The following is a 115,343-nucleotide window of genomic DNA, read 5'->3' as shown; positions in this document are numbered from 1 at the left end:
TTTTTCTGGTTCAGACGCTATGTATACTGTTGAAGTTATTCCTACCGCAACAGGAGTAATTACTCTAAATATTGATGCAAATATTGCTACTACTGTATCTGGTGATGGAAATTTACCTGCATTAGAATTTAATATTATTTATGATGAATTACTTAGTACAAATGAATTTGACAATGATACATTCACCATATATCCAAATCCCACAAAGGGCAATGTATATATAAGCATCCCTACAGATAAAGTAACAGTTTTTGATTATAACGGTAAAAAAGTACTTGAGACAACCAAAAACACTTTTAATTTATCAGGATTAGAATCAGGTGTTTATATAATCAATATACAAACTAAAGAGAAACAAACTATTAAGAGAATTATCAAATTTTAACAGCAAATCGTTTGTTATAAAATTTAAAAATAAAGAGGCCACTTTAACAAGTGACCTCTTTAAAATATATCATATAAATGATCTATTATTATTGTTGAATCAAAATCAAATACTGCCAAGCATTTAACTCGTATTCTGTTCCTTTAACACCGTCAATATATTCTCCGGAAAGGTAGTCTTTAAACTTTCCTTCGTAATCTGATGTAAACTTTACTGGCTCTTTCGTCATATTAGCAACAAAAACAACCTTATTACCTTCTTTTTCTCTTTTGAACACCAAAACTTTATCATCTACCGAGGTTTTAATACGACTATAAGACGCAGCATTCTTACCACCGTGTAGGGCAGGATTCTCATTTTTAAGTTTTCCGAGTTTCTCATATAATGGAAAGAACACTCCTTTCTTTTTGATAATAGTATCTTTCTCGAAGAAAAGTAAACGCTTATTCATATCATATTCTTGTCCAGAATAAATCAATGGCATTCCTGGAGCAACATAAGATAATGCCGCAAACATCTCTTTAGAATCCCCCATTCTTTCTTGAACAGTTCCATTCCAAGAATTTTCGTCATGATTAGAAGTAAAATTCATTAAGATATCATCATCTGCATACATAGAATCTACCTGAACCATTCTTTTATCCCAAGCTGCTACGGTATTTTCTCCTTTTGCAATATGATTCATAACGTGATGTGTATCCCATCCATATCCCATATCAAAAGCATTTTCCATTAATTCTGGTTCCCAGCCTTCTGCCAGCATAAACACAGGTTTAATTTTTTTAAGCTCTGTAACTGTGTTATCCCAAAAATCAACTGGCACCATTCCTGCTACATCACAACGGAATCCATCTATTCCTTCTTCTTGTACCCAGTACTTCATTGCTTTAAGCATTTCTGCTCTCATTTCTTTGTTATCATAATTAAGATCCGCTACATCCGTCCAATCAGTTCCTACGGTATGTGTGATTTCTCCTTTATCATCTTTGGTGTAAAATTCTGGATGTTCTTTTAACCAAACGTGATCCCATCCAGTATGATTTGCAACCCAATCTAATACTACATAAATTCCATTTTCGTGAGCCGTTTTTACTAATTCTCTGAAATCTTCTATAGTTCCAAATTCTGGATTTACTTTGGTATAATCTGAAATTGCATAATAGCTCCCTAAAGACCCTTTACTTTTAGTGGTAGATATTGGATATATCGGCATTACCCAAAGAACTTTTACTCCCAAACTCTTCAATGTAGGAATATCTTTAGTAAACGCTTTAAAAGATCCTTCTTCAGAATATTGACGAATATTTGCTTCGTAAATCACAGCATTCTCCATCATAGCTTCATCTACTGGAGATAGTTCTTTACTAATTTCTTCAATAACAGTTTCTACTTTAGCAACCGTTTCTTCTTTTTTTGTCTTTCCGCAGGAAAATACAACACCTGCTAAAGCAAGACAGAAAATTACTTTTTTCATTATTTTATAATTTAGTTTTTTAGTTTATTTTAAGGAAATGATCATTGATGTTCTGGCAGGAACTATCATATTTTCAGTAACATCAATTGTACTATCCGTAATGATATCTTTTCCTACTTTAAAATCCTTTAATCCTTCTTTAAAACGATTAATATCAATATTTTGATCTTCTGAATTATTATTAATAATAACCATTACACTTTCTTTTTCTGTATATCTGAAATACACATATACATTATTAAATGGTATATACTGCAATAGTTTTCCATTATGAATAGCATCACTTTTCTTCCTCCAGTTCAGTACTTTTTTAGTAAATCCATGGAATGCTTCTTCATCTTTGGTTCTTCCGCCAATGTTATCTGAAACTCCTTCTGCTACAAAAGCACTTCTCTTATCATCTGGCCAGCCTCCAGGAAAATCTCTACGAATATCTCCATCGCCTTTTTTATCACGATTTCCTAACATTCCTATTTCATCTCCATAATAGATCTGTGGAATCCCTCTCGTAGTAAATATTAAAGTCATTGCCATTTTATATTTACTGATATCACTTTGGTAAATCTCATTAATCCTATTAGTATCATGATTACCTGCAAACAGCAATATATTATCGATATCTGGATACAAGAAGTCATTTGTGAAATTATCATAAGCTCTAATCATTCCTTTATCCCAAGAGCTACCTTCTTCATTGAACATTACCATTACTGCATCATGTAACGTAAAATCCATTACTGAAGGTAAATGTGAGTTGTAATTGTCGATAGCCCCAATTTTGCTGTCTTTTTGCCAGTACGCCATTTGCGCTTGGTCATGCATCCAAACCTCTCCTACAATGTTAAAATTTGGATATTCATCCATAATGGCTTTTGTCCATTTAGCAATTCCTTCTTTATCATTGTATGAGTATGTATCCACTCTAAAACCATCAAGATCCGCGTATTCTATCCACCAAATTGCATTCTGCGTAATATAATTAAGGAGTAAAGGATTACTTTGGTTCATATCGGGCATTGTTGTATCAAACCATCCATTCATACATCCTTTAGCATCTATAGCTGAAGCATTCGTATCGAATTGTGTTGTCATACGGTAGTTACTTCTTCTGAATCCTTCTGGCCACTGATGTATCCAGTCTTTTGTTGGTAAATCTTTAATCATCCAGTGTTTAGATCCCCAGTGATTAGTTACATAATCCATAATTAGTTTCATATCTAATTTATGCATCTCTGAAGCTAATCTTTTATAATCCTCATTGGTACCATATCTAGGATCTATCTTGTAAAGATCGCTTTGTGCATACGTATGATAAGAATATATCGGTTCGTTATCTTCTAACAATGGTGTGCTCCAAAGTGCCGTTGCTCCTAAATCATTCAGATAATCTAAATGATCAATTACACCTTGAATATCGCCTCCGTGACGTCCTCCAGGATTAGATCGATTAGCTTTTTCTTCGGTATCTTTATGAGAATCATTAGTTGTATCTCCATTAGCGAAACGATCTGGCATAATTAAATACATGACATCGCTACTATCAAATCCTTTTCTATCGGCAGAACCTTCTCTTCTAGCTTTAAACTCATATACTTGTGAAAAGGCCACATTATCTTTTTCTTTAAAGTTAATAACCACTTTTCCAGGCTTAATATCTTTAGTATTAATAGTAACAAAAACATAATTAGGATTCTCTGTCTTAGTAACATCACTAATTACTATACTATCTATTGATATATCGTACTTGGCTATTTCTTTACCATAACACATCAATTGCAATTGATTAGATTGCATGTCAGCCCACCAAAATGGAGGTTCTATTTTATCTATCTGCCCATAGGTTAGCGAAATGAATAACCCAAAAAGCAATGTTAACATACTCTTCATAGATCTAATTTTGATTTGTATAATCTCTATTGAATTAAACACCCCAAAAACTGTTGCTTTTGGGGTGTTTAAGTGTTCCATTTGTAAAATGAATTAAACGGTCATTAAACTATTGGGTGAGATCGTAAATTCTTTACCATCTACATATATCAATAACTCGTGTTCTCCTTCTAAGTTAAAGGTAGTTCCATCCTGGGAAACGTTCACTTTTAATATACTATTTCTAAAGTTTACATTGAATGTATATCCTTTCCATTCTTTAGGGATTTTAGGAGTAAAAGACAATGCATTGTTCTTAACTCTCAAACCTCCAAAACCTTCTACAATACTCATCCAAGTTCCAGCCATACTAGTAATATGAAGACCTTCTTCTACTTCTTTATTATAATCATCAAGATCTAATCTTGATGTTCGTAGATAAAAAGTATATGCTTGATCCATTCTATCTAATGTAGCCGCCTGGATACTATGAACGCAAGGAGAAAGAGATGATTCATGAACTGTAAATGGTTCATAAAAATCAAAATGACGTTCTAATTCCTCTCTGGTAAATTGATCTTCAAACATATAGAAACCTTGTAAGGTATCAGCTTGCTTAATATAAGGAGACCTTAAGATTCTATCCCAGCTCCATTTCTGATTAATAGGGCGTTGAGATTGGTCTAATTTATCTACTGTAATTAATTCTTTATCCAAGAAACCATCTTGCTGAAGATAGACCTGATGTTTTTCTGAGTAAGGGAAATACATCTTTTCTGCAACCTCAAGCATTGCATTAATTTCTTTTTGATCTAGTTTAGTCTTCTCTATAATTCTATCATAATCCGCTTTATACTCTGACCTAACTTTTTCAATATTTTCAACACAATATTCTATACACCATTTTGCTAAATAATTAGTATACCAGTTATTATTGATATTGTTTTCATATTCATTAGGTCCAGTAACACCTAAAATAACGTACTTTTCTTTGTCTGTAGAAAATGTTGCTCTTTGATGCCAAAAACGAGCAATGGCGATCATCACTTCCAATCCCATCTCCGGGATATAGCTATAATCATTAGTATAGCGTAGATAATTATAGATAGCAAATGTCATCGCACCGTTTCGGTGAATTTCTTCGAACGTAATCTCCCATTCATTATGACACTCTTCTCCATTCATAGTTACCATTGGATACAATGCTGCTCCATTAGTAAAACCTAGTTTTTCAGCATTCTCTATAGCTTTCTCTAGGTGGTTATAGCGATATTGTAATAAACTTCTCGCTACATTTTGATTTTTGGTAGCCATATAAAAAGGAATACAATATGCTTCTGTATCCCAATAAGTGCTTCCTCCATATTTCTCTCCTGTAAATCCTTTTGGACCAATATTTAATCTGGCGTCTTTACCTAAATACGTCTGATTTAGCTGAAAAATATTAAAACGAATACCTTGTTGTGCCTTTACATCTCCATCAATAGCTATATCTGCCATTTCCCAAATTTTGGACCAAGCCTTCTTTTGAAGATCTAATAATGCTTCAAAACCAGATTCAGACGCTTGTTTTAATACGGCTGCACTCGCAGATGCTATATCTTCTTGCTTATGATTTAATGAAACGGTATATCCACCAAATTTATGAATTGCAGCGGTTCTTCCTTTTGCTACATCTACTTCATAACTAAGACCTGCATAGGTTTTGTTCGTTTCAACCGTTGGGTAAACATCTTGTAATTTTTCGTCAAGATATAATTGATTGAGCATTCCTGTACATACATGAAATTCTGTCTTCATCGTTTTAGACGATATGTATGCTGAATTACCTTTATGTGACACTTCGTATGTATCCCAGAATTTGTCATCCCAGTTAGTATCCTCATTAGTAATTCCAGAATCTAAATATGGTATAAACTTAACTACTGCATCTTTATTTACTGGAGTTACTTCATACTTAATAGCACCAACTTCATCTAAATCTAAGCTTAAAAACCTTGTTGATTTAACTGTAATTTCGGTATTATTTTGCAAAATTGCATTAAACGAACGCTGATACCAACCTTCTTTCATATTAAGTTCTCTACGAAAACCTGATATTGTTTTGCATTTATGCAAGTTTAATTTTTCTCCATTGATCTCTACATTAATCCCGATCCAATTTGGAGCATTAAGTACTTTGGCAAAATACTCTGGATACCCATTTTTCCACCAACCTACTCTGGTTTTATCAGGATAATATACTCCTGCAATATAACTTCCCTGAAAAGTAGGGCCTGTATATGTCTCTTCAAAATTTGCACGCTGCCCCATCGCACCGTTACCTATACTAAAAAGACTTTCTGAGGACTTAACTCTTTCTACATCAAATCCTTCTTCAATTATAGACCAGTTATCTGGTTTAATATAATCCTGATTCATCGGTTCTCTTTTTTATTTTTAGTTGCTAAGGAGACTTGCCTAAGTATCAAACATTGTATTTACTCAGGCGACTCCTTATTATTCTCAAACTTTTTCGGTTATAACTAATTGGTTAATAAACTCTTCTGTAATTTCTGTAAAATTATTAAATATGTAATCCGCTTCATGTAAAACATTTGCATCTCCAATACCAATACTTATCATATTGGCAATATTAGCAGCTTGAATTCCTGCTACTGAATCTTCAAAAACGACACAATCTTTAGGAGCTACCCCCAGTTTTTGCGCTCCAATTAAAAATACTTCGGGATCCGGTTTTGCTTTTGACACATCCGTACCATCTACAATAGCATGAAATTTCTCTTTTAATAATACCTTATCCAAAATAATCCTTGCATTCTTACTGGCAGAACCCAGTGCTACAGCTTGATCTTTGGTTAAAAGATATTCTAAAACTCTAGGTACGTCCGGAAGAATTTCGGATGTATCCATGGTCTCAATATAATTTAGATATTCTTCATTCTTTTTGGCCATTAAGGTTGTAAATTCTTCTTCTGAAATGGTTTTATTTCCCCATTCTAAAATTTTTTCTAAAGATCGTATTCGGCTAACTCCTTTTAGTTGTTCGTTTTGTTCCTCAGAAAAAGATATACCAAGACCGTTGGCTAAATTTTGCCATGCTAAAAAATGGTATTTAGCTGTGTCTACTATGACACCATCTAGATCAAATATGAATGCTTTTTTTGTCATTCTCTACTAGTTAATTTTGTTTAATAAAGTCTTATCGTCCACATCTTTCACTCTAACAACCAATAAGGCTGCGATTATAAATGAAATACCACTAATCACTAAAGCGTAAATAGGATTACCTCCATAAAAATATTTTACTACAGGTCCACCAATAATGGCATTAATAATTTGTGGAAGCACGATGAAGAAATTAAATATTCCCATATAAACTCCCATTTTCCTTGCTGGTATTGAGCCTGCTAATATAGCATATGGCATTGCCAAAATACTTGCCCAGGCAATTCCAATACCTACCATAGATAGCATTAACCAATCTTCGTTAGGCACTAAGTAAATTGATATAAGTCCCAGTCCACCTATCACTAAAGAAACTGAATGTGTCAATTTTCTCCCTATTTTAAGAGCAATATAAGGGAGAAAGAATGCGAATACAGCAGATACAGCATTATACACTCCAAATAATACACCTACCCAATCACCTGCATTTTGATATGCTTCGCTACTATGATCATCTAGTGGCAATCCATATACATGATGTGCTATCGCTGGTGTAGAAAAAACCCACATACCAAATAATCCAAACCAAGAAAAGAATTGAACACCGCTTAACTGTTTCATAGTTAACGGCATCTTTCTAAAATCCGAAAAAATATTCATTAACGAAGACTTCTCTTCTTCTATAATTTCTTCAGGATCTTCATCAAATTGACTAAGTTCTTCAGGGGAATACTCTTTTGTTGTAAATACAGTTAATAAGATACTACTAACTAAAACAACAGCTCCGATAATAAAGGATAACAGCAAATGTAATGGTACTTCACCTACTTGTGCTTCATTAGATACATTAAACCAATTCGCAAGTACATATGGTAACCAAGAACCAATAACAGCTCCTATTCCAATTAAAATAGTCTGAACACTGAAACCAAGTGTACGCTGATCAGAAGGTAAATTATCTGCAACTAAGGCACGAAATGGTTCCATTGCAACATTAAATGAAGCATCCATTATCATAAGCATTCCTGCTCCTACCCACAACGATGGTAAAAATGCAGTAAACATATCTGCATTAGGCATTAATAAAAGCCCAATAGATGCAAGAATAGCTCCCGTAAGAAAAAATGGCCTTCTACGTCCTAAACGAGTCCAAGTTTTATCACTGTAATATCCTATTATTGGCTGAACTATTAAACCTGTTAACGGAGCAACAATCCAAAACCATGATAATTCATGAACATCCGCTCCAAAAATTTGTAGTATTCGACTAGCATTTGCATTCTGTAAAGCAAATCCCATTTGTATTCCTAAGAAACCGAAACTCATGTTCCATATTTCCCAGAAACTTAGCTTACGCTTGTTCATTAAGTAAATGTTTGATTATTACTTGATAAGCGCGTACACTCATCAAAACTTATTTTAGTAGAAAGTGAAAATATAAGTTCTGATAGGGATCAAATATATTATAATATTTTAAATAAAATAGTTTTTAGTGTGTTATTTTTTTGTGGATTGCCTTTGGATCAAGCTGGTATCTATGATTACCGTTTTATATTCTTCGGGAATATCTTCTTCCCCTTCAAGCTTGTCTATAAGAAGCTTTGCTGCTCTTACACCCATTTCTTCTCCGTGCTGACTGATTGTTGTTAAACTAGGGATAAAATGCTTTGATAATATACCATCTGTAAACCCTACAATAGATACATCATCAGGCACTTTTTTACCTTGTTCATTTAGAACTCTTGCTGCAGTTACTGCAAATAGTTCATTAACAGCAAAAATTGCATCCACATCTTTATCTTCAAGGAAATCTGAAATTTCTGATTCGCAATTATCAATATCTTCTATTTTTAGAATATAGTCTTCACGAGCAGTAATATCATAAGCTCTTAATGCTCTTAAATACCCATTGGTTCTAAGCTTACCCACACTTATGTAATCTACAGTTGTAAGAATAGCTATCTTTTTACATCCTAAAGATAACAAGTGATTAGTGGCTGTCTGAGCACCTTTTCCATCATCAATAATCACCTTATCACACACAAGCTCGTCAATTATCCTGTCAAAAAGTACGACTGGCATCCCTTGACTCATTGTTTCTTCTATATGATGATAATCCTTTTTTTGTTGTGTTTCTTTTGCGACGGATAGAATAAAACCATCAGCGCTTCCGCTGGCTAGCATTTCCAGGTTAATTACTTCTTTATCAAAAGAATTGTTTGAAGAACATATAATTACATTATAGCCTTTTTCATTGGCAACCTTCTCAACACCTCCAATTACCGTAGTAAAAAAATGATGAACAATCTCAGGAATTATGACTCCAATTGTTTTGGTTTTTCTGTTTTTCAGGCTAAGTGCAATGTTGTTAGGCTTATAATTATACAACTTAGCGAAAGCTTTTACCTTTTGTCGAGTATCTAAACTTATCTCTACACTATCTTTTAATGCTTTTGACACTGTTGAGATAGACACATCTAGTTCTTTTGCTATTTGTTTTAACGTAACTTTTTGCTTCATTTCCCTTGAATTTTTATTAAAAGTTAAAATTTGTTGCGAAAATATGCGATATGATCACAATTACCCTTAAAATTTTAACATAATTTTAAAAGTTATCCACACGCAAACGTTTTCGTAAGGTTACGGCTACACCGTAGCTCAAATTTAACATAGATTTTACATACATTGGCTTTCAGAAAGTGAAAATATAAGGCTAAAAACAATTAAAAACTAATTTAAATTTATATGAAAACATTTACTAAAAGCGCATTGTTTTTATTGTGGTTGATACCAATGAGCTTTTTTGCACAGTCATCGGTCAGTGGTACTGTTACTGATGCTGGAAATGGTCAACCGATCCCCGGTGTTAATATCATACTAAAGGGAACAACAAACGGAACTTCTACTGATTTTGATGGAAATTACGTTTTAAACGGAGTAAACAATGGGGATGTCATTGAATTTTCCTATGTAGGCTTTCTTCCTCAGGAATTTACTTATTCCGGAACTGAAAGAATCGATGTTGCGTTACAGGAAGATGCAGCAGAACTAGAGCAGGTAGTAGTCATTGGTTATGGTGCTGCCAGAAAGAAAGATTTAACAGGTTCTGTAAGTACAGTAACTGCTGATGATTTTAACAGTGGTAATATTGTGACTCCAGAAAACCTTTTAAATGGTCGTGTTGCTGGTGTAGTAATCAACACACCAGGAGATCCAGGAGGAAATTCCAACATTCGTATTCGAGGTGGAGGTTCATTAAATGCCTCTAACGATCCACTTATTGTTGTAGATGGTCTCCCTTTAAGTAACGAAAATGCTAAAGGAGCAAGATCTATTCTATCAACAATTAACCCTAATAATATAAAATCTTTTACAGTATTAAAAGATGCATCTGCAACTGCTATTTATGGAAATAGAGCTTCTGCGGGGGTTATTATTATCGAAACAATAAAAGGTAGCAAGGGTTTAAAAGTAGATTATAACTTTCAGAGTGGTTTATTTACCTTACCTAAAACCATAGATGTTTTTTCTGCAGATGAGTATAGAGCTTTGATAGCAGAAAGAAGACCTCAGGATATTGGGTTATTAGGTAATGCTAATACTGATTGGCAAGAAGAAATTTATAAAAGTGTAGTTTCTACAGACAACAATCTATCCATTAGAGGATCATTATTTGATGTTCTTCCTGTTAGATTATCATTGGGTCATTTAAACCAACCAGGTTTAAGGTTAACTAGTGAATTCGAAAGAAGTTCAGCCTCTTTAGTTCTAAACCCTACATTACTTAACGGTAGTTTAAAAATAAACTTAAACGCTAATGCGTCTTGGGAGAAAAACAGATTTGCAGGTGGCCAGGAAGGCGCTGCTATACGTTTTAATCCAACTCAACCTATATATGATCCAACATCTCCTTTTGGAGGTTTCAACGAATACTTCACTGATGACGGTAGTGGTAATATAACTCCTCTTAATGGGACAAGAAATCCAGTTGCCGCGTTATTACAAAGAGAAAACCGTAGTGAAGTTCAGAGAATTTATGGTAATTTCAAAGTAAGCTATGCTTTGCCTTCTTTCCCAGAGCTAACAGGTACTGTTAATGTTGGTTTTGACGAAACAGATAGTGAAGAATTCAATGAATTATCCAGAGAAAGTATCAGTAGTATACGATTAGACGATGGTACGTTTGTAGGATCAAGAGTTGATGAAACACAGTATAGAAAAAACACACTTTTTGATGGTTTTTTAAATTATAAAAAGGATATAGGAAGCATTGGCTTAGATGTAACAGGTGGTTATTCTTATCAAAAATTTGAAGTAGATAGATTTACTACCAATGAACAAAGAGATGATAATGAAAGTACTATCCCTGACTTTACTACAGATCCTAATCTAGTTCTTCTTGCTTTTTTTGGGAGAGCAAATTTCTCTATTAATGAAAAGTATTTGTTTACTCTATCTTATAGAAGAGATGGGACATCAAGGTTTAGCGAAGAAAACAGATGGGGTAATTTCCCGGCAGCAGCATTTGCCTGGAATATTTCTGATGAAAACTTCTTAGCAGATTCCCAAACTCTAAGTAATCTTAAACTACGATTGGGATATGGTGTTACAGGACAGCAAGATATAGGTGGTAGCAAATTATCATTTGCATCAAGTGTAGTAAATGGGCAACCTACATCGCAATATATTATTAATGGTGAATTAGTAACAGTTACAGTACCCACCGGTCTAAATCCTAATTTAACCTGGGAGACTGCAACAACCTACAATGCAGGGATTGATTTTGGTCTTTTTAATGGACGAATTAATGGATCTCTTGATGTATTTAGAAAAGAAACTACCGATCTTTTAGTAGATGCGCCTGTTGCTGATGGTAGTAACTTTACGAATGCCATCGAACAAAATGTAGGAGATTTAATAACAGAAGGGATTGAATTCTCTGTAGACGCAGCAATCATTGACAAAAAAGATTTCTCTTGGAATATCAACTATAATGTTGCTTACCTAGATCAAGAAATAGAAGCTCTAGCGCTCGGTGCAGATATCCTAGTAGGTGGTATTGGCGGTGGAACCGGAGGAACTGCTCAAATACACCGTGAAGGTTTTGCTCCTAATTCATTTTTTGCATTCAAGCAAGTATATGATGCTAATGGTGCTCCTATCGAGGGTGCTTTTGTAGACCTTAATGGAGATAATGTAATCAACAATCTAGATAGATATATTTACAGAAACCCGGTTGCTGATGTTACCATGGGATTCCAATCGAATTTAAATTATAAAGGTTTTGACTTTTCGTTCAATCTAAGAGCTAGTCTAGGTAATTATTTATATAATAATGTAGACTCATCATTAGGTCAGTTTAATCTCTTAGCTGATGGTACGCAGATAGGTAACATCCCAACTTCGGTATTAAATAACAACTTTAATAGTACTTCAGGGAACAACATTGTCTCAGACATATTTATAGAAAATGCTTCGTTTTTAAGAATGGATAACGTAACTTTAGGATATACCTTCAATAAATTTTTAGGAGAAACCTCTTCTTTTAGATTATGGACAGGAGTTCAAAATGTATTTGTAATTACAGAATACAGTGGACTGGATCCTGAAGTATTTGGAGGAATTGACAATACAATCTATCCAAGACCACGAACATTCCTAATGGGTGCTAATGTAAAATTTTAATGCTATGAAAATGAATTTTAAAACAAATTATTTCAAGCATCTTGTATTGATAGCAACTGTTATCTTTATGAATGCTTGTACAGATGATCTGAATCAGACATTGTTAGATGATGATTCTTCTTCAATTGAAGAATTTTATGCGGATCCAGCATCTTATCAGCAAGCTTTAGCTGGTATTTATGGAAACCTAACACTTACTGGTTCTAATGGACCTACATCTTCAAACCTAGATGGTGTTGATGCAGGTACGAGTCAATATGGACGTGGTTTAATGAACCTGAATACGTTTTCTACCGATGAAATCGTTTGGTCATATATTAATGATGAAGCGGGAAATGTTCATGAACTCCAAATACATAGATGGTCAGCGCAAAACACCATTGTAAGAGGATTCTTTAGTAGAGTTATGTTCTCTGTTGCGTTAGTAAATGATTACCTTCGTCAAACTACGGATGCTCAGTTAGATGCAAGAGGAGTAAGTGGCGAATTAAGAACAGAGATAGCTACCTTTAGGGCTGAAGCTCGATTATTAAGAGCACTTGCATACTATCATATGCTAGACACTTTCGGAAAAGCACCATTTATTACAGAAAATGATCCTATTGGTAATTTTGCAGCTCCACAATATGACAATAACCAACTTTTTACATTTATAGAAGATGAACTAACTGAAATCGAACCTAGCTTAGTTGATACAAGACAAAATGTAACTGGAAGAGCTGATAAAGGTTTAGCGTGGATGATCCTTGCTAAAATGTATTTAAACGCTGAGGTATATATTTCTAGCAATCGCTACAGTGATTGTATTACATACTGTGAGAGAATTATTGATGGAGGATACACTTTGGCAGATGATTATAAAAATCTTTTTAGAGGAGATAATGATGCAAATCAAGCTGCTAACGAGATTATATTTTCAATTATTTCTGATGGACAGTTCGTACAAAACTTTGGTCCTACTACAGTAATGACTAATGGTGCAGTAGGAAGTATTGAACAAAATGGTGCAAATCTAGGAGTAGCTGCTGGTGGATGGGGAGGAGCCATAAGAATCTCTCCTCAGTTTGCTAGTAAATTTGACGGTGATGATTTTACTAATGATGTAAGAAATACTATCATTACAGATCGTAGACCTGCAACTATTCTAGATGTAGAAGACAGAGACCAAGGATATGTTTTAGAAAAATACTCTAACGTTACATCTACCGGAGGACCTGGATCAGATATTCAATTTTCGGATGTAGATTTTCCTATGTTTAGATTAGGTGACGTATATCTTATGTACGCAGAAGCTACCCTGAGAGGTGGTGGAGGTAGTGATGCAACTGCATTAGGTTATATTAATGATTTAAGAAGTAGAGCAAATGCTCCAAATATTGCTTCAGGAGATATGACCTTAGATTTCATCATTGATGAAAGAGCAAGAGAACTATATTGGGAACTTCACCGAAGACAAGATCTAAGAAGATTTGGTCTTTATAGTGGAGGTGCTTATAACTGGTCTTTAAAAGGAAATTCACCAAATGGAATTGCTATACCAGCATTTAGAGAATTATATCCTATACCTGCTACGAGTTTATCAGCAAATCCAAATCTTACCCAAAACGAAGGGTACTAATAAATATATTCTAAAAAAATATCATAAAGTAAAATAGTTACAAAATGAAAAAAATATCAATATTATTATTAGCATTTGTTACTGTAATCAGTTTCAATGCTTGTACAGACGATGATCAATTAGTATTCACTGCTCAACCTGATCCAGAAGGAATTAGTTTTATTAATACATTTTCTTCTCAATATGTTTTAACCGATGAAACCGCTGGTAATCTTGCGGAAAGGTTTGTTTGGGAATCTCCTGATTTTGGTGTAGACACACCAGTTACTTATGAGTTACAAGGTTCTATTACTTCAACCTTTGATGCAGTTCAGAATTTAGGGAGTACACAAGAAAACAACCTACCTATAACTGTGTCTAGATTGATTGAGTTCGCTAATTCTGCTGGATTAGATAATGACCCAGAAACGGTTACTACAGATGAAAATGGAGATCCTGTATTAGATGCTGATGGAGAACCAATTCCTAATAATGCTGGAGAGCTTTTTCTAAGACTAAGAGCTACTGTTGGATCTCAAGGAGGAGAAGAAATTCTTTCTGATGTTCAATCTATTGTTGTTTCTCTTCCAGAACCTGTAGTAGAGGAAGTAGAGTTCCCTAAATTATATGTAGTTGGAAGCTTCTTAGAAGCTAGTGGATATGGTCCTAACTGGACTGCTTCTGAAAATGCACCAGCTATTATGGCTAGAGATGAAGAAGACACGCAATATGAAGGTTTTGTATTCTTTAATGATGCAGGCGCTAATTATAAATTCTTACCTACAACTACCAGTTTTGATGGAGATTATGGTGATGCTGGAGCTAGTGGAGGATCTTACACTCAGATTTTAGTTCAAGAAGGAGAAGTAGATTGTGGTTTACCTGCTGGTTCTGTAGCTGGATACTATTTAGTAAAAGCTGACCTTACTGATGCAGATAACATTACATATTCTGTTGAACCTGCAGAATGGGCTATTGTCGGTGCTGCTACTCCACTTGGATGGCCAGCTGGAGGAACTGAAGGTGTTCCTGGAAACGATCACGATCTGACCTATGATGCTACAACACAAGTATGGACAATTATGATTAATTTGACAGCAGGAGAATTTAAGTTTAGAGCAAATGATGATTGGGCATTGAATTTAGGAGGAGATGCTGGAAATGATGGGTCTATGGATTTTAACGGACCTAACTTATCTGTTGATGCTGATGGTATGTATTTGGTTACTCTTGATTTAAGTAATCCAAGAGGATATTCTTATTCCGCAGTGTTACAATAATCAAAAATAAATATGAAAAGGCTGTTATTGGATATAACAGCCTTTTTGTTTTAAATACATAACGTCATGAAAAAATTTACTTTAGTATTTGTGTTCTTTCTAGGACTGATAATGTCAAATGCGCAACAGCAAAATGCCACTTTCACAATTACTCCACCTGCTTTTAACGAAGATGATGAGATTACTATTACAGTATCTGGAGTAGATCTTAGTATTTGGGGAACCACAGATTTATATTTATGGGCTTGGTACTTCGACAGTCCAACGGCCACCGCTGCCATTAATTCTCCTAATAATGGAGATTGGACAGATTCTTCGAATAGTGCACAACCACAAATCTTTACAGATAACGGAAATGGAACATACTCTATCACCTTAACACCAACAACTTTTTATGGTGCTACAGGCATTGATCGAATAGGAATGTTAGCCAAAGCTCAGGATGGTACCGGAGATAATAAAACTCAAGACAATATAGTCGAAGTTGGTATTTTTCAATTAGCTTTGGATGCACCAACAGAATCTGTAAGCATCATTGATAGTGGAAATGATTTAACCATTACTGCTACTGCAAGCTTAAATGCAGACTTCGAACTTTTGGCTAATGGTGTTTCTGTCGATACACAAAACGGAATAACGAACTACACCACCAACTATACGATTACAGAAAGTGTAGACTTCGAACTTGTAGCTACAGAATCAGGAACTTCTAATTCCTTATCCGAAACATTCTCTGCGATTACAACTCCTGTAAACAATGAAGCGCCCGTACCTGCAGGAATGAAAGATGGATTAAATTTAGACGGTACTTCTGCTACGCTAGTACTGTATGCGCCTGGAAAAAACTTTGTTCACGTAAAAGGAAATTTTAACGGAAATGACTGGACTCTTGACAATACTTATTTGTTAAATAAAGATAGTACTCAAGATCGATTCTGGATTACACTAGATAACTTACCAAATAATGCTGATATCTTATATCAATATGTTGTAGACGCATCCATTTCTGTTGCTGACCCCTACTCTACACTGATATTATCTGAATTTAATGATGGGTTTATTGATGCTACTACTTTTCCAAATTTACCAAGCTATCCGGCAGGGAAAACAAATGATGCTGTATCCTGGTTTAAAACAGGCGAAGCGGAATATGTATGGCAAACAACCGATTTCCAGAGACCTGAAGTTACTGATTTAGTAATCTATGAATTATTAATCAGAGATTTTGATGCATTACATTCTTTTGATGCGGTTAAAGCAAGACTTGATTATTTGCAAGACCTAGGAATTAATGCTATCGAGTTTATGCCAGTTTCAGAATTTGATGGAAACAATAGTTGGGGGTATAACCCATCCTTCCATATGGCATTAGATAAATATTATGGTACTCCTACAGCATTTAAACAATTTGTAGATGAATGTCACGCCAGAGGAATCGCAGTAATCTTGGATGTGGTATATAACCATGCTTCCGGGCAAAACCCATATTACAGAATGTGGAATACATCTGGTGGAGGTTACGGTGGGCAAGCAAGTGCCGATAGCCCCTTCTTTAACCAGACTGCAACGCATTCTTTTAGTGTGTTTAATGATTTTGATCATAGTAAACAGGCTACACAAGATTATGTAAAAAGAACTGTTGAGTATTGGATTGAAGAATATAACTTAGATGGTTTTAGATGGGACCTAACCAAAGGATTTACTCAAAACTGTACAGCCTCTGATGATGCTTGTACGAATGCTTTTCAGCAAGACAGAGTTGATATTCTAAAAGAATATGCTGATTATCAATGGGCTGTTAATCCAGATTTTTATGTCATTTTTGAACATTTAGGACGTATTACCGAAGAAAAGGAATGGGCTGATTACCGCGCTAATGAAGGTAAAGGTATATTACTTTGGAACAAACAAACCGATCCTTACAATGAATCTACAATGGGCTACCATGATGGTGGTAAATCCAATTTTTCAGGAGTATCTTATAAAGTAAAAGGTTTTGACGGTCCTTCTGCAATTTCTTATATGGAAAGTCATGATGAAGAGCGATTGATGTATAAAAATGTTCAATTTGGTAATGATACCAGCGCCCCTGCATATGATGTTACAGAATTATCAACTGCTTTAGATAGAGTTGAGCTTGCCGGTGTATTTTATTTCACAGTTCCAGGTCCAAAAATGATTTGGCAATTTGGTGAATTAGGATATGGTTTTAGCATCAACCGATGCGAGGATAGTACTATTGATGAAAGTTGTAGAACCAATCCTAAACCTATTCGTTGGGATTATCTAAATGTTGCTGACAGAACAGATGTCTATGATCTATATACTAAGTTAATTAGATTAAAGTTAAATGATGAAATATTCAAAACCGATAATTTTACCTTATCCGTATCAACTGCAGGTAAGAAAATTCATTTAACCGATGATGCTGCAACTGGAAATGAGCTTAAACATGTAACTATCATTGGTAATTTTGATGTTGATCCGTTAAATATTGATCCAGAATTTCAAGAAACTGGTACTTGGTATGATTTATTAAGTGATACTGGAGAAACAATTGATGTAACAGATGTAAACGCTCTTATCACATTACAGCCAGGTGAGTTTAAGATATTCGGAAATCAAGAATCTGTTACTTTAGGCATCGAAGATGTTATTAACGGCGCTAGTTTTGATGCATATCCTAATCCTGCACAAACAGCTTTTAGTATTAATGAATCGGTACAAAAAGTATCTGTGTATACTATTACAGGAGCATTAGCCAAAAAGTTCGAAGGTGATTTCCAAGCGGGAACAAGTTTCGAAATAGGAGAATTGTCTAGAGGATTGTACTTAGTACAAATCCAAAACGAAAAAGGAACAGCTACTACCAAGTTAAGTTTAAACTAAAAATTAGAACCTAATTGTACTATAAAAAGGGGTGTTTTTTAAAGCACTCCTTTTCCGTTCTCAGTAGTATACTAGAAAAATGACATAAACACTTAAAAAACTACTTGTAAACAAAATGAAATATTTATTTATGAGAAACATAAATACTATATAAGGTCCCTATTCCAACTAATATTTTCTCTAATAATTTTACCTGGAATACCAGCTACTATAGAATTATTAGGAACATTTTTAGTTACAATGGTACCAAGACCGATAATGCTTTCGTCTCCTATAGTAACTCCTTTCAATATCTTAACTTCAGAGCCAATCCAAACATGATTTCCTATGATTACATCTTTGGATGGATTTATTCTAAGGTTTGTAATATTATCAATAATACTATGAGAATCACTTGTTCTAATCGAAATATTATCAGAAAACATACAATCCTCACCTATTTCAATTTTTTTGGATTCTGTTGCTGAAAAATTAGCATATTCAATAGTAGTTTGAGAACCAATAATTATTTCAGAATTTGAACCTTCCAAATTAAAGTTTCCTTTAACCCTAGAATTATTACCTATTTCAAGATAATTATCATTTCCTCTAAAAACTAATCTAGACATTAGCAATTCCGCTTCTTTCTTAATAACTATAGTATTATTATTTCCGATAACATCAATAGAGCAATTTGTATATTTTCCTTCACACCTTATATTATTATTAAAGCCTATAACGCGATTATTTTCCATATCAATATTTCCTATATTATTATCCGAAAAACTAAGCTTTTCGATAAATTCAAGGTTATCATCAAGTATCATTACCAAACCCAACCATTTAGCCTCTAACTCTTTTTTGTTTAGACTAATAATTTCACCTCTTTCTTTCTTCAACTGAAAAAAATCTCCTTTCCTTTTTAAATGAACCAATATTAGTGGATCACTCTGTCCTTGAATGAACGCTATAAAACTTTTATTTAATTTAAAAACTTCATTAAAAGAAATTCTAAAAACATGATTTTCAACATCATTTTTAATTAATACATCATTATAGGAAAAAATTGAAGGAAAATCCGGATGAGAAATCAAATCTTGTTTAACCTGATCAAAATCTATACTTACCCTCTTAAACTCTAAAAAATCAATAAAGACAGTGATATCCTTTTGTACATTCATGCTCTTCTTAAATAATTATTAATTTTTAGATACTTCTTATCTATTTAATTGTAAAGTGTTATAATCTTTAATTGAATATAATTTCTAATTCTACTTTTTATTAATCTATTAAAATCTCTAAATTCTTGATCATTATCCTTATCAATATACTCCATTAGTTTAGCAGTTAACTTACTAAATAGTATTGGGCGCTTATTATTAATCTCGAACATAATTATCTTATCAATTTCATCTAGGTCATACAAACAATTTTCCTCATTTAGTTCTTCTATCGATAATATGTCTTCATCGAGATTAAATTGTTCTATATTGATTAGCCAAAAATCTTTATTATTCGAAATTAAGCCATCATAATAAATGGGTAAACCTTCATTAAATAAATCTCTTGCTACTATAAATTCTTTTCGATTGGTAAAATTATTACCATGGATAAGATCGTTTCTAAAAATTAAACACATTGAATTAATTTTATCTTTCGATAAATTATTTACTTCTCTATCATTTCCATTGGCATTATTAATTATGTTCATTAAAATAGAGTAAGTTTCAGGATAATACTTCATTACATATATTTCCATAGCCTTACAAACTGAAGGGTTTCTTTTATATACTCCTAACAAATGTAAGTATGTCTTATCCGGAACTTTATTAAAATCTCCAAATCCTTTATAATTGTTGTCTTCTGATATTTCGTTAAACAAAAAATCTATCTCTATCTTTTTATTCATTGCTAATTCATAAAACAAAACCTGCTCAAAGAAAATATTAAAGTTAAAAGCATTTATTTCATTCCATATATGCTTATTCTTATTTACGAATTCAATGCTTTTAGAGGTATATTCATGAAAAAAAGAAATATCATGGCCTCCTACTATCCCCATATTACAAGCGTAATTATTCGAGCCATTATTATAATTTTCAATATCTGGTGAAATAAAATCAAGATTAGGTGCTATATTATTCCACATTTCTCCATAATATGCTGTAGTGACTTCTAAGTTCTGAGCTATCAAAGGAGATTTTTCAAATTTGGAATCAATACTTTCCCAAACAAAAACATCTCCATCGACATGAATAAAAGGGGATTTCTGTAATTGATAAGTCTTGATTTTACCTATTGCCCATAGATCTTTATGATAATCCAGATCGTCAAATACTACATGAACTTTTGTATAGGGAAGATTTAAGTAATCTATTAAAATCTTCTTACCAAAGGAATCGGTATATAGCTCCACATTCTTGTGGTATTTTGCCAACTGATAAGAACTTAATATCCAACCAATCCAATGATATTTTGAGGATAACCATCCATAACTAGAATTAAAATTATCTACCCCACCCGACCAAAAACTCTGAACTATTCTCATGCTTCTGTATATAAATCATTATCCTCAATAAGCTCTTCTATAAAGTAAATAAGCTCTTTTTGATCGTACTGCTTAGGAAATAAAAAATCATTCAGAATAACTGCTGGAGTATAATTTAATTTGTTTTTTTGAGCCCATAAATTTTGCTGCTTAAGAATTATTGATGTTTTTTCATTATCAACACCTGCACCATATAAATATTGCCACTTATCTATGTCCCTATTCTTAAACCATAATTCCATGGCTTTAAGGAATTCTTTTTCCCCTTCATTTAAATAAACATCTACTAACCTCTGATGGAGTTCCAATGATTCTTTATCTGCTTCTTCTAGACTAATATTAAACCTAATTTCAATACAAACATTATCTCTATAGATTTCCAAAATATTACAAATGGTTTTGTGCGCAGATTCACAAAATCCACAATAAGGATTCGTTAGAAGGGTAATTCTATGTTTCGCATTTTTATTACCAAAAAGTAATTCTTTTTCTAAAATAACATCAGTATCTAACTGTGTTGAATTTGACAACGCTATTTTAAACATAGAATAATTTCTTTTGAATCGATTAGCTTCAGCTATATCAGATTTTAAAGTATGGTTTTTTTTAAATATTTTTTTTGATATAACAGTAATTAAAGAAGCTAATAAAAACCCAAAGAAACACAGAGCTAAAGAGTCAAACTTAAAATTTAAACTAAACTCAGTGAAAAAATAGATTAGGAATAGTTGCACATACGTAATGAAGATAATAGTCAAGCAAACAGTACACCATTTTTTCTCTATAAATTTTTGGTAATAAATCGAAAACAACGTGATAGGAAAAGAGATCAATCCGATAATGAATACGATATTATAAAAATCAATAATACTTTGAGTAAGTGATAGTAAAAAAACACCTATAATCAAACTTGAAAAATAAATAAGGCTAAGACTACTAAAACTTACTTTTTCAAGTACCTTGAGTTTAGACGATTTGATAACCGATTCGCAGTCAGAATTACCTGTTAAATTGCAAACGGTCGATCCAAAATTTGTTTTTACCCCAATCTCTTGCAATATAGCTTCTATGGACATATAAACTCCTAAAAGAGAAATCAAAGTAAAAGCAACCAAAAGAGGAGAATAATTACTACTCAATATAACAGTTAAGTACATTCCTACTAAAATAACTATAGCTCCATAGAAGCTATAGTTTGTCATAGTTGATTTTTGAATATCATTCTTATCTTTATCTTCTTTAAATGCTATTAATACTATCTCTCCAAAAACTCTAATAAAATCTTCTTCACTTAATTTAATATTTTTATTTTCAGAGTATAATTCATATCGATTATTATTTCTTTCTATTAAAGCTAAATATGGATGTTTTCCATTCTCATCAACCACAGTTACAAATCTATCTGGTAAATTATCAAGATCATCTTTACTAACACGAACTACAATATTTTCTATTCTAAAAAAAGTTAGCGTATCCTTTATCGCCAATAATGAAGGATAATCAGGATGGGATTCTATCTGAAATTCAAATTCTCTTTGATCTATTATTATGCGTTCTTTTTTTAAATACTTAAATAGAAAGTTCAACTTTTTATTCATTGTCATTATTTTTTATAATTTTTTCTATCTCATTCAATGCCTCAGAACCAGTTCCTCTATATAATATTTTAGCATCATTAGCCAACAAAATATAAGTAGGAAAAACTTCTATTCTTAAGGAATTAAGTATTGAGTTAGGATTAAACTCTCTTTTGATAAAAGCTTGTCTCCAGTTTAATTTATTTTCATCAATATATTTTTTGATTAACTCGGTAGAATCGTCATACGCAATACCAATAACAGAAAGTTTTTCTTTATGTTTATTTGCTATTCCTTTAATTTTAGGTGTGTTTTTAACACAAGGAGGACACCAAGTACCCCAAAAGTTTAATAATATATACTTATCATCCTTATTCGAAAGAACACTGAATTTTGTTCCATCAAGATTTTCTAATTTATAATTAGCTAAAGTTTCCCCCTTTCTAAAACCATGAAATCTTTTAACTTTCAATTTTTTAAGAGCAATTTCATTGATTCCTAAATTAATTGTATCAATAGTAAATAGATTGTTAGATATACTTATCGTGTCCTTTACTCTGTATTCGAAATTCTTATTGTAGAAAAAATCATTACTACTAAACTCAATAGAATCAGGCCTAATTAATATTTGTAAATATTCCTTAGATAACCCTTGAAATGCAATTTCATATTTATAATTTTCAAGTGTAAAATTACCTTTCCAATAATCTTTTATCCTTCCTGTTATATGCAACTTCTTGTTTAAACTGCCCTGAAATAAAGATGCATATTGACTATTTGAAGAAGGATATAATATAATATCTCTGTTGTAGTTAGTTACCCCATCCTTATGAAGAATTTCATAATTATACTTTACTCTGGGCAACTTATTTAGAGCTTTTATATTTTTATCTGAATCTAAACGAAAATCTTTTTCAAAAGACAGTACCCTATCATTACCAAAGTTTTTATCGTTATCAGAATCTAAAATAACTATTTGCTTATTATTTTTAAATCCTGTAAACACTACGGCCTGATCATTTATTTTTCTTCCTGAAAATATTGAGGTATCCATTCCATAATGATGAATTTTCTCCTTAATATCACTATCGGCCAGATGTCCTTTACTGTATAGTTTATAAAAAAACAAAGGAATATCATAGTTATAATTGGCTATTAAACTTGTATCAACATTTGGAATTCCTTTATATAATTTAAGTTCTTCATAAAATTTCGGATACAATTCATAAAACGATTGAAAATGTAAGTCTGTAAAATTAGGATCGAACATAATATCATCTTCCGATGTTTTCTTTATGTCTATTTTCAAATCAGTATTACCGATTTGAATTTCTTTATCTGTGCAACTCATGGAAGACACAATCAAGAATATTAAAAATATACTTTTATTATTCATAACAGTTCTTAAATTAAAAAGGGGTAGTTGAACTACCCCTTTTTCTAGTTTTAATAACATAATACGGCTGGCCGTCCATTACAGGTCTGATTCATACAAGTACCCCACTGCCCAGAAGGTTTTTGACAAGATTTACCTACAAAATAGCAGGTATTTTGGCATGCTCCAAAACCACTTCCACCACTTATGGCTCTGATTTCATCTCTTTCTAGAGCTTTTCCAATCGTTTTTAAACTAATTTTCATAAATTAAAGATTAAATTATTTTACCTACTCTATTAAATAAAAGGCTTTTCGGTTTCCGCCTATTTAGTATAAAAATTGATTATTTAGAATTTTATAGCTTCCTATTAAGCACTAAAGAGGCATCATATTTAATTATGTCTGTAGTCCAATATTTGTTACTCCACCTTTGTGTTTTTAACTTTTTTTTAACAAAAAAATATTCACTATATATCTTCAGAACTATCTAAACTGGTACTTGGTAAATACAAAGATTAAAGGTTTAATAAATAGAATTGTAACGACAGTGACAATAGAGCTTTTTCAGATACGGCTTGGATGGAATTTATAAGCATAGCTTTAAACCATAACCTTTTACAGTTGAGTTTTTTTAAACACCTATAATCGATATATAAAATTAACCCAAGCTCACTATTACAAAAACAAAAAAGCAGGTAACATTTTTACTTTTAAAGACACTTATTAAAGACAAATGCTTATCATCAAAAAGGGATTGCCACGACAAAATTGAGTATTAGTTTTAAAAACTAGTCTAATTTTGTTTCAAAAAAATATAAATGGATTTCTTATTTGACACGTATAATTGGCTCTCAAAAAAATAAACTCCTCCGACAAGAACTTAAGGATTGGGATATTATTTTATTATATTCTTCAACAACCAAAACTATTAATCAACTATATCAAGAATTATGCGAAGATAGTTCGTTTCTAAAGAATACTAATAAAGAAGAATTTAATGGCAAACTCATTTTTTTAGTAATGGATAAAACACTACTACTTGAAATTCTTTGTATTACTTAATTCCAAATTTTTATACCATATCCAAAAAGTACAATTTTTTTAAACAAAATAATTCATCTTTCATGGGTAACAAATTACCCCAAATATGAACTCATGAATACGAATCATATAGGATCTGACTAAGTATATAGTATAATCAAAAAGAATTACTTTACTTTGTAGAAGATCTCATTACACAAAATTAAAACTCTGAATGCCAAAATTTCCTTTTTATAAACAAGCTGAATCTAAAGATTGCGGGCCCACTTGTATTAAAATCATAGCTAAACATTACGGAAAAGTACTGAATACGCAGAAGCTTAGATCTCTAAGTGAAACGACCCGAGAAGGTAGTTCTTTACTTGGATTAAGCGAAGCTGTAGAAAGCATAGGATTTAGATCGTTAGGTGTAAAACTATCTTTAAATCAGTTATTAGAAGTCCCACTGCCTTGCATCGTTCATTGGAACAAAGTACATTACGTGGTAGTTTATAAAATCAAGACCTCCAGAAAAGGTGCTATGACCATTTATGTATCAGATCCAGCTCATGGTTTGATTACTTATACTAAGGAAGAATTTATAAAAGCCTGGATCGGTAATAATGCGGATCAAACTACAGAAGAAGGTGTTGCATTATTGGTAGAACCTACACCAAAATTTTATAATGACAACCTAGATGAAAAAGATGAAGAATTTGGGTTTAAATTTATTTCTAAATACGTTTTTAAATACAAAAAGTTCATCTTTCAACTTATACTAGGTTTAACTGCTGGTAGTTTATTACAACTTATTACGCCATTCCTAACCCAAAGTATCGTTGATGTCGGTATAGAAAATGAAGATATTGATTTTGTATACCTTGTATTAATTGCGCAACTCTCATTGTTTATCGGACGAACATTAATCGATGTGTTGAGAAGCTGGATTTTATTACATTTAAGTACCAGGATCAATATCTCTTTAATATCTGATTTCTTTATTAAATTAATGAACCTGCCTATCTCCTACTTTGATGTAAAAATGACTGGAGATTTATTACAGCGAATTAATGACCACAAAAGAATCGAGCAAATACTTACCATGTCTTCACTAAATGTGTTGTTCTCGATGGTGAACCTAATCGTATTTAGTATCGTTCTTATCTACTATAGCTTCTCTATATTTACAGTATTTGCTATTGGTAGTGCGTTTTACTTTGCCTGGATTTTAATATTCTTCAAAAAACGTAAGAAGTTAGATTACAAGCGTTTTTCTCAAATCAGTGAAGAGCAAAGTAAGGTAATCGAACTCGTAAACGGTATGCAGGAAATAAAACTGCATAATGCCGAAAAAAGAAAACGATGGAATTGGGAGTTTGTACAGGCTAAACTTTTTAAAATATCAATAGAAAACCTCGCTTTAGAACAATATCAAAGCGTAGGTTCTGCTTTTATTAATGAACTAAAGAATATATTAATAACTGTACTTTCTGCTGTACTGGTAATTGATGGAGATATCACTTTGGGTATGATGTTAGCAATTACATCAATAGTTGGCCAACTAAATGCTCCTATAACACAACTAATTAATTTTCTTAGAGAGTTACAAGATGCCCAGATTTCTTTAGAACGTCTTGGAGAGATTCATAATAAAGAAGATGAAGAAAAGACAGGTGATGAAAAGCTTAAAGATATCCCAGAAAATTCTGGTTTTGATATCAAAAATCTTAGTTTTAGATATGTAGGATCTGACAAGCCTGTATTGCAAAATCTCGATTTATCAATTCCTGCTAACAAAATTACAGCAGTTGTTGGTGTCAGCGGTAGCGGAAAAACTACGCTTATGAAACTGTTGCTAAAGTTTTATGAGCCCGATGAAGGACAGATTTTTATTGGTTCTCATGATTTACAGAATGTATCGCAAAAAGCTTGGAGAGATCAATTTGGAGTAGTTATGCAAGAAGGGTATATCTTCAATGATACGATTGCTAATAACATTGCAGTAGGAGAAGACTATGTGGACAAGAAAAAATTAGCTCATGCAGTGGATGTCGCCAACATTAAGGAATTTGTTGAATCACTGCCTTTGTCTTATAACACAAAAATAGGAATGGAAGGCGTTGGACTTAGTACAGGTCAGAAACAACGATTGTTTATTGCTCGTGCGGTGTATAAAAATCCTAAATTCTTATTTTTCGATGAAGCTACATCTGCTCTGGATGCAAATAATGAAAAGGTAATCATGGAAAAATTAGATACCTTTTTTAAAGATAAAACCGTTATGGTAATAGCGCATCGATTAAGTACCGTTAAAAATGCTGATCAAATTGTAGTATTAGATAAAGGAGAAATTATAGAAGTCGGAAATCACGAATCGTTGATTAAAGAAAGAGGAAGTTATTATAATTTGGTTAAAAATCAATTAGAACTTGGTAAGTAGTAGTAAGTAGTGAAAATTAGATTATTTTATTGAAAACAAGCAGTAATTCATAATTCGTAATTACACAAAAAAAATGCCAGACAATTTAGACGATATACAATTAAGAAGCGAGGAAGTTCAGGAAATCTTAACTCGCGTACCACATTGGATGATTCGATGGGGAAACCTTTTAATATTAGTATTGATACTATTATTACTGTTTCTTTCTTGGATGCTTAAATACCCAGATACAATACCTGCAGAAGCCATTATAACAACAGAGGTTCCATTACAAAAAGAGCAAGCAAATGTTAGTGAAAAGATAGAGGCTATTTTAGTAAAAGAAGGCGATACAGTTCCAGAAGGAACTCCTCTAGCCATTCTTCGAAATACGGCAAACTACCTCGATGTATTTAGTCTTAAAAGAGTAATTGACACCATCACTCTTAATAATAGACAAATTGATTTTCCTTTTAATCAAATGCCACCAATACTGGCGCTAGGAGATATACAAACAAGTTATGCTACTTTCGAGAATAGTTATATAGAATATAGTTTAAATAGAGAATTAAAACCATTTTCTGATGAGAATATAGCTAATCAGATATCATTATCAGAACTGTATAGAAGGCAAGAAGGTATCTTAAGTCAGAAAAAAATTGAAGGAAGTGCATTAAACTTCAAGAAAAAAGATTTTGCAAGACAACAGGAGTTATATAATAAAGGTAGTATTTCTCAACAAGAATTTGAACAAGCAAAAATTGAGTACTTGCAGTTTGAGAATAACTACAAAAACTATGACACACAACTTTCTCAGATTAAGGAAAGTATTAGTAATGCTCAGAAGACATCAAAGGGTACAGAATTTAATCAACAAAGAGAAGAAATAAGTTTACGCAATAAGGTGATACAATCCTTTGATCAGTTAAAAAAAAGTATAAAAGACTGGGAATTAAGATACCTTCTACAGTCGGATATAGAAGGACGTGTTTCATTTTCTAATTATCGTTTCGAGAATGAAAATGTAACGGCTGGAGATATTGTTTTTGTTGTCGTCCCAATTCAGGAATCTTCTTCATATGTTGCTAAGATAAAAGCACCAACTCAAAATTCCGGGAAAATAAAATTAGGGCAAAAAGCCAATATTAAATTAGCAAACTTTCCAGATGATGAATTTGGAATGTTACAAGGAACGGTAAACTATATATCAATGTTACCAGATAAAGATGGATTATATCTGATCGATGTGAAGCTACCTAAGAAATTGATCACAACTTACAAGAAAGAAATCCCTTTTCAGCAAGAAATGAGAGGTTCTGTAGAAATTATCACGGAGGATTTAAGACTCATAGAAAGATTCTTTTACCAATTTAGGAGTTTAATGGATAAATAAAATTATGCAGCCTTAGGCAAGGAAATATAGAAAGTACTACCCTTTCCAAGGGTGCTTTCTACTTTTATTTCACCTTGATTAAGTTCTATTAATTCTTTACATATTCTAAGGCCAAGACCGGTGCCTGTTTCATTCTCCGTTCCATTAGTTGTAAATGTATCTTCTGCAAATAGTTTATTGAGATTAGATGGATCAATACCAACTCCAGTATCTTCAAAACAAATTTCGTAGTGATCTTCTTTTTCTCTTGATATCAAGGCAATAGAATCACCAGGATTACAAAACTTAATGGCATTGGCAATTAGGTTTTGAGCCACAATACCAAACATATCCTTATCTGCAAAAATCATTGTAGGATCCAGCTTATTAATCAATTTAATATCTTTTTTCTCAGCTTTAGGTTTAAAAAAAGTAAATTTATTACTGATTACTTCTGTAATATCAAAAGTAGTAGGTTGAGCATTTAGCTCTTTCATTTGTGATTTTGACCAGTTCAGTAAATTATTCAACAAAATAGAAGTTTGATGGGTTCTATTAGCTAATAATGGAACTATTTCTCTAAATTCTTCTGTAGAAATTACATCTTCTTTCATTAAATTTAGACTACCTTCTAGTCCGTGTATTTCATTTTTTAGATCATGAGAAATAATAGAAAATAATTTATTCTTAACCTGATTTGATTCGTTAAGCTCCTTTATATATCTCTTTCTCTCTTTTCTAGTTTTTATAAAAAGTATCATAAAAACTAATATGATTGCTATGACAGCTAAACTGATGAACGTAAATAGTCTATATCTGAATAATTCTTCTCTTGTCTTTTGTTCTCTTTTCTCTTGCTCATCAATTAACTTTAACTGCTTTAATTCTGCTTCATAACGAGACTTGGCATTTTCAACTTTTTGTGTAGTACTTTCATACATCCTCTTATCAGAAAGTTGTTGATATTCTTTCTGCCATTTAATGGCGTCTAGCAGGTTACCTCTTGTAGAATCCAGTTTAAAAGAATATTTATAGTTTTTTAATACCAACGATACTACATTAGCTTTAATAAGATCTTCTCTTGCTATTTTTAATAATTCCTCGGCTTTTTTGTAGTTACCTTCTTCTAAAGCAATAATCCCGAGTTGTTGTTTCGCATTTACTACAATTAGCTTGTAATTCGCTTGACTACCTGCACATAAAGTAGTATCATAATACTTTTTTGCAGCTTCGTATTCTTTACCATACATTGCTACCTTAGCCATAATGCTATATGATTGTGCTGTATGTCTTAAATCCTTTTCTTCTTTATTAATCTTTAGCGCTTCTGGTAAGAGTTTTTTTGCTTCCGAAAGCCTACCTTTCTCTGCATATAATAATGCTAGGTTATTCATCACTAGTCCAACTCCATTACTTTTTAGCTGTTTTATTAAGGTTATGGATTTTCGATAATATTTTTCAGAATTTGGTACATCTTTAAGCTCTTTATAAACAATTGCTAAATTATTATAGATTCCTGATAAACCAACACTATCATTTAATTGTTCTCGATATAATTTGGCCTCCATCAGATAATCTGCTGCTTTCTCCAGGTTTCCTCTGTTTTGTTCGATTACAAATTTATCATTACTAATAGTTGCCAATCCATCCGTATCATCAGCTTCTTTAAAGAAATGAATTGCATTTCTAAAGTTTTCATCAGACTCTATATATCTTTGATTCTCATTATATATGATTCCTTTTAATCTGTAGACTAAGGCAAGCCCTCTAACATACTTAATATCATCAGCCAACTGAATAAGTTCATCAGCCATAAATTCTGCTGTATCAAACTGATCTTCATCTACATATTTCTGTAAATTACCGACTGCAGTGTTAAACAAAATGGAGTCTTTTAATGTTCTTATTTCTGAAAGATCAACTCCTGATAGTTGGCTTTGAGAAAAGCCAAAGAAGTTCATCAAACAAAGAACTAATAATGTAAAGGCAGTTTTATTCATACGTTCTATTTTGAGGCTTAAAACAGATAAAAATCATAATTTATCCACAAAATACATAATTAAAACTAAATATTTATAATAAAGTAGTCTTATTCTTACTTTTATTTATAGGTTTACCGTAAATAGCTCTTAATTCTTGATACAAAAAAGCCTCTCAAGTAATGAAAGGCATATATTTATTACTAATTAAAAAAACGCTATTATTAAGAGCTTTCTTCTATTTTAGAAGAATTACTTTTTAATTCTATCCATTCATTCACTAAGTCTTCTAAAACAGTAAGTGGCACTGCTCCATTCGTTAAAATAACCTCATGAAACTCCCTTATATCAAATAACTCATTCCCAAGCTTTGATCTGGATGCTTCTCTTAATTCCAGGATCTTATTCATTCCTATTTTATACGCTGTAGCCTGACCTGGCATAACGATGTGTCTCTCTACCATTTTTATAGCATCACTTTCTGCATTTGGCGTATTATCTGTGTAATATTTAATCCCTTCTTCTCTTGTCCATTTCTTAGCATGTATACCAGTATCAACTACTAACCTGCACGCTCTCCATAATTCCATCGCTAATCTCCCAAAATCCGAATAAGGGTTGTTATACAGTCCTATTTCTTTTGGTAAAAACTCATTATACAATCCCCATCCTTCAACATAAGCTGTATATCCACCAAATTTTCTAAACTTAGGAACGTCTTTCAATTCCTGGGCAATGGAAATCTGCATATGATGTCCAGGAATCCCTTCGTGATATGCCAAAGCTTCCATTTGATATTTTGGCATCGCTTCCATATCATACAAATTTGCATAATAAGTTCCAGGTCTGGAGCCATCCGGTGTTCCTCTTTGATAAAAAGCTTTTCCTGCGCTTTTTTCTCGGAAAGGTTCTACGGCTTTCACCACAATATCCGCCTTTGGTTTTGTAATAAAAAGTTCATCCATCCTGGATTTCATATTATCTATTAATCCTACGGCTCTTTTTAGATATGCAGCCTTACCTTCTTCATCATTGTTATAATAAAACCTTTCATCTTCCTTCATAAACTTAAAGAAATCTTGTAATGTCCCTTCATATTTAAGCTCTGTCATGATGTCCTTCATTTCTTTATGAATTCTAGCAACCTCATCCAGTCCTAATTGATGAATTTCTTCTGCGGATATTCCCGTTGTGGTAGTACGCTTTAAAGCATTATTATAAAATGTATTCCCTTTCGGGAATTTCCAAGCACCATCATCTACTGTTGCTCTTTGTTGTTGATCCTCCAGTATTTCGATTAATTTATCATATCCCGGTTTTACAGCTTCCTGTAGTGCGGTTTCAGCTTTAGAAACCAATACCTTTTTCTCATCATCCGGAAGTTCTAACTTTTCTACTTTGCTTTTAAAATCGGATAATAATGTACTCTCATTGTTTGATTGGTCAAAAGGTTTTCCTGTTATTAAATTTCTGCTATCATTGAGGACTTTGGCAAAAACAAACTTAGGAGGAACAATACCATTCTTTTCTCTGATTTTTATATTTCCTACCAATTGACTAAACAACTCATTCACCCCTTCTAGCCTTGAAACATAAGCCTCAGCATCACTTTTGTTTTCAATACGATGCATATTTATCAAAAATGCCGGAATCTCTGCCTGCATTCCGTGCATTTGATTTACAGGGTAATTATAAAAACGATATTGAAAATCTTCTATGGTATTTTCTAAATCCATTTTCATTAGCCTAAAACTTAATAAAGTAGCTTTATCAAGCTTAGAAACATTCACCGAATCTTTTAGGTACCTAAGCTGTTTTTTTGCTTTTTCCAAGTCTTGAACTTCTTTTTTAGATGAAATATCATCCCATTTACCATAGTCTTCTGTCTTAATTCCTAAATAGGTTTGCATCATAGGAGAGTCATCAACTTCTTCCTGAAACTGGTTTTCAAACCAATCATTAAGTTTTTTAGAATGTACTTCTATTTGTTTTTTATTAGAGATAATAATTTCGCTTTTTTCATTCTCATTTTTACAACTAAAAAATATAAGTAGAGAGAAAATAAACACGATGCTTAATCTTACATTATTCATCTTTTTCAGGGTATTAAGGTTCGTAAGTTTAGTTTATTTCAAAACGGAAATTTCTATTGATGAATCATCAAATACTTTATGGGTCTGCTTTGTAAAATCAGATGCTTTTGCTTTAAAAATATTTGGAACAAATGTTTGCGGATTTAAATCTATATATGGAAACCAAGTACTCTGTACCTGAATTTGCAGTTTATGTCCTTTCATAAAAGTATGGTGTACATCCTGAAGTTTAATAGTTACTTCTGTTTTCTGATTTGGCACAAATGGTTCTGGCTTGCTGAAACTGTTTCTAAATCTCCCTCTTAGCACTTCACTCCGAACCATCATATGATAATTAGACATTTTTAGATATGCTTGAGTTTCTTCTGTATCTTCTGCATCAGGAGGGTATACATCCACTATTTTTACTATCCAATCAGCAGCTGTTCCAGTAGTAGCAACTTTTAATTTTGCCAAAACTTCGCCAGAAAGTGTCATATCTTCTGTAAGCACAGGAGTTTCATACACTAATACATCCGGACGTCTTGCAGCAAAACGCTGATCATCAGTCATGTACTTTCTTGGTGTAAATACCATTTTTATATCTTCTGAATAAGGAACAGGTTTTTTAGGATCACTAATAAATTCTGAAAACCCTTTCCCTGCACTTTCTGTTAAATCATCCCCTGACAAATACATTGTTCTCTTTTCTGTATTTTTTGGTGGCCAACTATCATAGGTATTCCATTCCTTTTTTCCTGTGTCAAAAATCTGAATTTCTGAAAGTCCTGTATTCTTTTCTCCATTTCCTTTTAGAAAATGATTAAAGAATTTTGATTCTATATTCTTTTGGAAATTTAGAGAAATATCATCTCCAAAATATACGTTCCCAATAGCCTGACGTTTTTTATTTCTTGCCCAATCTCCATGACTCCAAGGTCCAAAGACCATGATATTATAATTCTCACTATTGTTTTCTATTTTCTCATACGTTTCGAAAGGTCCATACAAGTCCTCTGCATCAAACAACCCTCCTACTACCATCACAGCTGGTTTAATATCTTTAAGGTGCTGTATGATTCCTCTTTTTTGCCAAAAGTCATCATAATTAGGATGTTCTTTTAATTGCGTCCAGAAAACATTATCTTCTTTATAATATTGATCTAACGTACTCAGCGGACCAGCATCTAAGAAAAATTGATATTGATCTTTAGTTTTTAATTCTGGAAACGTATACCAACTTTCTTTTACTGGTTCTGTTTTTTCATACCCAAATACTGCTGTGGCTCTCCAATAACTCAATAAATATGCTCCATTGTGATGAAAATCATCAAAAAAGAAATCTCCAATACAGGCTTGCGGAGAAACTGCTTTTAATGCAGGATGCGAATCTAACAAAGAATAGGTAGCATAAAAACCTGGGTACGAAATACCCCAAATCCCTACTTTTCCATTAGTATTTTCTACATTGTTTACTAGCCATTCGATGGTATCATAGGTATCACTTGCCTCATCAAACTGTTTGTCTTTTTTATTAGGAATATATGCTCGCATATTATCATATACTCCTTCACTCATCCATCTTCCTCGTACATCTTGATATACTATAATATTACCTTCTTTCATCAAAAATTCATTAGGGCCAATTTTAGATCGAAATTCGCCTTCTCCATAAGGGCGAGAACTATAAGGAGTTCTTTGCATTAAGATGGGATACTCTTTACTGGTATCCTTAGGAGAATAAATTGTGGTATGGAGTTTAGTTCCATCTCTCATTACAATATCTACTTCCTGTTTAGAATAATAATCTTTTACTTCATAAGCATTCTTTTCTTCGGTTCCTTCATCTGTTTTTTGAACCTCCGCTTTTATAGGGGTTTCTTCTTTTTTAGCACAGGAAGTAACAAAAATCATAAAGCTAAAAAGAGATAATACTAGTATTCTAATTGATCGCATTTGTTTGAGTTTAGTTGAATGCTGAAGATAAAAAAATGGAATGCTGACACGCTTCCTTTTAAGGAGATTTTAACAATCTTCCCCAGGTATCTTACTAAAAACAAATGAACCTTCAGCGTAAACTGAAGGTCCATTGATGCTAAGAACTTATATACCCAAATCTATTAAGTTCTCAGTTACTTATTGCGGCAAAATATTAATCTCTATGATATTGTATCCTCCTCTAGAATCTCCAGACCAGGTTACACCAGGAGGACTACTGATTATTCCTTTTCCAAATTGCACGTCTTCTAAATCGGATACTCTTCTGATAACAGTATTCCCATCTGCACTTCCAGTATTTGGTCCTGATTGGTTCATTACTTGATCCATTCCGAATCCTACAGGTTGGTCTTCTTCTGTACCTGCATCATACAGATAGGTTTTAGTACTTAGATCTGTACCTGAGTATGGAGTAGTTCCATCTTCTCCGAATAATGGTAATCCTGCATTATTATAGCTTACTACCCAATCATTTGACTTTACAAACATAGTTCCGAAACCGAACTTATAATCTTGACCTCTTGGCACTTCGATAGTAAAAGTTTGGGATCCACCAGGCATAATCGGACCTGATTCATTACTTAGTGATACAGGAATTCCAAAATCTTTTAGGTAATTATAGGCTATTGATCTATCACCATCCTCGGCAATTTCTTCTAAACCATTTGCTGCTTTAGTTTCTTCTCCTTGGGTAAACCATGGATCTCTATCCGTATTAAAAGCATAAATAAAAGCTGGCGAAAAAGGTGTTAATGATGATGATAAACGTAACGGAGTTCCTTGAGATCCTGTTTCAGTAAACCAGTCGTATAAAACTCCTGGCATACCATCTTCTGCAATACCTTCTAAACCAACACCTCTATCTTCTTCTCCAATAGTAAATAATGGCTCTCCTTGTGCGTGTAATACAACAATCCCTGGAGTGATTACAAACCCATTGGTTGAACTTGGTGCCATACCCGCATTAGGAGCATTAATTGCTGTAATGGTTAAGGTAAATGTTCCCGCAGAATTTCCATCCCCATTAGCATAATCTAATATTGCGGTCATATAAATATCTCCAGTACCTCTGCCGTCTACTAAACGAACTAATGGATTCGCATCTGCAGGACCGACATTAGCTCCTGCCGGTGGAAAAGTAGCTGGATCATTATCCGCTTCTGTTCCTAGGTCATATAATGAAAGTTGACTAGCAATATCTACACCATTAAGCGCTTGACCATTAGGGAATAAATCTATTCCATCAAGATCTGTAGGCGCTAAGAACCAGTCATTACTATTCCCCATCATCGTAACTGGAGTAAACTTCGTACCTTGAACGGCTTTAAAAGACACTTCATATTGAGCGCCATTTGTTGTTAATGGTCCAGGAGTGGCTGCTCCAACTGGAGTAGTAAATGTATGTACATTTAAGTAATTAATTGTATTGCTAATTGTCACCGAAAAAGTAGTTGTTTCGATAGGTGTTGCATTTCCTAATCCGAAAGTTGGGTTAATGGTCTCATTCCAATCAGTTGCTGCATCTCCTTCTCCATCATACGCTATACTGTAGCTAGGCAATCTTACTTCTGGTACAAAATCTCCAGCGGTCCAAATTCCTGCAGTCACTGCTACATTCTCTCTGGCACTTCCTGCAGATCCCCATTGTACAAAGTCCATAATTGCATCAGCACTTGTAAACGAGTTGTTCGCATATAATCCCAACCCTTCGCTATTGGTTAGTTCATCCCAATTTACAACTAAAAATTCACCTGGATCTAAATTAGCATCTCCGCTAGTGATGGTAGCGTTTTGCATCTGAACATATTGTCCAGGTCCCAAACATAACCAGTATGTTGAAATATCTACTGCAACTGTTCCATTGTTCCATAATTCAATTAATTTATCCTCTCCATAATTCACTTCATTAATAACTATAGAACGTACACTGTTATCTGGCATCGTCAATACGTTTTCTGCCCCGAAAGTCACCGTTGTTGTTTCGGCCCAATTTGCTGCTCCATTTCCGTCTCCATCAAATACAATACTATTATCAGTGCTAGTTATTGTAGGTACGAACTCTCCAGCGGTCCATATACCAGCAGCAACGGCGATATTTTCTCTTGCGCTTCCTCCTGCTCCATATTGAACAAAATCGACCATGGCATCGGCATCCGTAAAAGCATTAGAAGAATATAATCCTAAACCTCCTGAATTATCCGGTAAATCATATGATAATACCAAATATCCTCCTGCGGGAGTCACAACACTGCCACTCTCTGGTGTTAGATCACCTATTCTTTCATAAGTTCCTGGTCCTAAACATAACCAGTAATCACTTAAATCAGCTTCCTGATTTCCTTTGTTAAAGATTTCTATCAAGTCTGTTCCTTGATATCTAACTTCGTTAAAAACTACCTGATTAATTACTTCATCAGTTCCTCCATCTGGCGGTATTACTATATCATCATCTTCACTACATGAGATAAAAGTAAACAGTCCAATAATTAAATAAATAAAATTGTTTTTCATGATTTATACATTTTTTTTGTTCATCAATATGAAGCAAATATATAAGCTCATAAAGGTGAAAAACGGTGATAAAAGTCACTCTAAAACGTTAAAAAAATGTTATTTAAATATCTGAAAATCAATAAATTAAAATGTTTTATTCAAAAAAAAATAGCAGCAGAAAAACATCGCACATGTGCGATGTTTTTCTGCTGCTATTTTTTTTAAAAACGTGTTAGTTCTGACAATAAATTCCTCTTGTCAATTCTATATGTCGTTTATGCTGAACTAATACATTAGAGGCTTGTAATTTTTTCGTTATTCTGGAGACAACTTCTCTAGATGTACCTAAATCCGATGCTATTTCTTTATGAGACATCTGGATCATATTACAATTTTGAAGCTTTGCTTTTTCATCCAGATAATTTATAAGCCTTTCTTCTATTTTATAACATACTACTTGTTTCGTTGTATTTAATAAATCTTCGTAATTACGCTGAAAATCTTTTAAAATAATTTGGGTAAATGAAGGATACTTTACAAACCATTCTTTTACTTTATTAATGGGTAAACACAATACTGTTGTATCTTCTTCTGCTTTTGCTGAGAAGCGCACCGCTTTCTGATTAAACAAATGATTAAAACTGAGAATGCAGCAATGATTGGGATGTATATAATATAGAAGAAATTCTACTTCATCTTCTTCTGCATACATTTTTATCAAACCATCTAAAATGATCGGTAAAAAACTTAAGTAACTTCCTTGTCTTACAACATATTCGCCTTTTGCTATATTCTTAAAATCTCCAAAAGACATCATTTCATCTTTCAGCTCATTTTCGATAAACGGGAAACATTGGGATAAGTCGATTTTTTCCATGGACATGTTAGTTACTTTTTAATTAGGAATAAAGTCGATAATTCAACGTATCCTTACAACAATGTCATAATAAAAATCTATACTACTATAAGCTATTTACTTTTTAGTAAAATTCTTTAACCCCTTTTTTAACCATTTTAGATATTCATTTTCATTAGGAGTATACGCAGTAGTTTTATTTAATAGGTTCATTTTAGAATCAACTAGTACGTAATATGGTTGGGAGTTATTTTCAAAATTTAATGTTTGAAAAGTAGCCCATTTGTCACCAACAGTTTTAATTGATTTTATAGTACCAGAAGACTTCAGGAATTTAAACTGATCTTCTTTATTAAGTTTTTCTCGATCATCTACATAAAGTGAGATCAATATATAATCGTTTTTAAGAATTTTAGTAATCTCGGGATTACTCCAAACTTGTTCTTCCATCTTTCGACAATTCACACAAGCCCAACCGGTAAAATCGATCATTATTGGTTTACCTTCTTTCTTAGCTGCTTTAACTCCTTTTACAAAATCTGTATACGCATTTAATCCTAAAGGACCATGTGTATCCTTTTCATATATACTATAAAATAATGGAGGAGGAAAACCACTCAATAATTTTAGATTTGCATATGCTGTATTGGTAAGACCTGGAATTAAATAGAGTACAAAAGCAAGCGTTAAAACTCCAATACTAACTCTTACTTTACTTAATTTTTTAATCGGACTATCATGTGGAAAACGAATTTTCCCAAAGAGGTACAACATTAATCCTATTCCTATAACAATCCATATTCCAATAAATATTTCACGCTTCAGAATTCCCCAATGTTCTACCAAATCTGCATTGGATAAGAATTTAAATGCTAGGGCTAGTTCTATAAACCCTAAAACCACTTTTACTGCATTAAGCCATCCTCCACTCTTAGGAAGATTATTCAACCAATTAGGAAATAATGCAAAAAGTCCGAAAGGTAAAGCTAATGCTAAACCAAATCCTCCCATACCGAAACTTAATTGCATCGCTCCACCATCACTACTTAATGAACCTCCAAGTAAAGAACCTAAAATCGGACCTGTACAAGAAAATGAAACTAGTGCTAAGGTTAATGCCATAAAGAAAACTCCTAAAATCCCTCCTACACTTGTTGCCTTACTATCCATTTTATTACTCCAGGAAGCGGGTAAGGTAATCTCAAAATACCCGAAAAAGGATATTGCAAATACAATGAATACAACAAAAAAGATAATATTCAATGTTACATTAGTCGATATATTATTAAGTATTTCGGGATCTAGAGAGTCTAAAAGATGAAACGGAAGACTTAGTAATACATAAATTGTAAAAATAAACAGACCATAGAGTATGGCATTCATCATCCCTTTTTTACGATCCTTAGCACCTTTTGTAAAAAAAGACACCGTAAGTGGAATCATTGGGAATACGCAAGGAGTTAACAATGCTATTAAACCACCTAAGAAACCTAATACAAATATTTTTAGATAGCTTTGGCTTTTTACATCTTCTTTTGGAAATTTATCCCACCCTTTAATTTCGGCGTTTAAAGCTTTTGACTTATCGATATCTTCTGGAGTAATTCCTGCAGCTGCGGCTTCATTTAGATTTTCTCCAGATAGATTTAAAGTAAACTCCACGATATCAGGAGCTAAGCATTTTTCATCATCACATACTCCAAAAAACACCTCAGCTTTAACAGTTTCCAAAGAAGGATCCAAACGCTTTATTTTTTGAGTAAATACAACATTGTCTTCAAAATACTTAATATCCATTTCGAAAACTTTGTCAAACTTCTGAATACCTTCTGGCTCTGATGTTTCTCCTATTAGCTCATACGCTTTGTCTTCGTTAGAAAAGGTAAACTCTGTGGCCGTTGGCGCTATTTCATCTGTTTCTACTTCATGTTGTGAGTATATGTGCCATCCTTTTTCTAAGGTTGCCTCAAAATATAGTGTGTACACATTTTCTGATTCCTCCTTAACACTACTTTTCCATTTTATAGGTTCAAATATTTGTGAAAATAAAGTAGTAGAAAACAACAATGTTGTTAGTAGTAATAGAATTTTCCTCATTAGGTTATCGTTACTTTTAGTAATTGTTTCGTTTTGGGGTTTATTTTATATCTGTTATCCGCTCTGTAATTTATAATCCATATAATATCATCTTCAGAACATAACAACCAGACCCTTTCTTTGGCCAGCAAAGATAGTTTTTCATCCTTAAAGTATTTACTCAACTTCTTTTTGCCTTTCATCCCTAAAGGATAAAAATAGTCGCCTTCTTTCCATTTTCTTACAATTAATGGATACTTTAACTTTTCTTTATCTACATAAATTGTCTTCAGATCCGTATTTGATAATTCCGAAACTTCTTTTAGCTTTATCATTCCCGAAGGAATAATGATCATATTTTCCTCTTCCGGAATTTTATAAACACGATCAGAGACCTCTTCAATTATTGGGCATAGCAATAAATACCCTCTATTTTTTACTAACCTATGAGTGGTAGAAAAAACTTGTTTGCCGGATTGTGCTGTTAGCATCTGTACGATATCATCCCAAGCAGTGAATCCATATTCTTTTAATAGAAAGTATAAATACGTTTTTGGTTCATCGTATTGCTGTAATTTATAAATAGGTATTTTTATGGTATCAAGTTCAGAATATTCGAACACGTCTTTTCTAACACTATCAACTTGGTTTTTGACAAATGCGCTGGTTTGTTTTAGATGATCTAAAGTGGTTTCGAAATTTTGTAAAAACTGTGGATTTATTCCTAAAAGTTCGGGAATCACATCGTGTCTCAGTTTGTTTCTAATGTATTTTGTACTGCTATTACTACTATCTTCTCTCCAATTAATAGCATTCTTTTCAGCAAACTCTAAAATTTGACTTCTAGAAAATGGTAATAAGGGCCTTACATAAATATCATTTATTTCCGGAATACCTGTAAGTCCATCAATTCCTGTACCTCTAGAAAGGTTTATCAAAAATGTCTCTAAATTATCATCCTTATGATGGGCAGTCAGAACATAATCAAACTGATATTCTAAAATTAGCTCCCGAAACCAATCGTACCTTAGTTCTCTAGCCGCCATCTGAATAGACAGTTTATGATTTTTAGCATATTGCTCCGTTTCAAAGGTTGTTACAAAAAAAGATACTGTCATCTTCTTAGCTACTTCTGAAACGAATTCTTCATCTCCTTCGCTTTCTTTTCCTCGTAATTTAAAATTACAATGAGCAATACCAAAATCTAAACTAAGTACATGACACATATAAGTTAACACAATACTGTCCAATCCTCCGCTACAGGCAATAAGTAATTTCTTCTCTTTAAGAAAAGATAAATGATCCTCAATATGAGCTTTAAATTTACGTATCAATACTTTTAAATATTTGTCTTTACAGGTTTCAAATATACGATTTTGTAAAAGTAGATCAGCTTTTCCATTAGCACTCTTTATGTTTTGATTTTCAGGTTTTTAACATAATAACTCGATCCTTTTTGTTATTTTTAAGGAACTCTTAAAATTTTGATATTATGAATATGATAGATGAAAAGCCAAAACACCATGAAGATGATCATAAAAAAGAGTTCAGCAAAAAACTACTATCTGTAGTTCCTCATTTACACCCCTATGTCAAACATAGAATATATATTGCAGAAAGCACAGGTATTTTACCCCGAAATATGTATTGTTCTAATGGTATAATTGACGATGCTATTGTGCAATTATACAATGAAGATCATTTGGATATAGATATGGACAAGCTTTCTCTGGAATTAAAACTTTTTAGAATTGCAGATCATCTAATTGATGAATTATATATTAACGAAGGTTGGCATCAACGATGTATCAGTACCAATTATTTTTTAACTGAAGAGCTTGACAAATTAGAAGAAAACTATACTTCTGAAGCGGATAATGAATTGATTATGAATGAAGAATTAAATGATATATCCTATCATCAAAACTCTGAAAAAAAACAATTATTCATTTATGATGATACTGATTCCGCTATTCTTAAGGTCATTGAATCCGAAGAATCTTCGGAAAACAAAAAACAAAAGCTATTAGGTAAGTTTTATAGTTGGTTGCCACTGGAAACTTCTAAAATTATTGATCTCTTCGTTTTTGGGAAGTTAAACTTTGAAGAAATAGCAAGGATCAAAGATATCACTCCTCAAGAGGTAAAGGCAACTATTATTGATGTTAGAAAGAGTTTTAGAAAGAATCTAATTTAGTAGCTGTAAATAACGTATAAACTATAATCCTTCTAGCACTTCTCTCATCGCTTTGGCCTTTATCAAACATTCTTCATATTCCTTATCAGGATCAGATTTTGCTGTAATTGCTCCTCCAACGGTATAAGAAACATATTGGGTATCCTCATTGTATAAAATACTTCGAATCACAACGTTAAAATCAAAATCACCTTCTGGTGTAAAATACCCTACAGCTCCACTATATAAACCTCTTTTAGATTCCTCTAAATCTTCTATAATTTGCATAGCAGAAATCTTAGGAGCGCCGGTCATACTTCCCATCGGAAAAGTAGTTCTAATAACATCTACTGGAGAAGTTTCTGAATCAATCTCAGAAACTACTGTTGATATCATCTGATGTACCTGCTTAAACGTATATACTTTGCATAACTCTTCTACCATGACCGTACCTTTTAACGCAGTTTTAGAAAGATCATTCCTTACCAGATCAACGATCATTACATTTTCTGACCGTTCTTTTGGGTCTTGTTCTAAGGTTGAAATTAATTTTTTATCATCTTCAGGAATACCCGAACGCTTTGCAGTTCCTTTTATAGGTTGAGAGATAATTTTACTTCCTTCTTTTCTTAGGTATCTTTCCGGAGAAGCAGATAATAAATATTGTTGGTCCATTCTAAAAAAGGCAGCAAACGGCGGTTTCGAAATCTGATTGAGATGATGATAGGTCTCCAAAGGTGCTATACAGCTATTTTCTGCAAAAAACTCCTGACAAAAGTTTGCCTCATAAATATCTCCTCGGTGAATATGGGCTAACATCTGCTGAATTTTATTTTTATATACATCCTTTGTAATTCGTAAACTTATTTTAACCTTACCACAAGGAGCATCTTCATTAGAAACGTTAATTACAGAAGGAAACGTCTTAATCAACTCAAAATCATCATCCATCTCATCATCTACCATTCTTAAATACTGAACTTCTATCTTATTATCTTTAAATAGAAATATTTTCTTAGGTTGAAAAAAATACAAATCCGGAAAACCCAAATTATCCATATTCTTAGAAACCAATTTTTCAGTATCATTTTTAAGGTCATAGGATAAATACCCAAAAATCCAATCTGCTGTCTGCTCTTGATATTCTTTTAGTTTATCAAAAGAGGAATAATAATCTGTTTTAATTGAAGTAAGAGCGTCTACAGCCAAAATCGCATCATAACTAGAATATTGTTGAGAATATGTATTAGAATCTAACCATATAATCTCATTAAATTGTTGTGCCCACTGTAATAATTTGAATCTAAATTCTGAAGAATTATCTAAAGTATATATTTTGGTACTTCGCACAAGTTATTTGATTTGATGGGCAAAAGTACTCAGAACTTCTTTCAATCCCAACAAAAGTGTTTCATCGGTAACCTCATTATTTTCTATCGAAAAATTTGTCTGAAACGAAGGAAAACTAAAGCTCTCAATAATCTCTCCCCCAAATCGTGGAAATACGTTTTTTGCAAATTCCAAAGAACTTATACCACCTCGCTGACCAGGAGACGTACTCATTAACAATATTTTCTTACCTTCTAGAAAATTGCGGTCCAATCGAGATAACCAATCAATTACATTTTTAAAAAAAGCTCCCCAACTGCCATTATGTTCATTAACCGAAATAATCAAAGCATCCGCTTCAGAGATTTCTTGTTTCAGTCCTAAAACCATCCCAGGAAATCCATTGTTTTTTTCTTCATCCTCACTATACATCGGTATAGGATAATTTACCAGTTTTAGAATTTTAATTTTATGATCAGTTATTTCCGAAGCAACATATTCTACAAGTTTATGATTAATCGAAGTACTGCTATTAGAACCAGCAAAGGCAAGGATATTTTTCATCTTTAATTGAGTTTAAAATCAAAAGTAACTAAAATCAATATGGATGCAAAAAACATCCTCCGTTGATTAGAATAAGTACTAAATTCTAAGCGTATATTTTGACAAAAATTGTAGGTTGCATAGCAGAAGAAATACCTTACAATACTCCTTGATATAAAAATTTGCGCATCATTTTTTTATATTTGAAACCTAAAATCAATACAAGTTTTATGGATATACAATCTCAACTATTATTCTTCTTTAGTGCTCTTGGAGCCTTTAACGGAATAATCGTCGGGCTGTTTTTCCTTTTCTATGTAAAACCTTCGCATAAGAGTCATGCGTTTCTTGGTTTACTTTTACTTGCATTAAGTGTTCGTATTGGTAAGTCTGTTTTCTTTTACTTTAATGATGATTTAGCAGATGTTTATATTCAAATAGGGTTATTTGCCTGTTGGTTTATTGGCCCACTATTATTTTTTTATGTTAAGACTGCATTAGAAATTATTAATACAATAAGCAGAAGACTCAAAATACATTTTGCCATTTTAGTGATCATTGCGCTCATTTTATTTTTGGTTTTTCCAAGAAGTAATTATGAAAAAATATGGTTTACTATATTTATTTATTTCATTTATGCGCAATGGGCTATATACGTAGTAGCTTCTGGATATATAATCTGGAAGAACTACGAAAAAATTAAACAAGTTAAAAAAGGGAGTGTAACATTCAGGTTTTGGTTTTTAAGCGTTTATGTAGGTAATGCCATAATTTGTCTTGCATTTATCACAGGAAATTACACTTCCTATATAGTAGGTGCATTATCCTTTTCGTTTGTTTTCTATTTACTTGTTTTGTTGTTATTGTTTGCCAAAAAACGGAACGAACTTATCTTTTTGAACCCTCCGCGATATAGAGAAAAAAGAATTGATAATGATAAAGCTGAACAACTTATAATACATCTAGAACAGTTAATAACTGAAAATGATTTTTATAAAAACCCGGATATTACCTTATCTAAAATTGCAAAAAAACTTAATATACTGCCTACTAAATTATCACTGCTTCTTAATGATAATATGAAAATAAGTTTCTCTGACTACTTAAATGGAAAACGGATAGAAGCAGCTCAAAAAATGATTCGTAACAAGATTGATTATTCTTTTGAAGCTATAGGCTACGACTGTGGGTTCAATTCAAAATCTGCTTTTTATGCTGCCTTCAAAAAACATACGGGTACTACACCCTTAAAATACAGTAAATCTATTAGTGAGGAATAGTATTTAAATTCCGGATTAATAATTCAGTACTCCTGATTTATTATCCAAAATCCCTTTGACACCTTTATCATATATCATTGTATAAAGTTTTCATCATGAAAAAAATTGTACAATGTATTCTTATCATAATCCTAGTGGGTTGTCAAACACCACCTACTAAAAAAGACAATACAGAAGTAGCGGTTACCCATCAGTCATCAAACAAAAAACGAATATTATTTGTTACCAGTAATGCTCACTTTTATGGAGATTCTGATATTGAATCTACAAATCATTTTCCCGAAATCATTTTTGCCTATGAAGAATTTATAAAAGAAGGGTTTCTAGTTGATTTTGTAAGCCCAAAAGGAGGTGAAATAGCTATTGGCTATATCTATAGCTCTGATGCAATCACCAAAAAGTATCTGTATGATGCTGATTTCATGAATTTGTTACAACACACCAAATCTCCTGTCGAAATCAATTATAAAAATTATGCAGCTATCTACTTCACAGGCGGAGGAAGCGCAATGTTCACTGTACCCGAATCCAAAGAAATCCAAGAAATTTCTGTAAATATTTACGAAAAAAACAATGGAATACTATCCGCTATTTGCCATGGGACTGCTGGTATTGTTAACCTCAGGAAAGAAGATGGAACATTTCTGATTTCTAAAAAGAATATAACAGGATTTCCTGATCTGTTTGAAGATAAGAATGCTAACTATTATAGAGAATTTCCATTCTCGATTCAAGAAAAAGCTACTCAAAATGGAGGGGTCTTTAAATTCTCAAAAGAAGGGTGGGATAATTACTATTTACAAGATGGTAGAATCATAACCGGACAAGATCCAACAAGTGCATCCATTGTAGCCAAAAAAATTATCGAAACAATCCATAATCAAACTATACTTTAAATATCTAATTGCTATGAGAATACTAAAATTAGCTTGTATCCTAATCTTACTACTTACTCTTAAAACCTATGGACAACATCAATCCGTCATTACCCAGGATATGGAAAGAACCATAGATAGTTTATTTAATCCATGGAAAAGTTCAGGTAGTCCTGGAGTATCATTTGCGATCATTAAAGATGGAAAAGTGATTTCTAAAAAAAATTATGGATTCTTCGATATTGAAAACAAAAAACCTATCACATCACAGACTCGTTTTAATTTAGGACAAAGTTCAGCTCATTATACAGCGTACGCACTTTTAAAATTAGAAATAGAAGGTAAACTCTCCTTAGATGATGACATTCGTAAACATATAAAAGAACTTCAAGATATAAATCAGGTAATCACAGTAAAGAACTTATTATATGGTACTAGTGGAATCTATGATTATCAAGTTCTTAAATCTATTTGTGGATGGAATTTTACAGAGAATTTTTCTCAAAAAGATGCTTTACGATTAGTAGCATTACAAAAAGAACTGGCCTTTAAACCAGGTATAGATTATTCAGAAGCTGATATTAATTTTGCCTTATTAGCAGAATTAATAGGAAATGTAAGCGGTAAATCCTTTAAAAATTATATGGAAGAAGATATTTTTAAACCTATCGGAATGACGAATACATTTATCAAAGCTGATCTAAACACAATGTATCAAAATGTGGCACATTCTTATCGATCAGAAGATGACAGAACTATTCTTAATAACTCAGGAAATACTATATTAGGAATTAATAACATGTATTCAAGCATCGATGATTTAATCTTATGGGAGCAACATCTAAATAACGCTACTGGGAATGATCAAAAAGTTATTCAAAAAATGGATGTTATTATAAAATTAAACAGTGGAAGAACCAATAGCACAAGTTCTGGTGAGCTTACTGTAGGACAGTTGTATGGTCATAAAGAAAGAGGTTTGTTCTCCACCTATATTCTTGGTAGTAGTAGTGGACATGATAGTTCTATTTTTAAATTTCCCACTCAAAATTATACAGCTATTGCTTTGAGCAATAACGGCGATGGATACAATGGCTACTTGGGTGTAATATCTGCACATAATATCCTTGCAAAACATTTTACAGAGCCCGAAACCACTAATTTTGATACTATAAACACCAAAACCTTATCTAAAAAACAACTTCAACAGTTTGAAGGACATTATTGGGATCAATTAGGAGAATTGAGTAGAGAGATCAAAGTAATCAATGACACCTTACGATATGTAAGAACCAATGGAAACGTGAATGCTCTAATACCATTATCAAAAAATAAATTTCAAATGAAAGTTCAATTTGATGATAAAATCTATATAGAATTTCCTGAAGATGAAACTGAGGTTATGGAATTTCAATATCTAGGAGCTGAACCGATTCGATTTGAAAAGTACACCCCAAAAAAGTATAATAAAGAAGAACTTAGTAATCAGTTTAATGGAATTTATAGTAACAAAGAGTATGCTATCACATATAAAGCTATCGCAGACAATAACAAACTGAAGCTAAGCAATGTAAAAAACGGAGATATCAATTTCACTCCTATTACATCCATATTGTTTTCTGGCGACAGTTGGTTTTTAAGGAGTATTGAATTTACAAAAGATAAAAATCAAAACATAAATGGATTCTATGTAAAAAATAACGCTATTAGAAATTTATGGTTTGAAAAAGTCGTACTTAACGAATAATGATGTATTGTTATCTTTGAACGTTTTTAGAACTTGATTTCTTCAAACAATAATTTTAAAACCTCTTCGTCTCCTGCAAACTGTTTTTCTAAATTATATTCCACAAATTTATATGGGTTATAACCAAGTTCTACTAATTTTTTATTGCGATATTCATTTACAAATCTATATATCATAAATTGACGTTCACCTTTAGTGTCCTGCAGGAATTGTTTTATTTTTTCTGATAATGGTTTTCGCCATTGCATTGATAACAAAAGGTCATCACGGGTCAATTCATTTAAACCTGGTGCCTTCTTTAATCGTTCTATTTGTTCTTTAGTATACCAATCTTTCTCCGTTAAGCTTATCCAATTTGGTATTTCATTTTCTTTAAAACTTTTTTCTACTGAATCTACCGATATCCCTTTTACAATTGGTGCCATTTTTAATATGGACTGATCTGCTTTTATAATTTTTAGTACTGCATATGGTGGTTTCTTATTATCATTACGTACGATTATATGTTCATCGTCTAATCGTTTTTCTATAAAAACGGTAGAAACACTTTTTTCATTATCAGAGTCTAATGGAGACTTAAATATAATTTTGTCTTTAAGTATAGTACAACTTCCTAGTTCTCCAGAAGCGTTATATGCATACCATATCTGGGAATCATGATTATTATATTTAATTTCCTCCTGCGCCCAAGAAAATGTAATAATGAAATTTAAAAATATTAATGTAACACGTTTCAATTTATTCATATCTATTTTTTTTATATAAACTTTAATAAAGTGCAGCATTTTATAAGACTTCATTTTGCACTTTACTTTTTATTATATTCATTCTATTGGTTTGTCTTTATAAAAATGAATAAGTAAACATTTATATTCTTTTTTCTACACGAATTTTGAAATAGCAAACATTTTTTCTGGGTCAAAAGTGATTATTAGGAAATGTCTCCAATTGTTTTCAACCAAAAGAGATTCTTAATCATCCTTAGATTGATATTGGTATATAAATCGTTTTCTGTTATACTTAAATAATTAAAATGAAGTAATCCAAAGTTTTTTAAACTACTAAAACTAAAAAATCCAACCACAGAAGTGATTGGATTTTTTTGTCGGGGTGGCAGGATTCGAACCTGCTACTTTACCCATATATTTATACTGTTATTTGACGTTTTCAGCGCCGCAAATATACAACACATCGGGATTTTTGCAAGTATATCAAGGGATTTTTTTTATCTTTTTTTTCTGGGGTATTCTGAACTTTTCGGTGACTACGACTGACTACTCTTTAAATACTTGATAATCAAATCCTTTGTTAAGCATATTGACTACCTAGGCATCGGAAATCTAGTTGTTAGTGCATTTTCAAATTCCCAAATCTCAAATACATTCTCTAATGGGATATCATAATCAGGATATGCGTAATTATCCATAGAAACTCTTATGACTTTATTCTCTTCGTCAAACTTTGTTATTCTTCTAACTATAATCTTATGTTCTAGAACTATAATGTATATTCTATTAATATTAAAGTGAGTTAGTTTTCTTCTTCTTACTCCAAAGACCCAATCCCCGTGAAAAAAATTAGGCTCCATATCATCACCATTGATCTGAAAACCTCTTATACTTCTGATATCACGATCACTATTAGAAAAAGTCATAAATGATAATTTCTGTATATATTCTTCTTTTTCGTGATGGTACATATAATTTTTTGCGTCCTCATTACTTACCATGGCTACCTGCATAGTTCCTTCGATATCAACATAAAAAGCTAATTCTGTCACCCCGAAAGTTTTTGGATCATAATATCTGTGCTTTTCGCTTGTTTCACTATGCCTTTTCCATAAATCGTCATTAAATACCAAACTTGGATTGATATCATACTTATGAAAAAATTTATAGATAACCTCAAGTGGAAGGTTTCGTTCATCATTTTTAACCTTATCCAAAGATTGTGGAGAATAATCCAAACTACGAGCCATTGCACTCATAGATTTCACCTTTTCCTCTTTGATAATCAAGTCCATGATTTGTAATAATCGTTGGGTTACTACGTGCTGTGCCATATCAAAATTTGTAAAAGTTTGTAAAAAAAATGTAAGTCTATTTGATTTTTTTATCCACAAAAGGCGCTATTTAATACTAAGAATTAAATCAGTAGATTTTAAAAAATATGTTGCTTTAATTTCTTTTATTTTTGATTATATTAACTAAAAATTGTAACCACAAAGAATTGAAAAGAAATATAGAATTTTGAAAACTAGAAACACATACTCACTTACACAACCAGTAAAAAGGAACTGGAAGAAAGGTAAATATGTTTTTATTGCCATTTTATTTTGCGCCATAGCATTTACACCTCTTATTCACACATTTCTATCAAAGAAAATTGATAGAGAATATTCTATTGCAAATACGAAACTACATGAAGGGTTAAATATCCTTGACGATACATACGAAATAGAAATCACAGATGGCAAGGTAACTTGCTTCAGAGAATATGATTCCACCATTATAAATCGTGTCTTTGGTTGGAGCAACTGGAGACGCTTTTTATTGGGAGGGTCTGGTTATTTTTGTTTGTTCTTCTTAACCCTTTTCTCCGCATGGATATTTACTTATAAAGATCGGAAAGATCCATTATTTCAAAAAACAGTCATTGTTGTACTTTCCTTTTTCGGATTGGTAGCTGGTTGGTTTACTATATACTCACTCTATCCCAAACCAGATATTCCTTATGAATACTATTACGTACTATTATTTCTTGGCTCTATTCTTATTAATACCAGTGCGTTTTTATTTATAAAATGGGCTAAAAATAGGCAAGTCTCAATTGATGAAATGAAATCCAAAATAAGGCGTTTAATGAAGTATATATCAATTGATATTTCTTCTAAATACATCAAAAAATCTGACAAAGAAAAATATCTTACAGATACATTAAACCAAGCTAAGGAGTTAAATAAAAAATAGAAATGTAATGGATACCAATGAAGCGAAAGGGATTATAAATACATCAAAAAAATTTGACTTTATAGGCTCCGATGTCTTTGATCATTTAATAAATGAGATTGATAATTTAGATGATGCGAAACTAAATAGTAATGATGAAACTTTATCTTTTGATATTTCTATTGAAATAATAAATAGTATTGTAGTTAAGTTGAATAAATTTGAAGAAGGTAATGACTTTTTAAAACCAAATATAACTTTGACTTTATTAGCAAAGGACTTAAATACTAATAGCAAATACCTATCAAAAATCATTAATACATATAAACAGAAAACCTTTACCCAATACATAAACGATTTAAGGATAGATTATCTAATCGAAAAATTAAAGACGAATACATCATATACAAAATATTCGATTAAGGCCATTGCAGAAGAAATAGGATTTAAAACTCCAAATGCTTTTTCTAGGGCTTTCTTTAAGAAAATAGGAAAGTATCCATCAGAGTATATTAAAGAATTATAAAATTGAATTTTTTTATATTTTGCAGGTTCGTTTTCACGGAATTGTAACCACTACTTCTTGCGCAACTACTTCTACTTCATATAGATTTGCCGAAATTTAAAAAAAGAAGTAATGGCATTAGAAAATTTAATAAGCATTAGCTTTACAGAAGAAGAATTAGCAACCTTAGACGGACATCTTGCAGGAATCAAAACAGTCTTAACAGGAAAAACAATCAATTTAACTCCTGACCAAAGACAGCAATATGGTCGTATTGCTAATCAAAATAAATTGATTGTAGACAAGGCAAAAAACTATATGGAGCAAAACCCTGCTTGGATTCCAAATTTTTTAGATAAAGAAGAGTTTGACAAAGATTACTCAGCCCGTAAACAAGTAGAGGACAGAGTTCAATTATTAGGAAGTTTATCACAGCAATTATTAGATACCAAAACCTTATTAGACCACGATAATTATACAAACTCCCTTACGTTTTACAGGATGGTTCGTTTTTTGGCTGGTGAAAATGAACCCGGTGCAAAAACAGTATATGAAGATATGAAGGTGTTATTCAAAAAGTCAGCGAGTACCGATACTTCAGACGATAGTACTACTTAAATCTTATTGATTAATATCGAACATTAAAAACCGCCTAGAGCGGTTTTTTTTAGTTTACATAGGGTCTATACCATCTCCAAGCACTTCTAATGATTAGAGAAGTACTTCTAAGCATTAATCAGATGGTTAACTACCCTAACTTTAATGCTTTTAAGCCTTACCCAATCCTATTGACACTCAATAGTACCCATTCTTAGTATTCATAACACCTATTTTATCCCTTAACCAAGTACTCTGAAGAATTAATGAAGTATTTGGAAGTATTAAATTAATAGTCCGAAGTAGTTCATTGATGGTTAGTACCCCTATCCCAATGGGGTAAAAGAGTCATAAATTGGCAAAAAAGGATGAGTCCAAGGCTTCGAAGTACTTGTTTAAAGGCTAACAACCATTAAATAAGTTACTCTAAATACTTCGATAATCCTTCGAAATAGTTTTCTAAGGGATATACCCCTATTTATTATTAATACTACAGCAAAAACGCACTTCGTTTTCACGGAATTGTAACTGCTACTCCTTGTATTTGGATATTTCCCTGCTTTATATTTGACCGCATTAGAGCGATAATACAAACGCTAATACATTAGAATCTCAAAATAATAATGAAAAGTCAAACTATAGAAACAAACTCAAAACGAAATGAATTTCTGTCCTATATCGTGATATCATTACAGATGAGAACCGATGAATTTATGAATGCAGTTCTAAGTCAGGACGCGCCAGAAAAATGTTATGAGAAATTGATTTATAAATGGATTCTAAAGCTTTTCAATAAAGGCAAAACAAAAGAAGAAGCATTACGTATCATTCATAAAGCCAGAATATTTATAATGATCAGAAAATCACAATACAGATATACATCCCAAGAATATTTCAAAAACTTACAAGATCTCTTAGTTATGCTTAACTCCAATTCAGAATACAAAAAACTTAACCCAGAAGAGAAACTAATAGTTCAAAAAAAGATTGAAGAGTTAACAAATACAAATTCGGCTAAAGAGATTATTACTCAAGCACTAGAAAGTATTGACCCTATTGTCAAAGTTGAAAAAGACAACAATAAGATATTCATTAACCAAGGGACATTAGATAGAATTAAACACACCATTAAAAAGATTAACCTAAAAAACTATTGGAAGCAAAGAAAAAGTAAAGAATAGAAAATTGAATTCCTGTTGAGTTTGTGAATTCTAGACCCCCAATCCGTCGCTCCAAAACATTGAATACCTACTTATGCTTTTTACCAATCATACTAAAACCTAAAATTAAGGATGAGCATACAAGCTAAATTACATTTTGAAGATCAAATAATCAACGTATTAGAATTGGATTTTGGATTTAAACAAGCGAGTGACTACACAGGAAGACCTGTATCAAAGACTAGGTTTACAGGATTATATATGCTCATAGAAGCGAGCAAAGAAACTAACATTTGGGAGTGGATGATTAATCCCAATCTTGCTAAACAACTAAAAGTTCAATTTATACCAAGAATTCTTGGCGGTAAGACAAGAGTAGTAGAATTCATTGATGCCCATTGTATAAAGTATAAAGAAAATTTTAGTAGCACAAATACTACATCTGCAACCATTGCGCTACATATATCTGCTGCCGCTATAAAAGATCATAATACAGGAACTGAATTTGAGGAACATTGGAGAACTACCTATCCAATACATCCTACGCAATTAATAGAAAAAGAGGATAAAAAAGAAGTCACTCCTAAAATTGTTAAAGGCTGGTGGACGTATGACAAAAAAGGAGATCAGCCCTACTACTACAAAATGCTTGATGAAAATAGCAAAAGAGAAAAAATAGCTGTAGAGCTTGGGGAGACTGTTTATTTTCACGTAGAAGTTAAGGATATAGATGTTGGTAGTGAAATACAGTTACAGCTGTTTGATTACGATGATTTTTTGGGTTTTGATAATCTGAATATGGATACTTCTAGGTTTCCGATTGATCCAATTCATAAAACAGGAATCGTTGAGAAGGTAAACGGTAAAACGATTGCTACGATTCCTCTTTTACTTGATCAAAAATGGGAAGCTGTAATTGGTGATGATCATAATGATTTTGGAGGTTCACGAGATCAGAATATAGAGTTATACTGGAAAGTGAAATACAAACAGTTAGAAAAAAATCTACCCTATGAACAAGATAATTATCTAAGAGTTACTTATGCAGAAAGAGACTTTTTTATTGAACCAGCGGTAGAAGGTGCAAGTGTTCCTGAATTTTATGACAAATGGGGTAAGCTTATTATTTTTGGTTTTAAACGAACAAAAGATATTGCATCAAAAACCTATGATGTGAGTAAATCAGGTGCTTTGGCAATAGCAGATTTTGTGAGTTATAAAGTTCGTATCAGTACAGAAACAACAGCGATTTCTGGCATCAATGCTATCAAGAAAAAGATATATAAAGAAACTATAAATTTAGATACAAATATGAGCACCAAAATAGGGTACGAAATAGAAGAAGCTAGTAGTTTTGTTATCAAAGATAGTTTTAAATATGTAGATGTTCAGACGAAATCAGGTGAAATAAAAAAGAAATTTTCCGATTACTTTAATAAAAGAGATATTCATAAAGGCACGGTTATAGGATTAAAAGAAGGGAGAGAAATTCTAAGGTTTTTAGATTATGTCAATGTTACCAAGACTTTATTAAATATGTTCCCGAAAGAAGGAAGTACAGAATTAGAAGTTCCTAAACCTTCATCTGCTGCAAGTATAATTACTACCTTTACAATGGGTGAATTATCGTGGGCATTATCAGGTTCATTGAGCGCTTTGTTTTTCGTTGCTGATGTAATTGCTACAGAAGTGGTAAAAGGTTTTATGGAAGACCTTAATGAAACAGCACAAGCAATGTTAACTAAAGCGAAATTAGGTGGATTAAGTAAATTAAGAGCATTTTTAGACACTTCTAGATTAAAGGAAGAAGCGTTTGGTGGATATGCTATAATTGACGATGTACCTCAATCTACATATGAAAAATTACTATGTGGGGAAATTAAAACCTTTGACAAGTTTGACGAAGATATGAGAAGCGGTTACGGAGATTATTATAGTTTTTTGGTACAAAGAATAGAAAACCCTAATAGTGAGCGAGAAAACTATATTTTAGATTCAGTTTATAAACAATAAGTTAATATGAAATATTTATTTGCAATTACTTTCTTCCTTGTTTTTAATTCTTGTAAATCTCAAGATAGAGAGGTCACTATTATGCAAGTTGATACAGATTTACCTGTAAAAGTGATGTTCGAAAAAGCATATAATAAAGATAGTACGTTAATAAGGATTATGATTCCTCAAAAAATTAAAGTGATTAATACTTATGGTTCTAAAATAAATCTTGATAGGTTTTTTCATAGTAGATCAGGAGGAAGAGTATACAGCTACAAATATGGTTATATTGATAGTATTAAAGATACTTTGGTAAGTCCACCAACAAATATTGAATTAGACAAAAAACAAGAAGAAGTATTTGACCTGTATGTTGTTTTACGTGCTTTTAGTTCGAATAAAGAAAGTAAAAAATTAAAAAAAGAAGGGGATTTTGCGCAGTATAGATTTAAAGACAAAAGAGAGGTCTATAACTTTGATAAAAGAAACAAAATGAAAGACTTCATTGAGAGCAAAATTAGTGACAGTCTAAAAGGATATATTCAAATAGGATTTTATAATCTGTCTACAGGTAAGGCATTTGCTCAGAATGTTCCTGTAAAGTTCTAAATCTGCGTTAGGGATAGTAGAGAAAATCCCACAGCCTGAGGTAACGAAGTGCGAGGAATTGTAACGGATAGCCCGCTCGAACGCCATATTTTTTTTTAAATACATATTCATAAAGATAATTTGTGTTGATAACCCCAGCCAGAGATATCGAGTACTTTTTATGATAGTTTTTTATATGGTTAAAATAGCTCTCCATTTACTAAGAGTACCCGAATATCTTTTATAAACAGGATTATAATAAAAACTAGCAAGCCTATGCTGACCTACCAGGATGAAATTTTACAGAAAGTATTGAAACAATTTGATGGATTGACAAAAATTGATGCTTATGATCTCTTACAAAAAGTCGAAGTACTGTTGCAAGGGCAAAAATCTCCTATTGAGTACCAGTGCATTAAGAATGAATTAAGTAAACAATTCTTCAAAAAGGAAATGGTTACTATTGGTAAAAGTGGATATTGTTACTTAATGGATTACTGTCATTTCATCAAGGTTTATGAATTTAGATCAGTATTTTTTCCTTTTACAACAAGAAACAATTTATTCTATACTCTATCTCAGGATTATAAAATGAAGCGATTAACAAATAAAAATATTATAGAAACGTTTGAAAACACGCATCTTAGATATGTGATCGATTACTTTTTAAAAGATAATCGAGTACATAAGAAAAATTCAAAAACAAACCGACTCTTATTACTAGAGTTATTAGACCAAGTAGATCCGAAAAAAGAATTTTAAAGTAAATAAATATGTTACTGAACGAATATACAAGTTACTCATCGAAAATATTAAGTTTTAATAGGGGTAAAATCCCCTTTTGCTAAAGTTAAATACAATAATAACAGTAAGTTTGCATTATAATATCTCAGTTGTAGGTAACAAATAATTAAATTAATACACTAATACATAGAACCCAAATATTAATTCCATATGGCACTACAAACCACTACTCAAATATTCATATCCGGAACACTTATTCAGTCCTATGTAAGTTTAAAGTTAGTACAAGAAATTGATGCACATCATGATTTAGAATTAGTATGTAGAACTGATGTGGTTGAGAAGTTATCGGAAGAATTAATTGGAGACAGCAAAGAGTATTTGGGAGGTGTTATTACGGTTAAGATAAGTTCCACCTCGGATTTCAGAGGTTATAAAGAATTAGAATTTAAAGGAATTGTAACTAAAGTTATGGGTACAAAAGGATTTCACCAATCTAGTGGTGATTTGGTTACTTTATATGCTAAAAGTACCTCAATTCTTTCTGATGATGGAGGTCATTATGATTCCTTTAATGATATGAGTCTTACAGAAATCTTAGAGCAAACATTTCAGGATTATGATAAAGGAAAATTAGAAACTAATTTTTCTCCGGTATCTTCAGATACGATTCATTATTCTGTACAACATAATCAAAGTGCTTTTAACTATGCAAGTAGACTGGCAGCTTATTACAATGAGTGGTTCTATTATGACGGGAAAAAACTTGTTTTTGGTAGCCCAAGTAATGAGGAAACGGAACTTTCGTATGGTATAGATCTACAAAAATTCTCTTTGGAGTTAAGCTCTATTGCTAATTCCTTTGATTATTTTACGAACGATTATCTTACGGATGAAGTTCATCAAAAAAGTAGCACCGATGTAGCCATTCCGGCCGAAGGATATCACGGTTTTACAAATAAGAAATCAAAAGAATTATATAGCAAACAAACACAAGTATATCATAATCTTTACAATGATACATCTATAAAACCAAGATTAGATACCCAAGTAGAGCAATATACAAAGGCACGTGCTATGAAGCAGGTTATTGCTAGAGGTTCCTCTGATAATCCGGGAATTAATCTTGGGGAAGTAATTAAAATCAAAGGGCACGGAACTTTTAGAATTATAAAAATCACTCATACCAACATTGAAGGAGGGTCTTATCGAAACACTTTTGAAGCCGTAGATGCCAATTTTACAGCATATCCTAAAATGGATATCAACAAATATCCTAAGTCCGACATACAAATTGCGACAGTTGTAGAAAACAACGATCCAGATGGATTAAGTAGAATTAAAGTACAATTTCCTTGGCAAAAACCATTAGGTGCGACAACGCCTTGGTTGCGTATGATGACACCTCATGCAGGATCGGATAAAGGGATCCATTTCATACCAGAAATTAATGAAGAAGTAATCGTAAATTTTGAAGCAGGAAATGCAGAACGTCCCTTTGTCTTAGGAGCGTTGTATCACGGTACAGCCAAACCCGATAGTTGGCAATCTGATAAAAACGATATTAAAGCCATTAAAACCAGAACGGGGCATTTGATAGAATTAAATGATACTGAAGGAGCAGAAAGTATAAAGATTACGGATAAAAATAGCAATGTTTTTCATATTGATACTGTTAAGAACAATATTACAATAACTGCATTGGAAAATATTACACTTAATGCTAAAAACCTTGCTATCAATGTGCAGGAGAATATGGATGTAACGGTAGGAGAGAATCATAACCTTAGTGCAAAAAATAGTAATGAGTATATTGATCAGGATAAAATGATCGATATTACTCAATCTTTTGAACAGACATCATCTGAAACTACAATAATAGCTTCTAATGGAGATATGACTATTGAAGGAGCTGGAGTATCCACTTTTCAGGGAGGTGCTGATGTAAAGATAAGCAAAGGATAAATGAGATTTCTTGTTGAAGACATACAACTCCAATTACAACTGGAAGCTACTTCTGCTGTTTATGAACATCTTATACGATCCGAGGTGATCTTGAATGGAAAAAGAGTCGTTAATAGTTCTGAAAAAATAGTGGATGTAACTATTTTAAAGAAAGAAAACAAAGTTCCTCAGATTCAAGTAAAAACTATTGAACATAACATCTCATTGGATAATCTTCTTAAAAAACAAGAAGACATAACATTAAAAATGGCATCTCTTTCAGATACTGTTCTTTTGGGGATAGATAAAAAAGGATTAATAAAAGATATTCACAACCATCATATCATCGTACAGAAATGGGAAGTATTACAACGAGAATTAAAAGAATTGTATGAAGGTAATGTAATGGATCAATATCTCTTAGGGATAAGAAAAAAAATTGAGGATAAAGCCAAGTTATTGACAGATTTCCAACAGCCTAGATTATTTGGTTTGCTATTTGATGGTTTATATGGATCATATACAACGTCAAATAAAGCTATTTTAGGTAGGATAAAAACTATTTATAATACAGTTGACCATATTCCTGTGGTAATTGATGAATCTATTTATTGCGATCAGATTGATACCAATTCTGAAACAATTACTTTAAGATTAAAAGGTAGGTTAAACAGCGAACAAACATATATCAATAAAATAGAAAATCATTTAATCAGAAAAGGAGTTGACAAAAAATCCGAATTTAAACTGTCATCCTATGATGGTATATTTCATTTTAATACCAATACTGGATTATTAAATACCGGATCATTGGTTATTGAAACTATGTTTGGAGAAGGTTATAAAAAAAGAGATCAATTAGAAATGAACATCATATCAGCTTAAGAAAATTATGAGTGCTAAAAAATATGTTTGTAATCAGGCTAAGATAGAATGCCAGATGTGTACCAATCCACAAGGCACATTAATGGTAACTTCTAATATGATCAAATTACAAGGTAAACTGTGGGCAACAGAAAAAGATAAAGAGAAGGTAAACCTTTTATTTCAGGGTACTTGTAAAGCAAGTCCTCAACAATCAGTGCCTTGCGTTGCGGTGATCCAAACAGGTCAATGGCAGGGAACAGGAGATGTATTAGTTCAAAACAATAAAGCATTGTTGGAGAGCTCTACTATTATGTGTAATTATGGAGGTTCGCAGATAAAAATTAAAGATGATTTACAAAAATCTCAACCTTCTTCTTTAGTACCAACAGCGATAGATGGTATTACACCAGATGAACCAGTATCTAAACTATTAGTATCTTCATCTTTAGAGCAAGTTTCAAAAACTGTGGAACTTCAAGAAGTTGCAGAGGTTGTAACTGTTTCTCAAGTTAGTGATGATAATCAGGAAGAAACCAATAAGGATTCAACGTACTTCTTATTCTTAGATGAAAAATCAAAGAAACCAATAGCGGGATTAACATTTTCTGTAGCGACTTCGGATGACAAATCAATTCAATGCACCACAAACGAGAAAGGATATTTCGAAATTTCAAGTGATCAGAAAGCTCCGTTTAAATTACGTGGTCATTATTACGGTAAAATAAAGAAAAGTGATGATAAATTATCTGATCTCGGAAAAGATATCTACACGCTAGAAAAATCTGAAGAAAAACCTGTTTCTCATATCGATTCGTTAAAAGACAAGAGTACTGACAAGAAACAAAAATTATTGGTAGGTACTACTAAAGTCAAAGTTAAAACAGGAGACACTTTAGATAAATATTTTAAGCAACATCTTCCTTCATTAGATAGAAACAGTAATAAAGGCTCAGTTCTGTTAGATTTTAATTTTGGAAGTGCTGTAAAAGGTACATACAGAGCATTTGATTTTGGTAAGTCTGGAGAAATATTTATTCCCAAATTTGATGCAGAAGTAAAAAGTTTAAAAGAAAAAACAACACATGTCTTTCATCTATCTAAAGTTGAGAGAAAGCCTTTTGGTCAAAAAATGCTAAAGGATACTCATATTGTAAAAAGAAATACTTGGACAAATCAAGGTCTAAATGCGTATGATATTATTGACCCATCTATAATAAATGCTAAGAAAACACCCTTAGAATTTGATTGGAACTATCATACTATCGTTTTACATCATTCTGGAGATAATTTGGACACTCACGTAAATGCTATTGAGAATTTACATATAGTTAAAAATAATTGGGAAGATGTAGGGTATCATTTTGTCATAGGTAGAGCAGAACATAATGAAAGTAAAATATATGAAGCCCGCCCATTACCATTTAAAGGAGCTCATGCATCTGGGAAGAATTCTAAAAAAATTGGGATAATGGTAGAGGGTGATTTTGATCACCAATGGTGGGATATAGATGATGATGTAGAACCTTCGCAAATTGTTTTATTAAAAAAACTGATAAGCTCTTTGCTTAATTATTTCCCCATAGTTAAATTAATCGGTCATTCGGATGTTACAGGAAAAGAAATTGGTGATGGATGTCCAGGAGAGAAATTGTATGATTACATACCAGGTTTACGAAAAAAATTCAAACTAAAATGATCAACACTAAACTTATAAATCTAGGCATCATATTGATATCAATATTCTTGATCATAAAAATGAGTTTTGTGATTTTGATTCCTAAAGGGGATACTACGGTATTTTTAGGATTGAAATTGAATCCGATAAAGGAAAATATAGTATATCAATATGACAAGGTAGAAGATGGAACATACCCAGTTCTATATTCTGATGAGAATCAATTGATAGGCGATTCGTTTTATAGAACAATTTTCGCAATCCCTTTAATCATATATGTAATAACATTTATCCTACTCTTTTTTTTAAAATTTAGGTTAAAACGAACTCGTTAGAAAGATGGTATTAGATTTTGGAAATGATAAAGCTTATGTAAAGTTTACTCCCGAAAAGGATGTAAAAGCTACTTCGTATACCATTAAAGTTTTTGCGTTAAATAAAACTGATGGGGGAACTAAAAAGCATGTATATACTTCTAAGAGTTATACCTTAAATAAGAAAGGAGAAAATCGATGGTATAAAGTGATAGACTATTCATTTTATAATGCTGTAGCAAAAAAAGTAGCAAGTTCAGGTAAAGTTTTACCAAACATTATTGAGTTTTCCTTTAAAATAGTGCTAGATGATGAGGAAGAAGAAGTTCCAGATATATACGAGGTACATTTTATCAGATATATACCTGCGTTGATGTCAATAAAAGGATGGACAAATGCGGTAAATCTTCAGAAGATTTGGTTTACGAAAGGGAAAAATGATGATAAAAAATCGGTAGATCCAGAAATTGACGCTTTTACTTGGTCGTGGGTAGTTGCAGAATCTAGTCAGGTAAATGGGGAATATGAAGAGTTTTTTCGGGACACAAAAAATGAATTAGATGCTTATTTCAATAATAATGTAAAGAAAGCTTTAAAGGGAGAGATTAGAAAAATGATTCCTAAGGGACTAGCAACACTTCCTGATGCATCAAATAAAACAACATCATTCGGAACTTTTGATACTGCTATAGAAACCTATCGAAGTGAGAAAATGCCAAAATTTGAAGTGTATTATTTTAATTCTAAACCTTTCTCAGGATTTTGGGATTTAGGACTACATTATGCCTTTGATGGAATTGATGATTTCATAGCAACACTGGCTAATTTTAATTATCACGTGGCAGCAAAAGGACAATTGGAATACGATGCCGGAGGAATGTTTTCTTCGCCCTCAACAAAAATAAAAGTTCAAGAATTAGCGTTTTTTATCAAAGATAACTTTGATTTTGTGGATGATGATCCTAATGAACCATCACAGCCACTAGGATATTGGAAGATTAAAAGCAAAACAGAATTAGAAGTTGAACGTTCTGAACCATCTAATGTTGGTGATTATTATGAAGTAACCAATAAAAGTTATCGAGATTATAGAGATGTACACAATATGGGTTATGATTTTCACGTATACTCTACCCTTAATAAACAAACTGTTGATATAGAATTATCATTATGAAAAAATTAATATACTTAATCCCTGTACTCATTTTGATTATAGGAGCTATCTACTTCTTTACCAGGAAAAAGTTTGAAGAATATAAAAGGCACGCTAGTCCAGATGGTCAGTATGTATTAGTTGTATATGTACAGAAAGAAATGTACGCTATTGGTTTTAGTAGCCAACAGTCTCATAAGTCTGCTTACGTAGCGCTTGAAGATAAGAATGGTAAAGTTTTAGTGAAACCAGGATTGTTTAGAAGCTGCGAGTTTAGTCTTGGAGATTTTGGTGCAGAATGGTTGATGGATGAAAATAAAGTGTATTACACCAAATTTGATTATATTGATTTATCAACAATGGAAATGTCTTGTAACTAAATACATCAAAAATGGCTGAAGACTTAATTCCACATAATGAAGCAGAAGAAGGGGCTGTAATTGTTGCTATAACTCCTGATACCGTAGAAAATAATCATACGAGTGCCCCAAAAGCGAATGCTAATTTTGTAACTCCTGTTACCAATGGTACTACTGAGACTAAGAAACAAAATTTTCCTAAAACGGTAACGGGTCCTACAGAAGTAAAATCTGGAGAGAAACTAGAATACATTATATCTGAATATGAAGTAAACAATGATGATACTTTAGATAAAGATAAGCAACGTATGCGTTGGTGTTTTTATATAGATGGCGTTAAGCTAGATGGTTCTAAAAAGCATGTACAGATCAAGAATTCAGAGAATCAAAAAGAAGATGTAGGAGATAATTTTTTGATTATTGATAATGCAGCCATGAGAACACTAGCGATAGAAAATGATGCGTATTTATATGCGAAAGCAGAAGTTGTAGAAGAAGATGGAGAAAAGAACAATAAATTAACTATTGTGTTTTCTAAATGGTTGGATGGTAAAAAGGTAAATGTAGAAGCATTTAGAAACAGACCTGATCACAAACCTAAAAAGGGATATGTAGTGACCGCTACGGTAACAGCTAAACCGGAGGTTATAAATATTAATTGGGTTAATGCAAAAGAAGAACCTATCAAGTTTGCCGGATATGATCAGGATGTCTTTTTACAGGTAGAGACTATCGGTATGAAAGATAAAGAGCTGAACCTTGATATTCTCGATTATGATAAGGGTGGTAAAGATGACAAGTTAGATTGGGGGGCTAATAGTATTAAGATTACTGGTCGTAAAACTCTAAAGCAATTCCCTATAAAAAAGAAAGCTCAATACGGACTACAAGAAAAGGATGAAAATAAGCCGGGATTAGATTTATTCGTTGTTGTAAATAGTAGTGAACCCTTAGAAAATTGTAAAGACAAATACGCTACCTATTTGGATCTTAATCCGGATGAAAAAATCATTACAGCTTATTTTGCAGAAGAACGAAAGAAAGAAGTGCAAAAAGGAGAAGAACTATCCAAACCAGAACCTAAAAAAGAAATTGTAGAGAAGCCCAAGGAAATAACTCATACTGTCAAAAAAGGCGATGTTCTGTATAGTGTGGCAAAAAAATATGGAGTATCTCATCACAAAGTCCTTAAAGAATATAATAATCTAACATCTAACTCGCTAAAAGTCGGACAGGTTTTAAAGATACCTCCAAAGGAAGAAAAGGAGAAACCAAAAGAAAAAGAAGAAAAGAAAGACTCCAAAACCATTACCTATTATCAGAAGATCGATAGTGCCAGTTTAGGAAGCGAAGTACATCTAACTGCCGAAGCTCAAAATCTGGAAGGAAAAACTGTTAGCTTTAAGGTGTTTGAAAAGGAACCTATTTTATTAACAGAAAAAGAAACACCTCTACCGCTGTTGGTTGATAAAGAAGAAAAAACAGAAGCTGAAGCAAAGGTGAGTGATGGGAAAGCCCAAATATCCGTCATCTTAAAAAGAAAAGACAAAGAAGCGCACCAACAATGGAAAGATATCCTGAGCCCACCCGATGAATGTATAGATGGAGTGTGGTATGATAGCAAGAAGGATCAAGATGTGAAGATGAAAGATGATGATAAGAGAATTATTGACGAACCCGACCGATATACCCCAGCTATAAAACATCAAGAAAAGAAGAAAACTTATCTTTGGTTACAGGTAACTTGTGAAGGGGATCAGTTAGATTTTGATCAACCATTTTTGAAAAAGTCTGGAGCTCTAGAAGTTGATTATAGTGATCGTGCCCCTTGGATGGTATTTGCAAAGCAAGAACTTGATAAGTATGGAGGAGTTAGACAAAATGAATCCCCTTTAAAAGAACAAATAAATTTATATTTTTCCTTAAGTAGCCATAAATTCTATGATTATAAAGGAAACTGGTGTGCTGCCTATATAAATTGGTGTTTTGAGCAAACAGAAGATTATAAAAGCACTAATCCAAAAATTAATGTAGCAGCATATGATTGGTTAACACCAAGTTTAGCTAAAAAGAAGAGAAAAGATATTGATGGTTGGTTAAATGGTGAAATTATATCAAGTATTGATGATGCATTCGTAGGTGCAGTTATTGTATTTTCACATTCGCACGTAGCATTTGTATTAGGGCAATCTGAGGATGGTAAAAGTTTAATATATTTAGGAGGTAATCAATCCGACGGAGCTACAAATGATGGACCAGGAAAAAGAACACTATGTACTAATCCAAAATTAAAAACAGGAATTAATAAATCCTTTTGGCTAATCAAACCTAAAAATTATACTCCTACGAGCTCAGAAAAGAATCTTCCAAAGATTTCTCCTGACGGAAAAGAACTAAGTTATGAGGATACTCATGGTTAAAAAAATAACAAATGAAAAAAATAGTCTTTAAAATATCTTTTTACGTACTGGTCGCCATAAGTATTTCTTGTAAAGAAAATAAAGCGGACTCATCTGATTTACACTTATCTAACAAAATCAAGAAAATTAATAGTGAAAAAAGGGATGTAACTCAAGATTCTATCAAATTTAAAAAGATCCTGCAAGCACAAATTGAAGCAGGTAAATCAGCTTTGTATGATAAATCTTTTGACATTTCTACCTATAAATTTACTTCTAAGGATTTAGAAGCTATCATCCCCATAATTAAAAATTATTTGGTTAACTATGAAAAGCCCTCAGATGAAGAGTTTGGGGAGCAAATAAAAAGAATATTTGGCAGAACTATTGATTTTAGTAGTGGTTCAAAGTATTTATATGTAAACCTTGAAAATAAGAGCGATAGGGAGTTTAAGTTCTTCAGAAATGATAATTCTATAGAAATGAACCCATCTTCAGTTTTCATAATTAAAGAACATAATTTTATAACCGAACTTTATGCTATTCCCGAAATTCTAAATTACAGAGCTAAATATTCTGATATTTCGGTTATTGAAGACAATATGAACGTAGATAAAATAGATGAAGAAGGTAGTTCGATAAAGATTTACAAATGGTCGGATTTCAATGACCTGGAACAAGAAAGAGAAGAAAATATAAAAACCCTAATTGCAAGGAATAAATATTTGTTTAACAATGATACGTCGCAATTGGAATGGTTATTAGAACACGATAAACTTTTTATGATGTTTCTTTTAAAAACTTATAATTATAGTCAAGATAGTATTCATAAAGATTGGTATGAGAAAATGAGTAATTAACTATTTTTAAATGAGAAATATACCAAAATTAGATTGCTATTTATTTTCGTTATTTGTAAGCACTTTTATATTTTTTTCATCTTGTAAACAAGAAGTTAAAAGCGAAGAAACGAAAAAAGTTAATACCTCAGAAGTAATTCAAGATAATAAAGTTGTACAAACAAAAAATGAAGAAGAGCAAAATGATTTAAATTGCTTTACTCAAAAAGATATCAAAAACTTGAGTTTATTCTTCAAGTCAATTACAAATGAAAATACTACTCTTGATTTGTCCGGATTCAATTTCAAAGAGGAAGATTTATCCGATTTTAAAAAATTATTCTTGTCCGATGATTTTAATTCTTTTGTATTAAAATATAATGAAGATGTCGAATGTGACGACTACATAATTCTTGATATTATGGAAAGAATTAAATATGAAGATGATGGAGAGGTTCATTATTCTGAAAGAAATATTATGTATGAATTAACTAAAAAAGGGAAAAATATTAATGTTAAATCAGCTGGTATAGCAGGATAATTTTAGTTTATGAGACTTGTAATTATTCTTTTATTATGCTTTGTTTCCTCTTGTAAAAACATTAATAAATCTAAAGCAAATATTAATGCGGAGTTGGGAAAAACAGAAAGTAACTCCCTTAAAACTATTGATAATACTGATTGTTTCACTAGTTTGGAAATAAAAAATCTTACAGAATACTTCAAAAATGTAAAAGAAAAATCTGCTACTAATGATGATGAATTTAATTTTAGCCAAGAAGACTTTTCTTATATCCAAGAAAGCCTTCTTAAAAAGGGCTTGATATCTAGTGAGTTTAGTGAACTTGTGACAGAATGTGATAGTACAGCAACTTATTTAATAAATTATGTTGAAGAATTTATGGACGGAGAGGAAACCCATTACTCAGAATCTGCAATATGGTTAGTATTAAAGAGAGAGGGTAATAATATCAAGATTACGGATGTAGGAGGAGCAGGTTAAAAACAAGAAAACAAAAAATGGGCAGTCATCTCGATAAATACTTTAAAATTTCAATCATATTTTTAGGTGCTATGTTTGTAAACTGTAAAGATAGTACCAAAGATTTGAGTAAAACCACTAGTAAGATTAATCCTCAAATTCAAGATACTTTATGTCCTAAAAAACATGAAGTTTGTGTAGCATTTAATGATAATGAAGGAAATAAATTATTTACTTTATTTGAAAAAAAGACTACTAGTGAGATTTTTGATGAAATAGAGGAAGAAATATCAAATATTGAAAATACGGAACTATTTGTCAAACTGTATAAAAATGATCAACTAACTGTAAAAGTTTATGACAAAATTGATTGTTATACAGATGGGTATGTTAATTATATTAAAGATTCATTTTCGATAACTGATCTGGACAAAGATGGGATAAAAGAAACTTCATTTTTGTATATACTAAATTGCGATGCAGAACCAATGCCCTCAAAAATGAAATTAATAATGATTGAAGGAGAGCAGAAATACAAAATAAGAGGTGAGCAAAGTTTTTTGAATTCGTCCGAAATTCCAAAATTTAGTATTGATAATTCATTTAAAAAAGCTCCTGTTGCTTTTCTGGATTTTTCAGTTAAGCTTTGGAATCAGAATATTTTTGACCCTACTATGAAATCTTCTAGTACCGAGCAAGAAAGGCAAACCCAACTGGAAATGATAATTCAGAAAAACATAGAAACAAAAAATAGTTTTATTGAATAACCATTTTACGGAAAAGATGTCACAAAACATCAACATACAAGAATTAGTCAATGAAATAACGCAGCCTAATGCAGTATGTGTTATTGATAATGAAGTTCCTGAAAATCCCGAAAAACGCCATCTACATCTCATCTACAGTTTAGTAAATATTGTTAAACAATGTATTCAAAAAGAAATGTACCATCCTTACATCCATATAAAAGATATCCAGGGCAACTTTCTTTTTAATGACCGTTTGCATATAGAAGACGCTAACATCAATCAAACAGCAATTAATAATCCGGGGTATTGTGATATCCACTTGATAATGCAGAAGGATACTTCTAAAATATATTATTGCGCTACTACTCCAGATACATTGGCAGACAATAATCGGTATTATATAGATCAAGTCAATTTTACCAATGGTACGATAGATACTATTGCTTATAAAAAAGCAGCCTTTGCCATATTAGATATGATAAAAAAAGGAGAAAAACTTGATCTTAATCAATCAATAGATACAAGTGTTACGGTTCATAATTACGAACCAAATTCTAAACATTGGAGTATTGAGTATTATCAGATAAATTGTTGGTAAACATGTTTTCCACTTTTGGTAAACATGTTCCCTAAAATAATGTAAACTTCTATTTTATATGGGTTTGGCTTCTTTGTTAATTGTTGGAAAACATGTTTACATTACTGTTTTCTATGTATGACTTTTTTCTTTATCTTTTTTAGTCAATTCCTTTCCTAATCTAACGATATTCATAACCAGATAGACCGCAGAATGTACCTTTAGTACCGTTGTTATGGTATCCTTATTCGATGTGTTTTCAAGCATTCTATTCATAACGTTACTTTTTATACTACACACTACAGACGATACGCGTCCCTTAATTTTTTTGTAGAAGCTACTACTTCTGCATACTCCTTAATAATGTATTTTGATATAAACAGAACCGCATACAAAGCTCCTACAATAACAACCCCTTTCACAACAGGATTCTTAAGTAGCTCTTTGGATTGATTTGCTAAGGTTCTTTTGGTTTTGTCTTTTGATAATGGAACATTTTTAAGTCGCTCCCTTCTGATTATTTTTCTTCTTTCCATCATAATTATTGCTGTTACTGTTTACCATCTCATTGAATAGTTTTCCAAGAAGCGTTCATACTTCCTTGTTCTAAAGATTGGATGTTCTGATTTTTTTTGAGAATGACTATTGATGAAGTAGTCGAAATTTCGGAAAAATAAATAGCATACACAAATCAAAAAAAAGATAAACAGTACGTATCGTTGCGTAATCATATTCTTAAAAAAAGCTTAAAATATCTTGTACTCCAACAATACCAATACTTGCGAATTTATACCCCCTATTAATTCAATTATAGAAAACTGTAGTAAAAGGGGTACGAAAATATTTTTCAGGTAAATTTGACTTCATTATTTCTTTGGTTTATAGAACAGTAAATCAAGGCTATGCAATGGTTATTAGACACAGTTTACCCCTATGTTTAAAAGTGTTTTAAAGCCTTCTAAGAGCCTTAAAGATAAAAACACAGGAGTAGTAGCCTAAGATGATTTTGAAGCTTTTAATCGCTTAAAATGTTGCAAATAAAATTGAAAATCTTACTCAACGAATTTTGTAAAATACTAGATTCTTAAAATACATTCTTTGATTATCTAAAGTTACTTTTGTTCGCTACAGATCTACAAGAGGTTGCTATACTTTTCTAAGTTTGTAATTGGTTATAAAATACGAGGCTGTCTAAAAAGGTTTAGGCAGTCTTTTTTGTTTTATACTGTATTGTAAATTTACGTTTAGATTTTCAAATAAGTTAGTAGTTGATAGTTGTTAGTTACTAGTTTTATAAGTTTATAGTGTTTTACACTCTTAAACTTAGCTTTTTTAGGTTATGTGCCATAGCTATTAGTCCAATTTCGGTTTCTACTTTCTGGATTCCTCTTAGCATAAAGCGTTTAAAGTTCATATTTTGCTTTATATTTCCAAAAACAGCTTCTACATCCCAACATCTTTGTTTGCGATGTGCAATTCCTTGATCACTCAGTAGTTTTTCTTTTGCTTTGGTTTTGAGTCTGACCAAATTGTGATTACGTTCTATGATCCTATTGCCTTTTGCTTTATAACAGCTTGCTCTAAGTGGGCACCGATGACAGTTTTTTGCTTGATACCTACTGATGGTTTGCCAGTACCCTGTTTTGGTTTGTTTTTTATAATCCCCGATATGCTCCATAGCCTGTCCCATTGGACAATAATAGGTGTCAGTATTTTGATTATAGTAGAGTTTATTGGCGGCAAAGGGATGTTTTACTTTTCCTTGTTTTTCTTCTCGTTGTTCCTTGTGGAAGTAATTGTATTTGACAAAGGCTTCGATATTCTTGTTCTCTAAATCCGTATAGTTCTCTTCACTACCATAGCCTGCATCTGCAGTAATACTATCTGGAATATCTTGATAACCTTCTATAAAATCTTCAACGTGATCTATTAGTGTAGTGGTATCTGCCGTGGTTTGGGCTAAGGTGTAATTGACAATAAACTGGTTGTTAGTGGATGCCTGTAAGTTATAGCCTGGTTTGAGCTGTCCGTTTTGCATATGATCGTCTTTCATACGCATAAAAGTGGCATCCGGATCAGTCTTACTCATACTGTTACGGGTATTCAATTGCTCTTCTTGTTTATTATATTTATCAATATTGGAAGGCCAATTCTTTTTACCATAGCTAAGCTTCTGCTTTACTTTTTTATCAACTTCTTTACCTTCTAGTGCCTTATTAATTTGATCAATAGTTTGAGAGACCTGCTCTGGATCAATAGCTTGAAAATCTGGAGTATTGGGGTGTTGCTCTTGATCAGCATATACTTTCTCTACATAGGCCCATAACTCTTTGAGTTGTTTAGTGATCTTATCTCTATTAGTCTTAATGCTCTTGGACCAAACAAAAGTATAACGGTTGGCATTGGCTTCTATCTTAGTACCGTCTACATACAGGTCTTTCAATGACAAATACCCTTGCTCATTCAATAAAATAACTACTTGATTGAAAATCTTTTTTAAATGACCTTTCAATCGCTTGCCTCTAAAATCATTAATCGTATTATGATCAGGGGTACTCTGACCACTAAGCCACATAAAATGAATATTCTCCTGCAAGGCTTGTTCAATCTTACGGGAAGAATACAGATTACGTAAATAACCATAAATAATAACCTTCAAAAGCATACGAGGATGGTAGCTCGAAGTACCTCCACCCTTATAGCTATCTATCAGCTTATCGATATTCAAATGATCTATAATCGTATTAACAATACGAACTGGATGATTTTTGGGAACCAAATCATCATAACTGGGAGGTAAAAGACTTAATTGATCTTGATCATAAGTCTTGAAGATAACATTTCGACTCATACCTAAAGTTAAAAATCAAATCCTTTTTAACCAAAAAAAAGACTGCCTTTTCAGACAGCCTCGTAGCTCACTCTTATAGGGAATAGTTCTGGCTCCTTCCTATAGAGAAAAGTTGTAGCTTGCTCTTATAGGGAAAAGTTACAGCTCACTCCTATAAGGAAAAGATGCAGCTCCTTCCTATAGGGAAAAGATACAGCTCACTCCTGTAGGGAATAGTTGCAGCTCCTTCTTATAGGGAAAAGTTGAAGTCCTTACTATAGTAAAAAGTTATGCGTCATCCCTATAGGAAAAACTTCAAGTCATTGCTATAGTAAAAAGTTACGTGTCATCCGTATAGGAAAAACTTCAAGTCATTGCTATAGTAAAAAGTTACGTGTCATCCCTATAGGAAAAACTTCAAGTCCGTGTTATAGTAAAAAGTTATGTGTCATCTCTATAGGAAAAACTTCAAGTAATTGCTATAGTAAAAAGTTACGTGTCATCCCTATAGGAAAAACTTCAAGTCATTGCTATAGTAAAAAGTTACGTGTCATCCCTATAGGAAAAACTTCAAGTCATTGCAATAGTAAAAAATTATGTGTCATCCCTATAAGAAAAACTTACTTCCTATCTTTAAAAAAGTTAAGCCATTATCAATTTAGAAATTTCAAAAAAGGGTACGTAGTGTTATGAAAACAATTCTTTAAAACCCTTAGATTCTTAAATCCAAATCGGGATGTATATTTCTGCAAAATACAGACCCCAATTAGATGTGTATTCGATTCTTAATCGGGATGCTTATTTTTGAAAAATACACAGCCCAAAAACTATTATCAGACCAGTATTTATAGGTATTTTCTTTTTTTGAGCAGATTCTTAATCGGGATGTGTATCCTGATCTCAAAATTAGTGATATTAAGATATCTCAATCGAGATACGTATTTTGCAAGAATACACATCCCGATTGAGGTGTGTATTTTTAATTTAATATCTGTACGTATAGAAACTCCTGTTGCTATAATTTTAATTGAGATAATACCTAAATTAGGTATTAATAATTTATACCCTCTATTAATTCCATATTGGACAACTTTAGTAATAAACATAGAAAAATAGTTTTTTGAATACGGTGTTTCGAATCTTCTAACCGCTTTAAATGTCTATAAATGAGTATCACAACCCCCATTCAATTGAATTGATCCCTAGTGTAAGTTTTTTACTTTACAAAAAGTTGCTTTTGTTTGCAGACTACTTGTAAGAGGTTGCAAATAATTTTCATGTTTTCTATCGAAAATACTTGGTCATAACCATTAGAAAAAAACTAATTAATCATTAATTAGGAAATTTCAGAAAGAGGTACGTAGTGTTATGAAAATAATTCTTTAAAAACCTTCAGATTCTTAAATCCAAATCGGGATGTGTATTTCTGCAAAATACAGACCCCAATGGGATGTGTATTCGATTCTCTATCGGGATGTTTATTTTTCAAAAATACACACCCCAAAAACCACCCTAAACCCATTATTGATAGGTAGTTACAATTTTAAAAGAAATTCTCAATCGGGATGTGTATCCTGAGCTACAAAACAACGAAAAAAAGAATCTTAATCAGGATGCGTATTTTGCAGAAATACACATCCCGATTGACGTGTATATTTTTTAGACCGAAAGGGTACGCATTATAAATTTAAATTATTACAATTTCTATTAGTATAGCAATTAAATAAGGTGTTTTCAATTTATACCCTAGATAAATTAGTAAATAATATTGGATGTTTAATTCAAAAAAGTAAATATCCTTATAATTCTTATTATAAAGTAGCTCTAGATTTTTTTGCAACTTTTAGAAGTTCAGATTTATAGTAAAATATAGATCTCCCAATTTGATAATAAGGAATTTTTCCTTGTTTTTTCCAACTTATTAAACTGGTGATAGAAATACCTAAAAATTGTGCAGCCTCTTTTTGAGTTAATCTGTCATTTTTAATATTCTTAAATGATTGTGGCAATATTTCTGTGTTTCGAATTTCATCAATTACCAATCGAACTATTCTTTTAAGATCTTCTCTGTTATGTGTATAAATCGATATTTTTTTCATAATAATCATATTTTAAGATTAACAACAATCAAAATTGGGGAAATTATAACTTACCTAAAAGAATTTGTACATTTGATTTTAGGGATTAATAAACAGGTTAAGTAATTTTTGATAATATCGAATCAATCTGTTAAACTATGAATACAAGTCAATAAAGGGTTAATTTATGAAAGAAAGTTTACTATTGGATTATGACGCTTTTTTAAGGTCTTTTAAAAGAAATACAGATGTTCCTCATTCAATTTTGTTAGGCGCTGGTGCTTCAATAAGTTCAGGAATTCAATCTGCATATGACTGTATCTGGGAATGGAAAAAAGACATTTATCTCTCTAAGAATATAAACGCATCTGAATATTATAAAAATTACAAAGAGGATTCTGTTAGAAAAAGCATACAAAAATGGCTGGATAGTCAAGGAGAGTATCCTGAATTAGACTCTAATGAAGAATATTCCTTTTTTGCAGAAAAGGCATATCCAATTAGTGATGATAGAAGAAAATATTTTTTAAGTCTAATAGAAAATAAAGAACCATATATTGGATATAAACTATTATGCTTACTTGCAGAGCATAATATCATCAAATCTGTTTGGACTACTAATTTTGACGGACTTATTGTTCGTTCAGCTCATCAGAACAAACTGACACCAATAGAAATAAATCTAGATAATGTAGATAGAATCTATCGGAATCAAAGCAACAAAGAACTTCTCGCAATCGCTCTTCACGGTGATTATAAATTCAATTCATTAAAAAACACAGTAGAAGAGTTAGATTCTCAAAATGAAGTGTTTATTGAAAATCTATCTAATTATCATCTAGATAAAAATTTGATAATTACTGGTTATAGCGGAAGAGATAAATCTTTAATGGACGCATTAACAAAAGCTTTTACTCGAAAAGGGGCTGGAAGATTGTATTGGTGTGGCTATGGAAGTGAAATATCGGACAAAGTAGCTAAGTTGCTGAGAACTGTTCGAGATTCTGGAAGAGAAGCTCATTATGTAACAACAGACGGATTTGACAAGACTATAATTCATTTAGCGAAATCAGCATTTGAAGATAATGATTCACTTTCACAAGAAATTCAAAATGCACTTGATAGCTCGGAAAATGAAGAGTATTTAAAAACGGAGTTTCATTTAAATTTTTCAAATACAGGAAAATATATTAAAAGTAATTTACACCCTGTTGTTTTTCCAAAAGAGGTATTTCAATTTGAAATTGACTATAAGGATGAAAAACCTTGGAGTTTTTTAAAAACCATTTGCCAAGCAAATAATATTTGTGCAGTTCCCTTTAAAAGAAAAGTATTTGCCATTGGAACACTAACCGATATTTCAAAGGCATTTAATGGTCTTTTAAAAAGTGATATTAAAAGAGAATCTATAAGTAAGTTTGATGTAGACAATGTATCAGCTTTCAAGTCTTTAATGTTGCAAGCAATTTTGAAACATTTTGCCAATGACAAAAGAATTTCCACCAATAATAAAAATAAAATATGGTTGACTTCAAATGAAAGTGAATATAAAAGCATCAAAATTCATAAAGCGCTATTTCTTTCATTTTACTTTGATAAAAACAAAAGCTTTGGCTACTTAACTTTTACACCAACAATAAACTTAACCTCTGATCAAGAAATTTCAAAAACAGACAAACTAACTATTAGTAAATACAACTTAGAGAAATTATATAACAATAAGTATGACGAAATATTAGAAAACTGGAATAAGCTTTTATTTAATAAACCTAGAATAAAATTTGAATATCCCCTTCAATCTGGTAGTGGTCTTGAATTTCAAATATCTTCAAGTACAGCGTTTGGAGAAATAAATGTTCTAGACCCTAAATTTAGAGGTTACGCACCAAAAGAATACGATAATAGACAAACTCAATTTAAAGGTGTTCAATTTTTAGAACCACAACTTGTTTTCCGTAACATTTCATCAGATATGGAATTCAAAGATTACCATCCAATGAGAGGTTTAGTAAATAATCGTCCTTATGATGTTAATCTAAATGGAGTAATCTTATCTAATGAAATAAACTTATCTGTTATTTGTGGAGGGAAATATTCAAATAAGTTTTATGCCTTTCTTTCCCAATTACAAACAAAACACTCAACTGACAATATAAACCCTGATTACTTAATAGATTACCCAGGCTTTTCATCAATTTATAATATTCCCTTAAACATTCCATACTTTGAGAATGATGGAAGTTGGTTGGATATTGATTTTAGAGGTAAAAATGAACTTGAAGCACACGAAAATGCAATTAAACTCGCTAGACTTATAACTTCAAAAATTGAACAAATAGCGAATACTCAAAGTCAAAGTACAATCGTTATTTTTATTCCAAACGAATGGCAAAATTTTGAAAGTTTTGTAAACAAAGAAGAAAGTTTTGACTTACACGATTATGTAAAAGCATTTGCTGCTTCAAAAGGAATTGCGACACAATTAATTAGAGAGAAAACATTAGAAGACAATTTAACTTGTCAGATTAATTGGTGGTTATCATTATCATTTTATGTGAAATCTTTAAGAACACCTTGGATTTTAAATAATCAGGAAAAAAACACAGCATATGCTGGAATTGGGTATAGTATTTCTAAAATAAAAGATAAATCAGAAATTGTTATTGGTTGTAGTCACATTTATGATTCAAACGGTCAGGGTTTAAAATATAAGTTATCTAAAATCGACAACTATTTCCTTGATAAGCAAAACAATCCTTTTTTATCATTTAAAGATGCTTTTCAATTTGGAGTTTCAATTAGAGAGCTGTTTTACGAATCACTAGATAAACTTCCTGAAAGAGTAGTTATACACAAAAGAACAAAGTTTACACAAGATGAAATAGACGGAATTAAAGCTAGTTTACATAAAGCTGGAATCAAAAAAATAGACCTTATTGAAATCAGTTTTGAACCTGATGCACGTTTTGTGGCAATGAGCGTATATAATAAAGAATTACAAGTAGATAAGTTTCCCATTTCAAGAGGAACCTGTATTGTAACGAATAAACACACTGCCCTATTATGGACTCACGGAATTGTGCCTTCTGTTCGACAACCGAATTATAAATTCTACTTAGGTGGTAGAAGTATCCCAGCACCAGTTAAAATAACTAAGCATTATGGAGAATCTAATATTGATTTAATTTCAACAGAAATTTTAAGCTTAACTAAAATGAATTGGAACTCATTAGATTTATACTCAAAGCTTCCTTCAACTATTGACTCATCAAATAAGATTGCGAGAATAGGAAAACTATTATCTCGATTTGAAGGTAGGACTTATGATTATAGATTATTCATTTAAATAAATGAGATATTGCAAGAAATTAAAAGCTATACACAGGAGCTAATCAATAAAGCTAAGGAGTACTTAACTAAAGAGTACCACTTAAAGGCTTTAAATCTTTCAGATTTTAAAGCGATTAACTTCTATTTAATGGACAAAGCCATTAACAAAGAAGATAATTTATTTATAGAGTCTTTTGATAAGGAGCTTCCTGCATTATCTCAATTTCCTGCGGTACTTTCTGTAGCTATTTCATTATTCTTTAAAAACTTTTGTGACAATCATACTATTTATAAAAAAGGCGATATTCTACAATACAATAAGATGCGCTTTGAAATTAAGCTGGTTAAAGAAGATAGTTACATCGTGTTTGGCGGCAAAAAAGGACAAGAATTTAAAAAAACAGTAAAACACTCGCAAATAGGTAAATACAAAATAATTAATGCAGGTTTAACAGGACGTAGAGTTAAGGTAGGTTTTGAAGCTTATGAAAAGTTTTACGATTTAATTTTCAATGAAAGTAAAAATCTACCATCTCAATTTAAATATAAGTCTGCTATAATAATGTCTAAAAAAGAGTTTGATGCAGAATTAAAATCTCAAAAATATGTAGACATTGACATAAAGAAAGCAATTCCTATGCGTTGGATTGCTAGTTCTGGAGCAGAGAGTTGGAATCATATTCCTATTGAACCTATGATTTACTGTGTCCCAGATTATAATACATTACAAACTTACGTTTTAGATAAAGGAATAGAAATAGAAACCTTAATTGTAATAGGCAAAAACAAATATAAAAATGATGTAAGCACAAAAATTAGGTTAGCACTTAGAAATGAAGATATACCTAATTGCATCATCTTAGGTAGTCTGGGTTTTAATGATGAGCAGAATCAATTCTTAAAATGGAAATGGACCTTTCCAGAATTTGAATACTTAGAAGATAAAGCACCTGGAGAAATTAAGGCTATAGATATTAAAGACGTAGCTTATCAAGAAAAGATAGACGGTTTTATAGATTATTTAAGTTCGATTGAGAAAGAGAACGGTATGTCTTTACTCAGTGTTAAACGCTTACGTCGTTTCTTATATGCACTGGTACTTTCTAAACATTCTCACAGTCGTACACTATCACAACTAGAATACATTCAGCATCTTCTTAAAAAAGTAGCATCAGAAACCATTGAGCAGGATTTTTATGATTTAGAAATATATGATACCGAAGTGCAACAACAGCTTGTAGTAAAAATTGATGCCATTTTTGAAAACTTTAATAATAATAAACTCAATTACTTAGAGCAATTAAATGATGTAGATTACCTCATAGTGCCTAAACGTTTGGTCGAGAATTGGAAAGAAGAGTTTAAAATGAAGCGCATTAAAATATGTGGACTCAACGAATTTAAAACATTACATAATAGCATTAACGGTAGTAAAAAAGTATATGTACTTAGTATTTATAATAATGGCAAGTATTATGATGATGTATTAGGCTTTGCTATTAATTCACCGCATCGTTATTCGTTCTTGTCTTATCCTGAAGAGGCAAAAGTGATTAACGCTTACGTTGATAAATATGATAATAGTCTTATCACAGAATATCAATCTAAAAACCGTAAAGTACTTACAGGTTTAGATTTTAAAATGAAACTTAAAGAAATTAATACTGATAAGTCTTTAGAAGATATTATGGATGGTTTCTATAAACGTGATAATGGTAATGAAAAAGTATATGATTATGAATCTAATAAGCAAGTAAACTACCGTTTACAATTTGCAAATGATAAGGAATCTTTAGTGTATGATGGTTCTAAAACAGTACTCATAAAAAAGGATGGTAAATGGGTAAAATCAAAAACCTATAATGTACTTCCAGGAGACAAAGTAAGGGTGTATAATAATTTGTCTAAAGAACGTCTCTTTAACATTGCATTACAAGAAGATAGTTACGGTAGATTCAAAGAAGTTGAAGAAATGTCAAAGCTTTGGAAAAAATCATTAGCACGTTACTTTTCAAAAAGAATTAATGAGGATAAGCATTATAATAAAGAAAGATTACTGAGTTCGCTTAAAGCGAAAGGGAGCAAGATAACTAATGTGGTAACAATAAGTAAATGGCTAAATGAAAGTGATAAAGAACGTTTTCCGCATAGTAATAATGAGTTAAAAGCTATGAAGCTATTAATGAATGATGAACATCTTAATAAGGACTTTGCATCATTATTAAGGGTAAAAGGATTCTACCGTGGTTTAATGATAAGTTTAGGCAGAGATTTAAGTGATGATGTTATGGATTACATCATTTCAGAAGGTAGGAATAAAGGTAAAATGTTATCAAAATTTGGTAAAGAAGAAATCAATGCGTTTGTAAAAAGCGCAGCACCAGAAAGAACAATAGAAAGTAAAGTAATTACAGACGAAGATGAATCATAACGATGAATTAGATAAAAAAGCAAGACAAATATTTCAAGACCGAATTAATAGAGGAATGATTGGTCCTGGCTCTGATATGTGGGGACTTCCTGATGAAGAAGAAATTATATCAGATTATCCATTACCGAGATATTTTAGCGGTGTGCTCTTTCCTAATAAATCTGTTACACCAGAAACTCAAGGAGAAGAAGATGATGCAGCTTTGGAAAGTGAATCATTAACAACGGATGAAAATGAGGATGAGAATAGCAAGGGCAATGAAAATAATGAAGATGAGGAAACTAAGGATATAGAAGAAAAGAATGAAGAAGTAAAAGTTAAACGTCAGGATTTTAACTTAGATACAAATAGCTTCTTTCCTACTAATATTGGAATTACAGTAGCTTTAGATAAATCAATTAAAGAAATAAAGGTTGAATTTTCATTTGGTTTATATACGCAGGCAAAAAGCGAAGAGGGAAAAATAAAGATTTCTAAAGCAGGTTACGATTCTTTCTTTGAACAAGGCATTCCAATACCATTAGCATTTAGAAAAGCTTTAAAATATGAGGACGGTTATATGTTCTTAAACAGAGAACTTAAAGGAGAACAGAAGAATCCTGAAAGAGCAAACGGAGAATACGGTCAGTTTGATGAATTTAAAAACAGAAAAAACTTAACTAGACAAACAGAAGAAGGTGGGCATTTCTCTGCATATTATTATATAGGTAAATTAGAAAAATTGTTAGGTAGAGCGTGGAAAAGAACACCTTTTACGTTTAACGAAACTATCAAAATAGACAAATCCTTTAAATCCCCTATTACCTTTGATTTTCCATCTGAGATTTATAAGCAAACGAATGCAGGATATAATATAAAAGTTTACGAAGATTCAAGGGCACGATTTGTAAAAATTCAACTCGTAAACTGCTCTGAAGACCACCCAGCAAATCGTTTTTCTAACAGGTCAGAAAATCTAAATTTTAAGTCACTATTTCAAGGGAGCATAAAAGTACAATCAGATGGATTGATTGAATACAAGGACAATAGTCTTAATACCTATGCATCAGATGATGAGATAAGAGATGAAGAAGCAGAAGAAATAGAGTTAATCTACCGTAATATTAAAAGTTATGGTATAGGTCATAATTGCTCTGTAATATGGGATGTAAATACAAAAACTGTTCAATCTACATTCTTACCAGAACAAAATATAAATGATGTAATTAATGAGTTTGAAGACAGTAGTTTAGACAAGGCTTTAGATATGCGTAATCTCTCAATTTGGGGATTATCAAAAGATGAAATAAAGGTAAATCTTAAAGATTTTGTAGCGAGCTATGAGCAATGGATTAATAAGCAAATACAAGAGAAAAATAAGCTTAATTCATCCGAAAGAGAAGTAGCCGAAAAAGTAATAGAAAGACAACAAGAGAATTATAATCGTCTTAAAGAAAACATTAATTTATTGGATAATGAAAAGGTATTTAAAGCCTTTCAATTAGCTAATACAGCGATGTTAGTTCAACTAATCATTTCTAATGATGAAAGATTAGGGAAAACAGAAAAAGACCTCTTTCAGATAGACAAATCTATCAATGCAAATCGTTTGGTTTATTTTGAACAATACAACACACCTAAAAACTTAGGTTTTGTACCAAAGTACAGACCATTTCAATTAGCTTTTTTACTACTTAGTTTAGATGAAATAGCACAGCCAGAAAAGCGTAAAGCAAACAATACGGTTGACCTTATTTGGTTTCCTACAGGTGGTGGTAAAACAGAAGCTTATTTAGCTGTAGCAGCTTTTACAATAGGATTCAGAAGAATTAATAATGAAAGTGATTATGGTGGCACAAGTGTTATTATGCGTTACACATTACGCTTATTAACAGCACAACAATTTGAACGTGCATCTCGCTTAATTGCCACTTTGGAGTTTATGCGTTCTCAATCAGAATTTAAAGACACTTTAAAAGAGGAGCCTATAAATATTGGTTTATGGGTAGGACAAGCATCTACACCTAATAAAGTAGCAGGAGATAATGGTGCAGCCATTTTAGTTTCGCAAATGGATGAAGAAGCTTTAAAAGGAGACAAAGGAAATCCTGAGCGTAAAAATGTATTTCAAATCAGTAGTTGTCCGTGGTGTGGTACTAAATCAGTCTCTAAAGAAAAGAACTCGCAAGGACAAACGATATGGCGTTATGGTTTTAAAGTAAACAAAGGTGAATTAAAAGTATCTTGTATAAATAAACAGTGTCATTTTTACGAAAAACTACCTATTCAAGTAGTTGATGAAAACCTGTATAAAAATCCACCTACTTTATTGTTTGGTACTGTAGATAAATTTGCAATGTTAGCGTGGCAAGATGAAGCACATAACTTTTTTAAAGCTAATATAGACAAAGGTTTACCACCAGATTTGATAATTCAAGATGAGCTACACCTGTTAAATGGTCCATTAGGCTCAATTACTGCTTTATATGAATCTACTATTGAATTATTATGCACTAAGAATGGTATCGCACCTAAAATTATATCTTCTACTGCAACCACAAGGAACACGCAATATCAAATAGAAAAATTATATGGTAATAGGAAAGTTAATATATTTCCACCATCAGGTATAAATTATAATGATAGTTTCTTTTCAAGAGAAAGTACCGAAAGTAAAAGACGATATATAGGTTTTATGCCTACTGGCAAAACATCTATTGACACACAATTACAGATTTTAGCACATCTATTCGTTTCTCGCCTTGAAGTATATAGAAATAAGGATACTAAGGATTATGCGGATAACTATTGGACGATTATATCCTACTATAACAGTTTAAAAGATGTAGGGAAGATTTTTAATAAAGTGGGTGATGAAGTATCTAATTTTACATCAACATTACAATACCGATTAGAAGATTTATTTAATCCTATTGATGATTATAGATTCAACTTTGCAGGAATAGCTTCTCGTACTGAAGAATTAACCAGTCGTGTAGAAAGTTCTCGTATAAAGGCAATACTTAAAGAATTAGAGCTTCCATTTGAAGAAAAGAATATAGTAACCTCAGATAAAGGTTACCGTTACTTAAATGATGTTGTTGATTTTGTATTAGCTACAAATATGATTTCTGTAGGTATTGATATAAGTAGACTTAATTTGATGCTTATTAATGGTATGCCAAAAAACATTGCAGAATACATACAAGCATCCAGTCGTGTAGGTCGTAAGACTAATGGATTAGTAGTGTCATTATTAGACCCAAATAGAGCAAGAGAGAAATCTTATTTTGAGCATTTCATAAACTTTCACCAGGCTTTTTATAAGTGTGTTGAACCTCTTAGTATAACACCATTTACAGAAAGTACTATTGATAAAATGCTCACCACTTCTTTAGTGGCATTTATTCGTAACAAATACCCAAATCTTAATAAGGATAATGATGCTGTTAATTTTAAATCTGATTTAGCGAAAGTTTACAAAGACTTTATAGAAGAAAGATTTGGAGTTAACAACAAAGAAATGATGGTCTATTTTGACCGTAGGTATCAAAACATTGTAGAAGATTGGGAAAGTAAGGCAAGAGCGTCTAATGACCTTAAATATAAAAGATTACTCAAAAGACCTTCAGACAAAAATGAAAGTGCAATAGATTGGACAACAATGCAATCAATGAGAGAGATAGATACTGATACATTTATAAGAATTAAATCAAATTTTGAATGGCAATAAGACGTAAAAAGAAAGCTACAGATAGTAAGTTTGTTAAAATACAAACACGTAAAGCCATCAGTTCTTATGGTGGTTCAGGTTCAATTATAGAAACACCTTTTGGTGCTTTAATGATTGATAGATTTGATGAGTGGCCTTTCTTTTATTTTAATAAACAAGATGGTAAAACAATTATTGATGCATCATATCATATTAATGATGAACGATTATTACAAAGACTTTCACATAAAGATGGATTTGAAAAATTAGAAGCGTTTGTTTATGTACCTGATAATGTATCTTCTTCGAGTAGAGCAGATATACCTGAACATATAAATAATACGATAAGCGCATCATTCTTCCCTAAATGGTTTTACTGTAATTCTTGCAAAAGATTTAAGCATATTAAAGACTGGTGGAAAGAGTGGGAATTGGCAAAAGCTAATGCTACTAAAAAAGAATTTGCACCGCCTAAGTGTGGCGTGTGTTATGCAAAAAGAGGGAGCAAATTTGCACCAGAATTAGAACAGGTACGTTTTGTAATGTCTGCACCTACTGGTGATATAAAAGAAATACCGTGGGAAAGATGGAACAAGGCGCAAAAGGCAGTAAAAGATGAAGATTCAGAGAGTGGTTCTGTCTTATTAGACTACGAAGCATTGTGTTGTGAAAATCCAGACCTCAGATATACAAAGTCAACAAAATTTTCAGATTTAGCAGGTATTAGTGTAAAATGTATGAATGATGGATGTAGTCATAAAGGTAGAATAATGAATCTATCAGGTTTGTTTGGCTTACGCGAAAGAAAATATTTTTCTGAAGCTGAACTTTTGGAACGACACGAAGAAGGAAAAGAATCCAAAGTGTTCTTTAAACCAGTCATTCGTAGCAGTAATAGTGTGTATTATCCCATTCTTGTATCTAGTATTTTTTTACCTACAGACAAAGGTGTAAGAAATAAACACATTGAGAAAATAAATAGATTTAAAGCAAAAGGTAAAGATGCAGAGTTCATATTTGAAGCATTAGAAGAAGAATATCCTTTAGAGCAAATCCAAAAAATATTAGAAAACGATAACGACAACTCATACATACCAGAGCTAGAGTATCGTCTTTATGAATATAATTTTTTAGTTAAGAACCCTAAGGTTGACTTTACAGATGAAGATGAGAACTTAATTTTTAAGAAAGAAAAATTAAATAGCTTAACCAATTATGGTTTTGAACAATTAATAGGTTTAAGGCGTATTAAAATGACCACAGTGCAGGTAGGTTATACGAGGCAAGAGCCATTAACTAACGATGATTTCTTTTCAGAAATGGACGAAACCCAATTGCTTATTGAAAAGAAATTTACATCTAAGTGGGAAGATAAAACCAAGTATTTACCAGCGATTGAGAGTTTTGGTGAAGGTATTTTCATTGCGCTATCAAATGATAAAATAGAGAACTGGATAACAAAATCAGAAAAGAATGAGGTTTTTAAGAAGAAGATTAATAAACTATATACAAATATTGAAAGTCACGCATACCGTTCAGTAAAAGAAAAATTTGGTATGACAGTAAACAGAGAGCATTTAATACGTTTTCTTTTGGTACATACGTTATCACATCTTTTAATTAAAGAATTAGAGTTTCTATGTGGTTATCCATCTACATCTTTAAATGAAAGACTCTTTGTAGATAAAAACCAAATGCAAGGTGTATTACTATATACTATTGCAGGTGCAGAAGGCAGTTACGGTGGTTTAGTATCACAAGCGCCAGAAGCAAGAATGTTACGTCTATTAAAATCAGCATTAAGAAGAGCAACAGATTGCGCATCAGACCCAATATGTTATAATACCGATGACGGTCAAGGTATAGGCGGTTTAAATATGGCAGCTTGCTATAGTTGTACTTTAATACCAGAAAATGCTTGTGAAGAGTTCAATTCATTCTTAGACCGCTCATTATTGATAGATGAAGAATATGGATTTTTTAAAGATTTGATTATTAACAAATAAACAACCTATGGCAAATACGATATACTTTGATGAATCAGGTAACACTGGTCAAGATATGTTAAACGAAGACCAGAAAGTATTTGTTTTAGCATCCGTAAACTTTAATTTAGAACAACAAAATACATTAACATCAATTTTTGATTTAGGACACGAAATACATTTTAAAAATCTTAAAAATAGTAACGCAGGACGTAGAAAAATACTAGAATTTATAAATCACCCATTAATAGTGGAACAACGCGTATGTGCTTATGTAGTTGATAAAGAATTTAATGTTGCAGGTCAGATAACAAACCATTTAATTGAAACCGTTATGTATAATAATGGTTATGACTTGTACAAGAATGGTCGAAATATAGCCTATGCTAATTGGATATATACTTTCGGAAATCATATATGGGATAAAGTACTTTACAAGAAATTCATAAATGAATTTGTTAGTATGATTAGATTAAAATCTGAGGAGTCCATTAATATATTTTATATAACTGCTCAAGAATTGTTGGAGAAAGTAAAGGAGAAAAATGTATTACAACCTATAGTTGACAGCCGAAAGCATATTAAAGAAATAATGACATCTATCGATAAATATAGTATAGATGTTACGTTTTCTACTTTTCTTGTTTTATGTGATGTATGGTATAAATCATTGAAAATGAAGTTAGATGTTCGTTTTGATGAATCTAAGCAAATACGTCATTATGATGATTACTTAAATCATTCTATTGTATTGGCAGCTGAGAATCCTAAATTGAAAGAAATAGGTTATGATATACGTAAGATGACTTATCCACCTCAAATTAATTCACTTGAATTAATAGATTCAAAAAATGATTTCGGTGTTCAATGTGCCGATTTAATAGCAAGTGCTATAGCATTTATGTATAATAACGAGAATGGTCGTTATGCACCATTTTCCAAATTAATACAACAATCTAAGCTTTTAGATTTATCCAACTTCCATACAATATGGCCAACTAGTGATGTTTCACCAGAAGCATTAGGTATGACAAGTAATGATGGAATAAATCCCTTAGATTTTTTAGTTGACAATATGCGTGATGCAATAAATAAACAAGAAGAATAATTATAAGTAAAGTAAAAGAATTGTTGTTGTTAAGACAACAGTAAATAGATGACAGAGATTTAGCACGAAGGTTAAGTACTACTCATATCCTTTTTTAGGTAATCGTTAGTCCTTTAGAAATACAATATTTCCTAGAGTATCTAAAAAAAGCATTAGTGATAAAAAATATAACTTGTAAATTAGCTGCTATATTGATATTTTTTTCAACAAAATCTATCTTTAATAACTTTAATTAGATGTATCAAATTAGTGTAAGCGATTGGAGAAAAATTCCACAGGATAATTTAAAACTAATTTATTCTCAAGCTCAAAGAAAACTTGATTATACCTTATATAATTCTGACAAAATAACAAATAGATTTTACTCTGTATTGATTGTATTAGCTGGATTACTAACAGCCGGGATAGGATATATTGTAAAGAATTTTAAGGATAACCCAATTGAAAATAATAAGTATTGGTATATTATAATTTTTCTAACATTAGTTTTAATTCTTCTTTTAATCTGCATTAAAAATATTTATCCAAGATTTTTTATGGGAAAAGGTAGATCCCCAAGTGAATTAAATAATATAGATTTACTACAACCCTCTGAAAATTTTTCGGATTCTGAATTATATATTGCAATGTTGATAGGAGAAGTTAACAATTTAGAACATAAAATATTCTATAATCTAAAACAAAATCAATCTCGTTTAAAAGTATTAAAGAGATTGATATATTCGATTGTAATTTTACTCGTATGCTTTTTTATTCTATTTCAGGTACATCTCCTGATGTAGTTGGTTCCGGGTCTGATACAGGATTTGATGGCATAGAAGGCACTTCTTTTTCTTTATCGTCTAATTTCATATTTATTTGTTATTAGTTTATGTAAAGCTAACAAATTATAGTATTATAATTATTCTAAAAATAAAAAACATTGTGTAAAATATACTTTGAATTTCAGGCAACTCAGAAACTGCATCCTTAGTTACCCAACAAACCAAGAGATTTTAGATAGCGCTCTGTCATCAGCATAATAGAGTCAATACATTTTCTATATTTTTCGGATATCTTTTTCCTTTTTTGTTCCAATTCATCTAATTCAGTGACCTCGGAAAGACAAATGTCGAAACATTTTGAAAATGAATTACTGAAAACCAAAGAGTTGGCAGAATACTTTAAAGTTGCTTAGCGTTATACAATTATTTCAAGATCAGAACTTAAAAGATTCAATAAAAGTTTTATGTTTTAAATTAAATATTGATTTTCGGTAAACTATTATAGTAGATGTCACTCTTCTGAACTGAATTCCCAAAAGCATTTAAAAAACCTATGATTTATGTAACATTGAATTCCTATTGTATAACCTTGCATCGATTAATTATAAAGATCTTTGTAATAAATATTATAAAATGAGAATATAATCGTTTTCAAAAAATGAATCTTGAACGACCTAGAATTACCAAAATGATAATGCATGCGAAGTATTTGATATATACTACAAAACATTTTCAGGTAAAAAAAGGCAGAAATTCAAAACTCTGCCTTTTTTAATAAAGTTGAATAAAACCTTACAAAACAAATATTCTTTAGTAAGCAAATATTAAAACAATACACAAATCAATATTATAGATCAATTTTAATATAAAATGACGACACATAATTAGTCTAACTCTTAAAGCCATTCGAATAGATTTTTTAAAATCGTCATTTTTCTTGCTGATTCTTTTTATCCTCAGAGGTTATTTACTTATTAATTAATTCTCTGGGGGCAAAAGAAATGAAAAAATAAACCTCTCTTCTAATATTAATTATGAAACTAAATAAAAATGTAATTCTAAAATATGAAGTAGGTGATACGGTATTTACTAAAATAAACCCTAGCATTTCGCTGATAGTAAAGCGATATATTAATGGAATCTACTACTGTGGATTTCAAAATGATCCAGACAGATGGGAATTGGGTTTATCTGCAAGAGCATTGGTAGGAAGTTAAACTCTTTCTAAAATCGATTTCTTTTTATCTAAAATTACTAAAAATATGAAAACATCAGCAATTGTCTATTGCGAAAATGAATTTGGCAAACTGGATGGCAAAGTAGCAAATGGTCTTGTAAGGCATTCTGACAAGTATAAAATTGTTGGTGTTATTGATAGCACAAAATCAGGTCTTGACGCAGGAGAATATCTTGATGGAATTAAAAATGAAATACCAATATTCCAGAGTTTTAATCAAGCTATTGGAATGTTAGATAGCATTCCAAAATATTTTATTTACGGAATTGCTCCTCTAGAGTCATTACTTAGTGATAAAGAAAAAGAAGTTATTTATACTGCTATCAAAGCTGGGTTACATATTATAAATGGACTTCCAGAGTTTCTTTCTGATGATGAAGTTTGTATGGGTCTCGCAAAAAAGTACAATGTATCTATATTTGATGTTAGAAAACCACCTTCTAAAGAAAACCTTCATCACTTTACTGGTAAAATACTAGATATTAAAACACCAATAATAACAGTATCAGGGACAGATTGCGCTGTTGGTAAGCGAACTACTGCACTGAAGCTGGTAGAAGCTCTAAAAAATGAGGGGTTAAACGCTATCTTTATAACTACAGGTCAAACAGGGATACTCCAAGGTTCAAAATACGGTATTGCTATAGATGTTCTAAGTTCTGGCTATGCGACTGGAGAAGTTGAAAATGCTATTCTAGAAGCACTCAAAGAAAAACCCGATATTATTGTAGTCGAGGGACAGGGGGCACTTAGTCATCCAGCTTTTACCTCTTCGAGTGCAATCATTCGAGGTGCTATACCTAAGGCTATTATCCTTCAACATCCACCAAAAAGACGTAACAGATGTGATTTCCCCAAAATTCCCATGCCAACACTTGAAAGTGAAATAAAAATGCTAGAAACTTTCTCTGGCTCCAAAGTAATAGCAATTACAATCAATCATGAAGATATGAATGACCAAGAAGTTGAAAGTATAACAAAGATTTACGAAGAAAAGTACCAATTACCTGTCACTGATGTCTTAAAAAATGATTGCAGCAAGCTGATAGAAAAACTTTATAAAATATTCCCCGATTTAATTCGTATCAATCCATTACTATGCCAACCCCAAGAATAGATATTAATCTCAAAAAAATTGCTCATAACGTTAAGGTTTTAAGCTCCCTTTTTAAGTCAAAAGGCATCAATATAATCGTTGTTACGAAAGGAGTTTGTGCGCATCCGCATATTGCTAATATTTTGGTAAAGAGCGGAGTAAAAATTCTTGCTGACTCAAGAATAGCAAATATCAAAAAAATGCGTAACGCTGGCCTGAAAGCTACTTTTTTATTGATTAGGACACCTATGATAAGTCAGGCAGAATCAGTAGTATTAGATACCGATATGAGTCTAAATTCGGAGTTATCTGTCATAAAAAAACTTTCAGAATTTGCTGTCTTACATGGTAAGATCCATAAAATCATAATTATGGTAGAATTAGGAGATTTGCGCGAAGGTATCCTCCCATCACAATTAGAAAATACGATCAAAAAGGTATTAGCTCTAAAAGGTATCAAACTTCAAGGAATAGGTACAAATCTTGCTTGTTTTTCGGGAGTTAAACCCACAACAGAAAAGATGGACATGCTGTCTACTATTGCTGTTAGTATTGAAAAAAAATTTCATATTAAACTATCCATAATTTCAGGAGGAAATTCGGCTAATTATAATTGGTTCAGCACTACAAAAGATGTTGGCAGGATAAATAATTTGAGATTAGGAGAATCTATATTTTTGGGTTATGAACCCTTAACAGGAAAACCGATTCCAAAACTTTATCAAGACGCTTTTATGCTAGTGGCTGAAGTTATAGAATTGAAAAATAAATCATCCGTACCCAATGGTGAAATAGGTCTGGACTCTTTTGGTAACAAACCAAAATTCAAAGACCAAGGCATGATACGACGGGCTATCCTGGCAATGGGTGTACAAGACGTAATGGTGACCGGGCTAACTCCAAAATTAGATATTGAAATCCTGGGGGCCGGCGGTGATCATATTATCATCAATGCTAAAAAAGAGGACTTAAAAGTGGGTAGCGATGTATCATTTACATTAAAGTATGGCGCATTAGTTACCGCTATGAATTCATCCTATATTTCTAAAAATATGATCACTCCTATAAGTGCGGCAGCGTATTGCACCATAATAGAAGAAAAAGACAGGTTCCACAAAAAGAATACGGCTATTATGCCAATTAATGAGAATCACACTCCATTGATAAGTCTCCAGGATTCGGATTTTAATCTAATATTTGAAAAGTCTATTCAAAAAAACTATCGCTATTTGGTTAGAAAAGAGGTATATAAAAAAATAGGTCGAATCAGTAAGCTTCTGGATAGTCAGGGCAAAAAACTAATTATTAGATCAGCCTGGAGATCATTTGAACATCAGCAAAAACTATGGGATCAAAAAGCCAGTTTTATGAAAAAGAAATACCCTAAAAAAACAGCAGAAGAAATTGACGAAATAGTGTCAATGTTTATTGCTCCAAAAAGACAATCTACCCATGCAACAGGAGGTGCTGTTGATGCGCTGATTTATGATTTAAGAAAAAAATGCGTACTCGATTTTGGAACCAACGATGGACTACATATTGATTTAAATAAAAAATGCTATCCCAAACATCCTGACATTAGCGAAGAAGCAAAGAAAAATCGCAAACTTCTGATGAAACTTTTCGAGGATGAAGATTTTGTGTGTGATCATAAAGAGTATTGGCATTTTGACTATGGTAATATTGGTTGGGCGGTAGAAAAGAACAAGGAATATGCTAACTATGGTATTTTAAAAGAATCATATGTCCAATCGGCCGCTCTTGATTATCCAGATAAAGTGTTCTTTTATCTTTAGATATATTGTTTGCTCCTATTGTATTTCATTAACCTCTCCTAGAGCATCCATACCCTACACTTTTGCAAAAACATAACAAAAAAAAATTGGGAACAAGTGTATTTTCGTTTCTCATATATCTATTTCAATATTTATTCTTATATAAGTTCCAAAGTAGCAGTTGATTGAACAATACCAAAGATGTCTGACTCTTTCATAATAAGCGCATCAATACCTTCAACCGTAATTTCTGTTCCAGAATATTTACCATATAATACGGCATCACCAATCTTTACGGTCATGGGTTCATCTTTCTTACCTTTACCGACAGCTAGTACAATACCTTTTTGCGGTTTCTCCTTAGCAGTATCTGGGATAATGATACCTCCCTTTGATTTTTCTTCTGCGATATCTGCTTTTACCAGCACCCTATCAGCAAGCGGTTGTATTTTAAATTTATGCATGATTATTTTTGTTAAGTATAATTCAATAGGTTTGTAATTCGGTAAAAAGTACTTCTAGCTCTGTTCTTGTTTTTTTAAGTTTGATAGCAAGATTATCGAGCATTGCTTCTTTTTGCCCATCTTTAAAATCAAAATCCCTGTCCGATAGAAGTGGAAACCTTCGTTTGAGCATCACCTTTTGCTCTCTCCAACTTCTTGTAATATTCTTTTTAGCCATTTTACTATTTATTTATTGCCATTAAGTTTTCTTAATTGAGTTGGCGGATTTGTAATTGTTTCCAGATCTAATAGATCACTCTTTTTTGTATCAATATTAAATGTTGGAACAAAATTAAAATCAATACTATTAGAATTATTTGTTATTTGACTCGTTGTCAAAACTTCTTCCAAAATACTCAATATAGATTCATCAAATTTTTGAGCAAAGAAGTTGTCTCCTTGTAGTAAGAAGTCGATATCCGTTCTTGTCAAAATTTTTGGTTTCAATTTTGTGTCAGCGTGAGCAATCCTTACAACAACTCTCTTTTCATCGTTTATGATCGTTTCTTTGAATGAAGTATTCATTAATACAATTTAAAAATATGATTCATCCGCAATTAGGATCTTACGATAGAAATTTTCAAACTTTTTCACTTCAGGACTGTGACAAATAAATTCACAGCATGCTCTGGTCAAGATCATCCATTGCCCTCCTATATATGGGGTTACATTTTTCATAAAGGATCTTTTATAGGATATGCCCGAAAAGCCAATATCTATTTCATGAAAATAGTTTTCAACGCGGTTCAGCGTATCAGATTTCTTCTTAATTTGGTTGGCTATTTTCATGAAGTTTTTTTCTTTATTCCTGCTCAAAAAATCAAAAATGAAATCTTGAGATTTCAAAGGAAAATCCTGATCACTTAGATTAATAAAAAAATCCCATTTCAGACAACGGTTTAAGAGATATTTCATTCCATTAATTTGAGACTGTACCATACTGTACCCTCTCCTCTCTACATTTTTACTTTTTAAAAGATAAACGCTGGAGTAATCTTCCAAAAATGTTTTAACACCTTTTTCAATGTTTATATCAATCTCTTGATCGATCTGTATTAAGTAGTGGTTTTCTGGATGGTAAATGGCTTTAAACAATCGTTTGAACTGTTCAGGAAAACGGTAAACCAATATGAAGTAGGCAATCTTCGGCTTCTTTTTTGGAATGTTAAAATAAAAGCTTTGCTTTTTTGTTATGCCTAATTCTTGTGTCATTTTACGTATGTGTTATTTTGTTCTTAACTTTAACCATTTCAAGTAATCATTATAAAAGCTCTCTTTCAAAAAACACTACTTCCTTTTTCTTAGGATCTTCAGCAAACGTACAATAGTATATTCGACGGTAGTATAACCGCACAATCAATTTAACTTCAGGGTTTACTTTGGAGTAAACAATATCTCCTGATTTGAATTTACTTTCTTGTCCTTCCATATACGTTATATTTAAATTCTAAATACTCACATCTTCATAACCACTTTTAATGATGATCGACATCATTTTAAATCGTTTATTAGCCTTTACTACATTTCTTGTATGAGCTGGGATAATGATTACGTGACCGGTTTCAATCGTATTTGATTCTTCATTAATAATAATCTCAGCTTCTCCGTCTATAATCTGAATAAGATTGTCAAAAGGAGATATTTTAGAAGGCAATGCTTCTCCCATATCGAATGATAATACGGCAACAATTCCTGTTTTTTTCTTCAGAATTGCTTTCATAACTACTGATCCAGGTACGTATTCAACTATATCAACTAGCTTATGTGTAAAGGATTTTTCTAATTCTTGATTTTTCATAGAGAATATACTAGAAGTTTGATGTTAAACTAGAACAACATGATGGTGATTTGTTACATAACGTTTATTCACCACTCCTTTTTTCTTTTCTTTTTGCAGCTTTTGCAGCCCTCTTTTCTTTCAAACTTTTTGCTGGAGCTTTTTTACCTGACTTGGATTTACCTTCTTTTTCTTTTGACATGATTTTCTGTTTTTTAAATTATTACTAACACACTACATATAAAAGCAGTATGATATGTATACAAAAATCAGTTAATTAATGATTTAATGCGTTACACTAGTTCTAGCTTACATTACATATATCACACTTTTTTATAACTTTTTTCAAACACCTTTTAATCTATTCAACAGGTTAACAATCTATTAGAATATGATTAGATAGTAACACATTTGGGGTTTTCTCAACTAACTCTAGAAAATATGCAAGTAATTATTCTGAAGAAGGTGTTATATTATTTTTCTTTTTTTAAGTTTTTTTATAGACAATTGTACGATGCGGATATGGAATTTCAATACCTTCTTTATCAAACCTTTTTTTTATGGATTGATTAATATCATAGTGCATATCAAAAGCTTTGTATGGATTATCACACCATACTCTTGCTTTCAGATTCACACTACTTTCGCCAAAGCCTTTAAGAAATACCCGAACAATTTCTAGGTCTTTATTTTTTTCCTTCTTAGATCGGTTATCAATACAAAAAGGGTGTTTTTCTGCCTCCTCTCTCATAATAGCTTTGGCGGTATCAATATTGCTTTCATAACTTATTCCAATCTCAATTGATTGACATATTTTTTCATTTGCAATACTACTGTTAATAACTGTTTCGCCACTTATAATTGAGTTTGGGATAATGATCCTTCTATTTTCAAAATTGACAATTACTGTGTGTCTTAAAGTAATATCTTCTACTGTCCCTGTATATTGATTAGCAATTGTGATAAAATCACCAACTCTAAATGGCTTGAAAATAACAATAAAAGTTCCACTAACAATATTAGATAAGGCTTGTTGCGCAGCTAACCCAAGAATAGCTAGAAAAATACCAGCACTTGCAAAAACCGTAAGTGCATAAGCTTTGAGAGGAGGGATTAGGAAAGTAATGGTGGCTAGGGCAATTAGCCAAAATAGAAAAGCAACCGCATTTTTAAAAAAATGATAATGAGTAGGCGCTATTTGAGATTTTTTTGAAGTATGCAGAATGTACTTATTGAGTACCCATATTGATACTTTGATAAGCGCCATTGTCACCAAAATGACTAAAACAACAATTATGATGTAATTGTTGCTCCATTTAGTTATGAAATCTATTATTTTCATAGGCGATGACCTTTTTTTATCAAACCCAATATGAAGCTAAATACTAATTTTGATTATATTAAAAACAGTTATATGTTAACTTTTTTTTGTTTTAAAAGAAATCAAATGAATCATTACAAATAAAATTATCATAAGCTAAAGATTGATCCCATAAGATTACCCTATCATTGTTTTAGCTTTTTAGCAACATCACTTACTCCGATAAAGGGTATAGCACCTGCGCCTGTTACTTGTGGTAAAACTCCATTCCATTTTTCTATTGCTTTAAGATTTGCTTCTATTTTTCTCAGTTCAATTAGATCAGGTGAAATATTCATTTTTTGTAAACGTAGCGCCTCTGCTTCAGCTGTTGCAGCAGCAATAGTTTGCTCTGCCTCGACTTTTATCCTATCCAAATCTCGCTTTGCCTTTAATGCATTTTGTTCTGCAGTTTGTTTTGCTTCAATGGCATCAGTAAAAGTTTGAGAAAAGCTGAAAGAAATAATAGAGAAAGCATCAACTGATATATTTGATGCAAGCAGTCTTGAGGTAAGTGCCTGTTGCATTTCGGTACTGACGGCTGGTCTTTTGGTAATTAATTCTTCTGCAGTATATCTGGCTGAAACAGCTTTCATTACCTCTTGAATGGCTGGATCAATAATACGCTCTTTAAATTCTACTCCAATGGTTTGGTACACTAAATTTGCTTTATCAGGTATAATATGATAATTCAAGGCCACTGATAAATCTACATCCTGAAGGTCTGAGGAAGAGGATGCAGCATCAGTCATTGTTTTTTGGATCTTTACATCCATTAGAATCACTGTTTGCATTATTGGTATTTTGAAGTGAATCCCTTCCCCTAGTACAACATCTTGAACCGCCCCAAAATTTTGAACAATTCCTCTTTCACCTGCTCCTACTTGAACCCATGGCTTAAATGCTATTAGTAGTATAAATACAAATGCCAAAATGAATAATTTCTTCCATTTGCCATTTTTCAATGCATTCTTTATTTGATTTATATCTTGATCATCCATTTTGCTTTTATTTTACTACAAAAATGGGATAATTAAATATACATTGTGTTATACTACATTAAATCCATATTACATATATCACACATTCTCAAATATCAATACAGCAAAAGATTATTTAGTATAAAATAACCTTCAATAAGCATGGTTTCTGGCAAAAAACAGGTCACCTTTATGGTTATGAATAAAAAAATAATTTTATCTATGGGTTTACCTATTAGGATAAGAAATGCTACAGGTAAAACAGCAATCATTGAACTTAATGCAGGGTATTTTGTGATATGTAAGTATCAAAACAATATATCTGTTTATCTAAATGATGCAAAATTGAGCAAATGATATCCTGTAAATTGGTATAAAAGATTGATTTACATATTTAGAATTTGGTTAATGTGACATTCTGATTATAAATCTTCCAGGTTCTTTTTGCGCTTTTCTTTCAATTTTTTATAAAATGTAGGTGTCAAACCTGTAACTTTTTTGAATTGATTAGATAAATGAGCAACACTGCTGTAGTGCAGTCTATAAGCAATCTCTGTAAGATTTAATTCGTCATAAATAAGCAATTCTTTGACTCTTTCAATTTTATGAATAATAATAAATTGCTGAATAGTAATCCCCTTCACTTCTGAAAATATATTAGCCAGATATGTATAGTTATAATCTGCCTTTTTACTGATATAATCTGAGTAATTCACTAAAGGCAATTCATCTGTGTAATGGATCATTTCTATAATGATATTTTTGATTTTTTCAATTAGAATGCTCTTCTTATCATCTAATAATTCTAATCCTGAATTTAACAGGTTTTCTTTCAGCTGTTTTCGCTGTTCTGTTGTTATATCTTCTAATATCTCAATGATACCCAAATCAACCACCGCATATTGTAATCCCAATTTTTTAAGTTCTTCTTTAACCATCATTTTGCATCGCAAACTGACCATATATTTGATGTATAGTTTGGTACTCATGTTTTTACAAGGTGTTTTTATATTTAAAATATGATCGCGTAAAAGAATAAATTCTATTAAAATCATCAAAACATTGAAAGCTTTTCCTGTAGAATAAAAAAGGGTTCAGGCCTTTTACTATTGTGAATTAAAGTTTTATATCAATCTCCAAGATGTTGCCCAGGCACAAGCTTCTGTAAGCGTAATATAGTCCATACTTCTCTACTACCTTTTCCTTCAATAATTATATCTTTAGTAAACGAGATTATGAATTTTTGTCCAACAAGTTTATCGATATGTAATGGATGTTTTTCAAGTATAACATTCAGAATTTCTCTGAAAACCAGTATTCTCTCAGATCCTGATTCAGTTTTACAACAAAATGAATAACCGTCCTCGATACGACCTTGGTATATTCCTTCTAATTTTTCGATCCCTTCTATTTTTTGATAAGGAAAAACAACAAATGAGGTCAATGTTAAGATTAATAGTGTGATCTGCATCATTGTTTTTTTGATTTTTGCAAAAGTTTACTATTGGAGTTTATATTTGGATATCTTTCTAACTGATAGCCAATATACATCCTTTTATTGTTCCTGCTTGCTACATTCGAGCTTCTTTTAGATAATATCCAAACTCCGACAAAAGGACTTAGATATCTCCTTAAGAAAATTGTTCCTTATCTTGAAAGCATATTATCATTTATTTCATCATAACGATGAATAATCCAACACTACTCAAAATCTCTAAAAAATAACAGACCATTTAATTACAATCATAAAGTGTGAGATTCATACACATAAATCGAGTGTTAAAATGTAAGTATTCCTACATAAAGGAAGTAAGTCTTCGAGAAGATTCGAACTTTTTATTCTGATTTTTAAATAGTTACAAAACATCTAAAAAAAATAAACCATTGAAAACTATTTGATTTTCAATGGTTTAATTAACTAAAGTGACCTCGGCAGGATTCAAACCCCTAAAAGAGGTTGATCAAATCTCTGGTAATTCAGAAACTGCATCTTTGTCATCTAAGAGACCAAGAGATTTTAAATAACGTTCCGTCATTAACATACTAGAATGCCTGCACATTTTCTGAATTTTACGAATATCTTTTTCCTTTCTATACCAATTTACTACAGCCGTATGCTTAAAACCATAAAGTGTGTAATCATCGCTCAATTCAAAATGGTCTTTTACCTTTCTGAAATGTTTTCCCATATAATTCTCACCCATTTTAGTGGAGGAAGGAGTTTGATTCGAGCCAAATAAAAAATCATCTGGATGATATTGCTCCAAATTCATTTCTAAAATAATTTTCTTTAAAGCAGGAACAATTGGGATTACATCTCTTTTTTTAGTTTTACTGGTCCGTCCGGATACCCAAATAAGATCTTTTTCTAAATCAATATCGCCAACTTTTAATCGTCTGATTTCTGATAGACGCATAAAAGAATAGTACACAAAAGAGATAATCTTCCAGAGATATGGATCGTGTTCCAAAACATATTCTTTAATATCTGCTATTTGCTCATTAGTGAAAGGTTTGTTTTTAGTACCATATTCTTCAGGAAGTTTGTCAACCTTATCAAATGGGTTTTTACCTTCTACCCATTCTTGCCTTAAACAGACGTTATAGAACGTTTTAAGAACTCCAAGAGTATTGTTATAGGTTTTTGCACTATTCTTTCTGTTGGTAAGCAAATACAGAAAATATTCCTGAATTAAGCCATTATCCAAATCCCCAATCCAAACACTATCCAAACCTTTATCTGCTAGCCACTTTACGAAGCGCTCTAGTGTATTGGTATAAAATTCTATTCCTCTTTTGTATAGTTGCTTTGCTTTTTTGATTTCAATAAATGCAGTTGTGGCTTCTCGAACAGAATATATTTTTTCTGATACTTGGCTTTGTTGGTCAATAGTATTTTTAGAAGCCTTTTTCCTATCTATATAATACCCGTCTGCTAGAATCCTATTGATTTGTTTAATCATATCCTTAGCATAGGCTTTCTGTTCGGCTTCTGTTTTATATTTCTTTGGAATATACCTTCTGTGCCTTACTAAATCATTCTTTTGTACGTCCCACACATAGAACATAATGTAGTTGCCTTTTGCAGCTTTTGACTTAACCAGACGCGCCTTTTTAAATTTATGCATATCTTCGTATGTATCCTTTGGTACAAGACCAAATATACTATAAACTGACGACTTTACTGCCGACCCCTGACGTGAAGAAACAAAAAACCGTTCATTATCTACTGAAAATGAACGGTTTACTTTTGTCGGGGTGGCAGGATTCGAACCTGCGACCTCCGCGTCCCAAACGCGGCGCGATAACCGGGCTACGCTACACCCCGAAATGGTTATCTAAAAATCGTTTTGCACCTCTCTTCTTTATTTTTTTCTCCAAAATCATTGCTTCAGATCTTGAAGATGTTTTAAGTTGCAAAACTAACTTCCAAGGAGCACCACTTTTTGTAGATGGAACTATCCCTGAATTGTGTCTTTTCAATCTTTTATCGATATCAGCAGTTTGACCTACATAATATCTTGAACTTTTATCGCTATATAATATATAAACGAACATATTTTATTTGTTTGGGTGGTCACGCCTCAAGCGTGACGACCTCCGCGTCCCAAACGCGGCGCGATAACCGGGCTACGCTACACCCCGAAATGGTTATCTAAAAATCGTTTTGCACCTCTCTTCTTTATTTTTTTCTCCAAAATCATTGCTTCAGATCTTGAAGATGTTTTAAGTTGCAAAACTAACTTCCAAGGAGTACCACTTTTTGTAGATGGAACTATCCCTGAATTGTGTCTTTTCAATCTTTTATCGATATCAGCAGTTCGACCTACATAATATCTTGAACTTTTATCGCTATACAATATATAAACGAACATATTTTATTTGTTTGGGTGGTCACGCCTCAAGCGTGACGACCTCCGCGTCCCAAACGCGGCGCGATAACCGGGCTACGCTACACCCCGAAATGGTTATCTAAAAATCGTTTTGCACCTCTCTTCTTTATTTTTTTCTCCAAAATCATTGCTTCAGATCTTGAAGATGTTTTAAGTTGCAAAACTAACTTCCAAGGAGTACCACTTTTTGTAGATGGAACTATCCCTGAATTGTGTCTTTTCAATCTTTTATCGATATCAGCAGTTTGACCTACATAATATCTTGAACTTTTATCGCTATACAATATATAAACGAACATATTTTATTTATCTGGGTGGTCACGCCTCAAGCGTGACGACCTCCGCGTCCCAAACGCGACGCGATAACCGGGCTACGCTACACCCCGAAATGGTTATCCTTTTTGCGGGTGCAAATATAAGTAAACTCTTTTGTTAAAACCTATTATTTATTTAAAGATTTTATTTCAATATTCGTTTTAGCTGAAGCTCTAATAAATATCCCAACTTATCATAGCATTCTCTTATTCTTTCTATATCGCCAAATTCTCCATAAGCATAATTCCCTATTACTTTAGGTGTTTGTGTACTATAAATATATGAATCCGGTTGAGTTGTTTTCACAAATTTCAGTGTTGCTTCAAGCTTACCTTCTTCTCTACCCACACTTGCATTACCCCCATATCCTGTATATATCCAATCCGCTTCAACAATTAATGTATAATTCGTTTCTTCTTCGGCAGACACAAATTTCAAATCACTATACTTACTTAATTTTTTACTTACTCCTTGAATAAAAGCATTTCTCCAAGTTTCCTTTTTAGCTTTTTCATAAGTCTCAAACCATTTCTCACCTTTATTCTTGTCTATCTTTCCATACTTACTCTTCATCTTCTCTATAAACTCCTTTTCTGGGTGAAGACTAAAAATGATGAGATCTTCAGGAAAAGTAAGCTTTACAGCAATCTTCGTTTCATTTTTCAAAAACTCCAGTTTCTTCTTATCAATTTTAATTCTTTGTGCAAAAGAAATCGTACTGGTTAAAACCAGAAAAAGGAAAATTATTTTTCTAAACATTGGATAACATATATAATTCGTTTCGATTTTTGATCAGACTACAATTATAAGTTATTTTTAAGAACCGGTACTTAATTAGTTTACGATATTTGAGCAAAAATTCACCTTTTGAAAAAAATAATACTTCTACTTTTCTTGTTTCTCTATTATGTAACCAATGCACAGTTTAATATTTCTGGATTAGTTATAGACAATACTACATTAACCCATATAAAAAATGCTACTATAGTAGACGTAGAGACAGGAAACAAAACATTTTCTAATAACAATGGTACTTTTAACTTTATTAGTAATGGGACTATTGAAATCTCTTTTTCAGGATATCAAACCAAAAAGATCATAATAACTAATGATCAAAGCATAACTATATCCTTAAACCCTGATATCAATTTACTACAAGAAGTAATAATAAATAGTCAATCCATTTCATTACAGAAGAAATATGCAACAGATGCGGTTGCTATTATAAGTAATCAGGAAATCAACCGTGGTAACACTATTGAGTTAAACCCTATTTTAAACAAAGTTCCTGGAGTTTTTATGCAAAACGGCACGCTCAATACCAACCGAATTACTATAAGAGGAATCGGTGCTCGAAATTTATTTGGTACTGCAAATATCAGAACATATTTTGGAGATATCCCACTAACGGATGGAAATGGAGAATCATCAATCGAAGATCTAGAACTAGCTTCAATTTCAAGAATTGATATTCATAAAGGACCTTCATCTAGTAGTTATGGTGTTGGCTTAGGAGGAACTATTTTGTTAAGACCCGAATTTATAGATCGTCAAGCTACAGAAGCTGTTTTTTCTAGCTCTTTAGGAAGTTACGGATTGAGTAGAAACATTGCGAAAATTGCTATCGGAAGTAAAAAATCAACTGTTAACATCATTTATAGCAATAATCATTTTGATGGATATCGAGATAATAACACCTACAATAGAAATACCGTTACAGTTACTTCTTCAATACATTCTGGAGAGAAAAACAACTTTTCTATTATTGCTAGCTACGTTGATTTAAAAGCAGAAATCCCTAGTTCCCTAAATCAGGATGATTTTGATAATAATCCAAGGAATGCAGCTTTTACTTGGGGACAATCTCAAGCTTTTGAAGATATTATGTATGGAATTCTGGGACTGACTTGGAAACATGACTATAACCAATCATTTTCGCAGCATACTAGCATATTTACTTCTTTCAGGAATAATTATGAACCAAGACCATTTAATATACTAAAAGAAACATCTAATACTATTGGTATAAGAAGTAGAATTGTTGGTGTTTCTAATTTTTTAAATAAAAAATGGAATTGGACAGCTGGTGGTGAACTATTTTTAGACTTCTATAATGGTAAAACTTTTGAAAATCTCTATGAAGATTTCCCTATTGGAACTGGTAGCGTTTTAGGAAATCAACTCTCAGATCTTGATGAAAAAAGAAATTATTACAATGTTTTTGCAGAAACGAATCTAAAACTAAATGATAAACTTCAGTTTAATTTGGGGATACATTTAAATCAAACATTTTTTGATATTGATGATGAATTTTTAAGTGACAATGAAGATAGTTCTGGAAGCTTTGACTTTGATCCAATTCTCTCTCCAAAAGTAGGCTTGAATTATCAATTAAACAGTAATTTCATTCTTTTCGGAAACATAGCACATGGTTTCTCTACTCCAACTACTTCAGAAACTTTATTACCAGACGGTGTATTCAATCCAGATATTCGGCCAGAAATCGGTTGGAATTATGAAATAGGTACTCGTTATAAATTCTTAAAAAGTAAATTATATGGTTCCATTTCTATATACACCTTAAGAGTTCAAGACTTATTAGTAACCAGAAGAACTGAAGAAGATAATTTCTTTGCGATCAATGCCGGAAAAACAATTCATAACGGAATAGAAGCTGCACTTAATTATAGGCTCCTTAAGACCCGTCAAACTCAATTAAACTTATTTATTAATGCAACTATCAATGACTATGAATTTGATGATTTTGTAGATTTGGATGCTGATTTTTCTGGTAATGATGTCACTGGTGTTCCCTCGCATGTCATCAACTTAGGGATCGATCTAATTACGAAAAAAGGAATTTATGGAAATCTTAATTTTCAGACCGTTGGTGAAATTCCTGCAAATGATCAAAATACTGTTTTTAGTAATCATTACGAATTATTACACGGTAAAATAGGATATACAAATACTATTGGCAAGCACGTTTTCTATGACCTATTTTTAGGAGCAAATAATATTTTAGATACCAAGTACGCTTCACAATTACAGATTAATGCCAGAGGTTTTGGTGGCAATGCCCCCAGATATTTTTATCCGGGATTGCCTTTTAATATGTATGGAGGCATTAACATAAAATATAGATTATAAATAATTTTTATTTGTACTTTTCAGAGGTAAACTCAATGATCGAAAATGAAGAATTTTGTATTTCTAAAAATAGTCCTATTAAGCGTGCTCTTTTCCTGTGCCCAAGAAAAGAAAAATGATATCCAGATAGATCCTGACCCAAAAAACTATATTACAGAAATTGTTGTTCCCGATTTGCAAATTCCCTGGGGCATGGTCTGGTTGCCAGACGGAAGTATACTTATTACAGAAAAAAGTGGTGAATTAATTCATTATAAAGGTGGAGCAAAAACTCAAATTGGTAATGTGCCCGAAGTATATAATCGTAATCAAGGAGGGTTGTTGGATATTGAGCTTCATCCTAAATATGAGGAAAATGGATGGTTATATATTACATATTCTTCCAAAGAAGGCACAGAAAAAGGAGGACATACTGCGCTAATAAGAGCTAAACTTAAAAACAACCAATTAACTTCTATAGAAAAATTATATAAAGGAGCTCCCAATACTACTCGTGGACATCATTTTGGATCAAGAATAGAATTCGATGATGATGGATATCTTTATTTCAGTATTGGAGATAGAGGAAATAGAGACGAAAATCCACAAGATATAACCAGAGATGGTGGAAAAGTTTATAGACTTAATGATGACGGAAGCATTCCCGATGACAATCCTTTTGTAAAAGAAAATGGAGCAAAAAAAGCAGTCTTCTCATATGGACATAGAAACCCTCAAGGAATGGCAATAAACCCTTTAGATGGAAAAATATGGATTCACGAACATGGTCCTAGGGGAGGTGACGAAATTAACACTCTTAAAAAAGGAGTAAACTATGGATGGCCTATCATCACATATGGAATTAATTATAGTGGATCTTCTATTACAGATATTACCAGCAAAGATGGTATGGAACAACCTATATATTATTGGACTCCTTCTATTGCTCCAAGTGGAATGGATTTTGTAACTAGTGATAAATATCCTGATTGGAAAAATGATTTATTAGTTGGCTCCTTAAAATTTCAGTATTTAGAATTAGTAGAACTAAATAAAGGTCAAGTAATCGGTAGAAAAAAAATAGTAGAAAATATTGGTCGAGTTCGTAATGTGCGTCAAGGTCCAGATGGATATATTTATGTAGCTGTAGAGAACAAAGGAATTATAAAAATCATCCCAAAATCATAGTAGATGTTTGTTAATTTAAAGACAAAAAAGCGTTTAAAACAAATTCTAATCTTAGAGCTAGTTTCTATTGTATTTTGTATTTCTGTATTAGCCAAGCAGGAAAAACCAAATACTGAATATATCAATAGTCTAACATCAGATTATCAAGAAACTGAACTTTCTAAAAGTATCATTCGCGGCGAAGAAATTTACGCCGATTTCTGTATGCAATGTCATTTACATGACGGCAAAGGCACCCCTAAGATTTTTCCTCCATTAGCAGGATCAGATTGGCTAATTAACAAACGTGAAGAAAGTATTCATTCTATAAAATACGGATTAAACGGCCCTATAAAAGTTAATGGAGCAACATATAACAGTGCTATGACTTCGTTAGGGTTAGAAGATGAAGAAATTGCTGATGTTATGAATTATATTATGAACAGCTGGGGAAATCAACAAAAAAAGATGGTTACACCAGAAGAAGTTGGTTCAGTTAACAAATAAAGATTATATTTTTATGAAGTGCACTTTTAAAAGTATTTCGTTCAAAATAAATATAACAATCAATGTATAATTTACGTTAACGTTTTTATACGTTAACTAAAACATATTCAGAAAGTCTGTAGAAACCAAGATTTATGAAATCTATTTTATTTTTTGTCTTACTTTTCATGAGTTTTTATGGTTACAACCAACAAATAGATTATGAATCTCCAAATAGATATCGATTTAAGTACCGATCCATAGTATACAAGGGATCACGAATGGATATTACGGACCAACTTAGAACAATAAAAAACAGTCCTAAATTTTCTGGAATTCCAGAAGAGATCCAGACAGGGCTTAATGAGCTTTTTATAGATGCTAAAAAACAAGCTTTCCCCAAAATATATCGAAAAAAGGCAATCTTATTTCTTGATGCTCTATATAATTATGAAGAGTTTGTGATCATGTATAACGGAGCGCTGTATGATGTTGTTGAAAAGTTAAAAAGAGACATGAAGCGCATTGACTTTAAACTCGAAAGACAATATATCAAATCAAAAACAGCCGTAGACCGCTTAAAAAAGAAAGACTCTACGAATACAAAGGAAATAGATTTCCTAAACGAAGAAAGACAAAAAAGCCTTATCAGATTGGCCAGTCATCGCTGGATGAAGAAAAAGTTTGACGGATACAAAGGGATAAATGTTGTTGAAAATCCAGATGAACTTATTACAGAATTTAAAAAAGCTGAAGCAGCATATATATTTTCTCTATTCGGTAAAAAGAATGTGAATGAAATTAAGATATATCTGGAAAATGAGATCATCGATTTTTATTATAAAAAAGCGATAGTAGAAATTGACCCAGAAAAACTTGACCTCCAATACATCAATAAATATAACTAAGTAAAAAGATTATTGTTAAAAATATTTTACTAGTTTGCATTCGTAAATGTCAATTCCTCCTAAAATATATAAAGTAATAGGATTAATGTCCGGAACCTCATTAGATGGTTTGGATATTGCCTATTGTGAAATAGAAAAACAGCAAGATTCCTGGACTTTTTCGATTACTAAAACTAAAGACGTAGATTATAATCCAGAACTTAAAAATAGTTTAAAGAACGCAGTACATTTTGATCCCGTTAACTTACTTGCCTTTCATAACCAATATGGATTATGGTTAGGCGCCCAAGTGAAACAATTTATTGAAGAAAACAACCTGAAAATAGATTTTGTTTCAAGTCATGGTCACACAGTTTATCATCAGCCAGAAATCGGATTAACTTATCAGATTGGTTCTGGTCAACATATTGCTAATTCTTGTAATCAAAAAGTGATTTGTGACTTTAGAACTAATGATGTGGCTCTTGGTGGTCAAGGGGCTCCCTTAGTTCCTATTGGAGATCGATTCCTATTTAGTAATTATGATTTTTGTCTCAACCTAGGTGGTATCAGTAATATTTCTTTTGAACTTAATGACAAAAGAATTGCTTATGATATTTCTCCAGCTAATATGTTATTGAATCTTATTTGCTCTAAAATAAATCTTGAATATGATAATGGAGGAAAACTTGCCAAAACCGGAACATTAAATAAAAAGATATTGGAAGCTTTAAATGAATTGGTGTATTACAAAGAGCCCTATCCCAAATCGCTAGGATACGAATGGTTTTTGGAGAAAGTCGTTCCAATTATCGAAAACGCAAATGATTCGGTCGAAAATTTACTACATACAGCCGTTCATCATATCGCATTACAAATCTCTAACGCTATAAAAGTAACCCATAAAAAAAATTCATCACTTCTGATCACAGGTGGTGGTGCTAAAAATGATTTTTTGATAGAAGTTTTACAACAAAAACTGCAAAAATTCTCTAAAATTATTATACCCAATACCAATATCATTGATTATAAAGAAGCTTTAATTTTTGGATTTATGGGAGTATTAAAAGATAGAAATGAGGTAAATTGTCTACGGTCTGTTACTGGTGCAAATAGAGATTCTTCATCTGGAGTCATCTACTATCCTCATTAATATTTTCGACTACATCTAAGCTTTTATAAAAACTCTATCGATCAAAAACTCGATAACTCAATAACTATTTCTAAATTTGTCAAAAAATAATTGGGAATGCTTATTATTGGTATAGCTGGAGGAACAGGTTGCGGAAAAACGACTGTTGTAAATCAAATTGTAAATGAATTACCTGAAAATGAAGTATGTGTTATTTCGCAGGATTCATATTATAAAGACACTAGTCATCTTAGATATGAAGAAAGAACTAAAATCAATTTTGATCATCCGCAATCAATAGATTTTGAATTATTAGGAGAACATCTGAATGCTTTAAGAAAAGGAGAAACGATTGAACAACCTGTATATTCATTTGTCGAACACAATCGAACTAAGGAGACCATAAAAACTGCGCCCAGTAAAGTAATTATTGTAGAAGGAATTTTGATACTTACAAATCCTAAGATTCGGGATATGTTTGATATCAAAATATATGTACAAACCGATAGTGATGAGCGCCTAATCAGAAGATTAAAACGTGATATTGCAGAAAGAGGTAGAGATATGGAAGAGGTGTTAGATCGTTACCAAAATACTCTAAAACCTATGCACCAGCAATTTATTGATCCTACAAAGGAGTTTGCTGATTTGATTATTCCTAACAATAATTACAATAATGTTGCCATAGACATTGTTCGTACCATTGTAAAAGAACGCTTGAATTAACTTTTGTACCTTTATAAACTAAAAATTATTTGATTTAAGTTGAAGCTAAAACGCTATTTCGAAAAGCTAAGGAACACTCCTGCTCTAATACCGGTTTTTGCCATATTTTTTAATAAATATGTGTTGATAATTTTGGTATTCGTAATATGGATCCTGTTTTTGGATACAAATTCTTGGCTTATTCATAGGGAATTAGATCAGGAAATCAAAGAGTTAAAGGATAACAAAGAATATTATAAAAAGGAAATTGTAAAGGATCAAAAGGATATAAAAATCCTAAAAGATAGTAGTGAACTAGAAAAATTCGCCAGAGAAGAATATTTTATGAAGCGAGATAATGAAGAAATCTATATTATTGAATACGAAGACAGTATCCCTAAAAAAGTAAAAGATGACTAAGACTTTGTTTGATGGTTTTGATCAAGTTTCTGCAAAAGAATGGAAGCAAAAAATTCAATTTGATTTAAAAGGAGCTGATTATAATGAAGCTCTAATCTATAAATCCTATGAAGGAATTGATGTAAAACCTTTTTATAATACTGAAGATATTACAGAGATTAATAACACCTCTCACCCATCTACCTGGAAAAATTCTCTAAAAATTAAAGTTGAGGATGCTACTGTCGGAAACATTGCAGCTTTAAACGCAATTAAAAAAGGAGCCGAAAGCATTTATTTTATTATCACAACAGAAAATATAGAACCAAATACACTTTTATCTAATTTCTCCCCTGAGATATCAGTTTATATCGAAACTTTATTTTTATCATCCGATTATATTCGAAAAGTAAACACTTATGCTGATAAATCGAAGCTTTCTATTCATTTACTGACCGATATTATTGGTAATTTGGCAAAAACCGGAAATTGGTTTAAAAATCTAAAAGAAGATCATCAGATACTAGAAAACATAGTAAAAGAGAGCTCTAACATAGACAACATTATTAGTGTGGATCTTGGTATACTTCAGAATGCAGGAGCTACAATGATCCAACAATTAGCATATGGGTTAGCACATGCTAATGAATATCTCAATCATTTTGAAAATCTGGAAAGTAATCCACTTCAGGAAAAACCAATAATCTTTAAAGTTGCCGTTGGGGGAAATTACTTCTTCGAAATTGCTAAACTAAGAGCTTTAAGAATATTATGGGATTCTTTAACAGAAGAATATAAAATGTTAAAAAAATGTTATATATTCGCGCATCCTTCACACAGAAATAAAACCATTTTAGATTATAATGTAAATATGCTTCGTACTACCACCGAGTGCATGAGTGCTATATTAGGTGGTGCAGATACGATTCATAATTTGAGATATGATGATGTATATAATCTAGAAAATGATTTTGGGACAAGAATAGCAATCAATCAATTGTTAATTCTAAAAAACGAAAGTTCTTTTGATATTGTAAACAATCCAGCATCTGGATCGTATTATATCGAAAGTTTAACAAATCAGTTGGCAGAAAAAGCGCTGTCTTTATTTAAGAATATCGAAGAAGGCGGAGGTTATTTGAAACAATTAAAATCTGGAACTATCCAGAAAAAAATAAAAGAAAGTTCAGAGAAAGAGCAAGAACTTTTTGACAAAGAAGAAGTAATATTAACAGGAGCTAATACCTACAGAAATCCTGATGAAGTATTACCTTCAATGCAGAAAAATCCCTTTCTTGAAAAGAATGTAAGAAAAACTTTAATTAGCCCAATTATTAAAAGAAGATTGTGTGAAAAAATTGAGAAAAACAATATATAACGGAAATAATTCATAATTTATTGTTAACTTTCAAAAAAAATTAACATTTAAAACAAATAATTAACAAAACTAAATCTTAATCGATGCCCCAAATGATTAGATCTAGAATCGTCATAATAACTTTATTACTTTTAACCTCAATCTGTTACTCCCAAAAAGGTATCAATTGCCTGAGTGTTGATAGCAGTGGACTCTACAGTAAAGCATTCAATTCTTTCGAAAAAGACTTATTCGAATATTACAAATTTGGAAATGATTCCATAAAAACTTACCGTACATTCTTGGCAGAGGTAGCTAGTCTATCGTTGGATTTAAGAAAATTACCCTCAGATAATTCTATTCAATTAGCAAGAGTTTTCAAAAAGAAATCGAATGACCCTAACTCTATTTGGGTAAAACTTAGTGAATATGAAAATCAGGAAGCAAGCAAAAAACCATCACCATATACACATCCCACTAAAAAAGGAGAAGAAGAAATTCTGATTTTCAATTATAGAGGTGGACTAATTCAATGTTTAAAAAATAATAGTGATAGTGATGACTTCCAAAACATCATCAGTACGCTTGAACAAGACGGAAATGTAAGCACATCACTAATTGCACAAAGAATTTATTATATTCCAGATAATAAATTCCGTTCTTCTGAAATAAAAAAGTTTATCGCTTTTGATATTTATTTCTCTATTCTTATGGTTATCGAAAAAGCATTTGGTTAATCGTTATTGCAATATTCTTTGTTTACCAGCCAACATAATCTATATTTTCTAAAATAGATCACCAATAAAACCGTAATTTTACGTTTTTATTAATGTTTTTCTTCAATGAGAATAAGACTACATCTTCTTATTGGTTCTTTATTGATTTTGATTTCGTGTAATACTGTTTTACAGGAAACCCACAGTTGGATAGAAAAATCAAATAACAATACCACTCAAATATTAGAAGGTAATTACTTCTACCTAAAGGATGGATTGATCAAAACATTTCTCCCTCAAGGATTCAAACAACTCTCAATAGCAAATTACAGGTCTGTACTTGATTCTTCTCTAACTAAGATTCAATTAAGCAATGAAATTAAAAGATTAGAAAGTATGAGAGATATGGAGGGTGATTTTTATTTATTTTTTGACTCTTATACTAGATCTACATATACTTTAAACACACTTCCTTATATGAATTTTAGTAAGCGAGATGCTACTATGTTACTTTCTTATATCAAACAAAAAAACAATCATGTAAGCCGTATTACGAACCTAAACTTTAAAAAACTTACTGCCGCTTATGCGAAAAATAAGAATTTCACCATGTTTAGATCTATATTTCAGGTTGATAATTTTGAAGAAAACACCCGAGTATTTAGTAATTTTTACATTGTCACAGCTGATAAGCAAACATTTATGATCAATCTTACAACTCCGTTTGAAGTAAATTTTGATGGATATATTGAAAAAATGAAATTTTAAAAATGACCAGAAAAAATATTCAACATATTACGTTGCGCTCAGAGAGTAAATCCTCCAATTCATCTTCTAATAAAGAAATGTTTACTACTTCTGAAGGAATTGAAATAAAATCTGAATATAGCAAAGACGATATCAAAGACCTTACACATCTTAATTTCGTAGCCGGAATACCTCCTTATTTGCGAGGTCCCTACTCTACTATGTATGTAAGAAGACCTTGGACTATTAGACAATATGCAGGATTCTCTACTGCAGAAGAAAGTAACGCATTTTATCGTAGAAATCTTGCTGCTGGACAAAAAGGGCTTTCTGTAGCCTTTGACCTGGCTACTCATCGAGGATATGATAGCGATCATGAGAGAGTATTTGGTGACGTGGGAATGGCTGGAGTAGCAATAGATACTGTAGAGGATATGAAAGTACTCTTTGACCAGATACCTCTAGATAAAATGTCTGTCTCTATGACAATGAATGGAGCCGTTCTACCAATAATGGCTTTTTATATTGTAGCCGCAGAAGAACAAGGAGTAGATCAAAAATTACTATCAGGAACCATTCAGAATGATATTCTGAAGGAATTCATGGTACGTAATACCTATATTTACCCACCTACTCCATCAATGAGAATCATTAGTGATATTTTTAAATATTGTTCTAAAAACATGCCTAAATTTAATCCGATAAGTATTTCGGGATACCATATGCAAGAGGCAGGAGCAACTTGTGATATTGAATTAGCATACACCTTAGCGGATGGATTGGAATATATTCGCAAAGGAATTGAAGCTGGTTTAGATGTTGATTCCTTTGCTCCTCGTTTATCATTTTTCTGGGCAATAGGTATGAACCATTTTATGGAAATTGCCAAAATGCGCGCAGCACGTATGCTTTGGGCAAAGCTTATTAAACAATTCAACCCTAAAAACCCAAAGTCCTTAATGCTTAGGACTCATTGTCAGACAAGCGGATGGAGTTTAACCGCACAAGATCCTTTTAATAACGTAGCCAGAACTTGTATAGAGGCCAGTGCAGCTGCTTTTGGAGGCACCCAAAGTTTACATACCAATGCACTAGACGAAGCTATTGCATTGCCCACAGATTTTTCTGCCAGAATAGCTAGAAATACACAAATATATCTTCAGGAAGAAACTCAGATCACACGTACCGTTGATCCTTGGGCTGGAAGTTATTATGTAGAATCTTTAACCAATGACATTGCAGAGAAAGCTTGGAAACTTATAGAAGAGGTTAAAGAATTAGGCGGAATGACCAAAGCAATAGAAGCAGGAATTCCTAAAATGCGTATAGAAGAAGCTGCCGCTCGTAAGCAAGCTCGAATCGATAGCCAACAAGATTTAATTATTGGAGTTAATAAATTTCAACTAGAAGAAGAAGAACATATTGCTACGCTCAAAGTAGACAATGATGCTGTAAGAAAACAACAAATTGATGGATTAAAAAGAGTTAAAAATTCTAGAGACGAAGAAGCTGTGCAACAAGCGTTGCATAATTTAACAAAAGCAGCTAAAGATGATAAGGAGAATTTATTAGCTTTAGCTGTAGATGCCGCACGATTAAGAGCTACTTTAGGAGAAATTAGTGATGCTCTTGAAAAAGAATTTGGAAGATATAAAGCAGAAATTAAATCATTTACCGGAGTGTATGCCAAGGAAATAAAAAACGATGAATCGTTTAATAAAGCGAGAGAATTAGCTAATAAATATGCAGATCTAGAGGGTCGAAGACCTAGAATAATGATTGCAAAAATGGGACAAGATGGTCATGATCGAGGCGCTAAAGTTGTAGCTACCAGTTATGCAGATGTAGGTTTTGATGTAGACATAGGTCCTTTATTTCAAACTCCGGAAGAAGCTGCAAAACAGGCTGTAGAGAACGATGTACATATTGTAGGCGTTTCCTCATTAGCCGGAGGACACAAAACCTTAGTCCCTCAGATTATTGCAGAATTAAAAAAATACGAAAGAGAAGATATTATGGTTATTGTCGGTGGAGTAATCCCTCCTGATGATTATGAGTTCCTATTTCAGGAAGGAGCTGTTGCTATATTTGGTCCAGGAACCAAAATAAGTGATGCAGCCATTACCATTTTAGAAATTTTAATTTCAACTTTAGAATAATGTTAAAATACTATGCATGCATAGTATTTTAAATATAAATTGTAACTTTCACAAAAATAACGAACGATATTAATACAAAACATATGAGCTATACTGATAAAATGCTTCGTGATGGAGCCTTGGAAGGAAAAAACATTGTAGTTACCGGTGGTGGTAGCGGATTAGGTAAATCAATGACTAAGTATTTTATGGAACTTGGTGCCAAAGTGGCTATTACTTCGCGTAATCTCGAAAAACTTCAAGGTACTGTTAAAGAACTTGAAGCGGAAACAGGAGGAACTTGTATACCTGTACAATGTGATGTAAGACATTATGATCAGGTAGAATCAATGAGAGATCAAGTACTCAAAGCTTTTGGATCAGTAGATATATTACTAAACAATGCTGCAGGAAATTTTATCTCCCCTACTGAACGATTATCAGCTAATGCTTTTGACACTATCATCGATATTGTATTAAAGGGAACCAAAAACTGTACACTTGCTTTTGGTAAACATTGGATAGACACCAAATACGAAAACACTAATGTACTAAATATAGTTACTACTTATGCTTGGACTGGTTCTGCTTACGTAGTACCTAGTGCCACTGCTAAAGCAGGAGTATTGGCTATGACACGATCGCTTGCTGTAGAATGGGCTAAATATGGAATGCGTTTTAATGCAATTGCTCCAGGACCTTTTCCTACCAAAGGCGCATGGGATAGACTTTTACCTGGTGATATGAAAGATAAATTTGATCTTTCTAAAAAAGTCCCTCTTCAACGTTTAGGAGAACATCAAGAACTAGCAAACTTAGCAGCATATCTTGTTTCCGATTTTTCAGCTTATGTTAATGGTGAAGTAATCACTCTTGATGGAGGAGAATGGCTAAAAGGAGCAGGACAATTTAACTTACTCGATCAGGTACCAGAGCAAATGTGGGATATGTTAGAAGCAGCTATCAGAGCTAAAAAAAGTAAATAAAACATATTAAGTACTATTAAAATTAACTGAATATCAGAGTTTCTATCCGGTATTCAGTTTTTTTTTACAAACCCCATACATTAGCACCTAAATTTCATAGGCTAAAGAACTTTATAGGAAAACAATAGTTGGTTAAATTAATATTTAAAAACTAATTGATTACCCCCTATCAAGAGTAAAGTTCTCTAATTTCACATTCAACTAAAAACAGTTGAGTATTGAATTTTTAACTATTTTAAGACTCTATTAAACTTGAAAATGAGTTTAGACTAATAATTTATCAATGAAGAGAAAAACAATTTCTAACATACTAATTGTAGCTTTTTTACATCTTATCCAGTTTACCATAATTGCTCAAACTACTACTAAAGAACTTGGAGTATCCTCTAGCGTAGAAAATGAGACTAAAATCCCAATAGACCCTAATGTAAAAATTGGAAAACTAGATAATGGCCTCACCTATTACATCAGAAATAATGGAAAACCAGAAGATAAAGTAGAGTTAAGATTAGTGGTAAATGCAGGGTCTATCTTAGAAAATAAACATCAATTAGGACTTGCTCATTTTATGGAGCACATGAACTTCAATGGTACAAAAAATTTTAAAAAGAACGATCTGATTGATTATCTGCAGACCATTGGAGTCAAATTTGGTGCAGATTTAAATGCATATACAAGCTTTGATCAAACAGTGTATATTTTACCTATTCCCAGTGATGATCCAGAAAAATTAGAAAAGGGATTTCAGATTATAGAAGATTGGGCTCACAACGCAGCACTAACAGAAGAAGGAATTGATGGAGAAAGAGGCGTTGTCTTAGAGGAGTACCGCATAGGAAAAGGTGCTAATGAAAGAATGCTCCAAAAATACTTACCCATCATTGCTTATAATTCTAAATATTCTGAACGTTTACCTATAGGTACAAAAGAAAATCTGGAAAATTTTAAATATGAAGATATAAGAAGTTATTATAAAGATTGGTACAGACCAGATTTAATGTCAGTAATTGCTGTTGGAGATCTTGATGTTGCAACTTTAGAACAAAAGATAAAAGATCATTTCGGTGGTATCAAAATGCCTGAGAACCCTAAAAAAAGAGAAACTTATGACTCCCCTAATCACGAGGAAACTCTTATCGCTGTAGTTTCCGACAAAGAAGCTTCTAACTCTATAGTAAGATTAATGTATAAAGATAGAGAGACCTCAAAACCGATGACTACAGTAGATGATTACAGAAAGGATATTGTAGAAAAAGTGTTCACCCAAATGATGAATAACCGTCTTAACGAACTAAGAAACAAGCCCAATCCACCTTTCGTATTTGCAGGAAGTAATCATAGCGGTATTTTTGCAAGAAATAAGAAAGCATATCAATCTTTTGCTTTGACTTCTGAAACTGGACAACTTAATGCTTTGAAAGTAATTCTACAAGAGAATAAAAGAGTACAACAATACGGATTCAAGAAAGGAGAACTAGATCGTGCAAAAAAAGATATTTCGGCAAGATGGGAAAAATCGTTCAAGGATAAAGATAAAAGAGAATCTAATAGAATTGTAGGAGAGTATATTAATAATTACCTTGAACAGGAACCTATTCCTGGAATCGAATGGGAATATCAATTTACAATCTCACAATTACCAACCATTACTTTAGAAGAAGTAAATGAATTAATTAAGATTTTTTTACACAATGATAATCGTGCAATAATAATGACCGGACCTGAAAAAGAAGGTCTTAAACAGGTAACGAAAGAAGAAATTATTTCTTTATTAAAAACAATAGAAACTTCTAAAATAGAAGACTATCAAGATGAAGAAGTTCGAGAAAACCTGATCGAAAATATCCATCCTTCCGGAAAAATTATTTCTTCTAAAACTAATGAGA

At 32.0% G+C, this 115,343-nt stretch carries 94 protein-coding genes and 1 tRNA gene (2 of these 95 cut by a window edge); 52 read left to right on the top strand and 43 right to left on the bottom strand.

Features of this window, described 5'->3' with window-relative positions:
* On the top strand, positions 1-385 hold the 3' portion of the coding sequence (locus tag Q0829_RS23995) for an Ig-like domain-containing protein (RefSeq protein WP_298547738.1). It extends 2,807 nt beyond the left edge of the window; 385 of the gene's 3,192 nt are visible here — the last part of the coding sequence; its start codon lies beyond the left edge, outside the window; its stop codon occupies positions 383-385.
* An 88-nt stretch (positions 386-473) separates the two neighbouring features.
* On the opposite strand, the gene Q0829_RS23990 is transcribed toward Q0829_RS23995, so the two are convergent.
* The 6 genes from Q0829_RS23990 to Q0829_RS23965 form a co-directional block, all read right to left on the bottom strand.
* Entirely contained in the window at positions 474-1,859 is a 1,386-nt protein-coding gene (locus Q0829_RS23990) for an alpha-amylase family glycosyl hydrolase (protein ID WP_298547736.1), read from the bottom strand.
* A gap of 24 nt (positions 1,860-1,883) precedes the next feature.
* Positions 1,884-3,746, bottom strand: a complete 1,863-nt coding sequence (locus Q0829_RS23985; RefSeq protein WP_298547735.1) for a glycoside hydrolase family 13 protein — start codon at positions 3,744-3,746, stop codon at positions 1,884-1,886.
* Positions 3,747-3,839: 93 nt separating this feature from the next.
* Positions 3,840-6,146, bottom strand: a complete 2,307-nt coding sequence (locus Q0829_RS23980; RefSeq protein WP_298547733.1) for a glycoside hydrolase family 65 protein — start codon at positions 6,144-6,146, stop codon at positions 3,840-3,842.
* A gap of 84 nt (positions 6,147-6,230) precedes the next feature.
* On the bottom strand, positions 6,231-6,896 hold the full coding sequence (gene pgmB / locus Q0829_RS23975) for a beta-phosphoglucomutase (RefSeq protein WP_298547732.1): 666 nt from the start codon (positions 6,894-6,896) through the stop codon (positions 6,231-6,233).
* A 6-nt stretch (positions 6,897-6,902) separates the two neighbouring features.
* Positions 6,903-8,258: an MFS transporter gene (locus Q0829_RS23970; protein ID WP_298547731.1), complete on the bottom strand. Its 1,356-nt coding sequence runs from the start codon at positions 8,256-8,258 to the stop codon at positions 6,903-6,905.
* A 132-nt stretch (positions 8,259-8,390) separates the two neighbouring features.
* Positions 8,391-9,413, bottom strand: coding sequence for a LacI family DNA-binding transcriptional regulator (locus tag Q0829_RS23965; protein WP_298547729.1), 1,023 nt, complete (start codon positions 9,411-9,413; stop codon positions 8,391-8,393).
* A 225-nt stretch (positions 9,414-9,638) separates the two neighbouring features.
* On the opposite strand from Q0829_RS23965, the gene Q0829_RS23960 reads away from it, so the two are divergent.
* From Q0829_RS23960 to Q0829_RS23945, 4 genes are all read left to right on the top strand, one after another.
* Entirely contained in the window at positions 9,639-12,578 is a 2,940-nt protein-coding gene (locus tag Q0829_RS23960) for a SusC/RagA family TonB-linked outer membrane protein (RefSeq protein WP_298547728.1), read from the top strand.
* A 4-nt stretch (positions 12,579-12,582) separates the two neighbouring features.
* The gene (locus Q0829_RS23955; RefSeq protein ID WP_298547727.1) at positions 12,583-14,196 is read left to right on the top strand and encodes a RagB/SusD family nutrient uptake outer membrane protein; all 1,614 of its coding nucleotides are present in this window, start codon (positions 12,583-12,585) and stop codon (positions 14,194-14,196) included.
* A gap of 44 nt (positions 14,197-14,240) precedes the next feature.
* Positions 14,241-15,455, top strand: a complete 1,215-nt coding sequence (locus tag Q0829_RS23950) for a SusE domain-containing protein (protein ID WP_298547725.1) — start codon at positions 14,241-14,243, stop codon at positions 15,453-15,455.
* A gap of 66 nt (positions 15,456-15,521) precedes the next feature.
* Positions 15,522-18,344, top strand: coding sequence for an alpha-amylase family glycosyl hydrolase (locus tag Q0829_RS23945; protein ID WP_298547723.1), 2,823 nt, complete (start codon positions 15,522-15,524; stop codon positions 18,342-18,344).
* A gap of 146 nt (positions 18,345-18,490) precedes the next feature.
* Here Q0829_RS23945 and Q0829_RS23940 read toward each other — a convergent pair whose 3' ends face one another.
* The 5 genes from Q0829_RS23940 to Q0829_RS23920 form a co-directional block, all read right to left on the bottom strand.
* On the bottom strand, positions 18,491-19,504 hold the full coding sequence (locus Q0829_RS23940; protein ID WP_298547722.1) for an acyltransferase: 1,014 nt from the start codon (positions 19,502-19,504) through the stop codon (positions 18,491-18,493).
* 44 nt (positions 19,505-19,548) lie between these two features.
* Positions 19,549-20,871, bottom strand: a complete 1,323-nt coding sequence (locus Q0829_RS23935; protein ID WP_298547721.1) for a DUF6734 family protein — start codon at positions 20,869-20,871, stop codon at positions 19,549-19,551.
* Positions 20,868-22,469, bottom strand: coding sequence for a vitamin K epoxide reductase family protein (locus tag Q0829_RS23930; RefSeq protein ID WP_298547719.1), 1,602 nt, complete (start codon positions 22,467-22,469; stop codon positions 20,868-20,870). Before Q0829_RS23930 ends, Q0829_RS23935 begins: the two co-directional genes overlap by 4 nt.
* On the bottom strand, positions 22,462-23,757 hold the full coding sequence (locus Q0829_RS23925; RefSeq protein ID WP_298547718.1) for a TlpA disulfide reductase family protein: 1,296 nt from the start codon (positions 23,755-23,757) through the stop codon (positions 22,462-22,464). Before Q0829_RS23925 ends, Q0829_RS23930 begins: the two co-directional genes overlap by 8 nt.
* Before the next feature lie 137 nt (positions 23,758-23,894).
* Positions 23,895-24,089, bottom strand: a complete 195-nt coding sequence (locus Q0829_RS23920; RefSeq protein WP_298547717.1) for a hypothetical protein — start codon at positions 24,087-24,089, stop codon at positions 23,895-23,897.
* 567 nt (positions 24,090-24,656) lie between these two features.
* Between Q0829_RS23920 and Q0829_RS23915 the strand changes: the two genes are divergently transcribed.
* The 3 genes from Q0829_RS23915 (at position 24,657) to Q0829_RS23905 (ending at position 28,657) form a co-directional block, all read left to right on the top strand.
* Positions 24,657-24,887, top strand: a complete 231-nt coding sequence (locus Q0829_RS23915; protein ID WP_298547715.1) for a hypothetical protein — start codon at positions 24,657-24,659, stop codon at positions 24,885-24,887.
* 193 nt (positions 24,888-25,080) lie between these two features.
* Positions 25,081-27,285 (top strand): peptidase domain-containing ABC transporter, encoded by a 2,205-nt coding sequence (locus Q0829_RS23910; RefSeq protein WP_298547713.1) that lies wholly within the window; start codon positions 25,081-25,083, stop codon positions 27,283-27,285.
* A 73-nt stretch (positions 27,286-27,358) separates the two neighbouring features.
* Positions 27,359-28,657 (top strand): HlyD family efflux transporter periplasmic adaptor subunit, encoded by a 1,299-nt coding sequence (locus Q0829_RS23905; RefSeq protein WP_298547712.1) that lies wholly within the window; start codon positions 27,359-27,361, stop codon positions 28,655-28,657.
* A 2-nt stretch (positions 28,658-28,659) separates the two neighbouring features.
* Here the strand turns inward: Q0829_RS23905 and Q0829_RS23900 are convergent, their stop codons facing one another.
* The 7 genes from Q0829_RS23900 to tilS form a co-directional block, all read right to left on the bottom strand.
* On the bottom strand, positions 28,660-30,636 hold the full coding sequence (locus Q0829_RS23900) for a tetratricopeptide repeat-containing sensor histidine kinase (protein WP_298547711.1): 1,977 nt from the start codon (positions 30,634-30,636) through the stop codon (positions 28,660-28,662).
* Between the two features lie 203 nt (positions 30,637-30,839).
* Positions 30,840-32,708 (bottom strand): DUF885 family protein, encoded by a 1,869-nt coding sequence (locus Q0829_RS23895; protein WP_298547709.1) that lies wholly within the window; start codon positions 32,706-32,708, stop codon positions 30,840-30,842.
* Between the two features lie 33 nt (positions 32,709-32,741).
* Positions 32,742-34,643: a CocE/NonD family hydrolase gene (locus Q0829_RS23890; RefSeq protein ID WP_298547707.1), complete on the bottom strand. Its 1,902-nt coding sequence runs from the start codon at positions 34,641-34,643 to the stop codon at positions 32,742-32,744.
* Positions 34,644-34,823: 180 nt separating this feature from the next.
* A complete protein-coding gene (locus Q0829_RS23885; RefSeq protein WP_298547705.1) occupies positions 34,824-37,196 on the bottom strand; it encodes a spondin domain-containing protein in 2,373 nt (790 codons plus the stop codon).
* 214 nt (positions 37,197-37,410) lie between these two features.
* On the bottom strand, positions 37,411-38,061 hold the full coding sequence (locus Q0829_RS23880) for a Crp/Fnr family transcriptional regulator (protein ID WP_298547703.1): 651 nt from the start codon (positions 38,059-38,061) through the stop codon (positions 37,411-37,413).
* Positions 38,062-38,151: 90 nt separating this feature from the next.
* Complete coding sequence (locus tag Q0829_RS23875; RefSeq protein WP_298547701.1) at positions 38,152-40,131, bottom strand: thioredoxin family protein; 1,980 nt, start codon at positions 40,129-40,131, stop codon at positions 38,152-38,154.
* Positions 40,131-41,444, bottom strand: a complete 1,314-nt coding sequence (gene tilS, locus Q0829_RS23870) for a tRNA lysidine(34) synthetase TilS (RefSeq protein WP_298547699.1) — start codon at positions 41,442-41,444, stop codon at positions 40,131-40,133. Before tilS ends, Q0829_RS23875 begins: the two co-directional genes overlap by 1 nt.
* A gap of 158 nt (positions 41,445-41,602) precedes the next feature.
* On the opposite strand from tilS, the gene Q0829_RS23865 reads away from it, so the two are divergent.
* Positions 41,603-42,307, top strand: coding sequence for a hypothetical protein (locus Q0829_RS23865; protein WP_298547698.1), 705 nt, complete (start codon positions 41,603-41,605; stop codon positions 42,305-42,307).
* Positions 42,308-42,328: 21 nt separating this feature from the next.
* Here the strand turns inward: Q0829_RS23865 and pabB are convergent, their stop codons facing one another.
* The gene (gene pabB / locus Q0829_RS23860) at positions 42,329-43,636 is read right to left on the bottom strand and encodes an aminodeoxychorismate synthase component I (RefSeq protein ID WP_298547696.1); all 1,308 of its coding nucleotides are present in this window, start codon (positions 43,634-43,636) and stop codon (positions 42,329-42,331) included.
* 3 nt (positions 43,637-43,639) lie between these two features.
* Positions 43,640-44,179, bottom strand: a complete 540-nt coding sequence (locus Q0829_RS23855; RefSeq protein WP_298547695.1) for an NAD(P)H-dependent oxidoreductase — start codon at positions 44,177-44,179, stop codon at positions 43,640-43,642.
* 209 nt (positions 44,180-44,388) lie between these two features.
* Here Q0829_RS23855 and Q0829_RS23850 point away from each other — a divergent pair, with 209 nt between their 5' ends.
* The 3 genes from Q0829_RS23850 to Q0829_RS23840 all read left to right on the top strand — a co-directional run bounded on the left by Q0829_RS23850 (position 44,389) and on the right by Q0829_RS23840 (position 48,060).
* Positions 44,389-45,438 (top strand): helix-turn-helix transcriptional regulator, encoded by a 1,050-nt coding sequence (locus tag Q0829_RS23850; protein WP_298547694.1) that lies wholly within the window; start codon positions 44,389-44,391, stop codon positions 45,436-45,438.
* Between the two features lie 95 nt (positions 45,439-45,533).
* Positions 45,534-46,334 (top strand): type 1 glutamine amidotransferase domain-containing protein, encoded by an 801-nt coding sequence (locus Q0829_RS23845; RefSeq protein WP_298547692.1) that lies wholly within the window; start codon positions 45,534-45,536, stop codon positions 46,332-46,334.
* Positions 46,335-46,347: 13 nt separating this feature from the next.
* The gene (locus Q0829_RS23840) at positions 46,348-48,060 is read left to right on the top strand and encodes a serine hydrolase domain-containing protein (RefSeq protein WP_298547691.1); all 1,713 of its coding nucleotides are present in this window, start codon (positions 46,348-46,350) and stop codon (positions 48,058-48,060) included.
* 26 nt (positions 48,061-48,086) lie between these two features.
* Here the strand turns inward: Q0829_RS23840 and Q0829_RS23835 are convergent, their stop codons facing one another.
* Together Q0829_RS23835 and Q0829_RS23830 are read right to left on the bottom strand one after the other, a co-directional pair.
* A complete protein-coding gene (locus Q0829_RS23835; protein WP_298547688.1) occupies positions 48,087-48,806 on the bottom strand; it encodes a hypothetical protein in 720 nt (239 codons plus the stop codon).
* A gap of 575 nt (positions 48,807-49,381) precedes the next feature.
* Complete coding sequence (locus Q0829_RS23830; RefSeq protein ID WP_298547686.1) at positions 49,382-50,122, bottom strand: S24 family peptidase; 741 nt, start codon at positions 50,120-50,122, stop codon at positions 49,382-49,384.
* A gap of 187 nt (positions 50,123-50,309) precedes the next feature.
* Between Q0829_RS23830 and Q0829_RS23825 the strand changes: the two genes are divergently transcribed.
* The 19 genes from Q0829_RS23825 (at position 50,310) to Q0829_RS23735 (ending at position 68,476) form a co-directional block, all read left to right on the top strand.
* Positions 50,310-51,029 carry a hypothetical protein gene (locus Q0829_RS23825; RefSeq protein WP_298547685.1) on the top strand — a complete coding sequence of 240 codons (720 nt, stop codon included), beginning with the start codon at positions 50,310-50,312 and terminating at the stop codon, positions 51,027-51,029.
* A gap of 7 nt (positions 51,030-51,036) precedes the next feature.
* Positions 51,037-51,534, top strand: a complete 498-nt coding sequence (locus Q0829_RS23820) for a helix-turn-helix domain-containing protein (protein WP_298547683.1) — start codon at positions 51,037-51,039, stop codon at positions 51,532-51,534.
* A 111-nt stretch (positions 51,535-51,645) separates the two neighbouring features.
* Positions 51,646-52,131, top strand: coding sequence for a hypothetical protein (locus Q0829_RS23815; protein WP_298547681.1), 486 nt, complete (start codon positions 51,646-51,648; stop codon positions 52,129-52,131).
* A gap of 602 nt (positions 52,132-52,733) precedes the next feature.
* A complete protein-coding gene (locus Q0829_RS23810) occupies positions 52,734-53,291 on the top strand; it encodes a hypothetical protein (RefSeq protein WP_298547680.1) in 558 nt (185 codons plus the stop codon).
* Positions 53,292-53,402: 111 nt separating this feature from the next.
* Positions 53,403-55,283, top strand: a complete 1,881-nt coding sequence (gene tssD, locus Q0829_RS23805; protein ID WP_298547679.1) for a type VI secretion system tube protein TssD — start codon at positions 53,403-53,405, stop codon at positions 55,281-55,283.
* A gap of 6 nt (positions 55,284-55,289) precedes the next feature.
* A complete protein-coding gene (locus Q0829_RS23800) occupies positions 55,290-55,874 on the top strand; it encodes a hypothetical protein (RefSeq protein ID WP_298547678.1) in 585 nt (194 codons plus the stop codon).
* A gap of 255 nt (positions 55,875-56,129) precedes the next feature.
* A complete protein-coding gene (locus Q0829_RS23795) occupies positions 56,130-56,615 on the top strand; it encodes a hypothetical protein (protein WP_298547677.1) in 486 nt (161 codons plus the stop codon).
* A 192-nt stretch (positions 56,616-56,807) separates the two neighbouring features.
* Positions 56,808-58,562: a phage baseplate assembly protein V gene (locus Q0829_RS23790; protein ID WP_298547676.1), complete on the top strand. Its 1,755-nt coding sequence runs from the start codon at positions 56,808-56,810 to the stop codon at positions 58,560-58,562.
* Positions 58,563-59,426 carry a hypothetical protein gene (locus tag Q0829_RS23785; protein ID WP_298547675.1) on the top strand — a complete coding sequence of 288 codons (864 nt, stop codon included), beginning with the start codon at positions 58,563-58,565 and terminating at the stop codon, positions 59,424-59,426.
* 7 nt (positions 59,427-59,433) lie between these two features.
* Positions 59,434-61,104 (top strand): PAAR-like protein, encoded by a 1,671-nt coding sequence (locus Q0829_RS23780; protein ID WP_298547673.1) that lies wholly within the window; start codon positions 59,434-59,436, stop codon positions 61,102-61,104.
* The gene (locus tag Q0829_RS23775; RefSeq protein WP_298547672.1) at positions 61,101-61,418 is read left to right on the top strand and encodes a hypothetical protein; all 318 of its coding nucleotides are present in this window, start codon (positions 61,101-61,103) and stop codon (positions 61,416-61,418) included. Before Q0829_RS23780 ends, Q0829_RS23775 begins: the two co-directional genes overlap by 4 nt.
* A 4-nt stretch (positions 61,419-61,422) precedes the next feature.
* On the top strand, positions 61,423-62,571 hold the full coding sequence (locus Q0829_RS23770; protein WP_298547670.1) for a DUF6402 family protein: 1,149 nt from the start codon (positions 61,423-61,425) through the stop codon (positions 62,569-62,571).
* Positions 62,568-62,930: a hypothetical protein gene (locus Q0829_RS23765; protein WP_298547669.1), complete on the top strand. Its 363-nt coding sequence runs from the start codon at positions 62,568-62,570 to the stop codon at positions 62,928-62,930. The genes Q0829_RS23770 and Q0829_RS23765 overlap by 4 nt, the downstream gene beginning before the upstream one ends.
* Positions 62,931-62,941: 11 nt before the next feature.
* Positions 62,942-65,329 carry a LysM peptidoglycan-binding domain-containing protein gene (locus Q0829_RS23760; protein WP_298547668.1) on the top strand — a complete coding sequence of 796 codons (2,388 nt, stop codon included), beginning with the start codon at positions 62,942-62,944 and terminating at the stop codon, positions 65,327-65,329.
* 11 nt (positions 65,330-65,340) lie between these two features.
* The gene (locus tag Q0829_RS23755) at positions 65,341-66,168 is read left to right on the top strand and encodes a hypothetical protein (protein WP_298547666.1); all 828 of its coding nucleotides are present in this window, start codon (positions 65,341-65,343) and stop codon (positions 66,166-66,168) included.
* Between the two features lie 10 nt (positions 66,169-66,178).
* The gene (locus Q0829_RS23750; RefSeq protein ID WP_298547664.1) at positions 66,179-66,688 is read left to right on the top strand and encodes a hypothetical protein; all 510 of its coding nucleotides are present in this window, start codon (positions 66,179-66,181) and stop codon (positions 66,686-66,688) included.
* A 9-nt stretch (positions 66,689-66,697) separates the two neighbouring features.
* Entirely contained in the window at positions 66,698-67,150 is a 453-nt protein-coding gene (locus Q0829_RS23745) for a hypothetical protein (RefSeq protein WP_298547662.1), read from the top strand.
* A 17-nt stretch (positions 67,151-67,167) separates the two neighbouring features.
* Complete coding sequence (locus tag Q0829_RS23740; RefSeq protein WP_298547661.1) at positions 67,168-67,896, top strand: M949_RS01915 family surface polysaccharide biosynthesis protein; 729 nt, start codon at positions 67,168-67,170, stop codon at positions 67,894-67,896.
* Positions 67,897-67,912: 16 nt separating this feature from the next.
* Positions 67,913-68,476, top strand: a complete 564-nt coding sequence (locus tag Q0829_RS23735) for a hypothetical protein (RefSeq protein WP_298547659.1) — start codon at positions 67,913-67,915, stop codon at positions 68,474-68,476.
* Between the two features lie 111 nt (positions 68,477-68,587).
* On the opposite strand, the gene Q0829_RS23730 is transcribed toward Q0829_RS23735, so the two are convergent.
* The 5 genes from Q0829_RS23730 to Q0829_RS23710 all read right to left on the bottom strand — a co-directional run bounded on the left by Q0829_RS23730 (position 68,588) and on the right by Q0829_RS23710 (position 73,384).
* Complete coding sequence (locus tag Q0829_RS23730) at positions 68,588-68,731, bottom strand: hypothetical protein (RefSeq protein WP_298547657.1); 144 nt, start codon at positions 68,729-68,731, stop codon at positions 68,588-68,590.
* A 23-nt stretch (positions 68,732-68,754) separates the two neighbouring features.
* Entirely contained in the window at positions 68,755-68,994 is a 240-nt protein-coding gene (locus Q0829_RS23725; RefSeq protein WP_298547655.1) for a hypothetical protein, read from the bottom strand.
* A 770-nt stretch (positions 68,995-69,764) separates the two neighbouring features.
* A complete protein-coding gene (locus tag Q0829_RS23720) occupies positions 69,765-71,306 on the bottom strand; it encodes an IS1182 family transposase (protein ID WP_298547654.1) in 1,542 nt (513 codons plus the stop codon).
* Positions 71,307-72,130: 824 nt separating this feature from the next.
* Entirely contained in the window at positions 72,131-72,391 is a 261-nt protein-coding gene (locus Q0829_RS23715) for a hypothetical protein (protein ID WP_298547653.1), read from the bottom strand.
* 705 nt (positions 72,392-73,096) lie between these two features.
* The gene (locus Q0829_RS23710) at positions 73,097-73,384 is read right to left on the bottom strand and encodes a helix-turn-helix domain-containing protein (RefSeq protein ID WP_298547651.1); all 288 of its coding nucleotides are present in this window, start codon (positions 73,382-73,384) and stop codon (positions 73,097-73,099) included.
* A 166-nt stretch (positions 73,385-73,550) separates the two neighbouring features.
* On the opposite strand from Q0829_RS23710, the gene Q0829_RS23705 reads away from it, so the two are divergent.
* The 8 genes from Q0829_RS23705 (at position 73,551) to Q0829_RS23670 (ending at position 90,801) form a co-directional block, all read left to right on the top strand.
* Positions 73,551-76,709: an SIR2 family protein gene (locus tag Q0829_RS23705; RefSeq protein WP_298547650.1), complete on the top strand. Its 3,159-nt coding sequence runs from the start codon at positions 73,551-73,553 to the stop codon at positions 76,707-76,709.
* Positions 76,710-76,721: 12 nt separating this feature from the next.
* The gene (locus Q0829_RS23700) at positions 76,722-79,124 is read left to right on the top strand and encodes a DrmE family protein (RefSeq protein ID WP_298547648.1); all 2,403 of its coding nucleotides are present in this window, start codon (positions 76,722-76,724) and stop codon (positions 79,122-79,124) included.
* Entirely contained in the window at positions 79,114-82,836 is a 3,723-nt protein-coding gene (locus tag Q0829_RS23695) for a helicase-related protein (protein ID WP_298547647.1), read from the top strand. The genes Q0829_RS23700 and Q0829_RS23695 overlap by 11 nt, the downstream gene beginning before the upstream one ends.
* The gene (locus tag Q0829_RS23690; protein ID WP_298547646.1) at positions 82,827-84,821 is read left to right on the top strand and encodes a DUF1998 domain-containing protein; all 1,995 of its coding nucleotides are present in this window, start codon (positions 82,827-82,829) and stop codon (positions 84,819-84,821) included. The genes Q0829_RS23695 and Q0829_RS23690 overlap by 10 nt, the downstream gene beginning before the upstream one ends.
* Positions 84,822-84,828: 7 nt before the next feature.
* Complete coding sequence (locus Q0829_RS23685) at positions 84,829-85,908, top strand: DUF3800 domain-containing protein (protein ID WP_298547645.1); 1,080 nt, start codon at positions 84,829-84,831, stop codon at positions 85,906-85,908.
* Positions 85,909-87,706: 1,798 nt separating this feature from the next.
* On the top strand, positions 87,707-87,889 hold the full coding sequence (locus Q0829_RS23680) for a hypothetical protein (RefSeq protein ID WP_298547644.1): 183 nt from the start codon (positions 87,707-87,709) through the stop codon (positions 87,887-87,889).
* Positions 87,890-87,934: 45 nt separating this feature from the next.
* Complete coding sequence (locus Q0829_RS23675) at positions 87,935-89,026, top strand: DUF1611 domain-containing protein (protein ID WP_298547643.1); 1,092 nt, start codon at positions 87,935-87,937, stop codon at positions 89,024-89,026.
* Positions 89,008-90,801, top strand: a complete 1,794-nt coding sequence (locus Q0829_RS23670; protein WP_298547641.1) for an alanine racemase — start codon at positions 89,008-89,010, stop codon at positions 90,799-90,801. The genes Q0829_RS23675 and Q0829_RS23670 overlap by 19 nt, the downstream gene beginning before the upstream one ends.
* Before the next feature lie 137 nt (positions 90,802-90,938).
* Here the strand turns inward: Q0829_RS23670 and Q0829_RS23665 are convergent, their stop codons facing one another.
* The 16 genes from Q0829_RS23665 to Q0829_RS23590 all read right to left on the bottom strand — a co-directional run bounded on the left by Q0829_RS23665 (position 90,939) and on the right by Q0829_RS23590 (position 100,367).
* Positions 90,939-91,244 carry a co-chaperone GroES gene (locus Q0829_RS23665; protein ID WP_298547639.1) on the bottom strand — a complete coding sequence of 102 codons (306 nt, stop codon included), beginning with the start codon at positions 91,242-91,244 and terminating at the stop codon, positions 90,939-90,941.
* A gap of 22 nt (positions 91,245-91,266) precedes the next feature.
* Entirely contained in the window at positions 91,267-91,461 is a 195-nt protein-coding gene (locus tag Q0829_RS23660; protein WP_282080451.1) for a hypothetical protein, read from the bottom strand.
* Positions 91,462-91,469: 8 nt separating this feature from the next.
* Positions 91,470-91,808: a hypothetical protein gene (locus Q0829_RS23655; protein WP_298547634.1), complete on the bottom strand. Its 339-nt coding sequence runs from the start codon at positions 91,806-91,808 to the stop codon at positions 91,470-91,472.
* Between the two features lie 9 nt (positions 91,809-91,817).
* Positions 91,818-92,495 carry a beta-1,6-N-acetylglucosaminyltransferase gene (locus Q0829_RS23650; RefSeq protein WP_298547632.1) on the bottom strand — a complete coding sequence of 226 codons (678 nt, stop codon included), beginning with the start codon at positions 92,493-92,495 and terminating at the stop codon, positions 91,818-91,820.
* Positions 92,496-92,544: 49 nt separating this feature from the next.
* On the bottom strand, positions 92,545-92,712 hold the full coding sequence (locus Q0829_RS23645) for a hypothetical protein (RefSeq protein WP_298547630.1): 168 nt from the start codon (positions 92,710-92,712) through the stop codon (positions 92,545-92,547).
* 18 nt (positions 92,713-92,730) lie between these two features.
* The gene (locus Q0829_RS23640) at positions 92,731-93,081 is read right to left on the bottom strand and encodes a cupin domain-containing protein (RefSeq protein ID WP_298547627.1); all 351 of its coding nucleotides are present in this window, start codon (positions 93,079-93,081) and stop codon (positions 92,731-92,733) included.
* 466 nt (positions 93,082-93,547) lie between these two features.
* Positions 93,548-94,402 carry a mechanosensitive ion channel family protein gene (locus Q0829_RS23635; RefSeq protein ID WP_298547624.1) on the bottom strand — a complete coding sequence of 285 codons (855 nt, stop codon included), beginning with the start codon at positions 94,400-94,402 and terminating at the stop codon, positions 93,548-93,550.
* Between the two features lie 164 nt (positions 94,403-94,566).
* The gene (locus Q0829_RS23630) at positions 94,567-95,421 is read right to left on the bottom strand and encodes a prohibitin family protein (RefSeq protein ID WP_298547622.1); all 855 of its coding nucleotides are present in this window, start codon (positions 95,419-95,421) and stop codon (positions 94,567-94,569) included.
* A gap of 401 nt (positions 95,422-95,822) precedes the next feature.
* On the bottom strand, positions 95,823-96,362 hold the full coding sequence (locus tag Q0829_RS23625) for a helix-turn-helix domain-containing protein (RefSeq protein ID WP_298548048.1): 540 nt from the start codon (positions 96,360-96,362) through the stop codon (positions 95,823-95,825).
* Between the two features lie 167 nt (positions 96,363-96,529).
* Positions 96,530-96,871: a hypothetical protein gene (locus Q0829_RS23620; protein ID WP_298547619.1), complete on the bottom strand. Its 342-nt coding sequence runs from the start codon at positions 96,869-96,871 to the stop codon at positions 96,530-96,532.
* A gap of 490 nt (positions 96,872-97,361) precedes the next feature.
* A complete protein-coding gene (locus Q0829_RS23615; protein ID WP_298547617.1) occupies positions 97,362-98,528 on the bottom strand; it encodes a site-specific integrase in 1,167 nt (388 codons plus the stop codon).
* 125 nt (positions 98,529-98,653) lie between these two features.
* A tRNA-Pro gene (locus Q0829_RS23610) sits at positions 98,654-98,728 on the bottom strand.
* On the bottom strand, positions 98,719-98,958 hold the full coding sequence (locus tag Q0829_RS23605; RefSeq protein WP_298547615.1) for a GIY-YIG nuclease family protein: 240 nt from the start codon (positions 98,956-98,958) through the stop codon (positions 98,719-98,721). Before Q0829_RS23605 ends, Q0829_RS23610 begins: the two co-directional genes overlap by 10 nt.
* Positions 98,959-99,035: 77 nt before the next feature.
* Positions 99,036-99,275: a GIY-YIG nuclease family protein gene (locus Q0829_RS23600; protein ID WP_298547613.1), complete on the bottom strand. Its 240-nt coding sequence runs from the start codon at positions 99,273-99,275 to the stop codon at positions 99,036-99,038.
* 77 nt (positions 99,276-99,352) lie between these two features.
* On the bottom strand, positions 99,353-99,592 hold the full coding sequence (locus Q0829_RS23595) for a GIY-YIG nuclease family protein (RefSeq protein WP_298547611.1): 240 nt from the start codon (positions 99,590-99,592) through the stop codon (positions 99,353-99,355).
* A gap of 160 nt (positions 99,593-99,752) precedes the next feature.
* Complete coding sequence (locus Q0829_RS23590; protein WP_298547608.1) at positions 99,753-100,367, bottom strand: hypothetical protein; 615 nt, start codon at positions 100,365-100,367, stop codon at positions 99,753-99,755.
* A 108-nt stretch (positions 100,368-100,475) separates the two neighbouring features.
* Between Q0829_RS23590 and Q0829_RS23585 the strand changes: the two genes are divergently transcribed.
* The 13 genes from Q0829_RS23585 to Q0829_RS23525 form a co-directional block, all read left to right on the top strand.
* Positions 100,476-102,758 (top strand): TonB-dependent receptor, encoded by a 2,283-nt coding sequence (locus Q0829_RS23585; protein ID WP_298547605.1) that lies wholly within the window; start codon positions 100,476-100,478, stop codon positions 102,756-102,758.
* Positions 102,759-102,803: 45 nt separating this feature from the next.
* Positions 102,804-103,925: a PQQ-dependent sugar dehydrogenase gene (locus Q0829_RS23580; protein ID WP_298547602.1), complete on the top strand. Its 1,122-nt coding sequence runs from the start codon at positions 102,804-102,806 to the stop codon at positions 103,923-103,925.
* 3 nt (positions 103,926-103,928) lie between these two features.
* Complete coding sequence (locus Q0829_RS23575; RefSeq protein WP_298547600.1) at positions 103,929-104,411, top strand: cytochrome c; 483 nt, start codon at positions 103,929-103,931, stop codon at positions 104,409-104,411.
* Between the two features lie 134 nt (positions 104,412-104,545).
* Positions 104,546-105,298 carry a hypothetical protein gene (locus Q0829_RS23570; RefSeq protein WP_298547598.1) on the top strand — a complete coding sequence of 251 codons (753 nt, stop codon included), beginning with the start codon at positions 104,546-104,548 and terminating at the stop codon, positions 105,296-105,298.
* A gap of 46 nt (positions 105,299-105,344) precedes the next feature.
* On the top strand, positions 105,345-106,430 hold the full coding sequence (locus tag Q0829_RS23565) for an anhydro-N-acetylmuramic acid kinase (protein WP_298547596.1): 1,086 nt from the start codon (positions 105,345-105,347) through the stop codon (positions 106,428-106,430).
* A 96-nt stretch (positions 106,431-106,526) separates the two neighbouring features.
* Positions 106,527-107,135, top strand: a complete 609-nt coding sequence (gene udk / locus Q0829_RS23560; RefSeq protein ID WP_298547594.1) for a uridine kinase — start codon at positions 106,527-106,529, stop codon at positions 107,133-107,135.
* Between the two features lie 87 nt (positions 107,136-107,222).
* On the top strand, positions 107,223-107,534 hold the full coding sequence (locus Q0829_RS23555) for a septum formation initiator family protein (RefSeq protein ID WP_298548046.1): 312 nt from the start codon (positions 107,223-107,225) through the stop codon (positions 107,532-107,534).
* Positions 107,527-108,891, top strand: a complete 1,365-nt coding sequence (locus Q0829_RS23550; RefSeq protein ID WP_298547593.1) for a methylmalonyl-CoA mutase subunit beta — start codon at positions 107,527-107,529, stop codon at positions 108,889-108,891. The genes Q0829_RS23555 and Q0829_RS23550 overlap by 8 nt, the downstream gene beginning before the upstream one ends.
* A 92-nt stretch (positions 108,892-108,983) precedes the next feature.
* Positions 108,984-109,607 carry a hypothetical protein gene (locus tag Q0829_RS23545; RefSeq protein ID WP_298547592.1) on the top strand — a complete coding sequence of 208 codons (624 nt, stop codon included), beginning with the start codon at positions 108,984-108,986 and terminating at the stop codon, positions 109,605-109,607.
* Between the two features lie 105 nt (positions 109,608-109,712).
* Entirely contained in the window at positions 109,713-110,354 is a 642-nt protein-coding gene (locus Q0829_RS23540) for a hypothetical protein (RefSeq protein ID WP_298547591.1), read from the top strand.
* A 2-nt stretch (positions 110,355-110,356) separates the two neighbouring features.
* A complete protein-coding gene (gene scpA, locus Q0829_RS23535; RefSeq protein WP_298547590.1) occupies positions 110,357-112,492 on the top strand; it encodes a methylmalonyl-CoA mutase in 2,136 nt (711 codons plus the stop codon).
* A gap of 83 nt (positions 112,493-112,575) precedes the next feature.
* Positions 112,576-113,457, top strand: a complete 882-nt coding sequence (locus Q0829_RS23530; RefSeq protein WP_298547589.1) for an SDR family oxidoreductase — start codon at positions 112,576-112,578, stop codon at positions 113,455-113,457.
* 283 nt (positions 113,458-113,740) lie between these two features.
* Positions 113,741-115,343, top strand: partial view of a pitrilysin family protein gene (locus Q0829_RS23525; RefSeq protein ID WP_298547588.1) — the 5' portion only. Its footprint extends 1,250 nt past the window's final position; 1,603 of the gene's 2,853 nt are visible here — the first part of the coding sequence; the start codon lies at positions 113,741-113,743; its stop codon lies off the right edge, out of view.

It is taken from the genome of uncultured Aquimarina sp., from assembly GCF_947492405.1.
Taxonomy (GTDB): domain Bacteria; phylum Bacteroidota; class Bacteroidia; order Flavobacteriales; family Flavobacteriaceae; genus Aquimarina.
Note: the sequence above shows the minus strand (reverse complement) of the source record. Positions and strands in the feature narration are given on the sequence as shown.

Bases quoted from the DNA above. Each gene is read 5' to 3' on its own strand.
- Q0829_RS23990 (WP_298547736.1), bottom strand. From the start codon at position 1,859: ATGAAAAAAGTAATTTTCTGTCTTGCTTTAGCAGGTGTTGTATTTTCC.
- Q0829_RS23985 (WP_298547735.1), bottom strand. From the start codon at position 3,746: ATGAAGAGTATGTTAACATTGCTTTTTGGGTTATTCATTTCGCTAACC.
- Q0829_RS23980 (WP_298547733.1), bottom strand. From the start codon at position 6,146: ATGAATCAGGATTATATTAAACCAGATAACTGGTCTATAATTGAAGAA.
- pgmB (WP_298547732.1), bottom strand. From the start codon at position 6,896: ATGACAAAAAAAGCATTCATATTTGATCTAGATGGTGTCATAGTAGAC.
- Q0829_RS23970 (WP_298547731.1), bottom strand. From the start codon at position 8,258: ATGAACAAGCGTAAGCTAAGTTTCTGGGAAATATGGAACATGAGTTTC.
- Q0829_RS23965 (WP_298547729.1), bottom strand. From the start codon at position 9,413: ATGAAGCAAAAAGTTACGTTAAAACAAATAGCAAAAGAACTAGATGTG.
- Q0829_RS23960 (WP_298547728.1), top strand. From the start codon at position 9,639: ATGAAAACATTTACTAAAAGCGCATTGTTTTTATTGTGGTTGATACCA.
- Q0829_RS23955 (WP_298547727.1), top strand. From the start codon at position 12,583: ATGAAAATGAATTTTAAAACAAATTATTTCAAGCATCTTGTATTGATA.
- Q0829_RS23950 (WP_298547725.1), top strand. From the start codon at position 14,241: ATGAAAAAAATATCAATATTATTATTAGCATTTGTTACTGTAATCAGT.
- Q0829_RS23945 (WP_298547723.1), top strand. From the start codon at position 15,522: ATGAAAAAATTTACTTTAGTATTTGTGTTCTTTCTAGGACTGATAATG.
- Q0829_RS23940 (WP_298547722.1), bottom strand. From the start codon at position 19,504: ATGAATGTACAAAAGGATATCACTGTCTTTATTGATTTTTTAGAGTTT.
- Q0829_RS23935 (WP_298547721.1), bottom strand. From the start codon at position 20,871: ATGAGAATAGTTCAGAGTTTTTGGTCGGGTGGGGTAGATAATTTTAAT.
- Q0829_RS23930 (WP_298547719.1), bottom strand. From the start codon at position 22,469: ATGAATAAAAAGTTGAACTTTCTATTTAAGTATTTAAAAAAAGAACGC.
- Q0829_RS23920 (WP_298547717.1), bottom strand. From the start codon at position 24,089: ATGAAAATTAGTTTAAAAACGATTGGAAAAGCTCTAGAAAGAGATGAA.
- Q0829_RS23910 (WP_298547713.1), top strand. From the start codon at position 25,081: ATGCCAAAATTTCCTTTTTATAAACAAGCTGAATCTAAAGATTGCGGG.
- Q0829_RS23905 (WP_298547712.1), top strand. From the start codon at position 27,359: ATGCCAGACAATTTAGACGATATACAATTAAGAAGCGAGGAAGTTCAG.
- Q0829_RS23900 (WP_298547711.1), bottom strand. From the start codon at position 30,636: ATGAATAAAACTGCCTTTACATTATTAGTTCTTTGTTTGATGAACTTC.
- Q0829_RS23895 (WP_298547709.1), bottom strand. From the start codon at position 32,708: ATGAATAATGTAAGATTAAGCATCGTGTTTATTTTCTCTCTACTTATA.
- Q0829_RS23890 (WP_298547707.1), bottom strand. From the start codon at position 34,643: ATGCGATCAATTAGAATACTAGTATTATCTCTTTTTAGCTTTATGATT.
- Q0829_RS23885 (WP_298547705.1), bottom strand. From the start codon at position 37,196: ATGAAAAACAATTTTATTTATTTAATTATTGGACTGTTTACTTTTATC.
- Q0829_RS23880 (WP_298547703.1), bottom strand. From the start codon at position 38,061: ATGTCCATGGAAAAAATCGACTTATCCCAATGTTTCCCGTTTATCGAA.
- Q0829_RS23875 (WP_298547701.1), bottom strand. From the start codon at position 40,131: ATGAGGAAAATTCTATTACTACTAACAACATTGTTGTTTTCTACTACT.
- Q0829_RS23865 (WP_298547698.1), top strand. From the start codon at position 41,603: ATGAATATGATAGATGAAAAGCCAAAACACCATGAAGATGATCATAAA.
- Q0829_RS23855 (WP_298547695.1), bottom strand. From the start codon at position 44,179: ATGAAAAATATCCTTGCCTTTGCTGGTTCTAATAGCAGTACTTCGATT.
- Q0829_RS23850 (WP_298547694.1), top strand. From the start codon at position 44,389: ATGGATATACAATCTCAACTATTATTCTTCTTTAGTGCTCTTGGAGCC.
- Q0829_RS23845 (WP_298547692.1), top strand. From the start codon at position 45,534: ATGAAAAAAATTGTACAATGTATTCTTATCATAATCCTAGTGGGTTGT.
- Q0829_RS23840 (WP_298547691.1), top strand. From the start codon at position 46,348: ATGAGAATACTAAAATTAGCTTGTATCCTAATCTTACTACTTACTCTT.
- Q0829_RS23835 (WP_298547688.1), bottom strand. From the start codon at position 48,806: ATGAATAAATTGAAACGTGTTACATTAATATTTTTAAATTTCATTATT.
- Q0829_RS23830 (WP_298547686.1), bottom strand. From the start codon at position 50,122: ATGGCACAGCACGTAGTAACCCAACGATTATTACAAATCATGGACTTG.
- Q0829_RS23820 (WP_298547683.1), top strand. From the start codon at position 51,037: ATGGATACCAATGAAGCGAAAGGGATTATAAATACATCAAAAAAATTT.
- Q0829_RS23815 (WP_298547681.1), top strand. From the start codon at position 51,646: ATGGCATTAGAAAATTTAATAAGCATTAGCTTTACAGAAGAAGAATTA.
- Q0829_RS23810 (WP_298547680.1), top strand. From the start codon at position 52,734: ATGAAAAGTCAAACTATAGAAACAAACTCAAAACGAAATGAATTTCTG.
- tssD (WP_298547679.1), top strand. From the start codon at position 53,403: ATGAGCATACAAGCTAAATTACATTTTGAAGATCAAATAATCAACGTA.
- Q0829_RS23800 (WP_298547678.1), top strand. From the start codon at position 55,290: ATGAAATATTTATTTGCAATTACTTTCTTCCTTGTTTTTAATTCTTGT.
- Q0829_RS23795 (WP_298547677.1), top strand. From the start codon at position 56,130: ATGCTGACCTACCAGGATGAAATTTTACAGAAAGTATTGAAACAATTT.
- Q0829_RS23790 (WP_298547676.1), top strand. From the start codon at position 56,808: ATGGCACTACAAACCACTACTCAAATATTCATATCCGGAACACTTATT.
- Q0829_RS23785 (WP_298547675.1), top strand. From the start codon at position 58,563: ATGAGATTTCTTGTTGAAGACATACAACTCCAATTACAACTGGAAGCT.
- Q0829_RS23780 (WP_298547673.1), top strand. From the start codon at position 59,434: ATGAGTGCTAAAAAATATGTTTGTAATCAGGCTAAGATAGAATGCCAG.
- Q0829_RS23775 (WP_298547672.1), top strand. From the start codon at position 61,101: ATGATCAACACTAAACTTATAAATCTAGGCATCATATTGATATCAATA.
- Q0829_RS23770 (WP_298547670.1), top strand. From the start codon at position 61,423: ATGGTATTAGATTTTGGAAATGATAAAGCTTATGTAAAGTTTACTCCC.
- Q0829_RS23765 (WP_298547669.1), top strand. From the start codon at position 62,568: ATGAAAAAATTAATATACTTAATCCCTGTACTCATTTTGATTATAGGA.
- Q0829_RS23760 (WP_298547668.1), top strand. From the start codon at position 62,942: ATGGCTGAAGACTTAATTCCACATAATGAAGCAGAAGAAGGGGCTGTA.
- Q0829_RS23755 (WP_298547666.1), top strand. From the start codon at position 65,341: ATGAAAAAAATAGTCTTTAAAATATCTTTTTACGTACTGGTCGCCATA.
- Q0829_RS23750 (WP_298547664.1), top strand. From the start codon at position 66,179: ATGAGAAATATACCAAAATTAGATTGCTATTTATTTTCGTTATTTGTA.
- Q0829_RS23745 (WP_298547662.1), top strand. From the start codon at position 66,698: ATGAGACTTGTAATTATTCTTTTATTATGCTTTGTTTCCTCTTGTAAA.
- Q0829_RS23740 (WP_298547661.1), top strand. From the start codon at position 67,168: ATGGGCAGTCATCTCGATAAATACTTTAAAATTTCAATCATATTTTTA.
- Q0829_RS23735 (WP_298547659.1), top strand. From the start codon at position 67,913: ATGTCACAAAACATCAACATACAAGAATTAGTCAATGAAATAACGCAG.
- Q0829_RS23730 (WP_298547657.1), bottom strand. From the start codon at position 68,731: ATGAATAGAATGCTTGAAAACACATCGAATAAGGATACCATAACAACG.
- Q0829_RS23725 (WP_298547655.1), bottom strand. From the start codon at position 68,994: ATGATGGAAAGAAGAAAAATAATCAGAAGGGAGCGACTTAAAAATGTT.
- Q0829_RS23720 (WP_298547654.1), bottom strand. From the start codon at position 71,306: ATGAGTCGAAATGTTATCTTCAAGACTTATGATCAAGATCAATTAAGT.
- Q0829_RS23715 (WP_298547653.1), bottom strand. From the start codon at position 72,391: ATGTTTATTACTAAAGTTGTCCAATATGGAATTAATAGAGGGTATAAA.
- Q0829_RS23710 (WP_298547651.1), bottom strand. From the start codon at position 73,384: ATGAAAAAAATATCGATTTATACACATAACAGAGAAGATCTTAAAAGA.
- Q0829_RS23705 (WP_298547650.1), top strand. From the start codon at position 73,551: ATGAAAGAAAGTTTACTATTGGATTATGACGCTTTTTTAAGGTCTTTT.
- Q0829_RS23695 (WP_298547647.1), top strand. From the start codon at position 79,114: ATGAATCATAACGATGAATTAGATAAAAAAGCAAGACAAATATTTCAA.
- Q0829_RS23690 (WP_298547646.1), top strand. From the start codon at position 82,827: ATGGCAATAAGACGTAAAAAGAAAGCTACAGATAGTAAGTTTGTTAAA.
- Q0829_RS23685 (WP_298547645.1), top strand. From the start codon at position 84,829: ATGGCAAATACGATATACTTTGATGAATCAGGTAACACTGGTCAAGAT.
- Q0829_RS23680 (WP_298547644.1), top strand. From the start codon at position 87,707: ATGAAACTAAATAAAAATGTAATTCTAAAATATGAAGTAGGTGATACG.
- Q0829_RS23675 (WP_298547643.1), top strand. From the start codon at position 87,935: ATGAAAACATCAGCAATTGTCTATTGCGAAAATGAATTTGGCAAACTG.
- Q0829_RS23670 (WP_298547641.1), top strand. From the start codon at position 89,008: ATGCCAACCCCAAGAATAGATATTAATCTCAAAAAAATTGCTCATAAC.
- Q0829_RS23665 (WP_298547639.1), bottom strand. From the start codon at position 91,244: ATGCATAAATTTAAAATACAACCGCTTGCTGATAGGGTGCTGGTAAAA.
- Q0829_RS23660 (WP_282080451.1), bottom strand. From the start codon at position 91,461: ATGGCTAAAAAGAATATTACAAGAAGTTGGAGAGAGCAAAAGGTGATG.
- Q0829_RS23655 (WP_298547634.1), bottom strand. From the start codon at position 91,808: ATGAATACTTCATTCAAAGAAACGATCATAAACGATGAAAAGAGAGTT.
- Q0829_RS23650 (WP_298547632.1), bottom strand. From the start codon at position 92,495: ATGACACAAGAATTAGGCATAACAAAAAAGCAAAGCTTTTATTTTAAC.
- Q0829_RS23645 (WP_298547630.1), bottom strand. From the start codon at position 92,712: ATGGAAGGACAAGAAAGTAAATTCAAATCAGGAGATATTGTTTACTCC.
- Q0829_RS23640 (WP_298547627.1), bottom strand. From the start codon at position 93,081: ATGAAAAATCAAGAATTAGAAAAATCCTTTACACATAAGCTAGTTGAT.
- Q0829_RS23635 (WP_298547624.1), bottom strand. From the start codon at position 94,402: ATGAAAATAATAGATTTCATAACTAAATGGAGCAACAATTACATCATA.
- Q0829_RS23630 (WP_298547622.1), bottom strand. From the start codon at position 95,421: ATGGATGATCAAGATATAAATCAAATAAAGAATGCATTGAAAAATGGC.
- Q0829_RS23625 (WP_298548048.1), bottom strand. From the start codon at position 96,362: ATGGTCAGTTTGCGATGCAAAATGATGGTTAAAGAAGAACTTAAAAAA.
- Q0829_RS23620 (WP_298547619.1), bottom strand. From the start codon at position 96,871: ATGCAGATCACACTATTAATCTTAACATTGACCTCATTTGTTGTTTTT.
- Q0829_RS23615 (WP_298547617.1), bottom strand. From the start codon at position 98,528: ATGCATAAATTTAAAAAGGCGCGTCTGGTTAAGTCAAAAGCTGCAAAA.
- Q0829_RS23605 (WP_298547615.1), bottom strand. From the start codon at position 98,958: ATGTTCGTTTATATATTATATAGCGATAAAAGTTCAAGATATTATGTA.
- Q0829_RS23600 (WP_298547613.1), bottom strand. From the start codon at position 99,275: ATGTTCGTTTATATATTGTATAGCGATAAAAGTTCAAGATATTATGTA.
- Q0829_RS23595 (WP_298547611.1), bottom strand. From the start codon at position 99,592: ATGTTCGTTTATATATTGTATAGCGATAAAAGTTCAAGATATTATGTA.
- Q0829_RS23590 (WP_298547608.1), bottom strand. From the start codon at position 100,367: ATGTTTAGAAAAATAATTTTCCTTTTTCTGGTTTTAACCAGTACGATT.
- Q0829_RS23580 (WP_298547602.1), top strand. From the start codon at position 102,804: ATGAAGAATTTTGTATTTCTAAAAATAGTCCTATTAAGCGTGCTCTTT.
- Q0829_RS23575 (WP_298547600.1), top strand. From the start codon at position 103,929: ATGTTTGTTAATTTAAAGACAAAAAAGCGTTTAAAACAAATTCTAATC.
- Q0829_RS23570 (WP_298547598.1), top strand. From the start codon at position 104,546: ATGAAATCTATTTTATTTTTTGTCTTACTTTTCATGAGTTTTTATGGT.
- Q0829_RS23565 (WP_298547596.1), top strand. From the start codon at position 105,345: ATGTCAATTCCTCCTAAAATATATAAAGTAATAGGATTAATGTCCGGA.
- udk (WP_298547594.1), top strand. From the start codon at position 106,527: ATGCTTATTATTGGTATAGCTGGAGGAACAGGTTGCGGAAAAACGACT.
- Q0829_RS23550 (WP_298547593.1), top strand. From the start codon at position 107,527: ATGACTAAGACTTTGTTTGATGGTTTTGATCAAGTTTCTGCAAAAGAA.
- Q0829_RS23545 (WP_298547592.1), top strand. From the start codon at position 108,984: ATGATTAGATCTAGAATCGTCATAATAACTTTATTACTTTTAACCTCA.
- Q0829_RS23540 (WP_298547591.1), top strand. From the start codon at position 109,713: ATGAGAATAAGACTACATCTTCTTATTGGTTCTTTATTGATTTTGATT.
- scpA (WP_298547590.1), top strand. From the start codon at position 110,357: ATGACCAGAAAAAATATTCAACATATTACGTTGCGCTCAGAGAGTAAA.
- Q0829_RS23530 (WP_298547589.1), top strand. From the start codon at position 112,576: ATGAGCTATACTGATAAAATGCTTCGTGATGGAGCCTTGGAAGGAAAA.